Source organism: Rhizobium leguminosarum bv. trifolii WSM2297 (genome assembly GCF_000271845.1).
The window spans coordinates 3,435,508-3,549,759 of record NZ_JH719395.1; the positions used below are offsets into that span (position 1 = coordinate 3,435,508).

100 protein-coding genes, 1 tRNA gene, 1 pseudogene and 1 riboswitch (2 of these 103 cut by a window edge) are annotated in these 114,252 nt (G+C 61.6%); of the genes and pseudogenes, 40 read left to right on the plus strand and 62 right to left on the minus strand.

Annotated elements, in window-relative coordinates:
- Positions 1-82, minus strand: the beginning of a protein-coding gene (gene hglS / locus RLEG4DRAFT_RS31870; protein WP_003582999.1) for a 2-oxoadipate dioxygenase/decarboxylase HglS. The gene continues 1,331 nt to the left of window position 1, outside the view; 82 of the gene's 1,413 nt are visible here — the first part of the coding sequence; it begins with the start codon at positions 80-82; its stop codon lies off the left edge, out of view.
- Between the two features lie 103 nt (positions 83-185).
- Between hglS and RLEG4DRAFT_RS31875 the strand changes: the two genes are divergently transcribed.
- The 3 genes from RLEG4DRAFT_RS31875 (at position 186) to RLEG4DRAFT_RS31885 (ending at position 2,823) form a co-directional block, all read left to right on the plus strand.
- Entirely contained in the window at positions 186-1,094 is a 909-nt protein-coding gene (locus RLEG4DRAFT_RS31875) for a LysR family transcriptional regulator (protein ID WP_037094439.1), read from the plus strand.
- 70 nt (positions 1,095-1,164) lie between these two features.
- The gene (locus tag RLEG4DRAFT_RS31880; protein WP_003583003.1) at positions 1,165-1,401 is read left to right on the plus strand and encodes an Lrp/AsnC ligand binding domain-containing protein; all 237 of its coding nucleotides are present in this window, start codon (positions 1,165-1,167) and stop codon (positions 1,399-1,401) included.
- Positions 1,402-1,644: 243 nt separating this feature from the next.
- Entirely contained in the window at positions 1,645-2,823 is a 1,179-nt protein-coding gene (locus RLEG4DRAFT_RS31885; RefSeq protein WP_003583005.1) for a glycosyltransferase family 4 protein, read from the plus strand.
- Positions 2,824-2,842: 19 nt separating this feature from the next.
- Here RLEG4DRAFT_RS31885 and RLEG4DRAFT_RS31890 read toward each other — a convergent pair whose 3' ends face one another.
- From RLEG4DRAFT_RS31890 to epmA, 9 genes are all read right to left on the minus strand, one after another.
- Complete coding sequence (locus RLEG4DRAFT_RS31890) at positions 2,843-6,154, minus strand: polysaccharide biosynthesis C-terminal domain-containing protein (RefSeq protein WP_003583007.1); 3,312 nt, start codon at positions 6,152-6,154, stop codon at positions 2,843-2,845.
- Positions 6,155-6,344: 190 nt separating this feature from the next.
- Positions 6,345-7,523: a glycosyltransferase family 4 protein gene (locus RLEG4DRAFT_RS31895; protein ID WP_037094954.1), complete on the minus strand. Its 1,179-nt coding sequence runs from the start codon at positions 7,521-7,523 to the stop codon at positions 6,345-6,347.
- A gap of 46 nt (positions 7,524-7,569) precedes the next feature.
- Positions 7,570-10,047, minus strand: a complete 2,478-nt coding sequence (locus RLEG4DRAFT_RS31900) for a glycoside hydrolase family 2 protein (protein WP_003583011.1) — start codon at positions 10,045-10,047, stop codon at positions 7,570-7,572.
- A 16-nt stretch (positions 10,048-10,063) separates the two neighbouring features.
- Entirely contained in the window at positions 10,064-11,044 is a 981-nt protein-coding gene (locus RLEG4DRAFT_RS31905) for a DUF1839 family protein (protein ID WP_171898279.1), read from the minus strand.
- A complete protein-coding gene (locus RLEG4DRAFT_RS31910) occupies positions 11,035-11,943 on the minus strand; it encodes an amino acid--[acyl-carrier-protein] ligase (RefSeq protein WP_003583015.1) in 909 nt (302 codons plus the stop codon). The genes RLEG4DRAFT_RS31905 and RLEG4DRAFT_RS31910 overlap by 10 nt, the downstream gene beginning before the upstream one ends.
- A gap of 5 nt (positions 11,944-11,948) precedes the next feature.
- Positions 11,949-13,130: an acyl-CoA dehydrogenase family protein gene (locus RLEG4DRAFT_RS31915; RefSeq protein ID WP_003583017.1), complete on the minus strand. Its 1,182-nt coding sequence runs from the start codon at positions 13,128-13,130 to the stop codon at positions 11,949-11,951.
- Positions 13,130-13,381, minus strand: a complete 252-nt coding sequence (locus tag RLEG4DRAFT_RS31920) for an acyl carrier protein (RefSeq protein WP_003583018.1) — start codon at positions 13,379-13,381, stop codon at positions 13,130-13,132. Before RLEG4DRAFT_RS31920 ends, RLEG4DRAFT_RS31915 begins: the two co-directional genes overlap by 1 nt.
- Positions 13,382-13,644: 263 nt before the next feature.
- Complete coding sequence (locus RLEG4DRAFT_RS31925) at positions 13,645-14,697, minus strand: lysine-2,3-aminomutase-like protein (protein WP_003583019.1); 1,053 nt, start codon at positions 14,695-14,697, stop codon at positions 13,645-13,647.
- On the minus strand, positions 14,694-15,755 hold the full coding sequence (epmA, locus tag RLEG4DRAFT_RS31930) for an EF-P lysine aminoacylase EpmA (RefSeq protein ID WP_003583020.1): 1,062 nt from the start codon (positions 15,753-15,755) through the stop codon (positions 14,694-14,696). Before epmA ends, RLEG4DRAFT_RS31925 begins: the two co-directional genes overlap by 4 nt.
- A 144-nt stretch (positions 15,756-15,899) precedes the next feature.
- Here epmA and efp point away from each other — a divergent pair, with 144 nt between their 5' ends.
- Positions 15,900-16,469 carry an elongation factor P gene (gene efp / locus RLEG4DRAFT_RS31935; RefSeq protein ID WP_003583021.1) on the plus strand — a complete coding sequence of 190 codons (570 nt, stop codon included), beginning with the start codon at positions 15,900-15,902 and terminating at the stop codon, positions 16,467-16,469.
- Between the two features lie 61 nt (positions 16,470-16,530).
- Here the strand turns inward: efp and RLEG4DRAFT_RS31940 are convergent, their stop codons facing one another.
- The 6 genes from RLEG4DRAFT_RS31940 to metA form a co-directional block, all read right to left on the minus strand.
- Complete coding sequence (locus RLEG4DRAFT_RS31940; RefSeq protein WP_003583022.1) at positions 16,531-17,259, minus strand: SIS domain-containing protein; 729 nt, start codon at positions 17,257-17,259, stop codon at positions 16,531-16,533.
- Positions 17,260-17,276: 17 nt separating this feature from the next.
- Positions 17,277-18,428: an N-acetylglucosamine-6-phosphate deacetylase gene (gene nagA / locus RLEG4DRAFT_RS31945; protein WP_003583023.1), complete on the minus strand. Its 1,152-nt coding sequence runs from the start codon at positions 18,426-18,428 to the stop codon at positions 17,277-17,279.
- Complete coding sequence (locus RLEG4DRAFT_RS31950) at positions 18,428-19,459, minus strand: SIS domain-containing protein (protein WP_003583024.1); 1,032 nt, start codon at positions 19,457-19,459, stop codon at positions 18,428-18,430. Before RLEG4DRAFT_RS31950 ends, nagA begins: the two co-directional genes overlap by 1 nt.
- A complete protein-coding gene (locus RLEG4DRAFT_RS31955) occupies positions 19,456-20,229 on the minus strand; it encodes a GntR family transcriptional regulator (RefSeq protein WP_003583025.1) in 774 nt (257 codons plus the stop codon). Before RLEG4DRAFT_RS31955 ends, RLEG4DRAFT_RS31950 begins: the two co-directional genes overlap by 4 nt.
- A gap of 145 nt (positions 20,230-20,374) precedes the next feature.
- Positions 20,375-21,397, minus strand: coding sequence for an aldose epimerase family protein (locus RLEG4DRAFT_RS31960; protein ID WP_003583026.1), 1,023 nt, complete (start codon positions 21,395-21,397; stop codon positions 20,375-20,377).
- Between the two features lie 93 nt (positions 21,398-21,490).
- Positions 21,491-22,414 carry a homoserine O-acetyltransferase MetA gene (gene metA, locus RLEG4DRAFT_RS31965; RefSeq protein WP_003583027.1) on the minus strand — a complete coding sequence of 308 codons (924 nt, stop codon included), beginning with the start codon at positions 22,412-22,414 and terminating at the stop codon, positions 21,491-21,493.
- Positions 22,415-22,463: 49 nt separating this feature from the next.
- Positions 22,464-22,541: riboswitch (SAM riboswitch) on the minus strand.
- Between the two features lie 155 nt (positions 22,542-22,696).
- On the opposite strand from metA, the gene RLEG4DRAFT_RS31970 reads away from it, so the two are divergent.
- On the plus strand, positions 22,697-24,556 hold the full coding sequence (locus tag RLEG4DRAFT_RS31970; RefSeq protein ID WP_003583028.1) for an ABC transporter ATP-binding protein/permease: 1,860 nt from the start codon (positions 22,697-22,699) through the stop codon (positions 24,554-24,556).
- A 5-nt stretch (positions 24,557-24,561) separates the two neighbouring features.
- On the opposite strand, the gene RLEG4DRAFT_RS31975 is transcribed toward RLEG4DRAFT_RS31970, so the two are convergent.
- The 4 genes from RLEG4DRAFT_RS31975 to RLEG4DRAFT_RS31990 all read right to left on the minus strand — a co-directional run bounded on the left by RLEG4DRAFT_RS31975 (position 24,562) and on the right by RLEG4DRAFT_RS31990 (position 28,466).
- Positions 24,562-25,191, minus strand: coding sequence for a DUF5666 domain-containing protein (locus RLEG4DRAFT_RS31975; protein WP_003583029.1), 630 nt, complete (start codon positions 25,189-25,191; stop codon positions 24,562-24,564).
- 170 nt (positions 25,192-25,361) lie between these two features.
- The gene (locus tag RLEG4DRAFT_RS31980) at positions 25,362-27,182 is read right to left on the minus strand and encodes an ABC-F family ATP-binding cassette domain-containing protein (protein ID WP_003583030.1); all 1,821 of its coding nucleotides are present in this window, start codon (positions 27,180-27,182) and stop codon (positions 25,362-25,364) included.
- A gap of 3 nt (positions 27,183-27,185) precedes the next feature.
- Positions 27,186-27,842 carry a thiamine diphosphokinase gene (locus tag RLEG4DRAFT_RS31985; protein ID WP_171898251.1) on the minus strand — a complete coding sequence of 219 codons (657 nt, stop codon included), beginning with the start codon at positions 27,840-27,842 and terminating at the stop codon, positions 27,186-27,188.
- 96 nt (positions 27,843-27,938) lie between these two features.
- The gene (locus tag RLEG4DRAFT_RS31990; protein ID WP_003583034.1) at positions 27,939-28,466 is read right to left on the minus strand and encodes a MarR family winged helix-turn-helix transcriptional regulator; all 528 of its coding nucleotides are present in this window, start codon (positions 28,464-28,466) and stop codon (positions 27,939-27,941) included.
- A gap of 115 nt (positions 28,467-28,581) precedes the next feature.
- Here RLEG4DRAFT_RS31990 and RLEG4DRAFT_RS31995 point away from each other — a divergent pair, with 115 nt between their 5' ends.
- The gene (locus tag RLEG4DRAFT_RS31995) at positions 28,582-30,120 is read left to right on the plus strand and encodes an MDR family MFS transporter (protein WP_003583036.1); all 1,539 of its coding nucleotides are present in this window, start codon (positions 28,582-28,584) and stop codon (positions 30,118-30,120) included.
- A 380-nt stretch (positions 30,121-30,500) separates the two neighbouring features.
- Positions 30,501-32,045, plus strand: a complete 1,545-nt coding sequence (locus RLEG4DRAFT_RS32000) for a M48 family metalloprotease (protein WP_003583038.1) — start codon at positions 30,501-30,503, stop codon at positions 32,043-32,045.
- Between the two features lie 50 nt (positions 32,046-32,095).
- Here the strand turns inward: RLEG4DRAFT_RS32000 and RLEG4DRAFT_RS32005 are convergent, their stop codons facing one another.
- The 5 genes from RLEG4DRAFT_RS32005 to RLEG4DRAFT_RS32025 all read right to left on the minus strand — a co-directional run bounded on the left by RLEG4DRAFT_RS32005 (position 32,096) and on the right by RLEG4DRAFT_RS32025 (position 38,488).
- Positions 32,096-32,959, minus strand: a complete 864-nt coding sequence (locus tag RLEG4DRAFT_RS32005) for an RNA polymerase factor sigma-32 (protein ID WP_003567549.1) — start codon at positions 32,957-32,959, stop codon at positions 32,096-32,098.
- 377 nt (positions 32,960-33,336) lie between these two features.
- Entirely contained in the window at positions 33,337-33,909 is a 573-nt protein-coding gene (locus RLEG4DRAFT_RS32010) for a CarD family transcriptional regulator (protein ID WP_003543775.1), read from the minus strand.
- A 394-nt stretch (positions 33,910-34,303) separates the two neighbouring features.
- Positions 34,304-34,642, minus strand: a complete 339-nt coding sequence (fdxA, locus tag RLEG4DRAFT_RS32015; protein ID WP_003567552.1) for a ferredoxin FdxA — start codon at positions 34,640-34,642, stop codon at positions 34,304-34,306.
- 193 nt (positions 34,643-34,835) lie between these two features.
- The gene (locus tag RLEG4DRAFT_RS32020) at positions 34,836-35,240 is read right to left on the minus strand and encodes an RNA-binding S4 domain-containing protein (RefSeq protein WP_003583041.1); all 405 of its coding nucleotides are present in this window, start codon (positions 35,238-35,240) and stop codon (positions 34,836-34,838) included.
- A 2-nt stretch (positions 35,241-35,242) separates the two neighbouring features.
- Complete coding sequence (locus tag RLEG4DRAFT_RS32025; RefSeq protein WP_037094956.1) at positions 35,243-38,488, minus strand: helicase-related protein; 3,246 nt, start codon at positions 38,486-38,488, stop codon at positions 35,243-35,245.
- Positions 38,489-39,284: 796 nt separating this feature from the next.
- Here RLEG4DRAFT_RS32025 and RLEG4DRAFT_RS39495 point away from each other — a divergent pair.
- A complete protein-coding gene (locus tag RLEG4DRAFT_RS39495; RefSeq protein WP_003543790.1) occupies positions 39,285-39,440 on the plus strand; it encodes a DUF3309 family protein in 156 nt (51 codons plus the stop codon).
- Between the two features lie 27 nt (positions 39,441-39,467).
- A complete protein-coding gene (locus RLEG4DRAFT_RS32030; protein WP_003543792.1) occupies positions 39,468-39,728 on the plus strand; it encodes a YMGG-like glycine zipper-containing protein in 261 nt (86 codons plus the stop codon).
- A 144-nt stretch (positions 39,729-39,872) separates the two neighbouring features.
- On the opposite strand, the gene RLEG4DRAFT_RS32035 is transcribed toward RLEG4DRAFT_RS32030, so the two are convergent.
- The gene (locus RLEG4DRAFT_RS32035; RefSeq protein WP_003583044.1) at positions 39,873-40,598 is read right to left on the minus strand and encodes a beta-ketoacyl-ACP reductase; all 726 of its coding nucleotides are present in this window, start codon (positions 40,596-40,598) and stop codon (positions 39,873-39,875) included.
- Positions 40,599-40,664: 66 nt separating this feature from the next.
- Positions 40,665-41,846 carry an acetyl-CoA C-acetyltransferase gene (locus tag RLEG4DRAFT_RS32040; protein ID WP_003583045.1) on the minus strand — a complete coding sequence of 394 codons (1,182 nt, stop codon included), beginning with the start codon at positions 41,844-41,846 and terminating at the stop codon, positions 40,665-40,667.
- Positions 41,847-42,086: 240 nt separating this feature from the next.
- On the opposite strand from RLEG4DRAFT_RS32040, the gene phaR reads away from it, so the two are divergent.
- Complete coding sequence (phaR, locus tag RLEG4DRAFT_RS32045; protein WP_003583046.1) at positions 42,087-42,659, plus strand: polyhydroxyalkanoate synthesis repressor PhaR; 573 nt, start codon at positions 42,087-42,089, stop codon at positions 42,657-42,659.
- Here the strand turns inward: phaR and RLEG4DRAFT_RS32050 are convergent.
- The 5 genes from RLEG4DRAFT_RS32050 to mtgA form a co-directional block, all read right to left on the minus strand.
- Complete coding sequence (locus RLEG4DRAFT_RS32050) at positions 42,654-43,061, minus strand: hypothetical protein (protein WP_003567565.1); 408 nt, start codon at positions 43,059-43,061, stop codon at positions 42,654-42,656. The genes phaR and RLEG4DRAFT_RS32050 overlap by 6 nt on opposite strands.
- Positions 43,062-43,205: 144 nt before the next feature.
- The gene (gene rpmF / locus RLEG4DRAFT_RS32055; RefSeq protein WP_003543812.1) at positions 43,206-43,391 is read right to left on the minus strand and encodes a 50S ribosomal protein L32; all 186 of its coding nucleotides are present in this window, start codon (positions 43,389-43,391) and stop codon (positions 43,206-43,208) included.
- A 156-nt stretch (positions 43,392-43,547) separates the two neighbouring features.
- Positions 43,548-44,195 carry a glutathione S-transferase family protein gene (locus RLEG4DRAFT_RS32060; protein ID WP_003583047.1) on the minus strand — a complete coding sequence of 216 codons (648 nt, stop codon included), beginning with the start codon at positions 44,193-44,195 and terminating at the stop codon, positions 43,548-43,550.
- A gap of 13 nt (positions 44,196-44,208) precedes the next feature.
- The gene (locus tag RLEG4DRAFT_RS32065) at positions 44,209-44,931 is read right to left on the minus strand and encodes a DUF1868 domain-containing protein (protein ID WP_003583048.1); all 723 of its coding nucleotides are present in this window, start codon (positions 44,929-44,931) and stop codon (positions 44,209-44,211) included.
- A gap of 95 nt (positions 44,932-45,026) precedes the next feature.
- On the minus strand, positions 45,027-45,764 hold the full coding sequence (mtgA, locus tag RLEG4DRAFT_RS32070; protein ID WP_037094445.1) for a monofunctional biosynthetic peptidoglycan transglycosylase: 738 nt from the start codon (positions 45,762-45,764) through the stop codon (positions 45,027-45,029).
- A gap of 134 nt (positions 45,765-45,898) precedes the next feature.
- Between mtgA and RLEG4DRAFT_RS32075 the strand changes: the two genes are divergently transcribed.
- A complete protein-coding gene (locus RLEG4DRAFT_RS32075; RefSeq protein WP_003583050.1) occupies positions 45,899-46,813 on the plus strand; it encodes a polyprenyl synthetase family protein in 915 nt (304 codons plus the stop codon).
- Between the two features lie 7 nt (positions 46,814-46,820).
- On the opposite strand, the gene hisC is transcribed toward RLEG4DRAFT_RS32075, so the two are convergent.
- The 4 genes from hisC to RLEG4DRAFT_RS32095 form a co-directional block, all read right to left on the minus strand.
- Positions 46,821-47,882 carry a histidinol-phosphate transaminase gene (gene hisC, locus RLEG4DRAFT_RS32080; RefSeq protein WP_003583051.1) on the minus strand — a complete coding sequence of 354 codons (1,062 nt, stop codon included), beginning with the start codon at positions 47,880-47,882 and terminating at the stop codon, positions 46,821-46,823.
- A 10-nt stretch (positions 47,883-47,892) separates the two neighbouring features.
- Positions 47,893-49,143: a flavodoxin-dependent (E)-4-hydroxy-3-methylbut-2-enyl-diphosphate synthase gene (ispG, locus tag RLEG4DRAFT_RS32085; protein WP_003583052.1), complete on the minus strand. Its 1,251-nt coding sequence runs from the start codon at positions 49,141-49,143 to the stop codon at positions 47,893-47,895.
- Between the two features lie 200 nt (positions 49,144-49,343).
- Complete coding sequence (locus RLEG4DRAFT_RS32090; protein ID WP_003583054.1) at positions 49,344-50,537, minus strand: MFS transporter; 1,194 nt, start codon at positions 50,535-50,537, stop codon at positions 49,344-49,346.
- A 64-nt stretch (positions 50,538-50,601) separates the two neighbouring features.
- Positions 50,602-51,378 carry a DeoR/GlpR family DNA-binding transcription regulator gene (locus RLEG4DRAFT_RS32095; protein ID WP_003583056.1) on the minus strand — a complete coding sequence of 259 codons (777 nt, stop codon included), beginning with the start codon at positions 51,376-51,378 and terminating at the stop codon, positions 50,602-50,604.
- Positions 51,379-51,589: 211 nt separating this feature from the next.
- Here RLEG4DRAFT_RS32095 and RLEG4DRAFT_RS32100 point away from each other — a divergent pair, with 211 nt between their 5' ends.
- The 4 genes from RLEG4DRAFT_RS32100 to RLEG4DRAFT_RS32115 all read left to right on the plus strand — a co-directional run bounded on the left by RLEG4DRAFT_RS32100 (position 51,590) and on the right by RLEG4DRAFT_RS32115 (position 55,038).
- Complete coding sequence (locus RLEG4DRAFT_RS32100) at positions 51,590-52,459, plus strand: DMT family transporter (RefSeq protein WP_003583058.1); 870 nt, start codon at positions 51,590-51,592, stop codon at positions 52,457-52,459.
- Positions 52,460-52,613: 154 nt separating this feature from the next.
- Entirely contained in the window at positions 52,614-53,387 is a 774-nt protein-coding gene (locus tag RLEG4DRAFT_RS32105; protein WP_003583060.1) for an amino acid ABC transporter substrate-binding protein, read from the plus strand.
- A 212-nt stretch (positions 53,388-53,599) separates the two neighbouring features.
- Entirely contained in the window at positions 53,600-54,280 is a 681-nt protein-coding gene (locus RLEG4DRAFT_RS32110; protein WP_003583061.1) for an amino acid ABC transporter permease, read from the plus strand.
- Positions 54,277-55,038, plus strand: a complete 762-nt coding sequence (locus RLEG4DRAFT_RS32115; RefSeq protein WP_003583063.1) for an amino acid ABC transporter ATP-binding protein — start codon at positions 54,277-54,279, stop codon at positions 55,036-55,038. Before RLEG4DRAFT_RS32110 ends, RLEG4DRAFT_RS32115 begins: the two co-directional genes overlap by 4 nt.
- A 55-nt stretch (positions 55,039-55,093) precedes the next feature.
- Here the strand turns inward: RLEG4DRAFT_RS32115 and RLEG4DRAFT_RS32120 are convergent, their stop codons facing one another.
- The 3 genes from RLEG4DRAFT_RS32120 to RLEG4DRAFT_RS32130 all read right to left on the minus strand — a co-directional run bounded on the left by RLEG4DRAFT_RS32120 (position 55,094) and on the right by RLEG4DRAFT_RS32130 (position 60,362).
- Positions 55,094-55,666, minus strand: coding sequence for an NADPH-dependent FMN reductase (locus tag RLEG4DRAFT_RS32120; protein ID WP_003583064.1), 573 nt, complete (start codon positions 55,664-55,666; stop codon positions 55,094-55,096).
- 186 nt (positions 55,667-55,852) lie between these two features.
- Complete coding sequence (pyc, locus tag RLEG4DRAFT_RS32125; RefSeq protein WP_003583067.1) at positions 55,853-59,317, minus strand: pyruvate carboxylase; 3,465 nt, start codon at positions 59,315-59,317, stop codon at positions 55,853-55,855.
- Between the two features lie 289 nt (positions 59,318-59,606).
- Positions 59,607-60,362, minus strand: coding sequence for a LuxR family transcriptional regulator (locus tag RLEG4DRAFT_RS32130; protein WP_003583069.1), 756 nt, complete (start codon positions 60,360-60,362; stop codon positions 59,607-59,609).
- A gap of 322 nt (positions 60,363-60,684) precedes the next feature.
- Here RLEG4DRAFT_RS32130 and RLEG4DRAFT_RS32135 point away from each other — a divergent pair, with 322 nt between their 5' ends.
- Positions 60,685-62,448: a glucan ABC transporter ATP-binding protein/ permease gene (locus RLEG4DRAFT_RS32135; protein ID WP_003583072.1), complete on the plus strand. Its 1,764-nt coding sequence runs from the start codon at positions 60,685-60,687 to the stop codon at positions 62,446-62,448.
- A gap of 415 nt (positions 62,449-62,863) precedes the next feature.
- A complete protein-coding gene (locus tag RLEG4DRAFT_RS32140; protein ID WP_003583073.1) occupies positions 62,864-63,217 on the plus strand; it encodes a VOC family protein in 354 nt (117 codons plus the stop codon).
- Between the two features lie 51 nt (positions 63,218-63,268).
- Here the strand turns inward: RLEG4DRAFT_RS32140 and RLEG4DRAFT_RS32145 are convergent, their stop codons facing one another.
- From RLEG4DRAFT_RS32145 to RLEG4DRAFT_RS32200, 13 genes are all read right to left on the minus strand, one after another.
- Positions 63,269-64,507: an OpgC family protein gene (locus RLEG4DRAFT_RS32145; protein WP_003583075.1), complete on the minus strand. Its 1,239-nt coding sequence runs from the start codon at positions 64,505-64,507 to the stop codon at positions 63,269-63,271.
- A 101-nt stretch (positions 64,508-64,608) separates the two neighbouring features.
- On the minus strand, positions 64,609-73,128 hold the full coding sequence (locus tag RLEG4DRAFT_RS32150) for a GH36-type glycosyl hydrolase domain-containing protein (protein WP_003583077.1): 8,520 nt from the start codon (positions 73,126-73,128) through the stop codon (positions 64,609-64,611).
- A 558-nt stretch (positions 73,129-73,686) separates the two neighbouring features.
- On the minus strand, positions 73,687-73,851 hold the full coding sequence (locus RLEG4DRAFT_RS41055) for a hypothetical protein (protein ID WP_003583078.1): 165 nt from the start codon (positions 73,849-73,851) through the stop codon (positions 73,687-73,689).
- Between the two features lie 161 nt (positions 73,852-74,012).
- Complete coding sequence (locus RLEG4DRAFT_RS32155; protein WP_003583080.1) at positions 74,013-74,201, minus strand: hypothetical protein; 189 nt, start codon at positions 74,199-74,201, stop codon at positions 74,013-74,015.
- A 162-nt stretch (positions 74,202-74,363) separates the two neighbouring features.
- On the minus strand, positions 74,364-75,113 hold the full coding sequence (locus RLEG4DRAFT_RS32160; protein ID WP_003583081.1) for an ABC transporter ATP-binding protein: 750 nt from the start codon (positions 75,111-75,113) through the stop codon (positions 74,364-74,366).
- Positions 75,110-75,943 (minus strand): ABC transporter ATP-binding protein, encoded by an 834-nt coding sequence (locus RLEG4DRAFT_RS32165; protein ID WP_003583083.1) that lies wholly within the window; start codon positions 75,941-75,943, stop codon positions 75,110-75,112. Before RLEG4DRAFT_RS32165 ends, RLEG4DRAFT_RS32160 begins: the two co-directional genes overlap by 4 nt.
- Positions 75,940-76,875: an ABC transporter permease gene (locus tag RLEG4DRAFT_RS32170; RefSeq protein ID WP_003583086.1), complete on the minus strand. Its 936-nt coding sequence runs from the start codon at positions 76,873-76,875 to the stop codon at positions 75,940-75,942. The genes RLEG4DRAFT_RS32165 and RLEG4DRAFT_RS32170 overlap by 4 nt, the downstream gene beginning before the upstream one ends.
- On the minus strand, positions 76,872-77,939 hold the full coding sequence (locus tag RLEG4DRAFT_RS32175; protein ID WP_003583087.1) for an ABC transporter permease: 1,068 nt from the start codon (positions 77,937-77,939) through the stop codon (positions 76,872-76,874). The genes RLEG4DRAFT_RS32170 and RLEG4DRAFT_RS32175 overlap by 4 nt, the downstream gene beginning before the upstream one ends.
- A gap of 18 nt (positions 77,940-77,957) precedes the next feature.
- Positions 77,958-79,601 (minus strand): ABC transporter substrate-binding protein, encoded by a 1,644-nt coding sequence (locus tag RLEG4DRAFT_RS32180; protein WP_003583089.1) that lies wholly within the window; start codon positions 79,599-79,601, stop codon positions 77,958-77,960.
- 98 nt (positions 79,602-79,699) lie between these two features.
- Positions 79,700-80,758: a dipeptidase gene (locus tag RLEG4DRAFT_RS32185; RefSeq protein WP_003583091.1), complete on the minus strand. Its 1,059-nt coding sequence runs from the start codon at positions 80,756-80,758 to the stop codon at positions 79,700-79,702.
- Positions 80,759-81,002: 244 nt separating this feature from the next.
- Positions 81,003-82,028 carry an ABC transporter permease gene (locus RLEG4DRAFT_RS32190; protein ID WP_003583093.1) on the minus strand — a complete coding sequence of 342 codons (1,026 nt, stop codon included), beginning with the start codon at positions 82,026-82,028 and terminating at the stop codon, positions 81,003-81,005.
- A 34-nt stretch (positions 82,029-82,062) separates the two neighbouring features.
- Positions 82,063-83,604 carry a sugar ABC transporter ATP-binding protein gene (locus RLEG4DRAFT_RS32195; RefSeq protein ID WP_003583095.1) on the minus strand — a complete coding sequence of 514 codons (1,542 nt, stop codon included), beginning with the start codon at positions 83,602-83,604 and terminating at the stop codon, positions 82,063-82,065.
- Positions 83,605-83,672: 68 nt separating this feature from the next.
- The gene (locus tag RLEG4DRAFT_RS32200; RefSeq protein ID WP_003583098.1) at positions 83,673-84,602 is read right to left on the minus strand and encodes a sugar ABC transporter substrate-binding protein; all 930 of its coding nucleotides are present in this window, start codon (positions 84,600-84,602) and stop codon (positions 83,673-83,675) included.
- Between the two features lie 364 nt (positions 84,603-84,966).
- Here RLEG4DRAFT_RS32200 and RLEG4DRAFT_RS32205 point away from each other — a divergent pair, with 364 nt between their 5' ends.
- Entirely contained in the window at positions 84,967-85,464 is a 498-nt protein-coding gene (locus RLEG4DRAFT_RS32205; RefSeq protein WP_003583100.1) for a DUF1993 domain-containing protein, read from the plus strand.
- A gap of 6 nt (positions 85,465-85,470) precedes the next feature.
- Here RLEG4DRAFT_RS32205 and RLEG4DRAFT_RS32210 read toward each other — a convergent pair whose 3' ends face one another.
- Positions 85,471-87,030 (minus strand): alkaline phosphatase family protein, encoded by a 1,560-nt coding sequence (locus tag RLEG4DRAFT_RS32210; RefSeq protein WP_003583102.1) that lies wholly within the window; start codon positions 87,028-87,030, stop codon positions 85,471-85,473.
- Complete coding sequence (gene galE / locus RLEG4DRAFT_RS32215) at positions 87,008-87,991, minus strand: UDP-glucose 4-epimerase GalE (RefSeq protein ID WP_003583105.1); 984 nt, start codon at positions 87,989-87,991, stop codon at positions 87,008-87,010. The genes RLEG4DRAFT_RS32210 and galE overlap by 23 nt, the downstream gene beginning before the upstream one ends.
- A 242-nt stretch (positions 87,992-88,233) precedes the next feature.
- Between galE and RLEG4DRAFT_RS32220 the strand changes: the two genes are divergently transcribed.
- The gene (locus RLEG4DRAFT_RS32220; protein WP_003583106.1) at positions 88,234-88,878 is read left to right on the plus strand and encodes a ThuA domain-containing protein; all 645 of its coding nucleotides are present in this window, start codon (positions 88,234-88,236) and stop codon (positions 88,876-88,878) included.
- Between the two features lie 62 nt (positions 88,879-88,940).
- Positions 88,941-89,510: a GNAT family N-acetyltransferase gene (locus RLEG4DRAFT_RS32225; protein ID WP_037094959.1), complete on the plus strand. Its 570-nt coding sequence runs from the start codon at positions 88,941-88,943 to the stop codon at positions 89,508-89,510.
- Between the two features lie 25 nt (positions 89,511-89,535).
- Here RLEG4DRAFT_RS32225 and RLEG4DRAFT_RS32230 read toward each other — a convergent pair whose 3' ends face one another.
- Entirely contained in the window at positions 89,536-89,790 is a 255-nt protein-coding gene (locus tag RLEG4DRAFT_RS32230) for a DUF2934 domain-containing protein (protein ID WP_037094962.1), read from the minus strand.
- 165 nt (positions 89,791-89,955) lie between these two features.
- Between RLEG4DRAFT_RS32230 and RLEG4DRAFT_RS32235 the strand changes: the two genes are divergently transcribed.
- The 3 genes and pseudogenes from RLEG4DRAFT_RS32235 to RLEG4DRAFT_RS38180 all read left to right on the plus strand — a co-directional run bounded on the left by RLEG4DRAFT_RS32235 (position 89,956) and on the right by RLEG4DRAFT_RS38180 (position 92,328).
- Positions 89,956-91,392 (plus strand): DUF6880 family protein, encoded by a 1,437-nt coding sequence (locus RLEG4DRAFT_RS32235; RefSeq protein WP_003583115.1) that lies wholly within the window; start codon positions 89,956-89,958, stop codon positions 91,390-91,392.
- 38 nt (positions 91,393-91,430) lie between these two features.
- Positions 91,431-91,991 carry a DsbA family protein gene (locus RLEG4DRAFT_RS32240; RefSeq protein ID WP_003583118.1) on the plus strand — a complete coding sequence of 187 codons (561 nt, stop codon included), beginning with the start codon at positions 91,431-91,433 and terminating at the stop codon, positions 91,989-91,991.
- 92 nt (positions 91,992-92,083) lie between these two features.
- Positions 92,084-92,328 (plus strand): annotated as a pseudogene (locus RLEG4DRAFT_RS38180) (antitoxin).
- A 533-nt stretch (positions 92,329-92,861) separates the two neighbouring features.
- On the opposite strand, the gene RLEG4DRAFT_RS32250 reads toward RLEG4DRAFT_RS38180, so the two are convergent.
- Positions 92,862-93,155 (minus strand): hypothetical protein, encoded by a 294-nt coding sequence (locus RLEG4DRAFT_RS32250; RefSeq protein ID WP_003583124.1) that lies wholly within the window; start codon positions 93,153-93,155, stop codon positions 92,862-92,864.
- Between the two features lie 185 nt (positions 93,156-93,340).
- Positions 93,341-93,430: transfer RNA gene (locus RLEG4DRAFT_RS32255), tRNA-Ser, on the minus strand.
- A gap of 306 nt (positions 93,431-93,736) precedes the next feature.
- Between RLEG4DRAFT_RS32255 and rplU the strand changes: the two genes are divergently transcribed.
- The 4 genes from rplU (at position 93,737) to RLEG4DRAFT_RS32275 (ending at position 95,724) form a co-directional block, all read left to right on the plus strand.
- A complete protein-coding gene (rplU, locus tag RLEG4DRAFT_RS32260) occupies positions 93,737-94,054 on the plus strand; it encodes a 50S ribosomal protein L21 (protein ID WP_003543907.1) in 318 nt (105 codons plus the stop codon).
- 34 nt (positions 94,055-94,088) lie between these two features.
- On the plus strand, positions 94,089-94,358 hold the full coding sequence (gene rpmA / locus RLEG4DRAFT_RS32265; RefSeq protein WP_003543909.1) for a 50S ribosomal protein L27: 270 nt from the start codon (positions 94,089-94,091) through the stop codon (positions 94,356-94,358).
- Positions 94,359-94,483: 125 nt separating this feature from the next.
- Entirely contained in the window at positions 94,484-95,140 is a 657-nt protein-coding gene (locus RLEG4DRAFT_RS32270; protein WP_003583128.1) for a GNAT family N-acetyltransferase, read from the plus strand.
- Positions 95,137-95,724 (plus strand): GNAT family N-acetyltransferase, encoded by a 588-nt coding sequence (locus RLEG4DRAFT_RS32275; RefSeq protein ID WP_037094451.1) that lies wholly within the window; start codon positions 95,137-95,139, stop codon positions 95,722-95,724. The genes RLEG4DRAFT_RS32270 and RLEG4DRAFT_RS32275 overlap by 4 nt, the downstream gene beginning before the upstream one ends.
- Before the next feature lie 37 nt (positions 95,725-95,761).
- On the opposite strand, the gene RLEG4DRAFT_RS32280 is transcribed toward RLEG4DRAFT_RS32275, so the two are convergent.
- Positions 95,762-96,628, minus strand: coding sequence for an endonuclease/exonuclease/phosphatase family protein (locus tag RLEG4DRAFT_RS32280; RefSeq protein ID WP_003583132.1), 867 nt, complete (start codon positions 96,626-96,628; stop codon positions 95,762-95,764).
- Between the two features lie 84 nt (positions 96,629-96,712).
- On the opposite strand from RLEG4DRAFT_RS32280, the gene obgE reads away from it, so the two are divergent.
- The 7 genes from obgE to modC all read left to right on the plus strand — a co-directional run bounded on the left by obgE (position 96,713) and on the right by modC (position 104,196).
- Positions 96,713-97,795, plus strand: a complete 1,083-nt coding sequence (gene obgE / locus RLEG4DRAFT_RS32285) for a GTPase ObgE (RefSeq protein ID WP_003583134.1) — start codon at positions 96,713-96,715, stop codon at positions 97,793-97,795.
- Positions 97,782-98,951 carry a glutamate 5-kinase gene (gene proB, locus RLEG4DRAFT_RS32290; RefSeq protein ID WP_003583135.1) on the plus strand — a complete coding sequence of 390 codons (1,170 nt, stop codon included), beginning with the start codon at positions 97,782-97,784 and terminating at the stop codon, positions 98,949-98,951. The genes obgE and proB overlap by 14 nt, the downstream gene beginning before the upstream one ends.
- Positions 98,944-100,227 carry a glutamate-5-semialdehyde dehydrogenase gene (locus RLEG4DRAFT_RS32295; RefSeq protein WP_003583137.1) on the plus strand — a complete coding sequence of 428 codons (1,284 nt, stop codon included), beginning with the start codon at positions 98,944-98,946 and terminating at the stop codon, positions 100,225-100,227. The genes proB and RLEG4DRAFT_RS32295 overlap by 8 nt, the downstream gene beginning before the upstream one ends.
- Positions 100,228-100,264: 37 nt before the next feature.
- Positions 100,265-100,864 (plus strand): nicotinate-nucleotide adenylyltransferase, encoded by a 600-nt coding sequence (locus RLEG4DRAFT_RS32300; RefSeq protein WP_245278025.1) that lies wholly within the window; start codon positions 100,265-100,267, stop codon positions 100,862-100,864.
- 490 nt (positions 100,865-101,354) lie between these two features.
- Positions 101,355-102,146, plus strand: a complete 792-nt coding sequence (gene modA, locus RLEG4DRAFT_RS32305; protein ID WP_003583141.1) for a molybdate ABC transporter substrate-binding protein — start codon at positions 101,355-101,357, stop codon at positions 102,144-102,146.
- Between the two features lie 284 nt (positions 102,147-102,430).
- A complete protein-coding gene (gene modB / locus RLEG4DRAFT_RS32310; protein WP_003583144.1) occupies positions 102,431-103,132 on the plus strand; it encodes a molybdate ABC transporter permease subunit in 702 nt (233 codons plus the stop codon).
- A complete protein-coding gene (gene modC, locus RLEG4DRAFT_RS32315) occupies positions 103,129-104,196 on the plus strand; it encodes a molybdenum ABC transporter ATP-binding protein (RefSeq protein WP_003583146.1) in 1,068 nt (355 codons plus the stop codon). The genes modB and modC overlap by 4 nt, the downstream gene beginning before the upstream one ends.
- 14 nt (positions 104,197-104,210) lie before the next feature.
- Here modC and RLEG4DRAFT_RS32320 read toward each other — a convergent pair whose 3' ends face one another.
- Positions 104,211-104,570: a winged helix-turn-helix domain-containing protein gene (locus RLEG4DRAFT_RS32320; protein ID WP_003583148.1), complete on the minus strand. Its 360-nt coding sequence runs from the start codon at positions 104,568-104,570 to the stop codon at positions 104,211-104,213.
- Positions 104,571-104,779: 209 nt separating this feature from the next.
- Here RLEG4DRAFT_RS32320 and rsfS point away from each other — a divergent pair, with 209 nt between their 5' ends.
- The 6 genes from rsfS to RLEG4DRAFT_RS32350 all read left to right on the plus strand — a co-directional run bounded on the left by rsfS (position 104,780) and on the right by RLEG4DRAFT_RS32350 (position 110,553).
- Positions 104,780-105,223 (plus strand): ribosome silencing factor, encoded by a 444-nt coding sequence (gene rsfS, locus RLEG4DRAFT_RS32325; RefSeq protein ID WP_037094457.1) that lies wholly within the window; start codon positions 104,780-104,782, stop codon positions 105,221-105,223.
- A gap of 115 nt (positions 105,224-105,338) precedes the next feature.
- Positions 105,339-105,821 carry a 23S rRNA (pseudouridine(1915)-N(3))-methyltransferase RlmH gene (rlmH, locus tag RLEG4DRAFT_RS32330; RefSeq protein WP_003583151.1) on the plus strand — a complete coding sequence of 161 codons (483 nt, stop codon included), beginning with the start codon at positions 105,339-105,341 and terminating at the stop codon, positions 105,819-105,821.
- A 187-nt stretch (positions 105,822-106,008) separates the two neighbouring features.
- Entirely contained in the window at positions 106,009-107,409 is a 1,401-nt protein-coding gene (locus RLEG4DRAFT_RS32335) for a murein hydrolase activator EnvC family protein (protein ID WP_003583153.1), read from the plus strand.
- On the plus strand, positions 107,399-108,721 hold the full coding sequence (locus RLEG4DRAFT_RS32340) for a S41 family peptidase (protein ID WP_003543943.1): 1,323 nt from the start codon (positions 107,399-107,401) through the stop codon (positions 108,719-108,721). The genes RLEG4DRAFT_RS32335 and RLEG4DRAFT_RS32340 overlap by 11 nt, the downstream gene beginning before the upstream one ends.
- Before the next feature lie 77 nt (positions 108,722-108,798).
- Positions 108,799-109,995, plus strand: a complete 1,197-nt coding sequence (locus RLEG4DRAFT_RS32345) for a divergent polysaccharide deacetylase family protein (RefSeq protein WP_003583155.1) — start codon at positions 108,799-108,801, stop codon at positions 109,993-109,995.
- Between the two features lie 24 nt (positions 109,996-110,019).
- Entirely contained in the window at positions 110,020-110,553 is a 534-nt protein-coding gene (locus RLEG4DRAFT_RS32350) for an RNA pyrophosphohydrolase (protein WP_003583158.1), read from the plus strand.
- 87 nt (positions 110,554-110,640) lie between these two features.
- Here RLEG4DRAFT_RS32350 and bfr read toward each other — a convergent pair whose 3' ends face one another.
- The 3 genes from bfr to RLEG4DRAFT_RS32365 all read right to left on the minus strand — a co-directional run.
- Positions 110,641-111,126, minus strand: coding sequence for a bacterioferritin (gene bfr, locus RLEG4DRAFT_RS32355; protein ID WP_003567651.1), 486 nt, complete (start codon positions 111,124-111,126; stop codon positions 110,641-110,643).
- Positions 111,092-111,490 (minus strand): (2Fe-2S)-binding protein, encoded by a 399-nt coding sequence (locus RLEG4DRAFT_RS32360; RefSeq protein WP_003583160.1) that lies wholly within the window; start codon positions 111,488-111,490, stop codon positions 111,092-111,094. The genes bfr and RLEG4DRAFT_RS32360 overlap by 35 nt, the downstream gene beginning before the upstream one ends.
- 124 nt (positions 111,491-111,614) lie before the next feature.
- On the minus strand, positions 111,615-114,252 hold the 3' portion of the coding sequence (locus RLEG4DRAFT_RS32365; protein ID WP_003583162.1) for an error-prone DNA polymerase. 827 nt of this gene lie beyond the right edge of the window; 2,638 of the gene's 3,465 nt are visible here — the last part of the coding sequence; its start codon lies beyond the right edge, outside the window; it ends in the stop codon at positions 111,615-111,617.

The following is a 114,252-nucleotide window of genomic DNA, read 5'->3' on the forward strand; positions in this document are numbered from 1 at the left end:
GCACCTCCGCCCGGTACATCTGCGACATCGCTTCGGTGAAAAGCGAGCGGATACGGTCGGTGGAAACGAAGGCTTGCGGCATCTGAGAAACTCCGGCTCATTCCGTTTTTGCAGGATGAACCTCTTTACTTCAGCCACAAAGCCGGAAATATCGACATTTTGGAAATAGCTCATTCTGAAATGGAATGAACATGTTCGCTTCAAGACGTTTTCTGCCGTCGATTTCGCATCTCGCCGCCTTCGAGGCGGTTGCCCGCACCGGCAGCGTCACGGCGGCAGCGCGTGAACTCGATCTGACGCAGAGCGCCGTCAGCCGCCAGGTAAGCGCGCTGGAAGAGCAGCTTGGCGTCGAGCTCTTCCTGCGCGAACGCCAGACCATGCGGCTGACGCTGGCCGGCGACAGTTATGCCCGCGAAATCCGCGAGGCGCTGCGGCGCATATCGAGCGCCTCCTTGAACCTGCGGGCCAATCCGCATGGCGGCACGCTCAATCTCGCCATCCTGCCGACCTTCGGCACGCGCTGGCTGGCGCCGCGCCTCGGGCGCTTCCTCGCTGCCAATCCCGGCGTCACCATCAATCTGGTGACCCGGCTTTCACCGTTCGATTTCCGCCTCGATTCGATCGACGCCGCCATCCATTTCGGCCATCCGCACTGGCCGGGAGCCGAACTCGCCTTTCTGATGTCGGAGCGCACGGTTCCCGCCTGCAGCCCCGATTTCCTGAAGCGGCACGCGATTTCGAAGCCGGAGGATCTGCTGTCTGTTCCGCTTCTGCATCTGACGACGCGTCCCGATGCCTGGGAGCAATGGTTCGCCGGCAACGGTGTGTCCTTCGAAAACGTGCACGGCATGCTCTTCGACCAGTTCGCCACCGCCGCGCAGGCCGCCATTGCCGGTCTCGGCATCGCCCTGCTACCGACATTCCTGATGCAGGAAGAATTGCGGCGCGGCGATCTCGTCGCCGCGATCGACCGTGAAATGGAAAGCCGCGAGCGCTATTATCTCGCCTTTCCGCCCGAGCGCGCCGACTATGCGCCGCTCGCCGCCTTCCGCGACTGGATCGTCGCGGAAGCGGCCGCCAACCCCGCCGCATGACGAACGGCTTGCATCGGCATGGCGCTTTCGACCATTATACCGGCCAAACAACCCTTTGCAGGAAATTCCCATGAAGCCGATCTTCGTCCAGCTCCAATGCGCCCCCGGCAAGACCTATGAGGTCGCCGATGCCATCTACCAGACCGAACTGGTCTCGGAGCTCTATTCCACAAGCGGCGATTACGACCTGCTGCTGAAGGTCTACATCGAGGACGGCCAGGATATCGGCAAGTTCATCAACGACAACATCGCCAATATTCCCGGCATCGTCCGCTCGTTGACGACGCTGACCTTCAAGGCGTTCTAAAGCAATTCCAGCAAAAGTGTGCAGCGGTTTTGCGCCCGGAATTGCGTGAAACAAAGAGACAGAGCATTTCCGTAATTCGGAGAAAGACGGAAATGCTCTGAACCCGTCAGACGCGGTTAACCCTTTCCACGAAGAATCGCCTTCCGGAATGCCGCTTAAACCGCGGCTTAACGCCCGAGATATCTGGTCGTTGCTATAAGAGTTCCGCGTCAGCTTGAAGCGGCGCGCAGCGATAGGTGGAACATGGCGATCGTCGAGGCAGATAGGGCGCGCGAGACCCCGCAGTCGGAAACGGCTCCGCTGATCGTCCATGTCGTGCGCCAGTTCCTGCCGAACCGCGGCGGCCTGGAAGACGTGGTTGCCAATCTCGGACGCCAGACCGTCCGGCGCGGTTATCGCGTCCGCGTCGTCACGCTCGATTCCCTGTTCACCGCACCTGACGACAAACTGCCGCCGCGCGAAAATATCGACGGCATCGAGGTCGTGCGCATTCCCTGGTCCGGCAGCAGCCGTTATCCGCTGGCGCCTCAGGTTTTCCGTCACCTCCGCGATGCCGATCTCGTGCATGTCCATGCCATCGATTTCTTCTTCGACGCGCTCGCCTGGGGCCGGCTGCTGCATGGCAAGCCGATGATCGTCACCACCCATGGCGGCTTCTTCCACACCAAGAAATTCGCGGCGATCAAGAAGATCTGGTTCCGGACGCTGACCCGCGCTTCGGCAATGGCTTACCGGCGCGTCGTCTGCTGCAGCGCCTCCGATCTCAGGCAGTTTTCCGAGATTGTGCCCGACAGCCTGCTGATCGAAAACGGCGCCGATATCGGCAAGTTCGCCGATACCGCGTCGCGCCGGGCAAAGCGCCACATCGTCACCATCGGCCGGTTCTCGGTGAACAAGCGGCTGGATCACCTGCTGGACGCCATGGCCGCGCTGAAGACACGCCGTCCGGAATGGCATCTCGACATCGTCGGGGCCGAATCCGACCTGAACCGGGCCGATGTCGAAGGTGCGATCGTAGACCGTGGCCTTTCCGGCCGCGTCACCCTGCACGTCTCACCCGATAACGGCGCCATCCGGCGCATCATCACCGACGCCTCGCTCTTCGCCTCCGCCTCGGAATATGAAGGTTTCGGTTTGGTGGCGCTGGAAGCAATGAGCGCCGGCCTGCTGCCGGTGCTGAACGCCAACGATGCCTTTACAACGCTTGCCGATCGGCACCCAGTCATTGCGCTGGCCGACTTCACCAATGCCGAGACCACCGCGACAGTGATCGAAGCGGCCCATGAAACGCTCGCACGCCAACCGGACGCCGTTCGCGCCGAGCTTCTCGATGCTGCGCGCGGTTATTCCTGGGACATCGTCGCCGGGCGTTATATCGATCTCTATCGGTCGCTCAACGTCGCCGCCGCCGACCGGATCTGATCTACCACTCTGAAATACTTCACGCTCTCGCGAGGCGGATGATCTCGTCGAGCACGAATTTGCGCGACTGCGGTGGCGTCAGATTGTGGTCGGCATCCGGCAGCATCAGCAGCCGCACGTTCGGATAGCGGGAAAGCTTGGCGCCGCGCGGCCCGAAATGAAAATACACGTGATCGAGCCCGACATCGCCCTCGCTATAGATCAGCGTCAGCGGCACCTTGCGCTTGCCGAACGACGCGAAGGACTGTCGGACCTCACGGGCGATATGGCGCCGGTCGGGAAGCAGTTCGAGCAGCGGCGCGATCCAGGGTGACAGACGCCGGCCGCCGGCGATGACGATATTCTGCAGCGCCGATACCACATCCACCTGACCGCTGATGAGCCGCTTCAGCGTATCCATTCGTGCCAGGCGCTGACCGTAATCATCGAGGCTGCGAGGAACGGAGACGACATGCTCCTTGCGCACCGGTATCTCCGGGTCCCAGTAGTAGACGAAGGGATTGATCGAGACGACCGCCTTCAACCGCTCGTCGGCGACGCCGGCGCGGAAGGCGACATAACCGCCGCTGCATCGGCCGGCCACCATGATCGGACCCGCAACGACGCTTTCGAGCAGATCGAGCGCGGCAACCGCATCCTCGGTCTGTGTGCTGGAATAAAGCACCTGCTCCGGCGCATCCGGCCGCGGCGGGCTGTCGCCGACATTGGCGGAATCGAAGCGTAGCGACACGACGCCCTGGCGTGCGAGCTCGCGGGCCATATCCACCGTCGTCCGTCCCCAGCCGGCGTGCCGGTCATAGGCGGTCGACAGGAAGAGCACGGCATTGCCCTTGATCTCGCCGCGCGGCCGGCTGACGACGCCGACCAGATGATCGTGGCTGCCGAAACGCACCGGCGTTTCCACAAAACCCTCGCCGGCAAGCGGCGGGTTGTCGATCGCATCAGGCGAGTGGGCCCCAGATGTCTCCGTCGTCGCCGCCTCCAGCCACGCCCTCAGCAACTCGACGACAGCTGTCGGCGTCTTGGCAAACAGCGGATTGGTGGCGAGCTCGTCATAACCTTCGAAAACCCGCTGCTCGACATCGGCGCCAAGCGCCTTCAGCGCATCGGCAAAGCTGGTATCGTCGGCCTTGGCCGGCCGTTCGAGGATCAGATAGCGCGGCGCAGCAAGTCCCTGCGGCGATGCGATATTGAGCTTGCCGAGTTCGGCGGAGATATCGTCGGGCATGACGAGGCCGGCAATCTGCACCTTCGCGGTCTGGACATGCTCCTTGCCGAGGCCGAGATCGGCATCGATGATCTTCGACCACATATTGAGTTCGCGCAGATAGGCCCGGCCGCTCAGCACCGGCGCCAGCATGACGAGGCTGTCGACACCGTCGATCGAAGCGCCGATGCGATGGGCAAGCGTTGCGCCGAGGCCCTGTCCGATGAGGATGACGCGATCGCAGCGGGAGAGCGATTTCAGCTTGGCGGCAGCCGCGCGGATCGAGTTTTCCCAGGTTTCCAGCCTTGCCGGCAGCGCGTCGAAATCGAGCGCATCGCCGGTACCGCGATAATCGAAGCGCAGGCTCGGCACGCCGATATCGGAAAAATGCTCGGCGGCGACGCGAAAGAATTTGCGGCTGCACATTTCCTCGAAACCCCAGGGGCTGACGAAGAGCACCGCGGCCGACCGCTTCTTGACCTCGGGATTTTCAGGCATGAACAGCCCGATCGTGCCGTCGAAGACGACAGGCAGGGCAGCGCTGCGTCCCGCGCCCTCTGCCGGTTCGAGCGAAAATTCGCCGGGCGCCACCTTCGCGCGGTCGGGGTCGCCCGGAAGCCGCGGCGCGATGAAATTGATCGCCTGTCCCACAGGCCGCCGCAGCATTAGCGGCATCTTGTCGAGAATGGAGCGCATGACCTCGACATCCTCGGCCGGCACGGCGCGCAGCACGCGCAGTGCCGCGAAATAGCAGAATGTACCGGCAATGATCGCGGCGACGAGGCCGATCGGACCCTGGACGAATTCCAGCACGGAGATCGCGCCACAAGCACAGAGCACGGAGGCGAGCGTCACCTTCGTCAGGCTTGTGTAGAGGCTTGAAAGCTGGGATCCGAATCCTGTCTGTCTGATCATCATCACCGACATCGCAACGAAAACGAGGATGCGCACGAGTGCGGCACCCTCGGCGGCAAGCCTAGGTATGATCAGTAAACAACCGACTACCATCAGAAGGCCACCTATCACACTGATCTTGAGGCGGGAGCGCGCCCTGTCCATCGACAAGAGATAGAGGCTGAGGATCTGCATGAAAGTATAGGCGGGCGCGACGAGCGCAAGCAGCGCCACCACCGTTCCGCTGCGGCGGAACGCTTCGCCGAACACCACCAGCACCAGTTCACTGGAGATCGCCGCAAGCCCGAGGCTCATCGGCAATACGATATAGGCCATGCTGCGGGTGACGGCGGCGAAGACCTCGACCGGCAAGGTCGAATCGTCGCTGTTATGCCGCCGCTCGGAATAATAGGGCAGCAGGCTGCCGGTCATCTGGATCGGCAGCTGCAGCGCGATGTTGGCGATCGACAGGCCGACGGCGTAGTAGCCGACCATCTCCACCGACCAGAATTGCTGCAGGAAGAGCAGTTCGAGCCGGTTGAGGAAAATGGAATCGATGATGAACTGGATCGACAGGATGACGGAGGAGGAGGCGAGATATTTCAGCGAGACTCCGCACCAGTCGCGCCGCGAAAGCAGGATCGGCAGCGTGGCGAAAAACAGCACGAGTTGGCCGAGCGCATAACCGACCAGAACGCCTTCGACGCCATAGAAAACGGCGCCGGCGGCAACGCCGGCAAGCTGCACGATCGAGACGGCGACCGTCAGCTTAAAGAAGGCGCCGAGCTTCTTTTCGCCGATCAGGTAGAATTTGACGAAGGATCCGATCGCCTGGACAAAGAACAGCGCGCCGGTGACCAGAGCGACGGAAGGCGCGGTCTCCGCCCAGTGCATCTCCTCCGAGGTCAGGAAAAACAGCGCGTAGAGCGCCAGCAGCACAACGGTCGAAAACATCATGAAGCTGACGAGAATGGCGGCAAATCCACGCCGGCGGCGCGCATCGTAACCTTCGACCGAAAGCTGCGGCAGGGTCTTCAGGAGCGTGATGCTGGAGCCGAGTTCGGCGATCGAGGCGCCGGTGACCACCAGCCAGAGCGAGAAGGCGACGATGCCGTTGGCCTCCGGCCCGAGCAGCCGCGCGGTGATGATCGACGAAACGAAGCCCGTCAGCAGCAGCAGCATGCCTGCTGCCGCGTTCATCACCGAGTTTGCGATAATACCCTTCGACATCCGTCCATCCGCCAGCAACGGCCTAAAGCGCGTCGCGATCTTTCAGAGCTCATCGCGCTTTAGGCCTTTTGTTTTTACGCATGTCGTTATCGCAAAACCGCTGCACACTTTTGCGCGACATGCTCTAAAGCCGCATACCCGTCATCTCTAATGCGAAAATGTTAAAATAAAGCGGAGTGACGACCTCACCTTAGCTGGCTTGCGCCGCCGCCAGCGTCTGAAGCGCTTTCTCGTAGCTGTTCTCAGCGAGATAGTGCAGCAGGAACTCCCTTGCTCTCCCGGCTTTCTCCTGCGCGCGCTCCGGCGCGCGGAAGATGTCGCTCAAATGCGCGGCCGCGATCTCGGGAGAGGGATCGGCCCAGACCGCGCCGTCGAGCCCGGCAAATTCCGGATGCGTATCGACGACGGGAATGAGGGGAGAGGTGACCAGCCAGCTATTCTCGGGATCGCAGAAATCCGCCGTGCCCGACCAGGCGGTGGAGACAACCGGCGTGCCCTGCATGATCGCCTCGGCAACGGTCAGCCCGAAACCCTCGGAACGATGCAGTGAAAGATAGGCTTGGGAAGAGCGGATGAGGCCGTTGATATCGGCGTTCGACAACCTGTCGGTGACGATCCTGATCCGGGCGTCGCCTGAGACCGAAGCGACCAGCGCACGCAGGGCTTCGTCCTTGTTCACATCGCCGCTTGCCTTCATCAGTAGGAAGGCGCTCGGGGCTTCGGCGGCAAATATCCTGAAAGCCTCGATGACGGCCTGCGGATTTTTCCGGTTGATCGATGAGCCGGCGCTGAAGATGAAGCTGACGAGAAAGGCGTCCTTCTCGATGCCGAACTTCTCCCGCATGCCTTCGGTCGCCAGCGCCTCGGTCACCGGATGCGGAACGACGATCACCGGTGCCTTGGTAAGCGGCGCAATCGCCCGTCGGGTGAATTCCGACGGCACGAAGACGGCATTCATGTAGTGCATGGCATTGCGCCATTCCGCCGGCACCACTTCGAGCTCCCAGGCGAAATAGCCGATATTGAAGGCGCGCGTGAAATCCGCGACCCCTTTCTTCAGGATGGCGCGCGGCAGCATCGGCGGATTGAGGTGCCAGATACGGCTTCCCGCCGGCTCGGTGGAGAAACGCGACGGCATCGATCCGGCGAAGGACTTCTGGTCGGGATGCGTGCTGACATCGGAGAGCGAAATTGCCCTTCCCGCTTCAAAGAGCGCTCCGGCGCAGAGCCTGGCCGACTCGCCGACGCCGACAGCCATCGACAGATAACCGACCACTTCCACCGGCTTGCGCGGATTGAAGGCAAGACGCGACCGCGGAATCAGCCGCTGCAGGACATGGGCACGCAGAAAGCGGTATGTCGTTCTCAAATCACGGGTCTTTCTCAATGGATCGGCATCATTTTTCGCCGGAGCGTCAGCCCGCGAGCGCGACACGATGCGAACTGCCTAGACTTCTGATCTCGCCTGCAGGCGCAAGATCGCTCTCGTTGCCAGGCAGCGCGACGAGCTTCACGCGCCGCATCGCGCCGGGGGCGAGATGGAACCAGTCGTCGTCGGCCCGATAGCCTTCGACGTCGATATGCAGCGATTGCGCCAGCCGGTCGGTCCTGAGATCGACGAACCAGTCGTGACCCTCCCTGCCGAGCGATGCCTCGATGCCTGCGTCATGCAGCGCCTTGCCCCGTCCACAGGGAAAGTGGAAGCTTTCGGCGAGAATGGCGCCGTCCGCCAGCGAACGCAGGCGCGCCACACTGACGTCATGCGCCGGCGGCCCGAAACGGAAGGCATAGGTCGTATCGAAAAAGGCGCCGAACAGCGAGGTAGCGGCAAGACGCTCCGTGTCCCTTGCCGCCAGCTTGAAGGCCCTGCTGCCGCTGACGACCTGCTGTTTTCCCTCACGCAGGCAGACGACGTCGAGTTCCACGTCGAGGGCGGCATCCGTCTCGTTGACGACATGCACGTCGAGACCGTTGGTTCCCTCGTCGGTGAAAATCACCTGGACCGGCCGGAATGCCCGGCGCATCGCATACCAGACCGGCTTCGGCTCGCCGGTGGAATCGACCACCCCCCAGCCGGGGCCGGGCAGCAGATCCTGCAGCGTCCAGACAAGCGCGCCGTTGCAAGTGGAGCCCTTGCGCCGCCATTCGGCGAAAGTCTCCTCGATCACCTCGCCGGTCGCGGCACGCGAGAGATCGAGATAACGTGCCGGATCTTCGCGGCGCAGCTGCGCCGGATCGAGACCGTAGAGAAGCTGCAGATAGAAGTCGCGAACGTCCTCGAAATCCCACGATGCGCTGCGGTCGCGCGGCACACGGGCTTTCCACAGCGGGCTATGGACGGCCGGCACGTCGAGATGGCGTTGCAGTGTCCTTTGCTGCGGCACATGCGCGAAGGCGAGGCTTTCGGAGGCAAAACGCACATCGGCGCGGCGCGCATCGGAAATCGGCCGCATATAGGCGCCGACGCCGTAATAATGGGCGATACCGGCATTCGGCGAAAAAGGCAGCGCTCCGCCATAGGGCGAGTTAGGGACATAGGGCACGTCGGGGCGCATGCGCGCAGCGATGGCCGGGATAATCTCATCGGTAACAGGCCCGCTCCAGAATTCCATCGGCAAGCCGAGCATCGCCGCCTGCTGATGGATTTCGCTGCCGCCGCAGAGCACTGCAAGGGATGGCGACGCCTGGACGCCGTGCAGGAATTCCTCGACCTCCGCATGCACATGGCCGAGAAAGGTCTTGTCGTTGCGCGGATAGTCGAAATTGGCGAACATGAAATCCTGCCAGACCAGCAGACCGAGCTCGTCGCAGAGCGCGAAGAAATCAGGCGTCTCGTAGGCCATGGTGCCGCCGATGCGGATCATGTTCATCCCGGCTTGCGCGGCAAGCCGCAGGAACGTCTCGTAATCCGCCCGCCCACCCGGCAGCCGTACGATATCGGCCGTCGTCCATACTGCGCCGCGGCAGAAGATGCGTTCGCCGTTGACGAGGAGCGCGAAGTCGTCGCCATCGGCGCCACGTTCGACGTCGATCCGCCGGAAGCCGGTGTTGCCGAGCGGATATAGGCCGTCGGAAATGAGCGTCACATCGTAGAGACGCGGCTCGCCATGCGTATGCGGCCACCAGGGTTCGATGTCGGAAAGCTTGAGGATGGCCGAATAATGGCTGTCGCCGATCTTCTCGAAAGGCTGCTCCATGCCACCGCAGCGCAGCAGCATCGCCGGCTCCTCGGCATTACTGTGCAGGGAAACACTGAGACGGCCGACGCCATTCTCGTCCAACACGGCGCGGATGGCGACATTGTCGATCGAGACGGGATTGCGCCGCACCAGCGAAATCGGCCGCCATGGCCCGATCGCGTGGATATCGGGGCACCAGCCCGGCATATGGCCGAGTAGCGTCGTGCGGAAATTCTTCAGCCCCGCCGGCGTGATCATCTGCGGCCGCCAGCGTGCGCGCGGACCAGGCTCCGACAGGCGGGGGCCGAGCGCCCGGAAACACAGCGCCAGCTCGTCGCCGCCGGTAAGCGTCACGGGAATCTCATGCGCCGTGAACATGCTTTCGGAAAAGAGGATTTCCTGGCCATTCAGAAAGACATGACACAGCGTCGCAAGTCCCGCAAAACGCAGGATCGCCTCTCCGGGCTCGGCATCGAAGAGCCGGCAGAGATACCAGGCGTCTTTGGTGTTCAGCGACTCGGGATTTTCCCGGTCGAACAGTCCGGCCTTTTCGAGCGCTGAAGCAACGGTACCGGGAACGGGCGCCGGAATGAACTGCGCGGAGAGATGAATGTCGTGCGGTACCGCGCAGGCGCCCGGTTCCGTCAGGATCAGGTTCCAGCCTTCGGAAAGCAGACTTTCCTCCGCACCGATGCTTGCCAAACGCCCCCGCATGGTCAGATCTCCGGCCTCAGATTCGCTCCACAAGCGATGCCATCATGGAATCCCATGCATCGGCGGCCGGATCAAGGGCCGCCTGCAGCGGCTCGAACTTCCTTCGGGCGATGGCGCGGGCAAGCTGGAACTGCACGGATTTCGCCGCATCCGAAATGCGCCGCGCCTGCTCCGCGGCAGCCGCGAATTCATCGGGGGAAAGCCAGGTCAGGTGATCGGCCGCCAGCTCGAAATTGGCGCCCACCTGGCGAAGCGTATTGAAGGCATATTTGTGGAAGAAGCCGAACGGCCGCTCCGCCACCGCTTCGACCTGTTGCGGAAAGACGCTGGCAAAGGCGCGGATCGGGTTTTCGCGAGGACGCCTGGTGAAATGAAACTCGGCAAGGCGCCGCGCGATCGCGCGCAGATGCGGTTCATTCGCCGGCTTTTCCGGGAACCGCGCAAATTCCGTATAGGGCAGGAACGGCGCGTCGTTTTCCGTCAGATGCAGCTGGAACAGCCCGTCGAAATCCTCGCCTTCGAGAAGGAAATAGCCGGCATTGTGAAAATACTCGACGCGCTTGGCCGCAACATCAAGCCGGTTGATCGCTACCGTCGTCTTGCCGTGCTCCTGCCGGTAGGCGGTGCCGCGCGTATCCGGCATGTAAAAGGAATCCATCTCGATCAGGCAGAGGCGGCCCCGGGCAATCTGCACCTCGACATGCCGTTCGACACGGTCGTAAATCGCAAGCTCGGTCGCGCGAATACCGTAGAGCGCTTCGAGATCTTCGAGCGGCACCTTGAAGAAGGTGAACTGGTCGCCTTCGAAATCCTGCGCCAGGGTGAAACCCAGCATCGCCTCGGGCGCAACGCTCGATGTCGCCAGCACCTCGATCCAGAGATCGACGTAGCAATTGGTTTCCGGCCAGGCGCGCTCACTGGAATGCAGCGCGTGCTGAGGGTAAGTTTCCGGGTCGATCCCCGAAAATACCGATGTCATCGACCGGCTCAGCCCCACAGCGTTTTCCGCACGCTGGCCGGCCATTCCTTCACGTCGAGCCCGTGATGGTGGAACAGCGCAAGCGCAATACGCTCCAATCCGAAGCCGACGCAGGCGGTGTGCGCAACGCTGCCGTCTTCGAGGTTCAGCCCCCATTTCGCACCAAAGGCATCCTGATGATAATTGAAGCTCATGCAGGCGGTCGGATTGGCGGTCGAGGTGATCGGGATCAGCAGTTCGAATTTCAGGTTCTGGTCGCGCTGATTGTTGGCGAGCATCTTGCCGGCGCGGCCGAAGAACGGATCGTTGGCGATATCGATCGTTACATTGAGGCCGACGGCCTTCATCATCTCGACGCCGCGATCCATCCAGAGTTGGCGGAAATCGGTGACGTGTTGTTCGGTGCCCATGCAGATATATTCGCGCATGCGGAACAGCTGCTGGCGGGCTGGATCTTTCGACGGCTCGTGGCGGAAGCAATAGGATTGCAGGTCGAACAGGCCGCCGGTTTTCGGCAGGTTGCCGCGCTTGGCGATCGTTGGATAGAGCGGATAGCAGGCAGCCGGCGTCAAGACGATGTCGGTCGCCTCCTGCCCCTTGGTCCAGTCTTCGCCGACTTCCATGCATTGCAGCAGGCTGACGTGATCGAGTTCGCTGCCGCAGAAGCTGTGCACCGTGCCGGCCAGCTGCGGGAAACTCTTCATGTAGCCGCTCTTTTCGAAGAAGGCGCGGTTCATGCCGGGCGGAAAACGCATGGCCTCCGCACCATCGCCGCCGCCGACCTTGTCGATCAGGCGCTCGAAGGCGGCGATTACTTCTTCGAACTGGCCGCTGCGGCCGTAGAGCCCGTCGATGCCCGTATCGATCAGCAGGCCGGCTTCGAAAAGCCGGTCGAGAAACGAGGTCTGCATATCCATGACTGTCACCCCAGTAGGCTAGTGTCCTGCTTATGGACAAGAAGCATGCTCGACGTATTGCCGAGGATGCGGTCATTCGAAATCATCAGCTGCGCGGAATGCGCGTCGCGCAGATGGCGTCCAAGGCTGAAGGGCGTGCCGTTCTTGTAGCCCATGATGCCGCAGATCAGCATGGCATGGTTGACGATCTCCAGGATCGTCTCGGAAGAAGCGATCTTGACGTTGTTCATCGTCACGGCAAAGCCCATCGAGGACAGCCTGTCGACATCGACCTTGGCATCCTCATAGGCCTTGAGGCCGGCGACCACGTTGGATTTGACCATCTGCAGCAGGTTCGAAACCTCGGCAAGACGCAATGCGCCCGGCGGCTGGATATCGGGCGCCTTGCGGGCGGCGGCGCGCACGAAGGCCTGGGCACGGGCAACGGCATCGACCGCGATGCCGTACCAGACGCCGCTCCAGAGCAGATGCGAGGAGGCGAGCATGGATTGCGCCGCGATCTCGGCGAAAGGCTTCGGCAGGATCTGGCAAGCCGGCGCTTGCCCCTTGAAGAGGAAGCCGTCGGAGCAGGTGCCGCGCATGCCGAGCGTATTCCAGACATGCGTCTTTTCGAGCGTGTACTGGTCGTGGAGGAAGGCCGTCAGCACCTGGTCGGAGGAAGCCGCCTGCGCGTGGGCACGCGAGGTGATGAGAATGGCGTCGGCATGCGAACCGTAGGAAATGACGGTGGCATCCTTTTCGAGGCGGCAGGTATCGCCGTCTACCTCGACCGCGCAAATGCTGTTGCGCAGATTTCCGCCGATCCCGCCCTCGGTAGTGGCGGAGGCGATCAGCAGCTGATCGGCGGCGATGCGACGCATGAAGTCGCAATGCCATTCGCTGTCGGCGCCGTGTTCAACCACGCTCGACAGCTTGATGTGATGCATGGCGAAGACCATCGCGCTCGCCGCGCAAGCCTGGCCGAGCATCGAGCACAATTCGGCAATTTCGGTGATCGAGGCGGATTCACCGCCGAGATGACGCTGCACCTGGATGCCGAGCAGCCTTTCGGCCTTCATCGCATCGACGGCTTCCCGGGGGAAACGGCTCTCGGCATCGACGGCATCGGCGTGTTTGGCCGCGATTTCGGCGACACGAGCGACCCTTGCGACAAGACCGTCCTGCATGATCTTGACGGGGAAACTCATCAGGCGACCTTCCGGCTGTCCTGGATGATATCGACCGTTTTGGCGATCGCCGAGATGCTCGCGAAGGATTTGCGGTTCAAGAGATTGTCGGGAAACTCGATGTCGAACGCCTCTTCGATGCCAAGCATCAGCTGCACGGAAGCAAAGGACGTCAGACCGGCCGCATAAAGATCGGCATCGTCGGCGATCTGGTCGATCGACGCAGGAAGTTTGCCGAATTTGGCTACGAGGTCGCGGATTGTCTTATTCATCCCATCACTCCAAGATTCTCATGATCCCGAACCGGCGTTTCATCGCCTTGTCATGAGCGTTCTTTTAGTGCGGAAAACAGAACATTCCGCTAATTTATAGCGTTAAATATGATTGAGGCTCACAGTTAGGATTTTAGCGATTGCCGGGGCTGAAGTTATAATACCTATTATAAATCAATCGACTAAACCTGTTTCGACGACGGAATTCGACGCAATTTTCGCCGCGACGAGTACAGAAATGACACGAAAAGCATCGCTTTGCGTCAATCGACGGGCGGATAGGAATGCTCGCCGCCGCGATAGTCCGAGACGGAATAACATCCGTCGCCGCTTTTTTGGATGGCGCCACTGCTTATAACGGCCTTGCCGTGGCCGCCCGGGATATCGAGGATGTAGGTCGGCTGGCAGAGCCCGGAAATCCGCCCGCGCAGCGCCGAGACAATCCTCTGTCCCTCTTCGATCGTCAGCCTGAAATGGCTGGTGCCGGGCGCCAGATCGGGATGATGCAGGTAATAGGGTTTGACGCGGATTTCAACGAAGGCCTTCATCAGCGCCGCAAGCACGTCGGGATCGTCGTTGACGCCTTTGAGCAGCACCGACTGGCTGACCATGGCAATGCCGGCATCGACGAGGCGGGCGCAGGCCGCACGCGCTTCCAGCGTCAGTTCCCTGACATGGTTGGCGTGCAACGCCACATAGACCGTCTTGCCGCTCGCCTTCAGCGCGGCAATCAACGCCGCATCGATCTTCTCAGGCTCGACGACGGGAACACGCGTATGAAACCGCACGATCTTCACATGCGCAATTTCCCCCAGCGCCTCCATAATCTCGCGGAGCCGGCGCGGGGAAAGCACCAGCGGATCGCCGCCGGTGAGGATGACCTCCCAGATCTCCTCATGGTCTCTGATGTAGTCGAAGGCTGCCTGCATCGCAGCGGCATCGAGCGTGCCGAGACCCTGCGGCCCGACCATTTCGCGCCGGAAGCAGAAGCGGCAATAGACCGGGCAGACATGCACAGCCTTCAGCAGCACGCGATCGGGATAACGGTGAATGATGCCTTCGACCGGGCTGTGGGCATGATCGCCGATCGGATCGGCGCGTTCTTCCAGGGCGACCGTGAGTTCGGCGGCATCGGGCACAAACTGCCGTGCGATCGGATCATCGGGATCGGCGCGATCGATCAGCCTGGTCATCGCTGGCGTCAGGGCAATCGCGTAACGCGCGGCAACCTCCTCCAGCGCTATGCGATCGGCCGGCGCGACCAGCCCTGCCATCACCAGATCGTCGACGCTCTTAATCGGTTTGACGGCATTCATCTTCCATACTCCGCAACTGGCGCCCAGAGCACCTGGTCGATGCGCGACGCTCCCGTCGCCAGCATCACCAGCCGGTCGAAGCCGAGCGCGATGCCGCTGGCCTCGGGCATCAGCGACAGTGCGGCAAGAAAATCCTCGTCGATCGGATAGGTCTCGCCGTAGACTCGCGCCTTCTCGGCCATCTCGATCTCGAACCGCCGCCGCTGTTCGGCAGCATTGGTCAGCTCGCCGAAGCCGTTGGCAAGCTCGACGCCGCAGGCATAGAGCTCGAAACGCTCGGCAACCCTGGGGTCGCCTGCCGAAGGCCGTGCAAGCGCTGCCTCCGAGACCGGATATTCGTCGAGGATGGTGATACGGCCGAAGCCGAGATGCGGCTCGATCTTTTCGACCAGAACCCGGCTGAACAGATCGGCCCAGCCATCGTCAGCGGCGACACGCATGCCGACGCGCTTCATCTCGGCCGCCAAGTGATCGCGATCGGTCGAACCGTCGGCGGCAACAGAGGCGAGAAGATCGATGCCGGCATGCCGTTCGAAGGCTTCGGCAACGCCGATCCGCTCGGGACCGGCGAAGGGATCGCTCTCGCCACCGCGATAGGCAAGCTTCTCAGCCTTCACCGTTTCCGCCGCAAGCGCCAGGATCCGCACGCAATCCATCATCAGGCTCTCGTAGCTTTCGCCGGCCCGATACCATTCGAGCATGGTGAATTCGGGATGGTGCAGCGGCCCGCGTTCGCGGTTGCGATAGACATGGGCAAAACAGGAGATGCGTTGCTCGCCGGCCGCCAGCAGCTTCTTGCAGGCGAATTCCGGCGAGGTGTGCAGGTAGAACGGCGCCCTTTGCCCGTCCGTCGTCAGGGCTTCCGTGGCGAAAGCATGCAGATGCGCTTCGTTGCCCGGCGAGACCTGCAGCACGGCCGTATCGACCTCGATGAAATCCTCGCGCGCGAAAAACCCGCGCAGCGCCGCCTGGATCGCATTGCGCCCGATCAGGAACGGACGGCGATCGGCGTGCGCGGACGGGGTCCACCAGGGGGACGCTTTGGCCGAAGAGTTCATTCCAAGCTTTCTTCGCCGGAGAAGCCGGTATAGGGATGGCTATTTCCCGGATTTTAGGTTAGTTGCGCCCCAAAGAAAAATATTTCCGTCTTGGAGGCTCGACAGTCCTCTACGACGGTGAAAGCCGAGTTACAAGGAAGTCTTATGGTCAAGGTCATCGCCTCTTCGGTCCGCAAGGGCAACGTTCTCGACGTGGACGGCAAACTCTACGTCGTTCTCACCGCCCAGAACTTTCATCCGGGCAAGGGCACGCCGGTCACCCAGGTCGACATGCGCCGCATCGTCGACGGCGTGAAGGTTTCCGAGCGCTGGCGCACCACCGAACAGGTCGAGCGCGCCTTTGTCGAAGACGTCTCCTTCCAGTATCTCTATGAAGATGGCGAGGGCTTCCACTTCATGAACCCGGCGACCTACGACCAGGTCGTGGTCGATGTCGAAACCATGGGCGATCAGAAGGCCTTTCTTCAGGAAGGCATGTCCTGCATCCTGTCGATTCATGAAGGCATTGCGCTGGCGCTCCAATTGCCGCGCCACGTGACGCTCGAAATCATGGAGACGGAACCGGTCGTCAAGGGCCAGACGGCATCGTCCTCCTACAAGCCTGCCATGCTGTCGAACGGCGTGCGCACCCTTGTACCGCCGCACATCAATGCCGGCACCCGCGTCGTCATCGCGACGGAAGACAATTCCTACGTCGAACGCGCCAAGGATTGATCGCTGGTTTCAGCCTATCGAAGAGGCCGGCCCACGCCGGCCTTTTTTGTGTCCGCAAATCTCACAAATGCGGATTGCGCGGCCGGTATTTCCGCACGAGCTTCTGATTGACCTCGGCAGCGCCTGGCATGTTGGCGCTGAGATAGATCGGCGGATCGCCGGCCTTCGCAAGTTCCGAGGCGACTTCGGCAAAGATCGCATTGATCACCGTCACCCCGACCGCCGTCGAGACCGGCCCGACCCGAAATCCCGTGCCTTCGAGATCGAGAACGGCATCCCCCGGCGGCAGTCCGTTATCGAGCACCACATCGGCGACGTCGGCGAGCCGCCGGCGCCCATTGGCGATCGCCGAGGAATAGGCAATTGAAGTGATGGCGATCACCTTTGCGCCGATCTCGCGCGCATAGTCGGCGGCCTCGATCGGCGCAGCGTTCACGCCCGAATTGGAGGCAATTATAATGACGTCGCCCGGCTGTATGCCGTAACGCTCCAGCATCGGCCGCACCAGACCCTGTGTGCGCTCATAGACCGAGCTGATGACCGCCCCCTCATGCAGCATGGCCGAGCCGACCAGCACCGGCACGGTGAATGCGAGACCGCCGGCGCGATAGTGCACCTCTTCCGCCAGCATATGCGAATGGCCGGTGCCGAAGACATAAACGCGCTTATCGCCGCGGGCAGCGTCGAGGATGACCGCCGCTGCCTGCGCCATCGGCTCGGCAAGCGCGCTCTTCAGCGTCTCCAGCCGGCCGATCAGATTGGCGAAGTAGGCATCCGTGATATCGGTCATCCCACGTCTCCTTGATGTCAGGCCGCCTCGCCGCCGAGCCATGTGGCGGTAACTGTGAGGGCATCGGTGAGATGCACCAGATCGGCGCGCGCGCCCGGCGAGAGATGGCCGCGGTCGCCAAGCCCGAGGAACCGGGCGGGATAAAGCGTCGCCATGCGCAAGGCTTCGGCGAGCGTCAGCTCCAGATAGGTGACGCCGTATCGGATCGTCGAGATCATATCGACGTCGGAACCGGCGAGCGTCCCGTCGGAAAGCACCAGCTTCGAGCAGAACCCGCCCTTTTCGCGCCGGACGGTGCGCCCGTTCAGCGTGAACGAGTCCTTCCCAGACCCGACGAGCGACATCGCATCGGTGACGAAGAACAGCTTGCCTTCGCCGCGCTTGGCGCGCAGCGCCGTGCGTAGGGCTTTCGGATCGACGTGATGACCGTCGGCAATGATGCCGCACCAGACCGAGGGATGGTCGATCGCCGCGCCGACGAGACCGGGCGCCCGGTGTCCAAGCTGGCTCATGGCGTTGAAGAGATGCGTGACGCCCCGCGCGCCGGCATCGAAACGCTCTTCAGCCGCCTCGCTCGAACAATCGGAATGGCCGATGCTGATGGTGACGCCGGCCTCCGCGAGTTCGCGCACCTGGGCAACCGTCACCTGCTCGGCGGCCATGGTGACAAGCAGCGTGCCGATCGCTTCACGCGCTCGAATGAAGGCCTTGACGTCGCTATCTTCAACCGGCCGCATCAGTTCGGCCAGATGCGCGCCCTTGCGGGCGGGCGCCAGATGCGGCCCTTCGAGATGCAGGCCGGCGACGCCGCGGTTGGCCTTGACGGCCTCTGTCGAGGCCTCGATCGCGGCAATGGACGCTTCAGCCGTATCGGTAATCAGCGTCGGCAGCAGCGATGTCGTGCCATAGGGCCGGTGGCCGTCGGCAATGATCTCCATCGAAGCGGCTGATGGTTCGTCGTTCAGCATCCTGCCGCCGCCGCCGTTGACCTGCGCATCGATGAAGCCGGCCGACAGAACGCCGCCGGCAAACGTCACCGTCTCGCCCTCAGGCAGATCGTTTCTCGCAACGATCGCTTCGACACGGCCATCGGCAACGAGAAGCGCCTTGTCGTCATGGAAGCGCTCGCCGTCGAAGATACGGGCGCCGACGAAGATCTTGCGGGCCATCAGACCGTCTCCGTCACCTTGAGCAGGTTCGCCGGCTTGTCCGGATCGAAGCCCTTACGGCGCGTCACCGACTCGATCAGGCGGTAATAGACGAGCAGCGATACCAGCGGATCGACCAGGCCGTTGCCCGTCGTCGGCACGCGCAGATTGACGCCGGAGAGCGGCTGCGCCGAGAAGCCGACGGTGGTGGCGCCGAGCTTCTGCAGACGCTCGAGCGCCTGGCGGTTGTTGGCGAAGGCGGCATCGTCGGGCGCGAAGGCAACGATCGGAAAGCCTGGCTGCACCAGCCGCATCGGGCCATGCATCAGTTCCGCCAGCGAGAAGGCCTCGGCATGCAGGCCGGAGGTTTCCTTGGCCTTCAGCGCTGCTTCGAGCGCGATTGCAAAAGCCGGACCGCGGCCGCCCGTATAGAGCGAGGTCGCGTTGAAGAGCACCTCTTCGGCTGCCGCCGTATCGATCCCGGCGGTTGCCGACAGTGCCTCTGGCAGCTTGCCGAGTGCCGCCTGCAGGTCGGATGCGCCGCCGATCGCAGCCGTCACCCCGGAAAGGGCGGCGACCGAGGCAATGAAGGATTTCGTCGCCGCGACGCTCTTTTCCGCGCCGGCATTGAGGCCGAGAACGATATCGGCCTGTTTGGCCAGCGGACTGTCGGTGACGTTGACGACGGCGATCGTCGTCGCCCCGCCTTTCTTGGCCGCTTCCTGAAGCGCGACGATATCGGGGCTGGCGCCCGATTGCGAGACGGTGAAATGCACGCCGCCCTTCAGATGCAGCGCGGCACCGTAGACGGAAGCGATCGACGGACCGACGGATGCGACCGGAACGCCGCAGGTGATCTCGAAGAGATATTTGAAGAAGGTGGCGGCGTGGTCGGAAGAGCCGCGCGCCGCCGTCGTTACCACGCTCGGGCGGGTGGACGAAAACAGCCGGGCGATCTCGGCAAAGACCGGTTTTTCCTTTTCGAGAAGGGTGGCCACCACCGCCGGCGACTGGCCGGCTTCCTGCAGCATCAGCGACTGGTTCTCACTCATAGGTCATCTCCGATTCTCAATTCTGCAACGAAATCATAGGCATCGCCGCGGTAATGCGAGCGGGTATATTCGACGACGCGCTGGTCTTCCAGGCGCGAGACACGTTCGATCAGCAGCGCCGGCGCGCCTGGTGTCACGTTCAGGATCGCCGCCGAGGACGGGTCGAGCGTGACCGCCGTCAGCCGCTGCAGCGCGCGCACCGGCCGGTGGCCGCTGGCCGTCAGCGCATCATAGAGCGATCCCTCGCCACCGGCATCGTCGCCCAAGAACTTCATCGGCACCACGGCGCGTTCGATCGCCAGCGGCAGGCCGTCGGCGAGGCGCAACCGGTCGAGCCTGAGAACCGGTTCGTCGCCGCCGAGGCCGAGCAGGAAGGATTCCTCCGGCGACGGTGTATTGACTGCCCGCGACAATATCCGCGCAGCCGGCAGACGCCCGCGCGAACGCATGTCGGCGGAGAAGGAGGAAAGCCGCCAGAGCGACTGTTCCATGCGCTCCACCCTGCTTGATACGAAAGTACCGCTTCCGTGGCGCGATTCCAGTGCACCCGACGTCATCAGATCGCGATAGGCGGTCCGCACGGTGACACGGCCGAGCTTCAAAGCCTCGGCGAGGTCGCGTTCACCCGGAAGCGCCGTGCCGGGCTTCAGCAGGCCTTCCTGGATGAGGCCGGTCAGCGCCTGCGCCAGCCGCTTGTAGAGCGGACCGGTCAACGCCTCATCACGCAGGCCGCGGCTGTTCAGTTCCGCTATCAGACTGGTTCTATCCATAGGCACACAATAGAACCTATCTAGAACCAATCGGCAAGATGGAATCGCGTGCAGGCAAGAAAAAACCTCCCCGGGGACCGGAGAGGTTCATAACGACAAATTTTGACAGCGGTGCGTCGACAGCACCGCGCGCCTGAAAAGGCCGTCAGCTCTTGGAGAAGATATAGTCCGTTTCCTGGCGCAGCACCTCGCCGGGGCGCAGCACCGCGTTCGGGAAACCTTGGTGATTGATGGCATCCGGCCAGACCTGCGTCTCCAGGCAGAAGCCGGCAAACGGACCGTATGTACGCCCGCCGAGACCGGGCGCCCCGGTATTGAGCTTGAAACCGGCATAGAACTGCACGCCCGGCTCGGTGCTGCGCACCTCAAGCGACACACCGGAATAGAGGCTGCGGGCAAGCGCGACGCTGCGCTTGGCGGTGCGCTCGGCCGACAGGCAGAAATTATGGTCGTACAACGCCTGTTCGCTGCCGACGATACGCTTCATCGGCGCCATCTCGCGGAAATCGAACTCCGTCCCCTCGACGGACCGGATCTCACCGGTCGGCACCTGCCTCTCGTCGGTCGGAAGATAGTGATCGGCAGCGATCATGATGTCGTGGCCAAGCGCATCTTCGCGGCCATCGAGATTGAAATAGGCGTGCTGGCAGACATTGGCGAGCGTCGGCTGGTCGCTGGTCGATTCATAGGTCACCGACAATTCGCCGTTGCCGTGCACCCAAAACGTTGCCTGGATGGTGCAATTGCCGGGATAGCCGGCGCGACCATTCGGATCGACGATCTTCAGCACCACGCGGTCGACGTCATGCTCGACGACTGTCCAGTTGCGTTTGGCGATATTGTCGCTGCCGCCATGCAGATGCGTGACGCCATTTTCGTTCGGCTCCAGCTGATAATCCTTGCCGTCGAGCGTGAACCTGCCGCCACCGACACGGTTGGCGCAGCGGCCGGGCGTCGCGCCGAAATAGGCCGAATAGAGCGGATAGCTGTCGAATTCCTCAAAGCCCAGCTGCAGCGGCGCCTCGTGCCCTTCCAGGCGCAGATCCTGGATGACCGCGCCCCAGGTGATGATCTTGGCCGTCAGCCCGCCGCCCTTGATGACGACACGATAGACGGTCTCTCCCGCCTTCGTCTGCCCGAAAACTTCCCGCTGCAACTTATCCGACATGATCGACCGTCCGTTTGATATCTAGCATTCCGACCGGAACCTGCCCGCATTTGTTCCAAACCGCAACCTGCCAGGATCAGAAAGGAACAACGCTCACAGATCCGTGCCGATCTCCTCCACATCAAAGGGCGTCGTCTGGTAAATTTCGTTGATCCAGTTGCCGAACAAAAGATGCGCATGGCTGCGCCAGCGGTTCTGCGGCGCAAGCGCCGGATCATTATGCGGGAAATAATTGTGCGGCATCTTGATCGGCACGCCGGTATTGACGTCGCGGAAATATTCGTCGGACAGCGACGTAGAATCATATTCGACGTGGTTGAACATATAGAGCCGCCGGCCCCGCTTCTCGTGCACGAGGCAAACGCCCATCTCGCTGGATTCCATCAGGATCTCCAGGCTTTCGGATTTCTCGATATCGGCGCGGCGCACCTCCGTCCAGCGCGACACCGGCACCTCGAAATTGTCGGAAAAGCCGTTGAGATAGATGGAGGAAGGTTTCAGGTTGCGGTGGCGGTAGACGCCGAAGGCCTTCTCCTTCAGCTCGTATTTCGGAACGCCGTGGAAATGATAGATCGCCGCCATCGCGCCCCAGCAGACGTTCATCGTCGAATGCACATTGGTTTCCGTCCAGTCGAGAATCTCCTGCATCTCCGGCCAATAGGTAACGTCCTCATAGGGCAAAAGCTCGATCGGCGCCCCGGTGATGATGAAACCGTCGAACTTGCGGTGCTTCACCTCCTCCCAGGTCTGGTAGAAGGCAAGCAGGTGATCTTCGGAGGTGTTCTTCGCCTTGTGGCCGCCGATGCGGATCAGCGACAGCTCGACCTGCAGCGGCGAGGCGCCGACGAGTCGGGCCATCTGCAATTCGGTCTTGATCTTGTTCGGCATCAAGTTGAGCAGGCCGATCTGCAGCGGACGGATATCCTGACGGATCGCCAGCGTCTCGGTCATAACCCGCACACCCTCTTGAACGAGAGTTTCAAAGGCGGGCAGCGTATCGGGGATCTTGATGGGCATTGCGGTCACTCGATCAAAAAAGCAAAAAACCGGCGGCGAAAAAATCGCTACCGGTCCGCACGCGGCCCTTTAGCGACTTTTTTAACGTGGCTGCAAGCCGGCCGGCCAAATCACCACGGATGCTTTAATTAGTCTTAGTCTAGCCACGAATCAACCGGCGAATGCACGCAGTGGCGAATCAGGCAAGCATCATCACAGTTTAATGACTGATAGAATCTGTTGATAGACCGGTAACGCCACCATGTTAATAATGGTAAGCATGGGCGATGTTGGAAAAGCGTGATGGCAGATAAGACCGAGGGGAGGCCGGGCATCCGAAGGCAGGATGGAGTAGGGTATGATCTCAGCCTGACTTACCGCCTCGGAGTGATGTTCTCAGCATTCTGGAATTCGGACGTGCGTGGCAAGGTGCTGTTTCTGGCGACCGTGCTGATCGTCGTCATCCTGGCGACGGCCTATGGCCAAGTCATCCTCAACGAGTGGAATGCTCCCTTCTACGACTCACTGGAACGCCGCGACCTCGGCGAATTCTTCCATCAGCTTGAAATCTTCGCGATGATCGCCGGTACGCTGCTGCTGCTGAATGTGCTGCAGGCATGGCTGAACCAGATGACGGCGCTCTATATGCGCGAAGGCCTGTCGCGCGATCTCGTCGATCAGTGGCTGAAGCGCAAACGGGCGCTGCGGCTGGCCTCCAGCGGCCTGATCGGCGTCAATCCGGACCAGCGCTTGCACGAGGATTCCCGCAACCTTGCCGAAAGCACCACGGGGCTCGTTCTCGGCCTGCTGCAGGCGACCATTCTTCTCGTCAGCTTCATCGGCGTGCTCTGGGAGCTTTCCAGCGGCTTCATCTTCCACATCAGCGGCCACAGCTTCTCCATTCCGGGCTATATGGTCTGGGCGGCGATGTTCTACGCCGCCTCCGCCTCGGTGCTGAGCCAGGTCGTCGGCCGCAAGCTGGTGAAGCTCAATGCCGACCGCTTCTCGAAGGAGGCCGAGCTTCGCTTCACCCTGATGCATGCCAACGAGAACATGCCGGCAATCACCGTTGCCCGCGGTGAGGAGAACGAGCGCCGGCGCATCAACACCGACATCAGCTCGGTGCTGAGGGTCGTCAAGCGGCTCGCCATGGCCAATACCAACCTCACCTGGGTTTCGGCCGGCTACGGCTGGCTGGTGATCGTCATCCCGATCATCGTCGCTGCGCCGGCCTATTTCTCCGGCGGCCTCACTCTTGGCCAGCTGATGATGTCGGTCGGCGCCTTCAACCAGGTCAACACGGCGCTGCGTTGGTACGTTGCCAATTTCGGCCCGATCGCCGAATGGCGCGCCACGCTGATGCGCGTCACCGATTTCCGCCAGGCGCTGGTCGACATGGAGGAGGATTACGACCTCAAGGACAGCATTGCCTATGAAGCCACCGCGCCCGACACGCTGACGCTGAAAGATATCGTCATCGTCGCCAAGATCGGCGAAGAGATCGACGAATGCGGCGGATTCCGCCTGCGCGAAACCGATGTGGTGATCAAGGCCGGCGAAAAGATCATGATCAACGGCGATCACAGCGTCAACCGCAAGCTGCTGTTCCAGGCGATGGCCGGCCTCTGGCCGTGCGGCAGCGGCACGATGGGCCTGCCGCCGATCGACGACATGCTGTTCGTTCCACAGGTAGCCTATGTCCCTGGCGGCTCGCTGCGCGAGGCGCTGGCCTTTCCCGAAAGCCCCGATGCCTATGAAAAAGCAGCCGTCGAGGCAGCCCTGGAGAAGGCCGGCCTGCATTCGCTGATCGCACGGCTCGAAACCCGCGCCCGCTGGGACAAGCTGCTCGACAGCGACGAACAGAAGGCGATCGGCTTTGCCCGCCTGCTTCTCGTGCGTCCGCGCTGGATCGTCTTCGACGAAGTGCTGGAAGGCATGGAGCCGGAATGGCAGGAAACGATGGCCAAACTTCTGACCACCATGCCCGAAACCGGCATGATCTATATCGGCCGCTCCGAGGCCTATCTCGAGGCGCTGCAGCCGCGCGTCCTGCATCTGCAGGCGCTGCCGTCGAAATCCGAGGAACCGCAGCAGCAGCAAATCGCCCAGACCGGCGCCAGTGCCGGTACGAGCGCTGCCGCCGTGCCCACGCCGGCGCTCTAAGCCAATTACATCGGCGGCATAATGCCGTTGAGGCCGACGGCGACCTGGCTGGCCGTGATGCTGCCATCCGCCGCCTTCTCGCCGGTGACGATGACGCCGGCGCCAGCCTTCAGATCGTCCTTGGTCGCCGGCGCCAAGGTCACGATCGGGGTCGCAGCGGCGATGGTGATGGTTTTTTCCTTGCCCTGATAGGTCAGCGTGATCGTGTGGCCGTCGACGGATTTGACGGCGTTGCTGACGGTCGCGTTGGTCATCTGGCTGTTCGGCTGCGCATCCCAGGGACGGTTGCCCTCGCCGGTCCCCTTCATCGACGCCGGAAAGATCAGCACCTCGATCGCCCCATCCGGGGCGGTGCCTTTCGGCAGCGAGGCGACGCCGACGAAATCGCCGGGCTTGATATCCTCGACCGAAGCTTTTTTGATGCCGCCGACCTTCCAGCCGGCTTTTAGCGTGATCGTCGCATCGCTGCCTTCGCGCGTCTTGACGATAAGCTTGTCGCCGCTGAGGTTTTCGATGGCGCCGCGAACGCGAATGCGGTTGCTATCCTGCGCCTCTGCGGCTTGCGATAGGGCAAGCGCAACAAGGCCGCCGGCAGCTAAGGCCATGAAAGTTCTGGAAGGAGGCTTGCGAGACATATGACTTTTCCTTGTCGCCATTGCGGTCGGCAATATCCTTACAGCGCCGCGCGTCTTTCAGACGCGCAAAGGACGCTGGAACACTTGGATTTGCTGCCGGACGGCACCCTATGCGGGGCGGCGATACACTGGCCAATCAAGGAAAGGTGAGCCGAGGAGTTTGAGAAGCCTCAGCCTTCCAGCTCTTCCCGCAGCATTTCGAGCTCCAGCCACTCCTCTTCCATCTTGGTGAGGCCGGCGCGCAGCTTCTCCATCTCGCTGGCGAGCCGGTTGAAGGCTGTGGGATCACGCGTGAAAAGATTGGGGTCGGCCATCATCTGCTCGCGCTTGGCGATCTCGGCTTCGGCTTTCGCCATTTCCTTCGGCAGATTATCCAACGCGAATTTCTGCTTGAAGGAGAGCTTGCCCTTCGAGTTCCCCCCGGAAGGCGCTGCCTCCTGGGTTTTCGGTTTCTCAGCCGCCTTCTCGGCCCGCTTGCGCTCATCGAGCGCGCCCTTGCGCTGCGCAAGCATGTCGGAATAGCCGCCGGCATATTCGATCCAGCGTCCGTCCGGCGCATCCGGCGCGGCAGGTGCGATCGTCGAGGTCACGGTGCGGTCGAGGAAATCGCGATCGTGGCTGACGAGAATGACGGTGCCGGGAAAACCGGCGACGATTTCCTGCAGCAGGTCGAGCGTCTCGATATCGAGATCGTTGGTCGGTTCGTCGAGGATCAACAGGTTCGTCGGACGGGAGAGAATACGCGCCAGCATCAGCCGGGCGCGCTCGCCGCCGGAGAGGCTTCTGATCGGCGTGCGCGCCTGTTCCGGCTGGAACAGGAACTCCTTCATATAGCCGGTGACATGACGCTGCTCGCCGTTGACGAGCAGGTTTTCGCCGCGCCCATCGGTCAGATAGTTGGCGAGCGTGTCCTCGGGATCGAGATCCTCGCGTTTCTGGTCGAGTGTCGCGATCTCAAGATTGGTGCCGAGCTTTATCGTGCCGCTATCGGGAGAAAGCTGCCCGGTCAACATCTTCAGGAGTGTCGTCTTGCCGGCGCCGTTCGGCCCGACCAGACCGATGCAATCGCCGCGATGCACGCGGATCGAAAACGGTGTGACGATTGCCCGCTCGCCGAAGCTCTTGGTGATCTTGTCGGCTTCGATCACCAGCTTGCCGGATTCCTGCGCGTCCGAAGCCGTCGCCTGCACCGTGCCCTGCGGTCCCTTGTGGCCGCGATATTGCGATCGCATGGTCTGCAGCTCGCCGAGACGGCGCATGTTGCGTTTGCGCCGCGCCGTGACGCCGTAGCGCAGCCAGTGCTCCTCACGCTCGATCGCCTTGCCGAGCTTGTGCTGCTCCAGCTCCTCGGCCTCCAGCACCTGGTCGCGCCAGGCCTCGAAATGCGAAAAGCCCCTGTCGAGCCGGCGCGAGGTGCCGCGATCGAGCCAGACGGTTGCCGTCGACACCTTTTCGAGAAAGCGCCGGTCGTGCGAGATCAGCACCAGGGCGCTGCGCGTCTTCTGCAACTCGCCTTCCAGCCATTCGATTGTGGGAAGGTCGAGATGGTTGGTCGGCTCGTCGAGCAGGAGAATATCGGGCTCCGGCGCCAGCACGCGGGCAAGGGCAGCGCGGCGCGATTCGCCGCCGGACAGCATCTTCGGATCTTCCTCGCCTGTCAGCCCGAGATGGGAGAGCAGATAGGTGACGCGATAGGGGTCGTCGCCCGGCCCGAGACCGGCTTCGGCATAGGCCTGAACGGTGTTGAAGCCGGCAAAATCCGGCGCCTGTTCGAGATAACGCACCGTCGAGGACGGATGACGGAAGACCTCGCCGGACTGCGCCTCGACCAAGCCGGCGGCGATCTTCAAGAGCGTCGATTTTCCCGAGCCGTTGCGCCCGACGAGACAGATTTTGTCACCGGGCTCGATCTGCAGACTAGCGCCCGCCAGAAGCGGTGCGCCGCCGAAGCTCAGAAAGATGTCGTCGAGTTTCAGAATGGGAGGGGCCAAAAATCAGACTCCGGAAAGATCATAGGGCCGGGCGAGCACGATCGCTCGACCGCTGGCCAGCGAAAGGCGAACCTTGCCTTCCGCGACATTGGAAATGGTGCGCGACGAGCCGAAAGGCAGATGGAAATCGGCCAGCGGATAACGCGCATTGTCGATGCAAAGCCCGATCAGCTCGCTGAACCCGAGCACCGAAAACAGACTGTCTTTGGGAAGGTCCAGCTCGATTGCCCCGGCAAGCAGCGGCACGGCCTCTTCCTTCCCCGAGGTCAGCAGCAGGTCGAACCCATCTTCCGCCAGGCTGACAGCCGACAGCAGATGCTGAAGCGCGTGGTCCGAGCGTTCGCCGCCAAGCGCACCAGCGAGGATAAGCCGCCGCGCACCGCGCGCGATCGCTTCCGACACGGCGATTTCGCCGTCCGTCGCCGCCTTTGCCGCGGGATAGGGCTGTTTCGGCACATCGGGAAAGGTGCCTTCGAGATCGGCCGGGGTCGAATCGAAATCGCCGACCCAGAGTTCCGGCGTAATACCGAGTGCGAGCGCATGCCGCATACCGCCATCGGCCGCGATGAAACGGCTGCCGCCGACGGCTTGGCGCAGGCGCTGCGTCAGGCTGAGTTCGCCGCCAAGGAGAATGGTGAAGGTGGATGGGCTCATGGGCATTGCCCTTAGCGCAAACGGGGGGTCGAGGGGAAGGGGCGCGGGCGGATCGGCGCCTTTTGCTTTACAGTGCCGTGCCTCTTCTTTCAGGGTTACCCGCTAGCCCGGCGTGTCCTTGTCACGCGACTGGAAGACTGCCTCGTAACCGGCGATGAAACGCTCGAAGAGCATTGCGAAGCGATCGATATCCTCCTGCGGCCAGTCGGCGACGATCTCGGAGATGATCGCGAGTTTCTGCGCGTGAATCTCTGCAAGCAGATTCTGGCCGACCTCGGTCATGACGACGACAATCCGCCGCGCATCCGCCTGCGAAGCCTCGCGGCGCAGCACGTTGCGCCCGACCATCTCGGCCACCACCCGGCTTGCCCGTGACGGATCGATGCGCAGCATCTCGGCGATCATGCCGACCGTGACTTCGCCGGCACTCTGCGCCCTGCGCACGGCGTCGAGCACATCGAGATGCGAAAGTTCAAGGCCCGGCGCGGCACTCTGGATCGCCAGCCGGCCGATCAACCGCCGCCCGGTCATCAGTCGCATGCGCCCCATGCTCCGGCCGATGCGAGGCACGCTTTCGTCGTCCGGCTCGGCCGGGTTCTTCGAGAGGATCCTGTTCAAGGCTTCGTTCATGGCAGCACCATAACAGAGCGGAATCGGAAATTGAATATGCCGATGTCAATCATGTGCCATTGACAATTATATGCTGACAGCACATAAAAGACCATCCAACCGGAATGACGCCCCCATGGACATGCAACTCGCGCCTGCGCCGCTCGTGACGGATCCTCGTCGCCGGCTTATCCTCTTTTTCTTCCTGATGACGGCCATGTTCATGGCGACGCTGGACAATCAGATCGTTTCGACGGCGCTGCCGACGATCGTCGGCGAGTTCGGTCATCTCGAGCGTTTCGGCTGGATCGGCTCGGCCTATCTCCTGTCGTTGAGTGCCGTCATGCCGCTCTATGGCAAGCTCGGCGATCTCTTCGGCCGCAAATACGTGATGATGACGGCGATCATGATCTTCACCGTCGGCTCGGCGGTCTGCGGCCTTGCGGTCTCGATGAACACGCTGATCGCCGCCCGCCTGCTGCAGGGTCTTGGCGGCGGCGGCATCATGGTGTCGATCTTCGCCGTCAACGCCGATCTGTTCGAGCCGCGTGAACGGGCGCGCTACCAGAGCTATTCCAGCCTGGTGCTGATGGCGTCGGGCGCGATCGGTCCGGTGCTCGGCGGCACGATGAGCGACTTTTTCGGCTGGCGCTCGATCTTCCTCGTCAACGTGCCGATCGGCTTCATCGTGCTCACCGGTCTTGCCTTCATGCTGCCCTATCGCAAGCCGCATCGCCGCCCGAGGATCGATTATGCCGGTGCGCTGCTGCTCGCGCTGACGACGACCAGTATCGTGCTTGCCACCGACAGCAGCGAACTGTTCGGCGCATTGGTCTCGCCGCAGAGTATCGGCATCGTCGCCTTCGGCGTCGTCTGCGCCGTCACCTGGGTATTCGTCGAGCGCCGCGCCCTGGAGCCGATCGTGCCGCTGGAACTCTTTCGCAATTCGACCTTCAGCCTGCTGCTGGTGATCTCGATCATGGGCGGCGCCATCGCCATCGGCATGGTCAACTATCTCGCGCTCTTTCTGCAGACCACCACCGGCCTTTCGCCCTCTGCCGCCGGCCTTCTCTTCATCCTTCTGACGGGCGGCCTCGTCTGCGGATCGCTTTCCGCAGGCCGCATCATCTCCAAGACGGGCCGCTACAAGCCCTTCGCCATTGCAAGCCTGACCTGCAGCGCCATCGCCTTCGCACTGATGTCGCAGATCCATGCGGGAACGCCGATCGCTTTCATCGGCGCGATCATGATGCTGCATGGCATCGGCATCGGCCTTGCCCAGCAGGTTCCCGTCATCGGCGTGCAGAATGCAGCGCCCGCCCGCGACGTCGGCGCCGCCACCGGTTCGGTGACGCTGTCGCGCATGGGCGGCGCGTCGATCGCCATTTCCATCTATGGCGCGATCATCGCCTCTCAGCTTAACAAGGTCGGCGTCTCCATTCCCGGTGTCGCCGATATCGAGCAACTGACGCCGAAGATGATGGCTTCCCTTCCCGAAGCAAGCCGCCAGGCTGTCGCTGATATCTACGCCGCCGCCTTCTCGCCGCTGTTCATGACCGCCTGCGCCATCGCGGTGATCGGTCTTGTAGCCGCTGTCCTGCTGAAGCCTGTGCAACTGCCCCATGCCGGTGAGGCGAAGATGCGGCAACCGACGACGGCGAAAGCCGCGGAATAACGAATCGGGGTGGATACCTCATCAGAAGGCGTTTCCTCCGTGAGACAACTATCAAGGATTGCAATTTTCTCTCCCAACTGCCGCTGTCGGCTCGATTACTTCAATCGGCCCGTTCTTTTTCTGCGCCGTCGATGAATCTCCGCTTTCTGACGGAACTTTCGCCATAATTTCATCCGAGCGAAGGGAGGCCTCAATGAGCGAGGCTTGCCAAAATGCAACGGCGCCACATTTAAACAGAGTTTCGCTATGCAACCGATGCGTAAATCAGCTACAGCAAGGTGTATCGGCCGATTGTGCAGCGCGACATCAGGGGTGCGCACCTGTTGAAATCTCCTTGCCACGGTCGGTGCCAATCTGCGGCGAACCGGCAAAACAGCGACATGATGCGGAGAACCAGACTGGACAGCTTGACGACGTGGAAATCGCCCGCGCTTTCCAGTGATGCCTTCTCCGCGCCGCGGCGCTTCGCGCGTCGCCTGATGCTGCTTTCGGCCGTCGCAATGACGCTGAATGGCTGTCAAACGCTGATGGAGCAATCCTATCAGCCGAGCGTGTCGCCTTCTTCCAATCCGCAAATCGTCGACGAGGTGCAGAAGAACGACCCGCGCGCGGCGATGGGCGCCCGCGAACATCCGCGCATCGTCGCAAGCTACGGCGGCGAATACAAGGACGCCAGGACCGAGCGCCTCGTCGCCCGCATTGCCGGCGCGCTGACGGCGGTGTCGGAAAATCCGAGCCAGTCCTACCGCATCACCATCCTGAATTCACCGGCAATCAACGCCTTTGCGCTGCCGGGCGGTTATCTCTACGTCACCCGCGGCCTGCTGGCGCTCGCCAACGATGCCTCGGAGGTCGCAGCCGTGCTGTCGCACGAGATGGGCCACGTGACGGCCAATCATGGCATCGAGCGGCAGAAGCGTGAAGAGGCGGAGGTCATCGCCAGCCGCGTCGTCGCCGAGGTGCTCTCCAGCGATATCGCCGGCAAGCAGGCGCTGGCCCGCGGCAAACTGCGGCTCGCCGCCTTCTCCCGCCAGCAGGAACTGCAGGCCGACGTCATCGGCGTGCGCATGCTCGGCGAAGCCGGTTACGACCCCTACGCGGCTGCCCGTTTCCTCGATTCCATGGCGGCTTACAGCCGCTTCATGTCGGTCGATCCCGAAGCCGACCAGAGCCTCGACTTTCTGTCGAGCCACCCGAACTCCGCCCAGCGCATCGAGCTTGCCCGCACTCATGCGCGAGCCTTCGGCCAGGAAGGTTCGGTCGGCGACAAGGGCCGCGACTATTATCTCGACGGCATAGATGGCCTACTCTACGGCGACAGCCCGGAAGAAGGTTATGTGCGCGGCCAGACCTTCCTGCATGGCGGCCTCGGCATCCGCTTCGACGTGCCGCCGGATTTCCACATCGACAACAAGGTCGAAGCGGTGATGGCGACCGGCCCGAACGACATCGCCGTCCGCTTCGACGGCGTCGCCGACAATCAGAACCAGAGCCTCACCAACTATATTTCCAGCGGCTGGGTGACCGGCCTCGATCCGTCGACCATCCAGCCGATCACCATCAACGGCATGGAGGCGGCCACCGCGCGCGCCAGCGCCGACCGCTGGGATTTCGATGTCACGGTAATCCGCAACAACTCGCAGATCTTCCGTTTCCTGACCGCCGTGCCGAAAGGCAGCGACGCGCTCGAGCCGACGGCCAATGTCCTGCGCGCGAGTTTCCGACGGATGACGCCGGCCGAAGCTGCCTCGCTGAAGCCGCTGCGCATCCGCGTCGTCACCGTCCGGCCGGGTGAAAACATCTCGACGCTCGCCGCCCGCATGATGGGCACCGACCGCAAGCTCGATCTCTTCAAGCTCATCAATGCCCTGCCCACGGGTGCAGCCGTTTCACCCGGCGATCGCGTCAAGATCATCGCTGAATAAAAAAAGCCCGGCTCGCGCCGGGCAGCTGTGCTGCTGGAGGGAAATAATTTTCAGGCGTAGGCCGCCATATGCGGATCGGCGCTGACCAGCGCGCTGCGGAGCTTCTCCATCGCCCGGCTCTCGATCTGTCGCACACGTTCCTTGGAAATGCCGAGATCGGCGCCGAGTTCTTCGAGCGTGGCACCGTCTTCGGCCAGGCGCCGGGCGCTGATGATCTTCATCTCGCGTTCGTTCAGGTGTTTCAGCGCCGAGGCGAGCCAAATGCGGCGGCGCTCGCCATCGATCATGTTCGAAACCTGCTCGTCCGGCAGCGGATCATCGCTGACGAGGAAGTCCATCTTCTCTGCACTCTCGGCATCGCCGGAGACCGAAGGCGCCTGCAGCGAGGCGTCGTTGCCGGAAAGCCTGGCATCCATCGTCTGCACATCGGCGAGGCTGACGCCGAGCGCCGCGGCGATTTCCTGGTGAATGGACTGCAGCGTCAGCTGCGTGTCACCCTTGGCAAGCTTGGCGCGCAGACGACGCAGATTGAAGAACAGCGCCTTCTGCGCCGAACTCGTGCCGCCGCGCACGATCGACCAGTTGCGCAGGATATAATCCTGGATCGAAGCCCTGATCCACCAGCTTGCATAGGTGGAAAAACGCACGTCGCGTTCCGGCTCGAAGCGAGCGGCGGCCTCCAGGAGGCCGACATAGCCCTCCTGCACCAGATCGCTCATTGGCAGGCCGAAATTGCGGAACTTGCCGGCCATGGAGATGACGAGCCGCATATGAGCCATGGCGATCTGGTTGCGCGCACCACGATCATCGTGATCCTTCCAGCGGATGGCGAGATCGTGCTCTTCCTGACGGGCGAGATAGGGGGCGGCCATCGCGATCTTGATCATGCGCCGGTCTGCAGACATGTTCTTCATTTCGATCTCCTGAAACAGGCCTCTCGCCCTAAATTAACAATAAAACGCACCTTCCGGAACATCGCTGTCCGGACTGAATGGGGGTTCTGAATGCATAAAAGCCTCGCCCCTGGACTTTTCAGGGGGAGGCCCTAATTCTCATCATGTGCCGTTAAGACGGCCGGGCTGGACCTGTTTCTTCACGTTGCCGGATAGGCAATATTGAAAAGGCATGATCCGCTCCTCATCGAACATTGACGGAATAGCAGTTCGCCCGGCGAGGCACGTTGCCCGACGAGCAGTCCGCAATTACGTGTGTTAAACGCGGCACTCGGGAAAAAGTTCCAATAAAAAACCCGGCTTGCGCCGGGTTTTTTGATAGGGAAAACAGGGTCGCCTTAGGCGGCTTCGTCCTGCGAGTCGTCTTCTTCAATCGCCTTGCCGCGCTTCGGACCCTTGTTCAGATTGGTCTCGACGAGGCGGACGGCTTCGGTTTCCGACATCTTGTTGACGGCGGCGATTTCGCGCGCCATGCGGTCGAGTGCAGCCTCATAAAGCTGGCGCTCGGAATAGGACTGTTCAGGCTGATTCTCGGCACGATAGAGATCGCGCACGACTTCAGCGATGGAAATCAGGTCGCCGGAATTGATCTTGGCATCATATTCCTGGGCGCGGCGGGACCACATGGTGCGCTTGACGCGAGCCTTGCCCTGCACGACCTTCAATGCACGCTCGACGAAATCCGTTTCCGAAAGCTTGCGCATGCCGATGCTCATCGCCTTGGCGACCGGAACCTTCAGCCGCATCTTGTCCTTTTCGAAATCGATAACGAAAAGTTCGAGCTTCATGCCGGCAACTTCTTGCTCTTCGATAGCGGTGATGGTACCGACGCCGTGAGCGGGGTAGACGATCGATTCACCGGTCTTGAAGCCATGGCGTGCTGTGGAAGGCTTTTTCTGCTGAGTCGTCATTCTATTCAAAAACTCCCTGTTACGCTTCCGGCGGCGGCCGGAGCCGGGTCAGTCAGGCCCGGGTGAGACGGTAGTATCCGTCGGGTGACTTCACTCTGGTCCCATCGGGCAAAAGCAAAGAACTTCTTGCGCGCGAACTTGGGACCCGGCGCTCAAAGCGTTGATATGACACGGAAACCGCGTACGGATTGGTTTTGCTTTCGTGATGGTTTTGGGCATGCGTCATGCCACAAATGGAACAGTAGGCGAAACCTATCATAAAAATATGAGGAAATCAATAATTTGCTTCGCTTGAGTCATGCGGGCAACACATGTCACCCATATTCCTCACGCAGCTTTTAAAACGTTTCACCCCGCGGCCGCCCGAATCCGGCGACCGAATATGGCCGCCGCCTCAATCGCCGGAACCGGGTTTCTCGGAGAAATATTTCTCGAACTTTCCGGTCTCGCCATCCATTTCCTTGGCCTCAGGCAACGGATCCTTCTTGACCGTGATGTTCGGCCAGATGGTGGCATATTCGGTATTGATCTTCAGCCATTTGTCGAGGCCCGGCTCGGTATCGGGCTTGATGGCCTCGGCGGGACATTCAGGCTCGCAGACGCCGCAATCGATGCACTCGTCGGGATGGATGACGAGGAAATTCTCGCCTTCGTAGAAGCAGTCGACGGGGCAGACTTCCACGCAATCGGTGTATTTGCACTTGATGCAATTGTCGGTCACGACATAGGTCATGAAGAACTCCAGGATTCCATGCGGATGGGGCCGGGCAACCTGGAACGTCGCGCCTATCCCCGTGCCGGAGGAAAAGCGTGGGCAGGCTTGGGAGGCAAGCACGCTTCCGGCAGGTTGTCAGTGACGTATCGGCTTTAACGCCGGATTTCAAGGATAAACGATCTGCAAAAGCCGTCGGCGCAGGCAGAGTTTTCTAATCCTCGTCCGACATCAGCCTGTCGATCGCGCGTCGTTCCTTTTTCGTCGGACGGCCGGTGCCGGTCGCCCGGATCGCCTGCTCGTAGGGGGTGAGGCGTTTTGCCTCATCGGGCGACGGCGACAGGTCCTCGTAGAGCAGGCGGGCCTCCTCATAAGGCCCTCGCCGCTCGCCGGCGAGGCGCATGACGAGAACGACATCGCGCCGCTCCAGCGTCAGCTCGATACGGTCGCCCGGCTTGACCATCTGGCTCGGATGATTGCAGCGCTCGCCGTTGATGCGCACATGGCCCGATTGGACATGGGTTTGTGCCAGCGAGCGCGACTTCACCATGCGCGCGAAGAACAGCCACTTGTCGATGCGCTGGCGCGTACCGCTTGTCGGCTGTGTCTCCCCGCCCATGATTACTTCTTCATCTGCTCCTTGAGAGCTGCGAGCTTGGCGAAAGGTGAATCCGGATCGATCGGCTTCTCCTTGCGCGGCGGCTTGGCCTCGAAGCGCAGCGGCTGCGAAGCGCCGCGGTTGTTGTTGCGATCGTTGCGGTCATTTCGCTCGCCGCGATCCTTGCGGTCCTGCCGGTCGCCGCGTGGCTGGTCGCCCCGCGGCTGGTTGTTGCGGTCGCCTCTTGCCTGCTGCGGCCGGCCGCCATCGCGATTGCCGCCATCCTTGCCGCGGTTGTGACGATTATTGTCGCGGCCTTCGCCGCCGCGATTGCCTTCGCCGCCTTCACCGCCGCCCGGCCGGCGATTGCGGTCGCCGCGTTCCTGGTTCTGACCGCGCTCCTGGCCCTGGCCGCTACGGCGTTCGCCATGGCCGCCGCGCGCCTGGCGCTGATTGTCGTTGCGGCCGCCGAGACGCCACAGCAGAACCGGCTTCGGCTCCACCGGCTCGCCGGCTTCCCCGGAAGCGGAGGCCGCTTCCTCAGGCGCGGATGCCGCTTCCGTGGGAGCGGAGGCTTCATCGGCAGCAGGTGTCTCGATCGCTTCGGCCGCAGCGGCGGTTTCCACCGCTTCCGCCACGGGCGTTTCGACATCAGCCGAAGCCGACTCGGTCGCGGATGGCTCGGCGGCAGTTTCCTCAGCCGCGCCGTCGGCATCGTCGTGATCGGCCTTTTCGGCTGTCTCGTCGGCAGGCGTTTCTGCGGTGGCTGCCGGCGTGGAAATCGCATCCTGGGTCGCAAGATGTGCCGATGCCTCTTCCGCCTTTACGGCATCGGCGCGATAGCCGAGACCTTTGAGGATTTCTTCCATGTCCTCGAGCGTCGCACCGAGGATCGACAGCATTGCCGTCGTCGTCGTGAAGCGGCGGCCGTCATAGGCGCCCTCCGGGCGGTTGTTCTGACCGGGCTTCCACTGCAGCAGCGGCCTGATGATATCGGCAAGTCGTTCGAGGATGTCGATGCGCACGGCCCGCTTGCCGAGGAAACGGAACCCGGCGAGCTTGTAGAACATCCGCTCATAGCTCGGATCGGTGACGACGGAGGTGCGGCCGGCGGCAAGCACCGGAATGAGATCGCCGTAGCCCGGCTTGTCCAAACCGTCGTTCTTCAGCGCCCAGAGCAGCGTGATGAGTTCGGCCGGCGCCGGCTTCAGAAGGGCCGGAACGAAAATATGATAGGCGCCGAAACGCACGCCATAGCGGCGCATCGAGGCGCGGGCCTCCTGGTCGAGCGACTTGACTTCCTCGGTCACGTCACGGCGGAACAGCACGCCGAGATTCTCGACGAGCTGGAAAGCCAGCCCCTTGGCCAGACCCTGCAGGTCCTCGGCGCGCGATAGATCATCGAGCGGCTTCAGCACGGTGCTGATATGATGATTGACGAAGCGCTCGACACGGGCGGCGACATGATCGCGAGCATTGCCCGTCAGCTGCTCGTCGGCCAGCAGTATCACCCGCGGACGCATGATGTGATCGCTGCCCGAAAGCCGCGCCACCGGGTCGCCGATCCAACGGATCAACCCATCCGAACCGATCGCCAGGTCGCTGTTGCCGGCGGCATGGATCCGCGCCGCACGGGCCTCGAATTCGAGCGCGAGCGCTTTCTGCGACGCAGCCTGAACCGCCTTGGCATCCGGTCCGTCCGTTCCCGCCACCTGCGTGAAACGGAATCCGCTCAATTGCCCTACATGATGTCCTTCAACGAAGACATCGCCATTCACACTGATTTCAGCTTCCAGCATCGCATTCTCTCTCAGGCGCTTCATGAGCACAGATGTCCTGCGATCAACAAAGCGTTTCGTCAACCTTTCATGTAACGCGTCGGACAATCGATCTTCGATTTCCCGCGTCTTTTCCTGCCAGTGTGTCGGATCGGCAAGCCAACCAGGCCGATTCGAAACGTAGGTCCAGGTTCTTATCTGCGCGATTCGCGCCGAAAGCGTGTCAATTTCCCCATCTGTCCGATCGGAGCGATGAACCTGTTCCGCGAGAAACTGCTCGTTCACCGTGCCATAGCGGACGAGATCGGAAAAGAGGGTCGAGATAAGATCGGCATGTTGTGCTGGGGTGATACGCCGATAGTCGGGAAGCGCGCAAGCCTCCCAGAGTTTTTCGACGCGGGCCGGCCTGTCGGCAAGGCCGATAACCTCGGGATAACGCGAAAGCTGTTCCAGCGCCTGCTGGTCTACCGCAGGCAGCGCCCGTGTCAGCCCCGGCACGCGCGGCCCCGCCTCGAGGCTGGCGCGCAGCGATGCGATCGAGGAGAAGTCCATTTCGGTCGTGCGCCACTGCAAAACCTTGACGTTGTCGAACTCGTGTCCCTCGATGCGCTGCACCAGCTCCTCGTCGAAGGGCGAAACCTGTCCGGTGACGCCGAAGGTACCGTCGCGCACGTGCCGCCCGGCGCGCCCGGCGATCTGGCCGAGTTCACCGGGATTGAGATTGCGGAACTGGTAGCCGTCGAATTTCCGGTCCTGGGCGAAGGCGACGTGGTCGACATCGAGGTTGAGGCCCATGCCGATCGCATCGGTCGCCACCAGATATTCGACATCGCCAGCCTGATAAAGCGCCACCTGCGCGTTGCGGGTGCGGGGGCTGAGCGCGCCGAGCACGACTGCGGCGCCGCCGCGCTGCCGGCGGATGAGCTCGGCGATGGCATAGACCTCATCGGCCGAGAAGGCGACGATGGCCGAGCGCTGCGGCAGCCGGGTGATCTTCTTCTGACCGGCATAGAAAAGATGCGAAAGCCGCGGCCGCTCGACGACAGTGATGCCGGGCAGGAGCTGCTGCAGGATCGGCTGCATCGTCGCAGCACCCAGCAGCAACGTTTCCTCGCGGCCGCGAAGATGCAGGATGCGGTCGGTGAAGATATGGCCGCGCTCGAGATCGCCGGCGAGCTGCACCTCGTCGATTGCGACGAAGGCGGCCTTGGTCTCACGCGGCATCGCCTCGACGGTGCAGACCGAAAAACGCGCATTGGGCGGCGAAATCTTTTCCTCGCCGGTGACCAGCGCCACATTCTGCGCGCCGACCTTCTCCACCACCCGCGTATAGACCTCGCGCGCCAGCAGCCTGAGCGGCAGGCCGATCACGCCGGTCCCGTGCGCGACCATGCGCTCGATGGCATAATGGGTCTTACCGGTATTGGTTGGCCCAAGCACCGCGGTCACGCCGCGCCCGCTCAGTATCATCGGCTGCGAAGTCAGAGTCATGGTCCATGCAAATGAGGCGGGCAGCCCCAAGGAAAAGAATGCTTCGCTAATGGAAGCCAGAGAACACATGGACAGCCGCCGCCGCAAACGCAAGGGAAGATTTCAAAATGCTTCCGGGATTACGACCTTTGCGAGTCATCCGGAACGCTCCTATCTCCGATTCGGAACAGCGTGAGAACGAATCAGCGACGAATCGCTGACTCCCGATGATTCAGCTTTTGTTCACGGCTAAGTATTGATTTTGAATCACTTTTTCCCACTAGATGCTGAATCGCCGGACTCCCTCCGCTTGGCACTTTCGTCGCTTCCCGTCAGACATTTCCTCCGGCCGCGAACAATCAAAAATTGCGCCCGAAATTAACCTCTCGACCAAAGCCGGAACGAATCGGCGACGAATCGCTGACCGTATCGTTTTCGCCTTTCGTTCACGGCCACATCTGGTGGCGAAATTTAGTCGATGCGCTAGATGCGGATCGCCGATCCGGCTCCCCGTTCTGACCTGTCGCATCGGCGTTAATCTTTCGGAAGCCGGATTCAGAAGCCGTTAAGCCGGGATAGTCGCTGGCGGCGCGCCGATCAAAAACGGAACGAATCGCTGACGAATCGGCGACATCGGGACCTTCTTGCTTTGTTCACCGCAACATGTTGTATTTAAACGTCTTTTTAACCATACGCACAGGTTTCCGGTCGGGTCGGGGTGGGGGTGCGTCACATTTCCTGGCTTAACCGGGAACAAAAATCGCCAATGCGTGTTTCTCGTCCATTCAAATTGCCGATGAAATGAAGGAAACACACCATGCTTGGCACAATACTTCTTGTTATCCTCATTCTGCTCTTGATCGGAGCCTTGCCGAATTGGGGTTATAGCCGTGGCTGGGGCTATGGACCTTCTGGCGGTTTGGGGCTAGTTCTCGTGATTATCATTATCCTTGTACTCATGGGCCGCATCTAAAGGCCAACAAACCTGGGGAGTTACGACATGATGAAGAAGATTGTTCTTATTGGTGCGCTCGTCGGCGCCCTGGCATCCTGCACAGCGACCGAGCAGGGCACGGCGATCGGCGCCGGCACCGGTGCGGTCATCGGCGGTGCCGTCACCAACAGCTGGGGTGGTGCCGCCGTCGGCGCCGTTGCCGGCGGTCTGACCGGCGCTCTCATCGGCCAGTCGGTCGAACGCCGCGGCTACTGCGTCTACCGCGACCGCTACGGCCGCCGCTACGAGGCTCGTTGCCGCTACTGATCGGCAAAAGCATATCGGACTTCCCAACGGGCGCTTCGGCGCCCGTTTTTCTTGCTGCCGCTCCGTCATAGTCCGAGGCATGAATAAGCAAGGGCGCGTCCAATCGGGCGCGCCCTTGCTTATTATCGATTCCGATTTTTAGGACTAGACGAAGAACTGCCCGCCATTGGCCGTCAGCGTCGAACCGGTGATGAAGCCGGCATCGTCGGAGGCGAGGAAGGTGACGCAGCGCGCGATCTCTTCAGGCTCGCCGAGACGACCGACGGGAATCTGCGGAATGATCCGTTCGTTCAGCACCTTCTCCGGCACGGCGAGCACCATCTCGGTGCCGATATAACCGGGGCAGATGGCGTTGACGGTGATGTTCTTGGCCGCCCCTTCCTGGGCCAGCGCCTTGGTGAAGCCGAGATCGCCGGCTTTGGCCGCCGAATAGTTCGCCTGACCCATCTGGCCCTTCTGGCCATTGATCGACGAGATATTGACGATGCGGCCGAAGCTGCGGTCGCGCATCCCGGTCCAGACCTGATGCGTCATGTTGAACAGGCCGGTGAGGTTGGTATTGATCACCTCGTGCCATTGCTGCGGCGTCATCTTGTGGAACATCGCGTCGCGGGTGATGCCGGCATTGTTGACCAGCACTTCGACCGGCCCGATCTCGCTTTCGATCCTGGAGACCCCCTCGCCGCAGGCAGCGTAATCCGAAACATCCCATTTGAACACCGCGATGCCGGTGACGTCGTGGAAGGCATTGGCTTTCTCATCGTTGCCGGCATAATTGGCGGCAACCTTGTACCCGGCGTTTTTCAACGCCACAGATATTGCCGCACCGATGCCGCGTGTACCCCCAGTGACCAAAGCCACTCTGCTCATGTTCCGCTCCCTTTTTGTGTCCGCCCGCCGTGGCAGGATTTCAATCAATGACGGATCGTATGCTGTTTAAAGTGCTTCGAAGCACATCGCGACACCCATGCCGCCGCCGATGCAAAGCGTGGCAAGACCCTTCTTGGCACCGCGGCGCTTCATTTCGAACAGCAGCGTGTTGAGGATGCGCGCGCCGGAAGCGCCGATCGGATGGCCGATCGCGATCGCCCCGCCATTGACGTTGACGATCGACGGATCCCAGCCGAGATCCTTGGTGACGGCACAGGCCTGCGCCGCAAACGCCTCGTTGGCTTCGACGAGATCGAGATCGCCGACCGACCAGCCGGCCTTTTCAAGCGCCTTGCGCGACGCCGGGATCGGGCCGGTGCCCATGATCGAGGGATCGACGCCCGCCGTTGCCCAGGACACGATGCGGGCGAGCGGCTGGATGCCGCGCCGGACCGCTTCTGCTTCGCTCATCAGCACGGCTGCGGCCGCGCCGTCATTGAGGCCGGAGGCATTCGCGGCCGTAACCGTGCCTTCCTTGTCGAAGGCCGGGCGCAGTTTGCCCATCGCCTCCAGCGTGGCGCCGTGGCGGATATATTCGTCGGCATCGACGGTAACGTCGCCCTTACGCGTCTCAATGACGTAGGGGATGATCTCGTCGGCAAAACGGCCGGCCTTCTGCGCCGCCTCCGCCTTGTTCTGCGAGGCGACGGCGAACTGATCCTGGTCGTCGCGCGAAAGCTGCCACTGACGCGCGACATTCTCGGCGGTGACGCCCATGTGATAGCCGAGGAAGGCATCGGTCAGGCCGTCCTTGATCATCGTGTCGATCATCTTCATGTCGCCCATCTTGGTGCCACCGCGCAGATGCGCGGCATGCGGCGCCATCGACATGGATTCCTGGCCGCCGGCAACGATGATCTTGGCATCGCCGGTAGCGATCTGCTGCATGCCGAGCGCGACGGCGCGCAGGCCGGAGCCGCAGAGCTGGTTGACGCCCCAGGCCGTCGCCTCCTTCGGAATGCCGCCTTTTATCGCCGCCTGGCGAGCCGGGTTCTGGCCCTCGCCGGCAGCGAGCACCTGGCCGAGGATCACCTCGTCCACTTCGCCGGCATCGACGCCAGCGCGCGCGAGCGCCCCCTTGATGACGGCCGCGCCGAGCTCATGCGCGGGGACCGTTGCGAATGCGCCGTTGAACGAGCCGACAGCCGTTCGACCTGCGCTGGCGATGACGATGGATGAATTGCTCATGGGGGACGCTCCTCGTTTTCGTCTCACTTACATAAGAGGAAACTGTCAAAGCTTGGAGCGCAAGTCAAACGCGAAGACCGGCCGCCGTCATTTTTCGGCCCGAGCCGGCGAAAGCCCGATTCATCTGCTCTGTGAAAGGTTTGCCGCATCGCACAAAGAGATTGTCACCGGCCTTCTTTTGCGTTTACAGTCTGAAGTGGAGGAATATCCATAATTCAGACGGGGGTCCAGGAGACTGATATGGCGAAGCATGAGGGTCAGATTGTCATCAAGAAATACGCCAATCGCCGGCTATACAATACAGGCACCAGCACCTACGTCACGCTGGAAGACCTGGCGGAGATGGTGAAGAAGGGCGAAGAATTTACCGTCCAGGATGCAAAAAGCGGAGATGACATCACTCATTCGGTGCTGACCCAGATCATCTTCGAGCAGGAATCGAAGACCGGCAACACCTTGCTCCCGATCTCCTTCCTGCGTCAGCTTATCACCTATTACGGCGACCAGATGCAGATGGTCGTGCCGAGCTTTCTCGAACATTCGATGCGCGCCTTCAGCGAACAGCAGTCCCAGATGCGCGAGCAGGTGAACCGCGCCTTCGGCGAAACACCGCTCGGCAAGAACCTGCAGTTGCCGATGCAGATGGTCGAGGACCAGGTTCGCCGCAATACCGAGCTGTTTCAGCAGGCGATGCAGATGTTCTCGCCCTTCATGACCCCGCCTGCCAAGGAAAGCCGCAAGGCCGAGGCCAAGGATATCGACGAACTGAAGGAACAGCTCCGCGCCCTTCAGAACAAGCTCGACAACCTATAATCCGATCGAGACATCCCGCCCGGCGCTCCGGATCGACACGGCAAACCCGCCGATGACATCGATCAGAGCGATCGTCATCAAAATGAAGAAGACCTGCGTCGCAGCATCCCGGACGAGCAGAAACTCGACCAGGAAAGCGATGAAAACCAGCATTGACAATATGTGGTTGATGAGGTTGCCGGGACCCGTTCTGGTCGCTTTCAGGATTTCGAAGAACAGCACGACAAGCGCTATGACGATGAAAAGATCGCCGAGCGCCATGCTCCAGATCGCGCCCGAGATCATCGACAATACGATGACATCATGCTGCAGCGCCGGAATACCGCCATCGCCCATCAGGCCCAGCATCGCCAGATTGTAGAGAACGAACGGGATAATCATCAGCGGCATTGCGGCTATCATCGGCAATCTCCTTGGCGGCTGGAAGAATACTGCCGCAAAGCATTGCCCCACTGCAAGTCATTGCAAATATTATATCGCCTAATATGAAAAGGCCGGCTTGACGCCGGCCTTGAAACTTTCGATCGGACAAGCCGAAATCGGAAATTATGCGCTTTCCTTCGGCGTCAGAACCTGACGGCCGCGATACATGCCGGTCTTCAGGTCGATATGATGCGGGCGGCGCAGTTCGCCGGAGTTCTTGTCTTCGACATAGGTCGGAGCCTTCAGCGCGTCAGCCGAACGGCGCATACCGCGCTTGGACGGGCTTGTTTTTCTCTTCGGTACAGCCATTTCTCTTACTCCACTTGCGGGCAAAACATTCCGACGGCCAGACTGGCGGCCGAAACGGACATGTCGCGATTTCGGAAATTTTGCGCGCTTATACATGCACGGGGCGGCCTTGACCAGTCCCTATGCATATTTTTTGACACGCCGATGATTCCGACCTCAGACTTCGTCTTCCGGCACGATCCAACGTTCGGCGCGCGCCGCCTCTTCCCATTTCCGCCAGGCCGGATGCGCCTTCATGGTCTGCATATAGGCAAGCGTATCGCTTCGGTTGACCAGGTCATAGATCTCGAACCGATTGACGACGGGCGCAAACATCGCATCCGCCCCGCTGAACGCCCCGAAGAGAAACGGCCCGCCGGATTGCTGCAGGAGATCGCGCCAGATCGTCTCGATGCGGCCGACATCCGCCTCGACGCCATCAGGCAATGAGATCCTGGCCTTCGGCCGGCGCATATTCATCGGGCAGGCGCTGCGCAGAGCCCGGAAGCTCGAGAGCATTTCCATCGAAACCGAACGGGCAAGCGCCCGCTGGGCGCGATCTGCAGGCAGAAGCCCGACGTCGGGATAAATCTCGGCGGCATATTCGATGATCGCCAGCGATTCCCAGATCTTCAATGCGCCATGCTGCAGAAGCGGCACTCGCCCGGTCGGAGAGACGGCCTTGATGTTGGGATTGCCGGCCGCGTCGTCGAAGGGGATCAGGACCTCCTCGAAATCGATGCCGAGGCCCGTCAGCGCCATCCAGGGCCGGAACGACCAGGAGGAGTAGTTCTTGTTGGCGATATAGAGCGTCGGTCTGTCCATGGGCTTCTCCCGTTCAGGCGTCGAAATCGAAAATCAGCAATTCGTGGAAATGGTTCATGTCCTCGAAGACGCAAAATGCCGGCGGCGTCAGCTCGAAAATAGGGGCCTTGCGGCGGATATCCTCGGCAACGTCGTCGAGCATCGCCTGCCAACGTGGCAGGGCTTCGTCCTCCAGCCGCTCGATCGGATAGGAGAAGGTCATGTGAAACTTGTAATCCTCATGGTTCGGCTGGCGATAACCGAGGAGATCGGCAAAGGCGTCGCGCCAGGCGCGCATGATCCTGCGGTCGTTCTCCGTCGCCCCGTCGACGAGCAGCCCCGAAGGGCGAGCTTCGACGATGGCGACCTTGAAGGGGGCGGCCATCGAAAAACCTTCGAGCCGCGCCGCCATCAGCTCGGTCATGTCGTCGATCGGCGTCTCGAGCGGAAGATCGCCCGGCCAGCAATCCTGCCGGCGCCGGGTGTCGATGAGCCCTTCGAAGAGCGTCATGTGAAGGCTGGTTATCGGCGTGAACAGGAACTGCGCAGCTTCGGGCATTGCCAGATATGTCTCCCGCGCCTCGATCAGCACCGCCTGCGTCCGCGATCCCTTCTCGACATGGCAGACGATGGTATTGCCGGCTTCCGGCAGGAAGCCGCCGACCTTGCGATAGCGGCTGCCGAGATGGGCGGGCGGGGTCGGATTGTGCGTCTTCGAATAGAAGAGAAGCTCGGGAGAAAACATCGTGACGGTCATGGGCGACTCAGGGGTTCTGATTGGACTGCACGGCCCATATGGCAGAACCAAGAATGTCAGATGACGCTTGAGGCTACCAACGACAAGTTCTGATCTCAGTCATAGATGCATTTGATGTAATCGCCCGAACCCTGTGCCCGCCGCTCGATCACGCCGGCAAGCCGGCGAAGGCCGCGTCCCGGCTTGCCGGCATTGCGATCGATCGGGTTCGGCAGCGAGACCGCAAGCAGCGACGCCTGGCGCCGCGTCAGCTTCGAGGCCGGCACCTTGAAATGATGCTGGGCCGCCGCCTCGATGCCGTAAATGCCCGGGCCCCATTCGGCGATGTTGAGATAGATTTCCATCAGCCGCCGCTTCGACAGCACGAAATCCGTGGAAACAGCAAGCGGAAGCTCCATCGCCTTGCGCACGAAGGAACGGCCGTTCCAGAGAAAGAGGTTCTTTGCCGTCTGCATCGGGATAGTGCTGCCGCCTCGGGTCGCCTGGCCTTTCAGCGTATCCTCGACCAGCATGCGCATCTCGGCCCAGTCGACGCCGCCGTGGAAGCAATATTGCCCATCCTCGGACATCATCACCGACTGCACCAGAACCGGGGCGACGTCATCGAGCGACACCCACCTGCGGTCATAGCCGCGCAACAGCACGAGATCGCGCAGCATCAGCGTCGAGACCGGGTGTATGAAGGGCACCAGGTAGAAGAAGATCATCGCATAGGGAAGGATTACCAAGGCCAGCACGGCAAGGACAATGCGTTTCAGCACACGCCGGTCTCCAAACCATCGCCGCTCGGCCGGCGCGTCGACGCTGTCCCCTATCTCTGGCGCTATATCCAATGTCCCCAGCCCGATTTCGCTCCTGTCGTTCTCATAACGCCTGTGGGCCGCTTATGCCAGAGTGCGTGGCGAATCTTGCTGCGCCATCGACAATTCCGTTGCAAGCTCGTGGGCGCTCATGCCAAACAGCGCCCATGGATGCGAACCTGGACACTTTCGAGACGAGGCTGAAGAACAACGCCCGCGAGATCGAGGCGCTGCTCGACGCATTGCTTTTACCGACCCCCCTCTCCGACGAGATCGTCAGGCCCGAGACCTTGCGCAGCGCCATGCACTATGCCGTGCTGAACGGCGGCAAGCGGCTGCGCCCGTTCCTGGTCGTCGAAAGCGCTGCCCTCCTCGGCGGTGACGCCGAGGCGGCCCTTCGCGTCGGCGCCGCGCTTGAATGCGTCCACTGCTATTCGCTCGTGCATGACGATCTGCCGGCCATGGACGATGATGATCTGCGCCGCGGCAAACCGACGGTTCACATCAAATTCGATGAAGCGACGGCGATCCTCGCAGGCGACAGCCTGCTGACCTACGCCTTCGACATCATCGCCGCGCCGGAAACCGCCCTTCCCGACACCAGCAAGGCGTCGCTTGTGCTGGCTCTTGCCCGCGCAGCCGGTCTCGGCGGCATGGCCGGCGGCCAGGCGCTCGATCTCGCGGCGGAAAGACAGGCCCCGGACGAAGCCGGCATCATCCGCCTGCAGGCGATGAAGACCGGGGCGCTGATCCGCTTTGCCTGCGAAGCCGGCGCCGTCATCTCGGCAAGCCCGCCGGAAGATCGCCGCCGCCTGCGCGCCTTCGGCGAAAAGATCGGCCTTGCCTTCCAGCTCGCCGACGACATTCTCGACCTGACCTCGGATGCGGTGACCATGGGCAAGGCAACCGGCAAGGATGCGGCCCGCGGCAAGGGAACGCTTGTTGCCCTGCACGGCAGGGAATGGGCCGAGAGTGAGCTCCGCCGGCATGTCCGCGACGCCGAGGCACTGCTTGCCCCCTACGGCGCCCGCGCCTCGATCCTCACCGCAGCGGCGCAGTTCATCGCCGACCGGAAGAGTTGACCGCAGGTCAGGCTACCAGGATCTCCTTGAGAGCAGAAACCAGACGGGCGCATTCCTCATCCGTGCCGATGCTGATGCGCAGGAAATCCGAAATGCGTGGCTTGGCGAACTGGCGGACGAGAACACCACGTTCCCTGAGAGCTGTTAGAAGCTTTGCGCCCGAACGGCTGTCATGCCTTGCGAAAACGAAATTCGCCTGAGAGGGCAGCACCTCGAAATCCAGCGCTTCGAGTTCCTGGACGAGCGCGTCCCGGCTGGCGATCAGCTTCTTACGGCATGTCTCGAACCATGCTTCGTCCTTGATCGCCGCCGTCGCGGCGACCTGCGCCAGGCGATCGAGCGGATAGGAGTTGAAGCTGTCCTTGACGCGCACCAACGCCTCGATCAGTTCCCGCTGCCCTAGCGCAAAACCGACGCGCAGGCCCGCAAGGGAGCGGGATTTCGACAGGGTCTGAATGACAAGCAGATTGGGATATTTGGAAATGAGCGGGATGGCGCTGTCACCGCCGAAATCGACATAGGCCTCGTCGATCACCACGACCGCATCTGGATGGGCCGCCACCAGCGCCTCTATGTCGGCAAGCGGCAGGCCGATACCGGTCGGTGCGTTCGGATTGGGAATGATGATGGCGCCGCACGGCCTGTCGTAATCCGCCAGCCGAATCCGGAAACGATCATCGACAGGAACCTCGATCGCTTCGATGTCGTATAGCAGGCTATAGGTCGGATAGAAACTATAGGTGACATCGGGATAGAGAAGCGGCCGCTGATGTTTCAGCAGCGCCTGAAACGCATGCGCAAGAACCTCGTCGGAGCCGTTGCCGACAAAGACTTCGTCCACCGCCAGACCGTGGCGGGCCGCGATCGTCTCACGCAATTCCGTCGCCGCCGGGTCGGGATAGAGCCGCAGACGATCGTCCGCCGCCTGCCTGATCGCCTCCAGCGCCTTCGGGGAGGGCCCATAGGGGTTCTCGTTGGTGTTGAGCTTGACCAGGCCGGGAATACGGGGTTGCTCCCCGGCGACATAGGGCCGAAGCTCGCTGACGATATCAGACCAGTACCGGCTCATTCGAGGGCCTTCATTCCGCCGCCGTCCGCTGGCCGAAGCGCTTCTCGATATAATCGACGACGAGCGCCTCGAAGTCGGCGGCGATATTGGCGCCGCGCAAGGTCAGCGCCTTCTTGCCGTCGATGAAAACGGGGGCGGCCGGTGTCTCGCCGGTGCCGGGAAGCGAAATGCCGATATCGGCATGTTTGCTTTCGCCCGGCCCGTTGACGATGCAGCCCATGACGGCGACGTTCAGCGCCTCGACACCGGGATATTTCTCGCGCCAGACCGGCATGTTCTTGCGGATGTCGTTCTGGATGTTCTGGGCCAATTCCTGGAAGACCGTCGACGTCGTGCGCCCACAGCCGGGACAGGCGGCAACGACGGGTATGAACTGGCGAAAACCCATGACCTGCAGGATTTCCTGCGCCACCTGGACTTCGCGCGTCCGGTCGCCGTTCGGCTCCGGCGTCAGCGACACGCGGATCGTATCGCCGATGCCATGCTGCAGCACGAAGCCCGTCGCCGCCGACGAGGCGACGATGCCCTTGGTGCCCATGCCGGCTTCGGTCAGGCCGAGATGCAAGGCATGATTGGAGCGCTCGGCGAGCATGGAATTGACGGCGATCAGGTCCTGGACCTGGCTGACCTTGGCCGACAGGATGATGCGGTTGCGCGGCAGGCCGATCTCTTCGGCAAGGGCTGCCGAAAGCAGCGCCGACTGCACGATCGCCTCGCGCGTCACCTGCCGGGCCGAAAGCGGCGAACCGGCTGCGGCATTCTCATCCATCAGCGCAGTCAGCAGATCCTGATCGAGCGAGCCCCAGTTGACGCCGATGCGCACCGGCTTGTCATAGCGGATCGCCATCTCGATGATCTCGGCGAACTGCTTGTCCTTCTTGTCCTTGAAGCCGACATTGCCGGGATTGATGCGATATTTCGCCAGCGCTGCGGCACAATCTGGATGATCGGCAAGCAGCTTGTGGCCGATATAATGGAAATCGCCGATCAGCGGCACGTCCATACCGAGCCGCAGCAGCCGCTCGCGGATCTTCGGCACGGCGGCGGCACTCTCGTCGCGGTCGACGGTGATGCGCACCAGCTCCGAGCCCGCCCGATGGAGGGCTGCGACCTGAGCGACGGTCGAATCGATATCGGCCGTATCGGTGTTGGTCATCGATTGCACGACGACCGGCGCCCCGCCGCCGACGATGACGCCGCCGACATCGACGGCAACGGACGCGCGGCGCGGTTTCGGATCAAAATCGGCAGCTGAAGACATGAAGAGTTCTTGCACCCCTAAAGCATGTCGCGCAAAAGTGTGTGAGCGGTTTTGCGATAACGACATCCGTAAAACAAAGACCTAAAGCGCGAGGAGCCAATCTGAAAGATTGCGACGCGCATTAGAAACAGTGCCTTTCAGGTGGATCATGACCGCTTTCTTGTCAACCGCCCCTAATATCACTTTTGTTGGCAGGCGGCTCAATGGCCGCCCCCGGAGACTCCGTCGGCATAGTGCGCCAGTTTGGAGAACAGGAGAACGACGAGCAGCAGCACCGGCAGCGCCATGAAGACCGCCGCAAAGCCGACATGCTCGGCGACGAAGCCGATCAGGGACGGCGCAACCAGCATGCCGGAATAGCCCATGGTCGTGACGACGGAGATGCCGATGCCGGGCTTGAGGCCGGGAATATTGCCCGCCGCCGAGAAGGCGATCGGCACCATGTTGGAAATGCCGATGCCGCAAAAGGCAAAACCGAGGATGGCGATCTCGGCATTGGGCGCCAGGCCGGCAAGCAGCATGCCGACGATGGCAAACAAGGTGCAGATCCTGAGCGTTTTGACGCCACCGAGACGATCGCGCACCAGGTCGCCGGCAAAACGCATGATTGCCATCGTCGCCGAAAAGGCAGCAAAACCAAGACCGGACAGCGCCACGGAGGCATCCATTTCCTGGCGCAGATAGAGCGCGCCCCAGTCGAGAACCGCGCCTTCCGGCACCATGGAAAACAAGGCCATCAATCCGAGCAGCCACGGCAGCGGCACCATCGGCAACCTTGTCTTTTCCTTCTTGGTGTCGGGATGCGGCGGATCGGCCAGGATCATCGGCCAGGCGACGGCGAGGAAGATCGCCGCCAGCACCGTCGCCAGTTCGGCATGGCCGAGAATGCCGAGCTTGGAGATCACGATGCCGCCGAGACCCGAGCCGATCAGGCCGCCGAGGCTCCAGAAAGCGTGGCAGGACGACATGATGGAGCGGCGCATGGATTTTTCGACCGACACCGCATTGGCATTCATCGCCACATCCATGGCGCCGATGAAACCGCCGAACAGGAAGAGCGCGATTGCCCCGGTGATGACATTCGGCGCGAGCGTCAATGCCAGGAGCAGCGGCAACACGCAGACAGCCAGCACCTGAACGACGATGCGCGAGCCGTGTTTGGCAATCTGGGCGCCGGCGATCGGCATCATCACCAGCGAGCCGACGCCGAAGACCAGGATCATCAGCCCAAGCTCGAACTTGGAGAGCGCCAGACGCTCGGCAAAATCCGGGATCTTCGGCGCCCAGCAGCCGACGACGAAACCGTTCATGAGAAAGAGCAGGGAAACCGCCGCCCTGCTTCTGGTAATGAAGCCGCTTCGAGCTGCCGGCGGCGCATTCACATGACTATCCATTTCTCGGTCTTTCCTCATTGCCGGACCTGCACGCCCGGTTTCCCTAAACTCGATGACGAGGGTCTCAGTTCGTTTTCTCGGCGACAACAGTCCTGCATCCGCGCTCGCGGTAATCGGCGAGAACCGCCGGATCCGCATCGTGCTCGACGACCAGGCATTCGCAATGGGCGACCGGCAGAATGCTATGGGGGGCGGCAGTGCCGAATTTCTCCGAGGTTGCCGCCACCAAGACTTTTCTGCTTCTCGACGCCGCATACCGCTTGAACTCGGCATCTTCGAAACCGAACACGGTGATGCCGGCCTCGAGATCGACGCCGCAGGCGCCGAGAACGCAGAGATCGGGCGAAATCTGCTCCATATCCCGGAGAGCCTTGGCGCCGAGCGCACCGCCCGTCTGCCGGTCCACCATGCCGCCGATCAGGATGACGTTGACGGCGGGCTTGTCGATCAGCGCTGCGGCAATCGCCGGCGCATTCGTCGCGGCCGTCAATTCGAGTTCGGCCGGCAAGGCGTCGGCGATCGCCAGATTGGTGCTGCCGGCATCGAAGAACACACACGAACCGGCGGAAATCTGTTTTGCCGCGGCGCGCGCCAGCGCCTGTTTCCGGTCAGCGGCAAAACCGATGCGCTGGGTCAGGCTTCCATGCGCCGGCGAGACCGGCAAAGCGCCGCCATAGACCCGCTCGCAGAGCCCTGCCGCCGCCATTTCGCGCAAGTCGCGCCGCACCGTATCCTCGGAGACGCCGAATTCGAGCGCGAGTTCCGCCGCCAGCACGCGGCCGTTCACCCGCAGCCTTTCCGAAATCACGCCCTGGCGTTCCCGCAACAAGAAATCCTGCATGTTCCTACCGGCTCAACATCTCAAACATAAGAAACGTGCATAAACGCTGATGATCGTGCAGACAATATGCATGTTCACACGTTTTCTGACGTTGTGAAACAAAGCACCACCACCAGAGTGAAATATAAGCCTGTTGACCGGTTCGAAGGCCGGGATTATCGATCGGACATTCTCGATTCCCGCCGGCAATCCGCCATCTGGTGCATCTCCCGTGAAAAACTCCGTCAGCCTGGGCATTCTGCTCACGAGCGCCGCCTACATGGCGTTCACCTTCCATGACGCGATCATCAAGATCCTGACCTCAACTATTCCGGTCTGGCAGATCCTGTTTTTCCGCAGTCTGACGATCCTGCTCGGTTGTCTCGCTTTTGGCCGCGGCAAGCTCGTCCAGCAAACGATAAGATCGCCGATCATCAAGCCGATGATCGCCCGCAGCATCCTTCTGCTCTCGGCCTGGCTTTCCTATTATTCCGCCGCAAGCCGCCTGCAGCTGGCCGAGGTGACGACGCTCTATTACGCCGCACCCGTCGTCGGCACCCTGCTTGCATGGCTCATCTTGAAGGAGGAGGTCACGCCGGCGCGCTGGCTTGCCGTCGGCGTCGGTTTCATCGGCGTGCTCATCGCCTGCAACCCGATCGGTCTTGCCATTTCCTGGCCGGTCTATCTGGCGCTGCAGGCGGCCGTTCTCTGGGCCTCCGCCATGGTGCTGCTGCGCAAGACCTCGCTGCATGAGAAGACCATCGTCCAACTTACCGTTTCCAACATCTTCTTTCTTGTCATGACCGGCGTTGCCGTTCTCTACACTTGGAAGACCCCCGATATGGCGCAGCTGGCGCTTCTCATTGCCACCGGCGTCGTCGCCGGCTCGGCGCAGTTCGCCCTCTTCGAAGGCATGCGCCGGGCGCCCGTCTCCGTGCTTGCGCCATTCGAATATACGTCTCTCGTCTGGGCCTTCCTCCTCGGCTATCTGATCTGGGCCGATATCCCCACGCATAATGTCATCGCCGGCGCATGCATGATTCTCGGCGCCGGCTTGATCATCATCGTCAGCGAAAGGCTGCGCCGCCGTATCGCTGTGTGATGGGTCTTTTCCAGGGGATCCACGGTTCAACCGACCGCTTGAGAAAAATATTTGCGCTTGCTGCTTTTATTCGCAGTTTTCTTCGCTTCCGCCGCCCTAGTTTTCTGCGAACTATGCCGCATCCGATGATAACCTCCCAAGGATGGATAGAACAATGAACTGGTTGAAAACCGTCGCCGCTGCCGCCCTCATTCAGGCCGCAGCCCTGCTGCCTGCCCATGCCGGCGAAAACCTCGCCGCCATCAAATCGGCCGGCGTCTTCAAGATCGGCACTGAAGGCACCTACGCCCCCTTCACCTATCATGACGAAAGCGGCAAGCTCGTCGGCTTCGACGTTGAGATCGGCGAAGCCATCGCCGCCAAGCTCGGCGTCAAGGCCGAGTTCGTCGAGGGCAAGTGGGATGGCCTGATCGCCGGTCTCGACGCCAAGCGATACGACACCGTCATCAACCAGGTCGGCATCACCGAAGCGCGCAAGCAGAAATATGATTTCTCCGAACCCTATATCGCCTCTAAAGCCGTGCTGATCGTCCGCGACGGCGACGACAGCATCAAGACTTTCGCCGACCTCAAAGGCAAGAAATCAGCCCAGTCGCTGACCAGCAACTTCGGCAAAATCGCAACCGAAGCCGGCGCCGAACTCGTCGGCACCGACGGTTTCGACCAGTCGATCCAACTGGTGCTGACCAAGCGCGCTGATGCCACGATCAACGACAGTCTCTCCTTCCTCGATTTCAAGAAGCACAAGCCGGACGCGCCGGTGAAGATCGCCGCCGAGCAGGAAAATGCCGATTACTCCGGCGTCATCATCCGCAAGAACGAACCTGAACTGCTGGAAGCGATCAACAAGGCGCTCGCCGACATCAAGGCCGACGGCACTTACAAGAAGATCGCCGACAAGTATTTCGGCCAGGACGTTTCGAAGTAAGCTCCTTTCGAAAAAGTCCCCTCCTCAACCCCTCCCCACAAGGGGGAGGGGCTTTAGCGGTGCAACGCCGCGTCTGAAAATAAATGTCTCGACTTGCAGCTTGGTCGCTATTTCGTGACGGGCGAGAGCCAGATTAAGTCCCTCCCCCTTGTGGGGAGGGGTTGGGGAGGGGTATTCCGAGGTACGACGATCCAACCGAGAGGGAACATTCCTTGCCGCACTGGCTCCAATTGATGGCGGAATCGCTCCCCTCGCTCCTCTGGGCGGGACTGATCTTCACCATCCCCCTCACGCTGCTTTCCTTCGCCTTCGGCTTGATCCTCGGGCTGATCACCGCGATCGCCCGGCTTTTTGGTCCCGCGCCTGTCGCGGCGATCGCCCGCTTCTATGTCTGGGTCATCCGCGGCACGCCGCTGCTTGTCCAGCTCTTCGTGATCTTCTATGGCCTGCCGAGCATCGGCATCCTGCTTGACGCCTTTCCCGCCGCCCTCATCGGTTTTACCCTGAATATCGGCGCCTACAGCTCCGAGATCATCCGTGCCGTCATCTCCTCGGTGCCCAAGGGCCAATGGGAGGCCGCCTATTCGATCGGCATGAGCTGGCGCCAGGCGATGAGCCGCACCATCCTGCCGCAAGCCGCCCGCGTCGCCGTGCCGCCGCTGTCGAACACCTTCATCTCGCTGGTCAAGGATACGTCGCTCGCCGCCGCCATCACCGTGCCGGAACTCTTCCAGGCAGCACAGCGCATCGTCGCCACCACCTATGAGCCGCTGATCCTCTATATCGAGGCGGCGCTGCTCTATCTCGTGCTGAGCTCCGTTCTCTCGCAGCTGCAGGTGCGGCTGGAGCGCCGCTTCGCGCGGTATGGCGGCATGCTGGAGGCCAATGCATGATCGAGCTTTCCAACATCGAAAAGCGCTTCGGCGACGCCGTCATCCTCAAGGACATCAGCATCCGTATTCCCGAAGGCAGCGTCACCGCGCTGGTCGGACCGTCCGGCGGCGGCAAGAGCACGCTGCTGCGCTGTATCAACCTGCTCGAAATCCCGACGGCCGGGGCAATCCGCCTCGGAGAGGAAACGCTGTCCTTTGCACCGGGCAAACGTACGAGCTGGCAGGCGATCCAGAAGATCCGCCGGCAGACCGGCATGGTCTTCCAGAATTTCCAGCTTTTCCCGCATCAGACCGCGATCGAGAATGTCATGGAAGGCCTGGTGACCGTGCTGAGATGGCCGCGGGAAAAGGCCCGTGAACGCGCCATGGAGCTCTTGACCAAGGTCGGCATGACCGAGAAGGCAAACGCTTGGCCGTCGACGCTCTCAGGCGGTCAGCAGCAGCGGGTGGCGATTGCTCGCGCCTTGGCGCCGTCGCCGCGCGTGCTTCTCTGCGACGAGCCGACCTCGGCGCTCGATCCGGAACTTTCGGCCGAAGTGGTTGATGTGCTCGGCCGTCTCGCCAAAGAAGGCACGACGATGGTGATGGCGACCCACGATCTCAGGCTCGCTTCGAAGATCGCCAATGACGTCGTCTTCCTGGAAGCCGGCAGTGTGGTCGAAACCGGCAGCGCCAGGACGATCTTCACTGCGCCGAAGCGCGAACGAACCAAGCGCTTCATCTCGACGATCAACGCCGCCCATACCTACGACATCTGAATGTCTCACGTGAATCGTGATTCACGTGAGACGCTTTAGGTCTAAGCGGGCCTTCTCAGGCCGAGGTGACGACGGCGCGCGCAGCCTTCAGCGCATTGCCCCACCATGTGATCTGATCGAGCAGGTTCTTCGCGGCCTCGTTGAGATGGGCGTAATCGCCAAGGCTCTTGCCCTCCTTGAGAACGGCAAGATATTCGCTGAAGGCGATGTGGACGCCGGTCTTGACGGAAGCAGCACTCATTTCCACGAAGATCAGGCGCAGCTGCTCGACTGCACGGGCGCCGCCGACGCCGCCGTAACCGACGAAACCGACCGGCTTCTGGATGAATTCGCCGAGATCGATGGCGTTCTTCAGAACAGCCGTCGGCGCATGGTTGTACTCGGCGACGGTGAATATGAAGCCGTCGAACTCGCGCAGCTTCTTTTTCCAGCGCTCAGCGGAGTCGCTTTCCGCCGTCGTGGCGCGCGCTTCGCCGAAGAAATGCATGGGATAGTCGAGAAGATCGAGAAGCTCGACTTCCAGATCGGGGCGCTGGCCGACCAGTTCGGCGATCCACTTGGCCGGATGTTCGGCAAAACGGCCAATACGCGTGCTGCCGACAATGACGGCAATCTTCAGCTTAGTCATGGAGATGATTTCCTGATTGGTCTTGGGGGGCGGATGGTGGGAGCGCAAGTCTATGAGAAAGCCTCCTCACCGGGCAAGGCGAGGAGGCGGCTAACGCTTCGAAAAAATCAGCTTTTTAGCAGCCCGATCAATACACAATCGGGTGATTGGCTGTAGATCGGCGGCTCCAGAACAGCCGCCGATTGCTCAACCGCCATAGACGACGAGCAGGTCCTTGGCGTCGATCTGGTCGCCCGCCTTGACCAACACTTCGGCGATGGTGCCGTCCTTTTCCGCGTGCAGCGCCGTTTCCATCTTCATCGCCTCGATCGAGACGAGCACGTCGCCGGCACTGACGGCCTGGCCCGAAGAGACGAAGACGCGTGAGATGACGCCCGGCATCGGCGCACCGACATGGACGGCATTGCCGGGTTCGGCCTTGCGGCGCACGGCTGCCCCCGTCGCCCCATGGGCCCGGTCCGGCACCTTGATGCGGCGCGGCTGGCCGTTGAGCTCGAAGAAGATGGTCACCATGCCCTGGCTGTCGGTCGCGCTCATCGCCTGGTTGACGATGACGAGCGTCTTGCCGCGTTCAATATCGGCAAACAGCTCTTCGCCATCCCCAAGCCCGTAGAAATAGGCAGGCGTCGGCAGCACCGAAACCGGGCCGTAGGTATCGGAGGCGAGCGCGAAGTCGGTGAAGACCTTCGGGTACATCAGGTAGGAGGCGAATTCGAAGTCGCTGATCTCACGTTCCAGCTTCGTCTCGATGACTTTGCGCTCCGCATCGAGGTCGGCATCGGCGAGCAGCGAGCCGGGACGCACCGTATAGGGCTTGTCGCCCTTCAGCGCCTTCTTCTGCAGCGCTTGCGGCCATCCCGACGGCGGCTGGCCGAGATCGCCCTTCAGCATCGATACCACCGATTCCGGGAAGGAGACTTCCCGCTCGGGGCTGACGACATCGGCGACCGTCAGGTCCTGGCTCACTATCATCAGCGCCATGTCGCCGACGACCTTGGAGGACGGCGTTACCTTGACGATATCGCCGAACATCTGGTTGGCGTCGGCATAGGCCTGCGCCACCCGGTGCCAGCGGGTCTCCAGACCCAGCGAACGGGCCTGTTCCTTGAGATTGGTGAACTGACCGCCCGGCATTTCATGCAGATAGACTTCCGATGCCGGACCCTTCAGATCGCTTTCGAAGGCAGCATACTGGTTGCGCACCGCTTCCCAATAGAAGGAGACGCGGCGGATCCATTCCGGATCGAGGCCCGGATCGCGCTCCGTACCGCGCAGCGCCTCGACGATCGAGCCGAGACAGGGCTGCGAGGTGTTGCCCGATAGAGCATCCATCGCCGCATCGACGGCATCGACGCCGGCGTCGACCGCGGCAAGGACGGTCGCCGCCGCAATGCCCGACGTGTCATGCGTGTGGAAATGGATCGGCAGACTGGTCGCTTCGCGCAGCGCCTTGAACAGAACCTTTGCCGCCGCTGGCTTCAGCAGGCCGGCCATGTCCTTGAGCGCGATGATGTGGGCACCGGCCTTTTCCAGCTCGACCGCAAGATCGGTATAATATTTCAGGTCGTATTTCGGACGGGCCGAGTTCAGAATATCGCCGGTATAGCAGATCGCCGCCTCGCAGAGCTTGTTCTCCTCGGCGATCGCATCCATCGACACCCGCATGTTCTCGACCCAGTTCAGGCAGTCGAAGACGCGGAAGAGATCGATGCCGCCGCGGGCCGCCTGGCGGACGAAGTACTTGACGACATTGTCGGGATAGTTGGTGTAGCCGACACCGTTGGCGCCGCGCAGCAACATCTGCAGCAGCAGGTTCGGCGCGCCCTCGCGGATCAGCGCCAGGCGCTCCCACGGATCTTCCGTCAGGAAGCGCATCGAGACGTCGAAGGTGGCGCCACCCCAGCATTCGAGCGATAGGAGGTTCGGCAGCGCATGCGCATAGGTGCCGGCGATGCGGGCGATGTCATAGGTGCGCATGCGGGTGGCGAGCAGCGACTGATGGCCGTCACGCATCGTCGTGTCGGTCAGCAGCACGCGCTTCTCGTTGCGCATCCATTCGCCGAACTTCTTCGGGCCGAGCGTGTCGAGCAGCTGCTTGGTGCCGTCCTTGACGCCATTGCCATTGGCATAGGGCACCACCGGCTGGGCGGCGTTTTCCAATGGCCGCGGCCGGTCCTTGGCCTCGGGATGGCCGTTGACGGTGACGTCGGCGAGATAGGTCAAGAGCTTCGTCGCGCGGTCCTGGCGCTTGACCTGCTGGAAGAGCTCCGGCGTCGTGTCGATGAAGCGTGTGGTGTAGCTGTTGTCGCGGAATTTCGGATGGCCGATGATCGCTTCGAGGAAGGTCAGGTTGGTGGCAACGCCGCGGATGCGGAATTCGCGTAGCGCCCGGTCCATGCGGCTGATCGCTTCCGACGGATTCGGCGCCCAGGCCGTGACCTTGACGAGCAGCGGATCGTAATAGCGGGTGATGATGGCGCCCGAATAGGAAGTGCCGCCGTCGAGGCGGATGCCGAAACCGGAGGCCGAGCGATAGGCGGTGATGCGGCCGTAATCCGGAATGAAGTTGTGCTCCGGATCTTCGGTGGTGATGCGGCATTGCAGCGCGTGGCCGTTGAGGCGGATGTCGGCCTGAGCCGGAACGCCTGATTCCGGCGTCCCGATCGCGGCGCCGTCAAGAATGTGGATCTGCGCCTTGACGATGTCGATGCCGGTGACGACTTCGGTCACCGTATGCTCGACCTGGATGCGCGGATTGACTTCGATGAAGTAGAATTTGCCGGTATCGGCATCCATCAGATATTCGACGGTGCCGGCGCCGATATAGTTGGTCGCCGCGGCGATCTTCAGCGAATAGGCGGCAAGCTCCTGGCGTTGCGCTTCCGAGAGATAGGGGGCCGGCGCGCGCTCGACGACCTTCTGGTTGCGGCGCTGGATCGAGCAGTCACGCTCGAACAGATGCACGACATTGCCGTGTGTATCGCCGAGAACCTGGCTTTCGACGTGGCGGGCGCGCTCGACGAGCTTTTCCAGATAGACCTCGTCCTTGCCGAAGGCCGCCATCGCCTCGCGCTTGGCCTCGGTCACCTCACGGGCGAGATCCTTCGGATCGCGGATGGCGCGCATGCCGCGCCCGCCGCCACCCCAGGAGGCCTTCAGCATGACGGGATAACCGATCTCTTTCGCCATCTTCGCCACGACGGCCATATCGTCTGGCAGCGGCTCGGTCGCCGGCACGACGGGCACGCCGACCGAGATCGCCAGATTGCGGGCCGCAACCTTGTTGCCGAGCTGGCGCATCGTGTCGCCCTTCGGGCCGATGAAGATGATGCCGGCCTCGTTGCAGGCATCGACGAATTCGGGGCTTTCCGACAGCAGGCCGTAACCCGGATGAATGGCGTCGGCGCCCGAAAGCTTGGCGACGCGGATCACCTCGTCGATCGACAGATAGCTTTCGATCGGTCCGAGATCACGCGCAAGATGCGGGCCGCGGCCGACCTGATAGCTTTCGTCCGCCTTGAAGCGGTGTAGCGCCAGTTTGTCCTCTTCTGCCCAGATCGCCACGGTTTTTATTCCAAGCTCGTTGGCCGCGCGGAACACGCGAATGGCAATTTCGGAGCGATTGGCAACGAGAATCTTGGAAATGGGCAAAACGGTCTCCTCAGACGTTCAGACGCGGGCATGCTGCACCCGCGAAGGAAATTCTTAACTTCTTGTCACAAGAAGTTCAATTTCTCTTGCGACTGCGAAATGCAATTTCTCGCCATTCCTATGCATCTCGCCCGGACGTGTGCGGCGGTTCGGGAGAAAGACATGCAAAAACAAAGCTAAAGCGCGCGCATCATTGAAATTCGATGCGAGTGCCGGAGCGGCTTAAATCTGATTCATTAACGAAATCAGAGAAATAGCATGAAATTCGCTGATATGTCGGTGTCATGCTTTAGCTTATCAGGCGGTGACGGAAGGCAAGCGCTACCGCCTGCTGCCGGTTTTTCGCTTTCAGCTTGTTCTGCAAGCCGTTCATATACCAGTCGACTGTGTGGTTTGAGATCTTCAGCATCTTGCTGATTTCCATCGAGGTCATGCCTTCGGCGAGATAATGCAGGATCTCCATTTCGCGTCGCGTCAGCGGGGTGTCGGCCGGCAGGACGGTTTCCAGCGCCTGAGCCTCGTCTTTCAGTTCGAGCAATCGCCAGAAGCTCTTGCGCGCCACTGCCTCAAACAGAGCGATCTCCACCGGCGAAAGCTCGACAGGTTTGCCGGCGAGACTGAGGCTGCCGAGAATGCCGTTCCGTCCGTGGATGGGAAAGATATAGCCGTCTTCCAGTCCGTGACCGAAGGCATCGACCATCATCTGCTCCATGCGGCGCTGCTGCGCATCCTTGCCGAAGGCTGCCAAACTTTCCCGCCAGCGGAAAGGCCGCTGCGCATGGGCGAGATAACGCACCATCGGATCGATCAGGGCATATTTCTTCGCCGTATAGATTTGCGGCCATTGTTCCGGCCAGCGGCCGGCAAGCGTCGCAGCCCGTGGTTCCGGATGCCGCTGCGCCGGATTTTGCGGCAAATGGCGATGCAGGCCGTAATATTCGAAGCCGCAATCCTCGATTACCTGCTCCAGCTCGGTGACCACGGCCCGAGGGTGCGAAGTTTCTTCCAGAATTATAAGCAACTGAATCAGCAAATTAATATTCACAAAAATGCCCCTTGCCCGGACGTGATGCCCGCATCGAGGCCGTCGGCGGCTTGTCAGATGGGTCGCGAAACGGTCTTCTCAAAAAATGCAGTCTCTAATTTTAATGCTGCGCTAAACTTTTATTAAAATGCAAGCGCAAATTGTCGCGGGATATAACCGAGCCGCAGTTGGGTTGCCATAGTCAATCTCGTCGCATCCTGCGATAGTACATTTGGGTTAATCGTCGATTGGATCGCCCCCCGAATGCGCCGTTAATCGCCGGTTCAGGTAGCCTTTTGTAGCATCGCATCATCCCGTTTCGCAGATGCACAAGAGGTTCGACGTGACACTATTCAAGGTCTATGCAAGAGCTCTGCGCTATCTTGGCGCCTACAAGCTGCGCGTATCCCTGGTCGTGGTGGCAAACATCGTTCTGGCGACGATTACCATCGCGGAGCCGATCCTGTTCGGTCGCATTATCGATGCGATTTCCGGCAAGGGTGAGGTCAAGCCTATCCTTTTCATGTGGGCGACTTTCGCCGTTTTCAACACGATTGCCTTCGTCCTGGTCGCCCGCGAGGCAGACCGGCTGGCCCATGGCCGGCGGGCAACGCTGCTGACGGAAGCCTTTGGCCGGATCATTTCCATGCCGCTTGGCTGGCACCATCAGCGCGGTACCTCCAACGCGCTGCATACATTGCTGCGCGCCTGCGAAACGCTGTTCGGCCTCTGGCTGGAATTCATGCGTAACCACCTGTCGACGGTCATCGCGCTTGCTCTTCTGATCCCGACCGCAATGTCGATGGACCTGCGCCTTTCCGCCGTGCTCATGGTGCTCGCCGTCGCCTACTGGCTGATCGGCCGCGTCGTCATGAGCCGCACCAAAGACGGCCAGGCTTCGGTCGAAAACCATTATCATACCGTCTTTTCGCATGTCAGCGACTCGATCAGCAACGTTTCGGTCCTGCACAGCTACAATCGCATCGAGGCTGAAACCCGGGCGCTGAAATCCTTCGCCGACCGCCTGCTCGAAGCCCAATATCCGGTGCTCGACTGGTGGGCGATTGCCAGCGCACTGAACCGTATGGCATCGACCATTGCCATGATGGTGGTCCTGATCATCGGCACCATGCTCGTTCAGGCCGGCCAGCTGCGCGTCGGCGACGTCATCGCCTTCATCGGCTTTGCCAACCTGTTGATCGGCCGCCTCGATCTGATGCGCCAGTTCGCCACGCAGATTTTCGAGGCCCGTTCCAAGCTCGAGGAATTCTATGCGCTGGAAGACTCGGTGCGTGAGCGCGAAGAACCGGCCGGCAACGGCGAGATCAAGGACGTCAAGGGTGCAATCGAGTTCCGTGACGTCTCCTTCGGCTTCGGCAACAGCTCGCAGGGCCTGCACAATGTCTCCTTCTCGGTGAAGGCAGGCCAGACGGTTGCGATCGTCGGCCCGACCGGCGCCGGCAAGACGACGCTCGTCAACCTGCTGCAGCGCGTTTACGACCCCCAGGATGGCCAGATCCTCGTCGACGGCAACGATATCACCAAGGTGACCCGCAAGTCGCTGCGCCGCCACATCGCCACGGTCTTCCAAGATGCGGGCCTGCTGAACCGTTCGATCAGCGAAAATATCCGCCTTGGTCGCGAAGGTGCCAGCGAAGAGGAAATGCGCCGTGCGGCCGAAGCCGCCGCCGCCGCCGATTTCATCGAGACCCGTCAGGATCGCTACGATACGCATGTCGGCGAGCGCGGCAACAAGCTCTCCGGCGGCGAGCGCCAGCGTATCGCCATTGCCCGCGCCATCCTCAAGGACGCGCCGATCCTGGTGCTCGACGAGGCGACCTCGGCGCTCGACGTCGAGACCGAAAACCGCGTCAAGGCCGCGATCGACAATCTGCGTGAGAACCGCACCACCTTCATCATCGCCCACCGCCTGTCGACAGTCCGCGAAGCCGATATGGTGCTCTTCCTGGATGACGGCCGCGTCGTCGAACAGGGCAGCTTCGACGAGCTCAGCCACAGCAACGGCCGCTTCGCCGCCCTGCTGCGCGCCAGCGGCATCTTGACGGACGAAGAGGTTCGCAGGGCTCATACCACCGAAGCCGCCTGATCGCTTCGCGTTTCAAGACAAGGGCCGGAAGGGTAGCACCCTTCCGGCCTTTTTGTTTGGATAGGGGTTGGGTTGCGCATCGAACTCGACGCCACGTTTAAGGACTCCCAAAACGCTACGACGACACGCACTAGCCACATGCCGTGTGGCACCCCCCTCTGCCCTGCCGGGCATCTCCCCCACAGGTGGGGAGATTGGATGGGCGTGATGGTTTCCCCCAGCCAACCACCGCATAGGTATTTCGATACGGCAGAGAGGGACCGAAGTTCCCACCTCTTGCCGATCTCCCTCCTTGTGGGGGAGATGCCCGGCAGGGCAGAGGGGGGTGCCACACGGCATGTGTAAGCCATATCGCTTGATGCCCCACCGATCCTCCCCTAACTTCCGCCTGTCCCCAAGCACAGGAGAAACACCCATGAAGGTCCTGCGCATCGTCGCCAACATCGAAGCCCCTGATATCACCCCGGCCCGGCGCTTCTATCAGGAGATCCTCGGTCTTGACGTCATCATGGATCACGGCTGGATCACCACATTCGGTGCTGCGAGGCCGATGAACATCCAGCTCAGCATCGCCAGCGAGGGCGGTTCCGGAACACCGGTGCCGGATCTCTCGATCGAGGTTGACGATCTCGATGCCGTGTTCGAGGCAATGTCGGCTGCCGGCTTTCCGATCGAATACGGCCCGGTCGACGAGCCCTGGGGCGTCAGGCGCTTTTATGTGCGCGATCCCCTGGGCAAGCTGGTGAACATCCTCACCCATAAAAATTGAGCCGGCGGCCATCGGCCACCGGCTCCTTCATCTCACAGGTACGTCCGAGATTTATTTCCGATCGTTGCGGCGATAGGCGTTTGCCGTTCCGCCGATGCGGACGGGCACCGGGATGGTGGCGGGCTCGGTGACGAGTTTCCCCTTGACCTTGCTCTCTCGGCGCTTGCGTTCGAGGTAATAGGCATAGGCGAATTGCGTCGCGATGCCGGCGATCACGAAGAGCGGACCGACCAGCGGGTCTTTGTTGGTGATATAGAGCACCACCTGACCGATCATGGCGAGGATCGTGCCGGCGACGAAGATGTTCAGCGAATGGCGGCCGAGAATGGTCAGCGGATGGTCTGCAGGACGGCGCAGAATGCGCGAGAACGCCGGAATGCTGATGACGAGATAGGTCAGCGCCAGCACATGCAACAGCCGCGGTAGCGACAGGAAGGTCTTGTCGAAACCGGTGATGACGGTCGGCAGGCCAAGGGCTGCCAGTGAATTGCCGAGGGCCCAGAGATGGCCGGTCACCCAGATGAAGGACAGCGCGACGTAAGCGGCCGCAATCGCAAGCAGCAGCGGATGCCGCGGGATCGTGCCGCCCCGCTTGATATGCAGCATCGAAACAATGCCGATCGCAAACAGGAACTGCCAGGAAAGCGGATTGAGGAACCAGTAGCTCTCGATCAGCATGTTGTGCGGCGCCACCTGGTAGATGCCCGCAAGCAGCCAGACCGTGCCGGAGACGGCGAGCGCCAGCAGCGGGCTGCGTGCATTCAGGAGCAGGATGATCGGCACCATCAGCATCAACGCGCCGTACATCGGCAGGATATTGTTATAGCCGATCTGGTGGCCGAGCAGCAGCAGCGCCGGAATACCTTCCTTCAGGTTCATCAGCAGCGCGAGAATATTGATTTCGACCAGCAAGCCCGGCCGGTGAAACAGCCAGGCGCCGCAGATGAACAGTGCCAGCGTCATGAAGGTGGTGATCATATGAGCGAGATAGAGCGTGAAGGCGCGCTTGACCGCCTTGAGCGCCATCTTGAGCCGGTTACCCGGCCGGAACCCGGAACCATAGGCAAGGCCGACGGCAATGCCGGAGATCAGCACGAAGGCCTCGGCGGCATCGGAGAAGCCGAAATTCTTTGTCGTCACATATTCGAAGATCTGTCCGGGAACATGATTGATGAAGATCATGATCAGGGCGAGGCCACGCAAGACGTCTAGCCGGGTATCGCGCTGCGGTGCAGCGGCGGAGAAGGAACTGCGCTCGGTGCCGATGGCTTCGGTCCGCGTGCTTGCCATAGGGGTGTCTCCTGTTGTCCGATTTGCAAACGCGACGACGGCCAAAAGGGTTCCCTTTTGGCCGTCGCGAATCGCCGTGTTTTTCAGCGTGGAGAACGCTGTTATCCGAGCGGATATCCCTCTTCGGGATCGGTGACTTCGCAGCCGTTGACTGACAGAGTGTAGCCGCTGTCATTGGACGCTTTTGAGACCGAAATGCGGTATTTGCCGCCGGCCTGTTCAACCTCTGCCGCAAAACCGTCCCATTCCGACGGGAGCGACGGCCGCACATAAAGCTTCCCGCCCTTCAGCCGGATGCCGAGGATGCCCTCGACGGCGGCGCGGTAAAGCCAGCCAGCAGAGCCGGTATACCAGGTCCAGCCGCCGCGCGACGAATAGGGTTCATGCCCGTAGACGTCGGCCGCCACGACATAGGGTTCGACGCGGTATTCTTCCGCCGAAGCCTTGTCGAGCGCATGGGTGATCGGGTTGAGGATCTGGAAGCAGCGCAACGCGTCATCGCCCCGCTTCAGCTCCGCCAGCGCCATCACCACCCAGGTCGCGGCATGGGTATATTGCCCGCCATTTTCGCGCACACCCGGCGGATAGGCCTTGATATAGCCGGGATCCCTGGCGGAATTGATAAAGGGCGGCGTGAACAGCCGGATGATGCGGGCATCCTCGTCGACCAGCTGGTCGAGCACGGCTTCCATCGCCGTGACCGCGCGGGCTGGATCACCCTCGCCCGACAGCACGCTCCATGACTGCGCAATCGAATCGATCCGGCATTCGGGGCTTTCCTTGGAGCCGAGCAGCGCACCGTCGTCGAACGTGCCGCGGCGATAGTAGCCGCCGTCCCAGGCCGCGGTTTCGAGCGCCTTCTTCAGCTCGGTGAGATGCGCCGACCAGCGCTCCACACGCGCCGTGTCACCGCGCTCTTCGGCATAGGGAATGAAGGAGCGCAAGGCGCCGGCGAGGAACCAGCCGAGCCAGACGCTGGTGCCGCGCCCGCCGATGCCGACGCGGTTCATGCCGTCGTTCCAGTCGCCGCCAAGGAACAGCGGCAGGCCGTTTGTCCCCTTGCGGGCTATGGCGAGATCGAGCGCCAGCGCCGCGTGCTCGTAGACGCTCGCCTTGTCCTCGGAAATCTCCGGCTTGTAGAAGGAGTCGTGCTGGCCTTCGAGCAGCGCCGGCCCTTCCAGGAAGGCGATCTGCTCGTCGAGCACGCTCTTATCGCCGGTGACGCTGCAATAATGATGGATCGCATGGCTGAGCCAGACGACGTCATCCGAGATCAATGTGCGCACGCCCGCACCTGTTCCCGGCAGCCACCAATGCTGCACGTCGCCTTCGCGGAATTGGCGCGAGGCGGCATTCAGGATCTGCCCGCGGGCAAGCTTGGGTTCGTGCAGCACGAAGGCCAGCGTGTCCTGCAGCTGATCGCGGAAGCCGAAGGCGCCGCTTGCCTGGTAGAAGGCGGTGCGGGCCATGATGCGGCAGCCGAGGCTCTGATAGGGCAGCCAGGTGTTGACGAGATTGTTCATCCCGCGATCCGGCGTCGATATCTGCAGCCTGCCGGTAAAATCCCGCCAGAAGGCCCGGTTCGCCTCGACGGCATCATCGAACGAAGCCTTGCGGATATCGGCAATGACGCTGCGCGCTTCTTCCTCCGTCGGCGTATCGCCGAGGAAGAAGAAGAAGTCGCGCTCCTCGCCGGCGTCAAGCTCGACGTCGATCGCAAGGGCCGCGGCCGGATCACCGTCGAGGTCGGCCGTGCCGGAAAGCGAGGCGGCGGAGATGACCGCCTGCGGCGCCTGGATCGTTCCCGCCTTGCCGACGAATTCGCGCCGGCTTGCCGAGAAGCTCGAAAGCGCCTCGCTCGCCGCGAAGAAGGCGGTGCGGTTGGAATAATCGATGCTGTAGGGATTGGTGGCAAACAGCGCCCCTGTTTCCTCGTCATATCGAGACAGGATGAAGGGCGCGGTGCGTGCCGCATTGGCGCCGAGAATCCACTCGACATAACCGTAGAGACGCAGCCTGCGGCTGGTCGAACCGGTGTTGCGCAGGCGCAGGCGTTGCAGCTTCACCGGCCTTTCGCGGTCGATCGTCTGCGTCATCTCCAGCGCGATATCGTGCTGAACGCTGGAGAAAACCGAATAGCCGAGCCCGTGGCGGGCTTCGAAACGGATGTCCGGGCGGCGCGAAAGCGCTGCGAACGGCGTCATGACCGCACCGCTGTCGAGATCGGCGAGATAGAAGGCCTCACCCGAACGGTTGATCACCGCATCATTCGACCAGGAGGTCAGCTGATAGTCGCGCGAATTGGCGCTCCAGGTAAAGCCGGCGCCCTCGGCCGAGACGTGGAAGCCGAACCTGTCATTGGAGATCACATTGATCCAGGGCTGCGGCGTCGCGTGGCCGCCGGGCAGGCGAACGACATATTCACGTCCGTCGCGGGCAAAGCCGCCGATGCCGTTCCAGAAGTCGAGATCGCCCTCTTCCTCGATGACGACGGCGGGCACGACGGGTGGCGGCACCGGCGCGACGCGCTTGACCGGGACCTTGTTGCGCTCGGCCCGTTCCATCTCCTGCAGTTCCTCCTTGGAGGGTGCAAACAGCGCCACGGCGCGGTTGATCTGGTCGACGACCTTGCCGTTCTTCGTATGCAGCGTGACGCGGGAAGCCGCGATCAGCGCATGATAGGTGCTCTCCTCCATCAGGTCCTTGCGAACCGCAAAGATATGCTGGCGCAAGCCGTCGGCCTGGCCCATGCGGCGCACATTCTCGCACATGGCGTCGAGCGCGTGCTGCATGTCCTGCGCATAGGAAGAGGCGCGTTCGTTCATGATGACGAGGTCGGCGGTGACGCCGCGCGAGCGCAAATATTCCTGCGCCAGCAGTGCCTCACGGGCGATTTCGAGATCCATGTCATCGTTGATGCGCAGCGTGAAGATCGGGAAATCACCGGAGATCGCCAGCGGCCAGAGCGCCGATTGCGACTGCAGGCCGGCCTCGACGGTCGCTTCGTCCTTGCGCAGCTGCATGTCGGGATAGACGAGGTAGCGGCCGAGATGCTGGAAGGCCGCCGCTTGCTGCGAGGTGACCCCGACATGGCGCATTTGCACCTGTGTGCGCGTCCAGGCCTGGACCAGTTCGTGGGTGAAGGCGTCGGGATGGCGGTAACGATTGACCGCCTTGTCGACTTCGTCGCGGCTCGGCGCTGCGATGGTCCAGAAGATCACGCTGACTTTCTTGCCGGCCGGCACGCGGACGGTGCGACGCAGCGACATCACCGGATCGAGCATGAAGCCGTCGCTGCCGGAAAGCGCCGCCCCCGGCTCAAAGGCTGCCGCATCGGCAAGGCTGCGGCCGCGGCCGATGAACTTGCGCCGGTCGGTCTCGAACTCCGTGTGGCGGGTATCGCCGGCATTGTCGACGATCAGATGAGCGATGCTGATGTTCGGCTCGTTCGGATCGCGCTTGTTGCGTTCGGCGCGGATGACGTCGCCGCGCTTGCCGATCTCGGTCTTGACGAACATCCGGGCGAATGCCGGATGCGCATTGTCGGTATCGTCGGAGGTGATCACCGGTTCGAGATAGGAGGTGACTTCGATGAAACGGTCTTCCGTGCCCATGTTGAGCAAGGTGACGCGGCGGGCCTCGGCATCATGCTCGGTCGCAATGATGCACTCCACCTCGCTTGTGAGGTCGCCGACCGTCTTGGTGAACTGCGCCTTCTCGTCGGCGAATTCGACCTTGATCTTTTCGCCCTCGACACCCTTCGGCTCCGATGTCGTCGACCACCATTCATTCGTGGCGGTATCGCGCAGGAAGATGAAGCTGCCCCAGCGGTCTTCGGTCGGATCGGCTTTCCAGCGGGAAACAGAAAGGCCGTTCCACCGGGAATAACCAGCACCCGTCGCCGTCAGCATCAGCGAATAATGGCCGTTCGACAGGAACACCAGTTCGCGGTCACGCGAAGCCGGGTCGCTGATCTTCCTGATCTCCGGCCGCAGCAGATCGTCCTGGATGCTGGCTGGCGTGTCGGATTCATGCTTGCCGCTCATGACCGGAATGTCGCGCGGCGCCTTTTCTTGCAACAGCAGCTCCGCTGCCTCGATGACCGGATCGGCGTGGAAGAGTTCACGCAGATGGCCGTTGAATGCGACGTTGGCGACGGCTGCGATCGACATGCCGTGATGGTGGGCATAATAATTGTAGACCACCGCGCATTTCTTGCCTTCCGGCACGCGCGTCGGCGTGAAGTCGACGGCATCGTGGAAGCCGAACTTGCCGAGCGCACCGACCTTGCGCAGCCGCTGCAGGTTTTCGAGCGCGCCCGGCGGGTCGTACTGGCTGGCAAGCAGCGAGGCGTAAGGCGCGATGACGGCATTGTGGCCGAGGCCGCGCTTCAGGCCGAGCGTCGGCACGCCGAAATTCGTGTACTGATAGTTGAGGTTATGGTCGCGGGCATTGAAGGCCGCTTCCGAAATGCCCCACGGAATGCCGAGCTTGCGGGCGTAATTCATCTGCTCGACGACGACCAGATTGTTGGTCTGGTTGAGAATGCCTCCGCCGCGTTCCTGCATGACGAGCGGCGGCATCAGATATTCGAACATCGAGCCGGACCAGGAGACCAGCGCGCCGCGCGATCCCACAGGCACGACCTGGCGGCCGAGGCGGTACCAGTGCTCTGTCGGAAGATCGCCCTTGGCAATGCCGAACAGGCTGGTCAGGCGGCATTCCGAAGCGAGAAGGTCGTAGCAGGCCTGGTCGAGTTCACCGCTTTCGACGCGGTAGCCGATCGACAGCAGGCGCCGCTCCGGCCGGAACAGGAAGCCGAAATCCATCGAGAAGGCGAGATCGCGGGCCTTGTCACGCAGTGCCACCAGGCGCGGCCTGAGCGCATCGACCTTGGAGAGGTCGAAAGTGCTGTCTGAAATATGCGCCTCGCAAACCTTTACCAGCGAGGCCGCCCATTGGGTGACCTCTTCACTCTGCTTCGACTTGACCTCATGGTCGAGATTGGCGGCGAGCTTCTCGATGTCGCGCGCGAGAACGGCGAGGTTGATGATGCGGATCGAGGCGAATTCATGCTCGCGCTTGACGGCGGCAAGCGCGTTCTGGAAGCCGACGATGCGTTCCTCCAGCCGCCGGCGCAGCGGCCGCACGGTCTTGCGGTCATCGGGCAGGTCCGCCAGCACTTCACCCAGAATGCCGGCTGTATCGCCGACGCCGTCGAGATTGCCCTGCATATGGGCGGACGGCGCCTCGGCCCAGTTGCGGCAGGCGGACGATATGGCGATCAGATGGCCGGCGAGATTGCCGCTGTCGACGGCCGAGACATAACGCGGCCCGAGCGTCTGTAGCGTATCGGTGTGATACCAGTTGAACAGATGGCCGCGGAATTTCTCCATTCTGTCGATCGTCGAAATCGTCTGTTCCAGCCGCTCGAGCGTCTCCTCGAAGGAGAACCAGCCGAATTGCCGGCCGGAAACGACGGAGAGCAGATAGACGCCGATATTGGTCGGCGAGGTACGCGCCGCGACAATGACATGCGGCGTTTCCTGGATATTGTCCGGCGGCAGATAGTTCTGCTCGGCGGTGGTGAAGGTCTCGAAATAACGCCAGGTGCGCCGGGCGATCTTGCGCAGTTCGCTCGATACCGAATCGGCGACCTCGAGCCGATCCTCGGTCTCTGCCGACTGGCTGACATACCAGGCAACGACAGGCGACAGGATCCACAACAGCGCGAAGGGAATGCCGACGACGAAGGCGCTGCCGCCGGGCAGGGCGGCAAAACCAAGCGCCAGCAGCGCCAGCACCGGTGCATGCCACATCGCCTTGTAATAGGCGATCAGCGTGCCCTGGCCGCCGGCCTGAACGCTGGCGGCGGTCCGCCACTGCAGCATCAACTTGCGGCTGACGAACAGGCGGTAAAGCGAACGGCCGATCGCATCGGCCATCATGGCAGCCGAATCGGCGATGAAGACGATCCGCAGTGCGACCTGCGCATTGGCGGCGGTGATATCGGACCAGACCGTATAGAGATGGGCGCGGGCAATGATATCGCTGGTGCGCGGAATGATGCCGTTGATCAGCGACAGCGTCGGCGCGACGAACAGGCAGAAGATCAACAGAATCTGCCAGATGAGGGCGCCGAGCGGACCCATGAAATACCAGCCGAGCACGGAAGCGAAGAACCAGGCGATCGGCGTCAGCGAGCGGCGCAGATTGTCGAACATCTTCCAGCGGCCCAGCGCCGTGACGCCGTATTTCGGATTGAACATATAGGGCAGCAGCTGCCAGTCGCCGCGCGCCCAGCGATGCTGTCGCGAGGTCTCGACTTCGTAGCGGATCGGGAAATCCTCGACCAGTTCGAGATCGGTGACGAGCGCGCAGCGCGCCATCGAGCCTTCGAGAAGATCGTGGCTGAGCACCGAGTTTTCGTCGATCCGGCCCTTCAGCGACGCTTCGAAGGCATCGACATGATAAAGGCCCTTGCCGGTGAAGGTGCCTTCGCCGGCGAGATCCTGATAGACGTCGGAAACGGTGAAGACGTAAGGGTCGAGGCCGCGGTTGATCGAAAAGACGCGCTGGAAGACCGAGGCGTCCTTGCCCGTCGTCAGCGACGGGGTGACGCGCGGCTGCAGCACGCCGTAGCCGCTTTCGACACGGCCGGTTTTCGGATTGATGACCGGGCGGTTGATCGGATGATAGAGCTTGCCGACGAGCTTGGTGACGGCATCGCGCATCAGGCGCGTATCGGCATCGAGCGTCATGACATATTGCACATTGGCGGGCACGGTGTTGGCGCCCGGCAGATAGGTCGTGTCGCGGTCGCCGCGCAGCAGCATGTTCAGCTCGTGCAGCTTGCCGCGCTTGCGCTCCCAGCCCATCCACACACCTTCGGAGGGATTGTAGAGGCGGCGGCGATGCAGCAGATAGAAACGCGTCTTTCCGTCATAGGCATAGCGGGCGGAAAGATTGGCAATCTCGCGCCTGGCATAATCGAGAACCTCGAGATCGGCAGGCGTTTCCTCGGCCTCGCTGTCCGGCCAATCGCTGAGCAGCGCGAAATAGAGCTCGCCGCGCGGATTGGCGAGATAATGAACCTCGAGATTGCGCACGTGATCGTCGACGCTGTCGCGGTTCGAGATCAGGCAGGGCACGACGAGCAGCGTGCGCGCATCCTCCGGAATGCCTTCCTTGAACTCGTAGCCGACGAGGCGCGCCGGTGTGACGAAGAAGGAAAGCACTGTGTTGAAGAGACCCGTCGCTCCCTCCGACGCCGGCAGTGAGAACATCAGCAGCAGCAGGGCGATTTCGATCGGCCCCATGCCGGCATTGGCCATGAACCGGCCGACGATTGCCATGGCGATGACCGTCAAAAGCATGACGGGCACGGCGATTGCCAGCCAGTTGAACTGGCGCACCGCGCGCACGAAATGCTGGATCATCGTCGGGCGATAATTCGCCCGCGCCTCGAGCTTCGGCCGCTGCGCGCCGGACAGGAAACCGCCGACATTCGGTTCATGCGGCTGCGGCTCGTCGGAGGCCTTGGCGGCATCGGTCATGTCGAGCGCCAGCTGGGCGATTTGCATTTCCGTCAGCGGCGAGCGTTTGGCCAGCTTTTCGATCTGCTTGCGGTATTTGTTGCGCGAGCCGGAATCGAGGATGCCGTAATCCGAATGTTCCCAGAGCAGCTTGTCGACATGGCTGACCTGCTCGACCCAGACCGACCATTCGGCATCATCGATCTCGCGAAGGCTGCGGATGATGTTGCCCATCGTCACGTTGCCGGAAGAGAGACGGCTGTGTTCTGCCGTCGTCGCCTCTTCTGTATTGCGGCCAAGCTCTTCCAGCCGCTCGTCGAGCCAGGTAATTGCCAGACTCGATGTCTGCGAGCCGTCACGCATGCGATAGAGGAACTGCGTCGAGAAGGTATTGTCCTCGGCAAGCGGTTCCAGCGTTTTCAGATAGCTGGCCGCCGCCGCCGGATCGGACAGTCGCACCAGTTCGTCGGCCGCCTCGTTGGCGCGGCGGCGCAGACGGCGGCTGGCTTCGACACGACTGGAAATGCGGCGAAGGTTCTCCACCAGCACGTAACGCACAAGCGAAGGCAGCGCCCAGAGTTCGCCGATCCTGAGCGTCTCGCTGGCCTGAAAGCCGTCGACCAGCGCCGTCAGGCTTTCCTGCGAGATCGTGCTGTGGGTATGGGCGACGTAGAGCCAGGCAAGTACCAGCGTGCGCGGCACCTCGACACCGCCGACGGTCATGGTCGGCAATTCGCGATAGAAGCGGCGGGGGAAGTCGCGCCGCACCTCCTGGATCGCCTCTTCGACGATATAATGATTGTCCAGCAGCCATTCTGCCGCCGGCGTGATCGTCTCGCCGGCTTCGACGTCGGTCGCCGTAGTCCGGTAGACGCGCAGAATTTCCTTCTCGTTTTCCTTATGGCGCGCGAAGAAATCGAAGGGGGCGAAAGCCGGCAGCCGGTCGACGCTGCCGCGGGCGACCGCGTCGCCAATCCCCTTGATGTCCTCGATGGCAAGATAGGTCGAGCGGATCGAATCGTTGTGATCGATCTGCTTCGTCTCGGGTTCGCGCGGAAGGCTCGGAGAAAGATTAGAAATAGACATGGGTTCGGTTCTGGATCCAAACAAAGTTATGGCTGTTTTGCTCAGCCTTTTGCACTGCTTATCATGACTGCTACATGAACGGAGCCCGTTTCTTCGAAGATCGATGAAGCCGGGATAAATGACGCTTGGGCCAAGCGATGCGAACGGGTTAAGCCCCGGTTCAGGGCGCGGCCCGACGGGTGATCATGACCATCGATACCCTCTCCGCGAAAGCCATGTCGAAAATTGGACACCATCGGGATAATTCAAGTCAAGAGGCATGAACGGGGCGCCCAGTGAGCTTGGAAACTGCGCGAACGGCACAATGCGGCCCCTGGTTCCGGCAATGCAAGAGTTCCGCGATTTTAGGAAAAGACGCGTGATCCCGGTCGCATCACCGGTTCGAAAACGCCGAGATGCCAGACACAAGACGGAAATGCGGCGCACGAAGAAGTTCGATGCGGCCGCGCGTGATGAATGAAGAAATACGGAAGAACGAAGGGGGATCGGATGCCGATCAACCCGGAAAGGCGAAAACCGCCGAACGCCGGCCTTTTGCCGGCGTCTATCATCAGCCGATCAGCCGACGACCCCGCAAACCATGGCCACGACGAACAGGAATGCCGCCGTGAAGATTGCTCCATGGAGCACCGTTTGAAGCCTGTGGCGCGTGGTCATCGGCTTCTTGGTCTCTACGGAACCGTACTGGGTCACGTGAGCATGCGAAATACCCAGATCTGCCATATGTCGCCTCCGTTGTTTTTCATGCGGCCGGTTGTGCGGCTCGCGTTGATATTCGTATATTCTCTATCAAGTAGGTAGAGATAAATTTCCGTCCAGAGCGAACGAAAGAGAAAATTCAACCAGCCCTTTCAGCAGCACCGCCTTTTTGGCAGCCTGCTTTTTTAGCAGAGCGTGCGCCATGCCCAGATCAACGAGCGCTCGACGGCGTCTTCGGTCTGAGACGGGTTGGCGGGGACCTCGATCAGTCGACGGTCCTTTTCCGCAGGCATGGAGACCGAAACCTGTTCCCGACGATCGGCTTTAACCGGCGGATCGAGGTAGCCCATGGTCATCCCACCGAGAAAGAACATGCCTCAACCTCCATCGATCACGAAAGCTAACAATCGTTAACAGGATCATGACAGAAGCGGGGCGCCTGTCAATAGTCTAGCTGAATGGTCGTCTTTTAGGGAAGCATTATCCTTAACGCCGCCGCCGCTCTCTTCTTTTCAAAGAATTGAAAAGATTACCTTTCAGGCTTTGACGAAGCCTTTGCTGGCGATCATCAAATTTCTCGTGTAGTCCTCATGAACCGCACCCTCCGCCAATGCCCGAGAGCTCAGCCGCTCGACGACGGCGCCGTTGCGCATCACCGCCAGCCTTTCGCACATATGGGTGACGACGCCGAGGTCATGGCTGACCATCACGAAGGTGAGCTTGCGGTCGCGCCGGATTTGCTCCAGCAGGTTCAGCACTTCGGCCTGCACCGAGGCATCGAGCGCCGATGTCGGCTCGTCGAGCAGCAGGATCGACGGCTCGACGATCAGTGCCCGGGCGATCGCCACGCGCTGCCGCTGGCCGCCGGAGAGCTGGTGCGGGTAGCGGAAACGGAAACCGTTGCCGAGGCCGACCTCGTCGAGCGCGCGTTCGATGCGCGTCTCGCTGTCGGCAATGCCATGGATCGCCAGCGGCTCGAGCAGCAGCCGGTCGATGGTTTGGCGCGGATGCAGCGAACCATAGGGGTCCTGGAAGACCATCTGCACGCGCCGATAGAAAGATTTGCTGCGCTTCGAGCCCCTCAGTGCTTCGCCATCGATGTGGATCGCGCCGCCACTGATCGGCGCAAGCCCGGCCACGGCCCGCAGCAAGGTCGACTTTCCCGAGCCGGATTCGCCGACGAGACCGAAGGATTCGCCGCCCTCGATGGTGACGCTGACATCCTTCAGCGCGTGAAAATGATCGTAGACCACACTGAGATTGTCGGTCTCGACAGCTGCGCTCATGCCGCCCACTCCGGCCTGCGGTCGAGCACCGGCAGCGGATGACGGTTCTGACCGATCTCGGGCATGCAGTTCAGCAGCCCTTGCGTATAGGGATGCTGCGCATGTTTGAGATCGGCAGCCGCCAACTCCTCGACGATCTTTCCGGCATACATGACGATCACCCGGTCGCAGAAGGACGAGACCAGCCTGAGATCATGGGAAACGAAGATCAGCCCCATGCCGCGGTCGGCCACCAGCCTGTCCATGATTCTGAGCACATCGAGTTGCACCGTCACGTCGAGCGCCGAGGTCGGCTCGTCGGCGATCAACAGTTCGGGGCCGGCGATCAGCATCATGGCGATCATCGCGCGCTGCCCCATGCCGCCCGAAACCTCATGCGGATGCAGGTCGAAGACACGTTTCGGGTCGCGGATCTGCACCGCTTCCAGCATGGCGAGCGCCCGTTCGCGCGCCTCCGTCTTGCCGACCTTTTCATGTGTGCGCAGCGTTTCGCAGATCTGCCGCCCGATCGTCATGACCGGATCGAGCGAATATTTCGGATCCTGCAGGATCATGGCGATGCGCTTGCCGCGCAGCCTGCGCCTTTGACCGGCCGAGGCCTTGATAAGATCGATACCGTTGAAATCGAGCTTGTCGGCCGTGACGACGGCGTGTTTCGGTGTCAACCCCATGATCGCCCGGCCGGTCTGCGACTTGCCGGAACCGGATTCGCCGACGATGCCGAGCCTTTCCTTACCGAGCGTGAAGGAGACGCCGCGCACCGCCTCGATCACGCCGGTGCGCGTGGGGTAGCTGACCTTGAGCTTGTCGACCGTCAGAAGTGTCGTCACTGGCCGCTCTCCTTCGGATCGAGCGCGTCCCGCAGGCCGTCGCCAAGCAGATTGAAGCCGAGGCTGACGATGAGGATGGCGATGCCGGGCATCCCCGCCACCCACCATTGATCGAGGATGAAACGCCGGCCCGAGGCGATCATCGCACCCCATTCCGGCAGCGGCGGCTGCGCCCCCAGGCCGAGGAAGCCGAGACCGGCCGCCGTCAGGATGATGCCCGCCATATCCAGCGTCACCCGCACGATCAGCGAGGAAATGCAAAGCGGCATGACATGGCGCACGACGATGCGCAGCGGCGAGGCGCCCATCAACTTCACCGCCGAAATATAATCGGACCGCCGGACCGTCAGCGTCTCGGCGCGCGCGATGCGGGCATAGGGCGGCCAGGATGTGATGGCGATGGCAATGATCGCGTTCTGGATGCCGGGACCGAGAGCAGCGACGAAGGCCAGCGCCAGCACCAGCTTCGGAAAGGCGAGGAAAATATCGGTGATGCGCATCAGCGTCGCGTCGACCCAGCCTCCGGCATAACCCGATACCGTGCCGACGATCAGACCGACCGGCGCCGAGATGACGGCGACGAGCACGACGACGAGCAGCGTCAGACGCGATCCGTAGATCAGCCGCGAATAGATATCGCGGCCCTGGTCATCCGAACCGAGCAGGAATCCACCCGTCCCGGGCGGCAGCAGCCGGGCATTGCGCAGATCGCCGACAACAGGATTGTGCGTCGCCAGCACGTCGGCGAAAGCGGCGATGAAAAGCAGCGCCACGATGATCAGCAGACCGACGACGGCAAGCCGGTTGGCGGTGAACTGCCGCCAGGTGACGTAGGCGCGGCCGAGACGGGCCTGCATGCGCGATTGCGGCCGGTCGGACAGCAGCCATTCGCGGCGGCTCATCGCTGGAGATGGGCTGGCAGGGGCCGTCATCGGTTTTTCGTCCTCGGGTCGAGCGTCCGGTAGAGAAGATCGGACAGAAGATTGATGCCGATGAAAACCGTGCCGATGACGATGGTGCCGCCAAGCACGGCATTCATATCGGCATTCTGCAGCGAATTGGTAATGTAGAGCCCGATGCCCGGCCAGGAAAAGACGGTCTCGGTCAGCACCGATCCTTCGAGCAGACCGGCATAGGAGAGCGCAATGACGGTGACCAGCGGCACGGCGGCGTTGCGCAGTGCATGGCCCCAGATCACCCGCGTTTCCGAAAGCCCCTTGGCGCGCGCGGCAACGATATATTCCTGCGAAAGCTCGTTCAGCATGAAGCTGCGGGTCATGCGGCTGATATAGGCAAGCGAGAAATAGCCGAGCAGCGACGCCGGCAGGATGATGTGGCGGAAGACATCGTAAAAGACATCCCATTGTCCCTGCCAGGCACTGTCCAGAAGGTAGAATCCGGTGATCGGCGTGAAGGTATATTCGAAGACGATGTCGATGCGGCCGGGAAAGGCGACCCAGCGCAGTTTCGCATAGAAGATGACGAGCGAGATCAGCGCCAGCCAGAAGATCGGCACCGAATAGCCGATCAGGCCGATGACACGCACCAGCTGGTCGGCGATACTGCCGCGCCGCACGGCGGCGAGCACGCCAAGCGGCACGCCAACGAAAGCGCCGATCAGTGTTCCCAATGTCGCGAGCTCGACCGTCGCCGGGAATGCCCGGCGAATATCGACCATGACAGGATTGGTCGTCAGCACCGAATTGCCGAAATCGCCGGACAGGACGCCTTTCACATAAATATAGAACTGCTGATAGAGCGGCAGGTCGAAGCCCATCTCCCGCCGCACGCGCTCGACGACATGGTGGGGCGCGCGGTCGCCGAGGATGGCGAGCACGGGATCAATCGGCACGACGCGGCCGATGAAGAAGGTGACGGCCAGAAGGCCGAAATAGGTGGTGACGGCGGCAAACAAAAACCGCCCCAGCGCCTTTGCGAACGCTTCAGCACGGCCCTTTCGGGGCCGCGCCTCCTGTGTTGTTCCGACGATGCTCAAGCGACCAATCCTGCCGGACTATTCCTTGGCGATCGGACCGACGAAATTGGTGTCGAAGCTCGGACCCAGTTTGAAGTCCTTCACGCTTTTGCGATAACCGGCCACCTCGGTCTGCTGGAAGATGAAGACGAAGGGGCTGTTTTCAAGGTATTTCTTCTGGATATCCTGATAGATGGCGGCGCGCTTGGCGGCGTCGCGTTCCAGCAGTGCTGCCTTGGCTTGCTTGTCGAGCTCCGGCGCTTCCCAGGCATTGCGCCACGCGAGCGTCTTTACCGTGCCGGCATCGGAATTGTCGGGATTGCCAGTAAACGTGTCGGCATTGGAATTCGGGTCGAAATAGTCCGAGCCCCACTGGCCGATATACATGTCGTGGGTGCGGGCGCGGTACTTGGTCAGCGTCTGTTTGCCGTCGCCCGGGATGATTTCCATCTTCACGCCGGCCTGCGCCAGCGTCTGCTGCATGGATTCGGCGATGCCAGTCACCGGCTGCGTGTTGCGCACGTCCATGGTGATCGAGAAGCCGTCGGGGACGCCGGCCTTGGCGAGCAGTTCCTTGGCCTTGGCGACATCGAGCTTGTAGGGGTTTTCGTCGAGTGCGCCGAGCTGGCCCTTCGGCAGGAAGGTCTGATGGATTTCGCCGATACCCTTGATCAAGGTCGCGCCGATCGCATCGTAGTCGACCAGATATTTGAAGGCTTCCTGAACTTCCGGCTTCTTCAGGTTCTCGTTCTTGTTGTTGAGGCTGACATAATAGATCGTGCCCTTCGGCGCGCTCGTCGTCGCCAGATCGGCATTCTTCGAAACGGCGTCGATATCACCAGGCTCGAGGTTCCGGGCGATATCGATATCGCCGGCTTCGAGCGCCAGCCGCTGGGCCGAGCTTTCCTTCATAAAGCGATAGATGACGCGATTGAGCTTCGCCTTGTCGCCGTAATAATTGTCGTTGCGCTCCAGCACGACCACTTCATTGGCGCGCCATTCGCGCAGCTTGAAGGCGCCGGAACCGGCATAACCGGTCTTCAACCATTCATTGCCGAAATCATTGTCGTATTTGTGCTCGGCATCGGGCGTCACCGCCTTCACATGCTCCATCACCAGCTTCTTGTCGACGACGGAAGCGACCGTTGCCGTCAGGCAGTTGAGCACGAAGCTCGGCGCATAGGCCTTGTCGACGGTGAAGACGAAGGTATTGGCATCCGCCGCCTTGGCCTTTTCCACGACGTTGTCGCCGGTCAGGCCGAACTGGGTAAGGATGAAGGCCGGGCTCTTGTCGAGCTTGACGGCGCGCTCGAACGACCAGGCGACGTCTTCGGCGGTGATCGGGTTGCCGGAGGCGAATTTCAAGCCCGATTTCAGCTTGAACGTATAGGTGAGACCATCATCGGAAACGCTCCAGCTGTCGGCCAGATCGCCCTTGACCTTGGAGGTGTCGTCCATGTCGAGACGGACGAGCAGGCTGTAGCTGTTGCTGGTGATTTCGGCGGTCGAAAGCTCGAACGCCTCACCCGGATCCATCGTGATGATATCATCGATGGCAAAACCTTCGACCAGCGTATCCTTGGGCGTCTCGGCAAAGGCCGAGGGTGCGGCCATCATTAGCAGCGAAAGAGCGGCTCCTGCGGAAAGCAGGCGGAAATTGCGGCTGAGCTTGGTGATCATCATGGTCTGTTCCCCTGTTCTTGATTGATTACGAAGCGTTTTATCGGTCATGCCCATTAAACTATTGTCCATTCCTGGCGCGTCCAGAGGCGCGCGGCGCTTTAGGCGCGGTCCTCCCGCCAAGCTTGTGCCAGAATGCGAAGCCAATTTTCACGGGCAAGTTTCGTGAGATCCGCTTCACCATATCCAACCTCCCGGAGAGCGGCAATCAGCTTCTGATTGCCGGCGGCGTCGCCGATTTCCTCAGGAATTGTGGCGCCGTCGAAGTCCGATCCGAGCCCCACGCAATCGATGCCGATGCGGTTCACCAGATAGTCGATGTGGCGGATCATATCGGCAAGCGGCGTATCGCTGTCCGAGCGGCCATCGGGACGCAGCATGGCGGTGGCATAGTTGATGCCGACGAGCCCGCGGCTTTCGCGGATCGCATCGAGCTGCCTGTCCGTCAGATTGCGGGCGACCGGCGTCAGCGCATGGGCGTTGGAATGGCTGGAGACCAGCGGCTGGTCCGTCGTCTTCGCCACGTCCCAGAAACCTTTTTCGGTGATATGGGCAAGGTCGATCACGATACCGAGGCGATTGCATTCCCGCACCAGCTCGAAGCCGGCATCGGTGAGGCCGGGCGCTGTGTCCGGCGACATCGGAAAGGCGAAGGGCACGCCGTAACCGAAGACATTGTGCCGGCTCCATACCGGCCCGAGCGACCGCAGCCCGGCTGCATAGAATACCTCGAGCGCCGCAAGATCGGCGCCGATCGCCTCGCAGCCTTCCATATGCATGACGGCGGCAAATATATCGTCCGCCATGGCGCTGCGGATATCCTTCACCGTCCGGCAGAGCCGCCAGGCGCCGGCCTGGTCGAGCCGCAGCGCGATCGCCGCCATCTCAGTGGCTATGGCAAGGGAAGGCAGCGGATCGAGAGGCGCCGCCATTGGCGTGATATAACGGCCGTCGGCATCCGGATCGGCAAAGACCAGGTCGCCGGAGGGAATGTAGATCGCGCAAAGACCGCCCGAAAGGCCGCCCTCTCTGGCCCTCCGCACATCGATATGGCCGAGCGTCGTGCCGTCTGCGAATTCCGCGATGGGGTCGCTGCCGTCTTTTGAATGTGTCCAGAGTCGAAGGAGAACGTCGTTGTGACCGTCAAATACGAATTGCATCTGTCTTCCTGCGCCGCCCTACTTCGTCATTCCTAAATCGGAATCGATTCAAGGATAAATTATGCAGCATTCAAAATGCTACAGCGTCCTTTGCGCGTCTTTTCAGACGCGCGCCGCTGTAGAGCGCGAATGAAACGTCAGAATAGAAAAGCTGACGGAATTCGCCACTTCTTTTTTTCGTCAGCGCAAAAACGGAACGAGGGCCGAAGCCCCCGTTAAAATCATCGGATCATGCCATCTGAGGTCAGTGCTTGCGGCGCTTCTTCTGCCTGTAGACGTCGATGACGACAGCGGCGACGATGATGAGACCTTTGACGATCTCTTGGTAATAGGCGTCGATCCTGAGGAAAGTGAAACCCGAGGTCATGACGCCGAGGATGATGGTGCCGATCACGGTGCCGGTGATGCGCCCGACGCCGCCGGTGAGCGAAGTGCCGCCGATGACGGTCGCGGCGATCGCATCGAGTTCATATCCGACGCCCATGCTGGCCTGTGCGGTTTCGGCGCGTGCCGCCGTGACGATGCCGGCAAGGCCGGCAAGCAGTCCGGCAATCACATAGACCTTGACGAGGTGCGCCTCGATGTTGATGCCGGAAACGCGCGCCGCCTGCGGGTTCGCGCCGATGGCATAGGTGAACTTTCCATAACGGGTGTAGCGCAGGGCAATGTGAAAGATCAGCGCAACGACCAGGAAGACGACGACCGGCCAGGCTTTGGTTCCGATGAAGTGGAACTGCTCGGTGATGCCGGAAACCGGCTGCCCCTTCGTATACCACTTCGCCACACCGCGAGCCGAAACGAACATGCCGAGCGTTGCAATGAACGGCGGGATTTTCGTGTAGGCAATGAGCGCGCCGTTCGCCAGACCCGCAGCAGCCCCGATCAGCAAGCCGACCATGATCGGCACGACAGCCGGCAGATCGGTCAGCGAGGGAAAGACCGCCCGGCCCCAGGTCGACGACTGGGCGAAACTTGTCGCGATCATCGCCGTCATGCCGACGACCGAGCCCGAGGAAAGATCGATGCCGCCGGTGATGATGACCTGCGTGACGCCGACGGCGATGATGCCGATGACGGAGACCTGCAGGATCATGATCGTCAGGCGCTGCGAATTCATCAGGAAGCTCTGGCCGATGAACATCCAGCCGAGCACTTCGTAGATGAGCGCTATGCCGACGAGCACGAGGAAAATGCTGAGCTCAGTCGGTAAGCGCCGCCGTCTTTGCCGGGTTGCGAGCGGAGCCGCGCCCTCTGCTGCCTTGGTACTCATATCAAACCTCCCTTGGGCAATCGCCGACGGCGCATCACTGCGCAGCCAGCTCCATCACCTTGATCTGCGTTGCTTCATCGCGATTGAGGAAACCGGTCACGCGCCCCTCATGCATGACCATGATGCGGTCGCTCATCCCGAGCACCTCGGGCATCTCGGACGAGATCATGATGACCGCCACGCCGTTTCGCGCCATTTCCGTCACCAGCCGGTGGATTTCCGCCTTGGCGCCGACATCGATGCCGCGCGTCGGCTCGTCGAGGATCAGGATCCGCGGATTGGTGAGCAGCCAGCGGCCGATCAGCACTTTCTGCTGATTGCCGCCCGAAAGATTTTCCACCCGCTCGTAAAGATTTGGCGTTTTCACCCGCAGCTTTTTTGCCATGTCTTCGCAGGTTGCCTCGATGGCCCCCTGCTGCACGAAACCGCCCTTGACGTATCTGTCCTGGAGAACGGCGATCTGCATGTTCTCGAGAATATCGAGGATCAGCAGGCAGCCGGTATCCTTGCGGTCCTCGGTCAGGAACGCCATCTGGTGGCGGATGGCCTCGGTCGGCGAAGAGATCGTCACCGGCTTGCCGTAGAGCTCGATCGAGCCGGAGCTTGCCGGCGTCACGCCAAACAGCGTTTCGGCGACATTCGACCGCCCGGACCCGACAAGGCCGGCCACCCCTAGGATCTCGCCCGCCCTCACCTCGAAAGAGACGTCCTTGAAGACACCATTGAGGCAAAGATCCTTGACGGAGAGCATGACCTCGCCGATCGGCACCTCCTCCTTGGGGAACATCTGGGTGATCTCGCGCCCGACCATCATGCGGATGATGTCGTCGCGGGTGACGTCGGTCGAAGCGTGGGTACCGATATAGCGGCCGTCGCGGAAGACCGAAAACTCGTCGGCGATCTCGAAAAGCTCGTTCATCTTGTGGGTGATGTAGACGATGCCGATGCCCTGAGATCTGAGATCGCGGATGATGCGGAAAAGATGCTCGACCTCGCGCTCGGTCAGCGCCGAAGTCGGCTCGTCCATGATCAGCACGTCGGAATTATAGGACACCGCCTTGGCGATCTCGACCATCTGGCGGTTGGCGACCGACAGGAATCGGACCTCGATATCGGGATCGATTGCTATATTGAGCCGGGCAAACAGCTCTTCGGTCATGCGATGCATCACGCCGTGGTCGACGAAACCGAAGCGGTTCTTCGGTTCGCGGCGGATCCAGATATTTTCCGCGACCGTCATGAACGGCATCAGGTTCAATTCCTGATGGATCATCGCAATGCCGTTCTCCAGCGCGTCGAGCGGAGATTTCAACTGGATCTCGATGCCTTTCAGGCGAATATCGCCCTTATCGGGCGTGTAGATGCCGGCGAGGATCTTCATCAATGTCGACTTGCCGGCGCCGTTTTCGCCCATCAGCGCATGCACGGAGGCGCGCTTCAGCCGGAACTGCACGTCGTCGAGGGCGACGACACCGGGAAATTCCTTGCGAACGCCTTCGGCGCTCAGCAGATATTCCGCATTCGGAACTGCGCCGCTCGCACGCACGGCGGCCATGGTTGTCGGGCTGACGGCCATATCATCTCCTCCGGATACGGACAGGCGGAAAGGATGCGGGCAGAGCCCGCATCCCGTTGGCACTCGTCTCAGTTCTTGGTGACGAAGTCCTTGACGTTTTCAGGCGTGACGAGCTGGAAGGGAATATAGACCTTCTTGTCGATCTTTTCGCCCTTGGCGAGCTTCAGCGCCGCATCGAGCGAGCCCTTGCCCTGGCCGGCGGCGTCCTGGAAGACGGTGACGTCGAGATCGCCGGCCTGCATGGCGGCAAGCGCGTCCTGCGTGGCGTCGACACCGCCGACGACGACCTTGGTCATGTCCTTGCCGGCAGCCTTCAGCGCCTGGATGGCGCCGATCGCCATTTCGTCATTGTTGGAGATCACGGCGTCGAATTCGATACCGCTGGAGAGCCAGTTGGTCATCAGGTCGGCGCCCTGGGTGCGGTCCCAGTTGGCGGTCTGCTCTTCGACGATTTCCAGGCCCTTGCATTCATCGGTCTTGACGACGTCATGAACGTCCTGGGTACGCATGCGCGCAGCCTGGTTGGAAAGCTCGCCCATGATAACGACGGCCTTGCCCTTACCGCCGAGAATGCGGCAGATTTCCTTGGTTTCCAGCGTGCCGGATTCCTGCTCGTTGGATGCGACGAAGGCCTGCTTGTCCGGCAGCGTGTCGACGTTGACCGGCTGGCGGTTGACGTAAACCAAGGGAATGCCGGCATCGGCGGCGAGCTTCGACATTGCCGTCGTCGCGTCGGTATCGACCGGGTTGACGATGATTGCATCGACCTTGGAGGCGATGAAATTCTGGATCTGGCTCTGCTGCTTGGAAACGTCGTTCTGCGCGTCTTCGACCTGCAGGGTCACGCCGCTCAGCGTCTTGGCATAATCGGTCATGCCGTTACGCAGAACGGTCAGAAAGTTGTCGTCGAACTTCGCCATCGAGACGCCGACGGTTTCTGCGTGAGCGGCCGTCGACATGACGAGCGCCATTGCAGTGCCCAGGATAAACTTTTTCATTTTCACTTCCTCCACAAGCGGTGCCCGGCTGCACCCTCCTCACGCCGGAGCTCCAGGCATTTGCCTTGGAGCGCAATTCTCCGCGCCACCTCTCCCGCGGCGCAAAACGGAACAAACAAACCGTAAAATTTGTTCTTCGGAATATTCATTCCATTTTCTGGGAACGACGTCAAGCCTCTTTAGAAGCGACGATGTAAGGATAAAGGCGCAATGTCGCGGGCTTAACGATCGGCGCCTGATTTCCCTCTGTTGTGAAAGAGGAAGGGCGCATCCATCTATGGGAGGTCAAAGACAGCGCCAGGGCCGCAGGCGTCTTCGACATTCCGACGCGGCCGGTCATTTAAAGATTTTGGAGACAGGACAAATGTCCATTTCGATGTATCGCCTCACCGTTCCGATGTTCCAGCGCGGCCTCACCAGCCTGAAAACCTACCTCGACAAGGCCGAGGCCTATGCCAAGGAGAAGAATATCGATCCTGCCATATTGGTCGCCGCGCGCCTTGCGCCCGACATGCTGCCGCTCTCCGGCCAATATCAGCGCGCCAGCGATAGCGCCAAATTCACGCTCGCCCGTCTGACCGCCACCGACGCTCCGAAGTTCGAGGATAATGAAAAGACCTTCGACGATCTGCGCGAGCGCCTGGCAAAGACCGAAGCCTATCTCGCCGGCTTCTCCCAGGACGCGCTGCAGGGCACGGAAAGCCGTGAGATCACCCTGCCGGGCAAGAGCGGCATCGTGCTGCCCGGTGACGAATATGTCACCGTCTTCGCACTGCCGAACTTCTATTTCCACGTCGCGACGGCCCACGCCATCCTGCGCAACCAAGGTGCGCCGATCGGCAAGCGCGATTATCTCGGGTAAAAGACGCTAGGGCCGGCGCGTCACCGGCCCCTTTTCCGTCAGCTCGGTATAGGCGAGCGTCTGATCGAGATGCCGTGCTCGGAGCGACAGCAGCCTTTCGGCATATTCAAGCCGGATCGCCGCATAGGCCGGATCCGATGCAACATTGTCGAGCTCCATCGGATCGTCGCGGAGATTGAAGAGCAGCGGCGGCAAGGCGGTAAAATGCACATATTTGAACCGTGCATCGCGGATCACCGCGAGATTGCATTCATTCGACTTCAGCCCGAAATGCCGCTCGGCCTGGCCCTCGGCGATATCGCGGAAATCGAACTCCCAGAATGCCGCGTCCCGCCAGCCCGATGCGCTCCCGCCCCTGCTCCCGCCACTGACGAACGGCATCAGAGACCGGCCGTCGAGCCCGTTCTTCGCCTCGATGCCGAGCCTTTGGCAAAGGGTCGGAAAAACATCCGCAGCGCTGGTGAAATCGTCGACGATCCCGCCGGCCGCACCGCTTGAGGGGTCGCGAATGACAAGCGGAATATGATAGCTGCCGTCGAAGAAGCCGCCCTTCCCCAGCGTCCAGTGATCGCCCGCCATCTCGGCGTGATCCGAGGTGAAGACGATTAGCGTATCGTCCCAGGCGTCGGCATCCTTCAGGGCCTGCCAGATCCGGCCGAGCTGAGCATCGACCTCCGATATCATGCCGTAATAGATCGCCCGGATCGCGCCGAAATCCTCGCCGTTCCATTCGCTGAGCGATCCCGTTGCGCCATGAATGAAGTTGCCATTGCCGGTGCGCGGCATGGCATAGGCGAGATAGGGATGACTTGCCTGTTCCGCATCGCGATCTACAGCGCGCGCAAAAGCCGGTCCCTCACCGGGCTTGAACATCCGGTTGAACGGCTCCGGCACGGAGAATGGCGGATGCGGACGCAGGAAAGAGACATGCGCAAACCACGGCCTGTCCTGTTCGCCCAGCCAGCGCATGAACTCGCCGGCCAGGAACGCCGTCTGGGTCTCGTCGCTGGAATAGGCCGGTGCCGCATCGGAAATCTCGCCAGCGCGCGCACCGACTGGAATATGGATGTCGCGGCTGACGGCATTGGCATGGCCGCGGGACCGGAGCCAGGAAAGCCATTGTCTCTCATGCTCGGGCAGAAGCTGGCGTGCGGTAAAACCCGGCAGCACGCCTTCATATGTCGTCAGATGCGGATCCTTGGCGTGCATCCCGCGCGGATCGGGCGCCGTGTCGGTGTAGCCGAACAGGGTCGGGTCATACCCCGCCCGCCGGGCCGCGAGCGCCAGATTGTCGAAGCGGGCATCGAGCGGCGAACCGTTGCGGCAGACGCGATGGTTCATCTGATAGAGGCCGGTATAGAGCGTCGCCCGGGCCGGCGAGCAGGGTGCGGCCCCGGCGTAATGCCGCCGGAAGAGCGTGCCCTCCCGCGCCAGCGCATCGACATTTGGTGTCTTTACTGAGGGATGACCGACAGCCGACAGGCAATCGCCGCGCCACTGGTCCGCCGTGATCAGCAGAATGTTCGGCCGGCGATCCCGTGTTTCAATGCTGGTTGGTTTTGGCATGCCAGTTCCAGGCGGAGCGAATGATCTCGGACAGATCATATTGCGGCACCCAGCCGAGCACGTCGCGCGCCTTGTCGTTATTGGCGACCAGCGTATGCGAATCGCCTTCGCGCCGGCCGATATATTCGACCGGGAAAGGCCTGTTCGAAACGTCCTCGATGGCGCCGAGCAACTCCCTGACCGTCGTGCCGGTGCCGGTGCCGAGGTTGAGCGCGACGGAATCCCCGCCCTTCAGCAGATATTCGACGGCGCGCACATGCGCATCGGCAAGGTCCAGCACATGGATATAGTCGCGCACGCAGGTGCCGTCGCGCGTCTCGTAATCGCTGCCGAACACCTTGAAGCCTTGGCGGCGGCCGAGTGCCGCATCGATCGCCAGGGGTATCGCATGCGTCTCCGGCTGGTGCCATTCGCCGATCCGGCCTTCGAAATCGGCGCCGGCGGCATTGAAATAACGCAACACCACCGAGCGCAGGCTTTTGTACTGGTCGTAATCGGCAAGCGCCTGTTCGACGATATATTTCGTCCGCCCATAGGGGTTGATCGGCACCTGCCGGTGCTTCTCGTCGAGCGGCACGCTCTGCGGCAGGCCATAGGTGGCGCAGGTGGAAGAGAAGACGAAGGCGTTGACGCCGGCCGCCTGCGCCGCCGAAAGCAGCGTCAAAGTGCCGATGACATTGTTCTCATAAAAGGCAACCGGATCCTTGACCGATTCACCGACCTCGATCAGCGCGGCGAAATGCAGGATCGCCGCCGGCTTGTGTTTGCCGAGCACCTCGTCCAGCCGGGCGCGATCGCGAATATCGCCCTCCTCGGCCGGCCCCCATTTGACGAACTCGCGATGGCCGTTCGAAAAATTATCGAAGACGACAGGCTTGTAGCCCTTGTTCGCCAGGTCGAGACACGTATGCGAGCCGATATAGCCGGCGCCGCCGACCACGAGAACCGTTTCACCTGCCATGCACCACCCTTATTATTAGCGAGAGATGAAAGAAACCTAGACGAGATACACGTCAATAAAAAGAAGGAATTGCGATAGGCGTGAACGCACAATACGTCAAATGCCGGAGACCGCCCTCCGTGCAATTCGTTTGGATCAGCCGCCTTCCAGAATTATTCGCGTGATTTGCATGACCGCCCGTTTTAAGGGGCTTTCACCATCATGCTGCAACGGTCCGCAGCAATCAGCCAGGGAGCGCGCAGATGAGGAAGGCAGTCATCGTTTGGGGCGGCTGGCAGGGTCATGAGCCGGAGCAATGCGCTGATATCGTCGCCGATCTCCTGCGCGAGGACGATTTTACGGTCGAGGTCACCGATGATCTCGGCATATTCGGATCTCCGACGCTTGCGAAGACCGATCTTCTGGTGCCGATCATCACCGGCGAAACGCTCGAAAAACCTCACGCTAGCGCCCTGGTCGAAGCGGTGCGCGGCGGGCTGGGGCTTGCCGGCCATCACGGCGCGCTCGCCACCTCCTTCAAGGAAAGCGCCCCCTTCCGCTATGTCTCCGGCGTCACCTGGGTCGCCCATCCCGGCAACATCATCGACTTTCGCGTCGCCGTCACCCGCCAGGACGATCCGGTCATGGAAGGCATTCCCGATTTCGACTACCGTTCGGAACAATATTATCTGCACTATGATCCGACAGTCGAAATCCTGGCGACCACCACCTTCACCGGCGCCTACGATCCGGCGGCCCGAAATGTCGTGATGCCTGTTGTTTTCAAGCGCCATTTCGGCTCCGGCCGCATCTTCTATTCCGCTCTCGGCCATGTCGCGGCCGAATTCGACCATCCCTATATGCCCCTCATCCTCCGGCGCGGCCTGAGCTGGGCCGCCCGTCGGTAACATGAGACAGGCGAGACAGGCGGTCCTTGCCGACCGCCTGCCCGCGCCATAACTTGCCCCGCATGCAGGATCGCTTCTCCTTCTTCCCCGCCACTGCCGACCGCCTGGCCGACATCGAAGCGGTCTTCGACGATTGCGCCGACGGCGGCAATTGCCGCTGCGCTTACTGGTATCTTCCGAATGCCGATTACAAGGCCGGATGGGGCGAAGGAAATCGCAGCTGGTTTCGAAGCCTGCTCGGCGGTCCGCGCCCGCCCGGCATTCTCGGCTATCACCAGAATGAGTCGGCCGGCTGGTGCGGCGTGGCGCCGCGCATCGTTTTCGACCGGCTGCGCCGCTCAAAACCCTTTGCTCCGGTCGATGACAGACCGGTCTGGTCGATCAACTGCTTCATCGTCCGCAAGCCGTTCCGGCGGCAGGGCCTGTCGCGGCTGCTACTGAACCAGGCCGTCGAATTCGCAAGGACAAACGGAGCCGAATGTCTCGAGGCATATCCTGTCGATCAGGCGGCCCGCACGTCGAACGGAGCCGAGCTCTATCCAGGAACGCTTGCGATGTTCCTTGATGAAGGTTTCGTCGAAGTGGCAAGACGCCTGCCGTCAAGGCCGATCGGCCGCCTGCAATGCCGCTAAGTAATTGAGGAGTTGGCGGTAGGGTCTAACGAGCCGCTTTCAACTGTCGGTCGTCGTCGACGGCGGGAGCTGCCTCGTCATAGACCCGCATCAGCCGCCCGGCCGCCTTCAGCCTCTCGATAAGATCGTTTCCATCGGCCGAGGCCCTCGTCAGCTCCAGCTGCTCGAACTCCCGCAGCGCCTGCGCCCAATGGCTTTCCCCGCGCCCTTCCGGCCTGCCTTCCGATTCCCACAGTGAATAAGCGCGCTGGCTGACCCAGGCGTCCCTATTATGACTCATCATCAACCCCAGCGAGAAATTTGGAAACAATATTCGACAGGCAACAAGGTGCCAAAACCGGCTTTAGGAGTCGTTACGAGGCAGCGTTAGTTTTTAGCTAATACAACACCTTGGCCTCCTACCGTCTCCGGGTTAGGGTCCCCGCAGAAACGACAGCGGTGACCGATGGCAGCAAAGACAACTCTCAACGCGAAAAACCTGGAAGCCCTCGGCGCCCAACGTCTCGCCGAACTGCTGATCGAGATCAGCATGGGCAGTGCCGCCCACAAACGACGGCTTCGAATGGAGCTTGCCGGCAATCAAGGCAGTGCCGAAGTGGCACGCGAAGTGCGCAAGCGTCTCGCCAGCATTGCGCGAGCCAGCAGCTTCATCGAATGGCATAAGGTGAAGGCTGTTAACGCCGACTTGGAAACGCAGCGATCTACAATCGTCACCGTCGTCGCCGCCGACGATCCGAAGGAAGCGTTCGATCTCATCTGGCAATTCCTTGCCGTCGCCCACACGATATTCGAGCGATCTAACAGCGGCGACAGCGTTTTCATCGAGACCTTCCATCAGGCATGCGCCGATGCCGGCGTCATCGCCAGCGCCGCGGGCATCGGTATCGATGCCCTTGCCGACAGGGTCTTTAATGCGCTGCAGGATAACAACCACGGCCAATATGATCCGCTGATCGCCGAAATGGTTCCGGCGCTGGGCAAGGACGGCTTGGAACATTTGAAGAGCCTGCTGGTGCAATGGTCGAAGGAAGCGGAGGAGAAGCCTGACGACGCCGACCGCGAGGTTTTCGGCTGGGGCGGCAATGGGCCGATCTACAGGGATGAGATCGAAGCCAACCACCGGCAAATGACGGCGCGCATCGCTCTGCAGGAAATTGCCGATGCCCAGAATGATGTCGATGCCTTCATCGCCCAGCAGCCGGAAGAGACGTTAAGGGCGCCGACGATCGCAACCGAGATTGCCGACCGTTTGCTCCTGGCTGGACGCGCCGAGGAAGCATTGAAGATCTTGGACGGCGCCGATCACAGGGGGCGTTTCGAACTGCCCTTTGAGTGGCAGCGCGCCCGCGTCGAAGCACTCTCCGCGCTCGGACGAGGAGAGGAAGCACAGGCCTATCAATGGCAATGTTTCGAACAGTCGCTGGACGGCGAGCACCTTCGCGCTTTGCTGCGAAGGCTCCCCGACTTCGACGATATCGAGGCCGAGGAGAAGGCATTCGCCTTCGTCCATGGCTTTCCGGATGTTCATCGAGCCCTTGCCTTTTTCCTGACCTGGCCCGCACTGGCCGAGGCGGCGAAACTCATCTCCAACCGCCAGGCGGATCTGGACGGGAACCTGTACGAGCTGATGACACCGGCCGCCGAGATACTGCAGGAGAAACATCCGCTCGCAGCCACCATGCTTCTGCGGGCGATGATCGGTTTTGCCCTCGATTACGGCCGATCCAGCCGTTACAAGCATGCCGCGCGCCATCTGGCGGAATGCGCGTCGCTCGCGCCGCATATCGACGATTTCGGCAGCGTTCGGCCTCACGACGCCTATGTTGTCGAGCTGAAGCGCAAACACGCAAACAAGCATGGCTTCTGGAGCTTGCCGCGTTAGGCCGAATAGCCGATTTCACCAACGATAAGGACATCACCATGACCCGAACCTCGTGGCACGCCGACCCGCTGAGCTGGGGCAATGGCCCGCGCATCTTCGAGGCCTTTCTCGAACCCACCTGCCCCTACTCGGTAAGGGCGTTCAACAAGCTCGACGCTCTTCTCGATCAGGCCGGCAGAGACAAGATCACCATCAACATCCGCCTGCAGTCGCAACCCTGGCACATGTATTCCGGCGTGCTCGTCCGCTGCATCATCGCCGCCTCGACGCTGCAAGGCGGCAAGGAGACGGCAAAGAAGGTCATGGCCGCCATCGCTAGGCATCCCGAGGAATTCGAGTTCGATCATCACGCCGGCGGCGCGAATATGGACGTGACGCCGAACCAGATCATCGAGCGCCTGGAAAACTACAGCGGCGTCAAGCTGAAGGACGCCTTCGCAATTCCGAATCTCGACCGGGAAATCAAATGGCACTGCAAATACGCCCGGCAGAACGGCATCCACGTCTCGCCGACCTTCATGATCGACGGGCTGGTGCAGGCGGATATGAGCAGCGGCGACGAGGTTGGAGCTTGGGTCCAAAAGCTGCTCGGAAGCTGACGGCAGCCAATCGTGCGTTACCTGAATGAATTGATCACAGCTCCCAACAGATGATAAATATTGATAAGTATCTACCAGGAGAGTCTCTCGCTATGAGCGCGACCGCCAAGCTATTCATGCATGGGCGCAGCCAAGCCGTGCGTCTGCCAAAGGAGTTCCGCTTCGAAGGCAAGGAGGTCCGGGTCAGCCGGATCGGCAATCGCGTGATCCTCGAACCGCTCGACGCTGACAACGCCATGCCTTGGGAGGCGATCGACAAGTAGGCGACACGCCTTTCATGCCGGAAGGTCGTGAGCAACCGTCTATGCCAGCCGACCGCGCCGTGTTCGGCTGGTGATCCACCTTGATACCAATGTCGCAATCGCGCTCTTGAACGGACGGCCACCTCAAGTTCGCGAGCGCTTCGATGAGGCGCGAAATGCAAGAACCCCGCTCGGCCTGTGAATCATCGTCTACCATGAGCTGATGTATGGTGCTCCAGCCAGCGAGCGCCGACACGCGAACGAGGAGAAGATCGCCCTGTTCATTTCGTCGGGCGGGGTTTCTCTGATCGATTTCAACGAGGGCGACGCAGAAGAAGCAGCGGATATTCGCGCCCATCTCCGGAGACAGGGCACACCGATCGGGGTATGGAATGGGCGCCGCCAGCGCCGTCACAATAAAAGCGTCTGCCGGGAACAATGGGCGACTTAGCCGGCTTGTCGGATTGCCCGCGTGTCGACCGACCTTTCACCGCCTCATGAAGTAAGATTAGCCGCCGTAATGAGGCCTGGGGAGCAGGAACCGGCTTAAACTAGCGTTCCGCCGCCGAGCTTCGGACGAGTTGGATAAGCTGGTGACCGGCGGGCCCTTTCGCCGCCGTTATGGCCCTCAATTGTAACCAGGCTTGAGGATCCCCAGCAGAAGTAGAGTGATTGGGATCAAATTGGCAGTGCTAACCACGACGAAAACAGGCCAAGCTATCAAGAACTTCTCTTTCGGCTTTGCCGTGAAGCGATCATCGTCGTCGAATTCCGAAATTTTGGGGCCGAAATCTTCGCTAAAATCGAAGCCGTTTTTGCAATAGAAAATGATCGACCTGATATACCAATACCAGCTCCAAGCACACATGCCTCCTACCAGGCAGAAGGGCACCCACAGCCAGTAGCGGTCTTCACCAGCCATATAATATTCCCTCACAGACTAACTGAACCCGGGAGGGGTTAAGCCGTCCCACAACGTCGCCATCTTTGACCACCTTATGCACCGGCAGATAGGTGTTCTTCTCCATCCACTCCCGGACGAGAGCGAGGTATCGTGCGTTAGGGTAGAGAATTTTGCTTGCCGACAAAAGCTTATGGCTGAGGAAATGGCGGAGAGGGTGGGATTTGAACCCACGATACCCTTGCAGGTATGCCGCATTTCGAGTGCGGTGCATTCGACCACTCTGCCACCTCTCCGCGGTCTGGTCGGCGCTTGTTCGGCGCGGGCGTTCTCATAACGAGCATACGACGGGTTGGCAAGCCGAAAAGTCGAAGCATTCCATCCTTTTGCCTTGACACCTTTTTGTCACTCGCGTATCTCGGCTGCGCGATAGGTTTGGAGTAATCCGTACCTTGTCTGTCCCGCGCTCGCGTGGGGCATTTCACCGGCAGAAAGAGTTCGAGGCCAGCCCTCTGAAATCCCTGCTTAACATCGACTGATAAAAAGACGGCCGCCTTGCTCAAGCAGCGAGGAGAGCTGGAACGAACATGAAAGGATAAAAAATGTTCGCAGTCATCAAGACCGGCGGTAAACAGTACCGTGTGGCAGCCAACGACGTGCTGACCATCGAAAAGCTGGAAGCCACCGCTGGCGACTCCATTGAATTCACCGAAGTGCTCGTGATCGGCGAAGGCGCCGACGCTGCGATCGGTGCGCCCTTCGTAACCGGCGCCTCTGTCAAGGCAGAAGTCGTCGAACAGAACCGCGGCAAGAAGGTCATCGCCTTCAAGAAGCGCCGCCGTCAAAATTCGAAGCGTTCGCGCGGCCATCGTCAGCATCACACGGTCGTCCGTATCACGGACATCGTGGCTGCCAAGTAAGATCAACGGGACAAGGTTTTAAAGGAGAACTCCAATGGCACACAAAAAAGCTGGCGGTTCATCGCGCAACGGTCGCGATTCTCAGTCCAAGCGCCTTGGCGTGAAGAAGTTCGGCGGCGAAGCCGTCATCGCAGGCAACATCATCGTGCGTCAGCGCGGTACTGAGTGGCATCCGGGTTCCAACGTCGGCCTCGGCAAGGATCACACGATTTTTGCACTCACCGCCGGCAATGTGAACTACCGAACGAAGGCCAACGGTCGCGTCTACGTGTCTGTCATGCCGAAAGCGGAAGCAGCGGAATAAGCCGGTAGCGCTCAAAAACAGCCGGCGTCTCATCGACCCGGCTGGCCGTATCAGGTTCAGTCTAGAAAACAGGGGAGATGGGGCGCCATCTCCCCTTTTTCTTTGTCCAAACAGGAGGACTGAACATGCAAGGCGAATTGTTAAGGGTAGACCAATCACGGTCGCCCAGGGAAGACCGGGTGTCTTCCGAAGAACGGCTGAGGCCGGAGCGGTTAAGGACCGATTGCCCTGTCTTGTTATCGGAAAGGCTCGTGATGCGCGCGCCCCACGAAGAAGACATCGACGCCCTTGCCCATCTCGCCAACAACGCCAAAGTCGCCACCATGGTATCGCGTATGCCGCACCCTTATACCGCCGATGATGCTGCTGACTTCGTGCGTCGCACGAAAAATGGCGAGATTGGCAAGTGCGTCTATGCAATCACCAAGGCCGAAAACGGCGCCTTTATCGGCTGCTGCGGTGTCGAGCCGCATACAGACGGCAGGACCGTCGAGATCGGTTATTGGCTGGGCGAGCCCTATTGGAACAAGGGCTATACGACCGAGGCCTGCCATGCCCTGGTCGATATGGTGTTCAGGACCCGCCAGGACGTCGACCAGATCGACGCCCGCTGCCGGGTGATGAACGTCGCCTCGCGCCGCGTCATCCAGAAGTGCGGCTTCCAGTTCCAGGGATCGGGGCTTGCCGCGTCGCTGGCGCTTGGCAGCAACGTACCGGTGGAATGGTACAGGCTCGACCGCAAGACCTGGATGTCGCTGCGAAGCTGGGGGAACATCGCATGAGCACGACGGCACTGCAAAGGCCTGAGGTCAAGCCGATGATGCCCGGCCCCACGCCGGTTATCTCGACTGCCCGGCTGACGCTTCGCCCGCACAGGCTGAGCGATGCGCCTGCGATCGCGGAATCGCTGTCCGATTTCGCAGTCACGCGCATGCTGTCCCGCGTGCCTTCGCCGTTCGACCGGCAGGATGCGCTGGACTGGCTGATCCCGGTCACCTCGGGCACCCTGCCGGACTGGCCGCTGGCGATCACCGGTCAGGACGATGTCCATATCGGCAACGTCTCGATCGAGCTGCGCCACGGCCGCTGGCACCTCGGCTACTGGCTGAACCGCTATTACTGGCGGCGCGGCTATATGAGCGAGGCGGTGGCGGCGATCATCGAGCGCTTCTCGCGCCGCATGCCGGAGACGCCTGTTCATTCCGGCGTCTTTGCCGACAATCCGGCGTCGCTGCGGCTGCAGGAGAAGCTCGGTTTCCGCATGACGGGTTGCGGCGAAATCTATTGTTTCGCCCGCAACACCATGGTCTCGCACATCGAAACCGTGTTGCAGCCGGGCATGCTGCAGCCGCGGAAAGTCGCATAGCCAAAAAGGAGACGCCGCCACAGCGGCGGCGTCTCCGTCAATCGCCGATCTCGACCCGCACGGGGAAATGATCGGAGCCGACGGATTGCGTGTCGATCCGGGCGGATTTCAACCGGCTCACGAGGCCGCAACTGACGAAGCAATAATCGAGATGCATGCGTTTGCCGTGATCTTCCGGATCCATCCAGCTGTAGCTCTCCGGCCAATAGGCTTCGAGCGCCGCAAAGGCGTCGATCGGCGTGCCGATCCGGTCGATCCGGCCGTAATATCCGCCGCCGGCACCGGCAAGCGCGCAATATTCCGGCGATTCCGGCTCCATGTTGAAATCGCCCATGATGATATAATCCTCCGGCAGCGGCGGCTCCGGCAGATCGAATTCACCAGCCCCCGTCAGCGAGCCGCCCTCCTGAACGAAGGCATTGATATGCGCGTTCAAAACCTGCAGCTGGCGGATGCGCTCGTCGGCCGAGACATGGTCGAGATGGACGGAGTAGACGCGGATCGCTCCCCCGGGTATGGCGATGACCGCCTCGGTCGCACCACGCTGCAGGTTGATCTTGCCGATCGTCCGGCTGCGCGGCAAAAGCAGCGTCCGGGTCGAGGCGATCGGCCAGCGCGACAGCACCATATTGCCGAACTGGAAGCGGGTGCCCGGCGCCGGCGCAAGCCCGCCTTCACCAGCCTCGACATGCATGTCGCAGGCCGGCCCATAGACCCAGAAATAGTCGGGAAACAGGGCGGCAATATCGGCCGCCATATCGGCAAAACCGTTGCGCGAGAAGCCGCGGGTCACCTCCTGCAGCGCGATGACATCGGCGCCTTCGAGGCTGCGGGCAATGCGCTTGAGATCGTATCTGCCGTCGAGACCGAAGCCGTACTGTATGTTATAGCTCGCAAAATTCACGATAATCTTTGACCTCCGTCGGAACCGCCTATATCGAATGGGCCAAGACGGGCCGTCCAACCGCCACCGGATACTGGAAGTAAAATGAAATTTCTCGACGAAGCAAAGGTCTATATCCGATCCGGAGACGGCGGCGGGGGCAGCGTTTCCTTCCGGCGCGAGAAATTCATAGAATTCGGCGGCCCCGACGGCGGTGATGGCGGACGCGGCGGCGACGTCTGGGTCGAAACCGTCAACGGTCTCAACACGCTGATCGATTTCCGTTATCAGCAGCACTTCAAGGCGACGACCGGCACCCACGGCATGGGCAGGAACCGCACCGGCGCCAATGGCGGCGACGTGACGCTCAAGGTGCCTGTCGGAACCCAGATCTTCGAGGAAGACCGGGAAACGCTGATCTGCGATCTCACCGTCGAAGGCCAGCGTTACTGCCTCGCCCATGGCGGCAATGGCGGTTTCGGCAACGCTCATTTCAAGACCTCGACCAACCAGGCGCCGGATTGGGCCAATCCCGGCCTGCCCGGCGAGGAAAAGACCCTCTGGCTGCGCCTGAAGCTGATTGCCGATGCCGGCCTCGTCGGCCTGCCGAATGCCGGCAAGTCGACCTTCCTGGCGTCCGTCACCCGCGCCCGGCCGAAGATCGCCAACTACCCCTTCACCACGCTGCATCCCAATCTCGGTGTCGCCACCATCGACGAACGCGAATTCATCCTTGCCGACATTCCGGGCCTGATCGAAGGCGCCCATGAAGGTGTCGGCATCGGCGACCGTTTCCTCGGACATGTCGAGCGCACCCGCGTGCTGCTGCACCTCGTCTCTGCCCAGGAAGAAAAGGTCGGCAAGGCCTACAAGACGGTGAAACACGAACTCGAAGCCTATGGCAACGATCTGACCGACAAGCCGGAGATCGTGGCGCTGTCGCAGATCGACGTGCTCGACGAAGCCGAGTTGAAGAAGAAGACCAAGGAATTGGCCAAGGCCTGCGGCAAGACGCCATTCCAGATTTCCGCCGTTACCGGCAGGGGCATGACCGAGGTGCTGCGCGCGCTGCGAGACGTCATCGTCGAGGAAAATGCCGAGGAGAAGCCGGCCAGGGTGCCGAAGCTGCGGCACCGCGACATGGTCGCCACCGATGAGGGTGAGGACGAGGCCGATGACCAGCCGTAAGCCGCTTGGCCGCTATCGCCGCATCGTCATCAAAATCGGCTCGGCCCTGCTGGTCGACCGCAAGGCCGGGCTGAAAAAGGCCTGGCTCGACGCCATGTGCGCCGATATTGCAGCCCTAAAGGCCAAGGGCATCGACGTACTCGTCGTTTCCTCCGGCGCAATCGCGCTCGGCCGCTCGGTGCTCGACCTGCCCGCCGGTGCGCTGAAGCTGGAGGAAAGCCAGGCAGCGGCCGCCGTCGGCCAGATCGCCCTGGCGCGCGCCTGGTCGGAAAGCCTGTCGCGCGACGAGATCGTCGCCGGCCAGATCCTGCTGACGCTTGGCGATACCGAGGAGCGCCGCCGTTATCTCAATGCGCGCGCCACCATCAATCAGCTTTTGAAGATCGGCGCCGTGCCGATCATCAACGAGAACGACACGGTCGCCACCAGCGAAATCCGCTATGGCGACAACGACCGCCTGGCCGCCCGCGTCGCGACGATGACCGGCGCCGACCTGCTCATCCTTCTTTCCGACATCGACGGCCTCTACACCGCGCCGCCGCATCTTGACCCGAACGCCGCCTTCCTGGAGACGATTTCCGCAATCACCCCGGAGATCGAGGCGATGGCCGGGGGTGCGGCTTCCGAGCTTTCGCGCGGCGGCATGCGCACCAAGATCGATGCCGGCAAGATCGCCACGACATCCGGCTGCGCCATGATCATCGCCTCCGGCAAAACCGACAGCCCGCTCTCGGCGATCGAAAACGGCGCCCGTTCCTCCTGGTTTGCGCCGTCGGGCACACCGGTGACCGCCCGCAAGACCTGGATTGCCGGCCAGCTGCAGCCGGCCGGAGAACTGCATGTCGATGACGGCGCCGTCACGGCCCTCGGCGCCGGCAAGAGCCTGCTTCCCGCCGGCGTGCGCAGCGTTTCCGGCCTCTTCAGCCGCGGCGATACGGTGGCGATCGTCGGCCCGGCCGGCCGAGAGATCGCCCGCGGGCTTGTCAGTTACGACGCCGAGGATGCCCGCCGCATTGCCGGCCGCAAGTCGGCCGAGATCGAGGCGATCCTCGGTTATGCCGGCCGTGCCGCGATGGTCCATCGCGACGACATGGTGATGACCGCGCAGATCGGTTCGAAATCGGAAAGGCAGAAGAAGGACGCGAGTTATGCTTGATACCGTTGCGCCGAGCCCTGACATTGACGTGCTGATGAACGACATCGGCCGCAAGGCAAAGGCATCCGCACGACCGCTGAGCTTCGCGTCCACCGAGGCGAAGAACAAGGCGCTGAATGCCATGGCCGATGCGATCCTGGCCAACAAGGCTGAGATCCTTGCCGAGAATGCCAAGGATTTGCAGGACATCGAAGGCACCGAGATGCTCGCCTCCTTCGTCGACCGGCTGACGCTGAACGACAAACGTATCGCCGAAATGGCTGAGGGAATCCGCGCCATTGCCGCCCTGGCCGATCCGGTCGGCGAAGTCATCGCCGCCTGGGACCGGCCGAACGGGCTGAAGATCGAGCGCGTTCGCACGCCGCTCGGCGTCATCGGCGTCGTCTTCGAAAGCCGCCCGAATGTCACGGCCGATGCCGGCGCCCTCTGCCTCAAGGCCGGCAACGCGGTCATCCTGCGCTGCGGCTCGGATTCGCGCCGTTCATCGCAGGCTATCCATGCCTGCCTTGTCGAGGGCCTGAAGGCGGCGGGACTTCCGGAGCATGCTATCCAGCTCGTCCCGGTTACCGACCGCGCCGCCGTCGGCGCCATGCTGCGCGGCCTGGACGGGGCGATCGACGTCATCGTGCCGCGCGGCGGCAAGAGCCTGGTCGCCCGCGTGCAGAGCGAGGCCCGTGTGCCGGTTTTTGCCCATCTCGAAGGCCTCTGCCATATCTATGTCGACGGCTCGGCCGATATCGAGATGGCGAAGCAGATCGTCGTCAATGCCAAGATGCGCCGTACCGGCATCTGCGGTGCGGCCGAAACCCTGCTCGTCGACGGTGCCGCGATCGGCACGCATCTGACGCCGCTGCTCGAAGTTCTCACGGAAGCCGGCTGCGAGGTCCGCGCCTCGCCAACGGTGCTGAAGGTCGCCCCCGGCATGAAGCCGGCGACCGAGGAGGACTGGTCGACCGAATATCTCGATGCGATCATTTCGGTTGCCGTCGTCGACGGCATATCGGGCGCGATCGCCCATATCCAGACCTATTCCTCGAACCATACCGAGGCTGTGATCGCCGAGGATCCCGCTGTCGTCGCGCGCTTCTTCACCGAAGTCGATTCGGCGATCCTGCTGCACAATGCCTCGACGCAGTTTGCCGACGGCGGCGAGTTCGGCATGGGTGCGGAAATCGGCATTGCCACCGGCAAGATGCATGCCCGCGGCCCGGTCGGTGTGGAACAGCTGACCTCGTTCAAATATCGGGTGCACGGCGCCGGACAGACGCGGCCCTGACGTGACGGCGGAGAGTTTGGACCGGCATTACCTCCGCATGCCGCACAGCGAGCGCGGCATGGTCGTCGGTCTGTTCGGCGGCTCGTTCAATCCGCCGCACCAGGGCCATGCGCTCGTCGCCGAGATCGCCATCAAGCGGCTCGGCCTCGACCAGCTCTGGTGGATGGTCACCCCCGGCAACCCGCTGAAGAGCCGCAACCAGCTGGCGCCGCTAGCCGAGCGCATTGCCGAAAGCGAGCGTGTCGCCGCCGATCCGCGCGTCAAGGTCACCGCCTTCGAACAGTCGCTCGGCGTCAGCTACACCGCCAATACGCTCGCCCGGGTCAAGGCCCGCAATCCGCATGTGCATTTCATCTGGATCATGGGCGCCGACAGCCTGCAGACTTTTCACAAATGGCAGAAATGGCAGGAAATCGCCCGTACCTTCCCGATCGCCGTGATCGACCGGCCGGGCGCGACGCTCTCCTACCTCTCCTCGAAACTGACGCGGACCTTCGATTTCGCCCGTGTCGATGAGGACGACGCCCGCATTCTCTGGAAGAAACCGGCCCCGGCCTGGACCTTCATCCACGGGCCGCGCTCCGGCTTGAGCTCGACGGCAATCCGCAACGGCTCGTCGCACGGCGAAGATCAATAGATTTCAAGGAAGTTCAAAAACGAGAAAGCCCGACGGGGGAGGAGATCCGTCGGGCTTATAAACTCGATCGACAACTGGGAGGAGGAGTGTTGCCGATCCTGTCGAGCGGCTATGGGAGGAGGAGATCGCCGCTTCGATGCTTATGTTCTATCATATTCCGCACGAAGGTGAATATCGATTGTTGCATTGCAGCAATGCATGGGATGCAGTTCTACATCGGAGCCACGCTTCGGCCGTGCCGTTTTTATCGGCATGAATCAATCGGCTATGGTCTGCCGGCGGACATTCTATGATTTGCGGGCCTTTCGCTGAGTGTTTCCTCCTATTTAATCTCACATTGCCTCCAAGCCATGCGCTGCAAGAACGCATGAGCCATTGAGTTGTCGCGAAGCAGATGATCCCCGCGGTTATATTTTCCTGGATATATCCCCTAGCCAAGCCGCATCGCCCGTTATATTCGTCGCAATATTTCGAACCCTGGGGAGTAGTCATGCAGAACCGCCGCCAATGGATAAAACTGGCAACCGCCGCGATATCGGCTCTCTGGCTTGGCGCAGCAGCGCTTCCAGCGCCTGCCGCCGCGGCCGAAAAGCTTACCGTCTTTGCGGCGGCGAGCCTCAAGGATGCGCTCGATGCCGCCAATGCCGCCTGGGCCAAGGAGAGCGGCAAGGAAGCCGTCGCCTCCTATGCGGCGAGCGGGGCGCTGGCCAAGCAGATCGAAAATGCCGCACCTGCAGATCTCTTCATCTCGGCCGACCGCGACTGGATGGATTACGTCGCCAAGAAGAACCTGATCAAGGCCGACACGCGTTCGGACCTGCTTGGAAACCGGATCGTGCTCGTTGCCGAAAAGAACAAGGCCAAGCCGGTCGAGATCAAGCAGGATTTCGATCTCGCCGGGCTTTTGGGTGACGGCAAGCTTGCCATGGGTGAACCGAAATCGGTTCCGGCCGGCAAATACGGCATGGCTGCGCTGGAAAAACTCGGCGTCTGGAAATCGGTGGAAACCAAGGTCGCCGGCGCCGAAAGCGTCCGCGCCGCCCTTGCCCTCGTCTCCCGCGGCGAAGCGCCCTATGGCATCGTCTACCAGACGGATGCCGCAGCCGATAAGGGTGTCGCCGTCGTCGGCACCTTCCCGGCCGATTCCCATCCGCCGATTATCTACCCGGTCGCAATTCTGGCCGAAAGCAAGAACCCGGATGCCGCAGCCTATCTCGACTTCCTGAAATCCGACAAGGCAGCCGCCTTTTTCACGGCGCAGGGTTTTACCATCCTCAAGTGATCGAGGGCGAGATGATTGCGGAATCAACGACGACCGCTTAGCGTGAAGGCTCGCTGGGGGGAGCTACAGAGAGTACTCTGGTTCGTGCCGATGGCTGCCCCTCACCCTAACCCTCTCCCCGTAAACGGGGCGAGGGGACGTGCCCTGCGAGAGGTGGGCGAGGGACGGAGGCGTCGCGACACATCCCCTTCGCCCCGTTTACGGGGAGAAGGTGCCGGCAGGCGGATGAGGGGCTGGTCTCGGCTCGCCTCAGCGTGCCTTAGATTTCACGGAGACCACCGCATTTGACGATATTGGGCCTGAGCGATGAGGAATGGACGGCGATCCTGCTCAGCCTGCGCGTCTCGATCGTCGCCATGCTGGCGAGCCTGCCTTTCGGCATTCTCGTCGCTCTGCTGCTGGCCCGCGGCCGCTTCTGGGGCAAGTCGGTGCTGAACGGCATCGTTCATCTGCCGCTGATCCTGCCCCCCGTCGTCACCGGTTTTCTTCTCCTCATCCTGTTCGGCCGCCGCGGCCCGATCGGCAGCCTGCTCGATCAGTATTTCGGCATCGTCTTCTCCTTCCGCTGGACGGGTGCAGCACTCGCCTGTGCGGTCATGGCCTTTCCGCTGATGGTGCGCAGCATTCGCCTGTCGATCGAGGCGGTCGATCGCAAGCTGGAGGAGGCGGCCGGAACGCTCGGCGCCGGCCCCGCCTGGGTCTTTTTGACGATCACCCTGCCGCTGACCTTGCCCGGCATCATCACCGGCATGATCCTCTCCTTCGCCAAGGCGATGGGTGAATTCGGCGCGACGATCACCTTCGTCTCCAACATCCCGGGCGAAACCCAGACGCTTTCGGCCGCGATCTACACTTTCACCCAGGTGCCGGGCGGCGATGCCGGCGCGTTGCGCCTGACGCTCGTCGCCGTCGTCATTTCCATGGCGGCATTGCTTGCCTCCGAATTCCTCGCCCGTCTCGCCGGCCAGAGGATCGATCCGGAATGACGCTGATCGTCGAGGCAAAACAGCGGCTCGGCGCCTTTTCGCTCGACGCCGCCTTCACCTCCGAGCGCGGCGTCACCGCGCTGTTCGGCCGCTCCGGCTCCGGCAAGACCTCGCTGATCCGCATCATCGCCGGCCTCGCCCGCCCGGACGAGGGTCGTGTTGTGCTTGACGGCGAAGCCTTGACCGAAACCAAAACCGGTCTCTTCGTCCCGAAACATCGCCGCCGCTTCGGTTATATCTTCCAGGAGGCCCGGCTGTTCCCGCATTTCAGCGTCCGCGCTAATCTTTCCTACGGCCGCTGGTTCGCACCGAAGGCCGCACGCGGCGAGAGCTTCGATCGCATCGTCGACCTGCTCGGCATCGAGCCGCTGCTGGAGCGCAGCCCCGCAAAACTTTCCGGCGGCGAGAAGCAGCGTGTTGCGATCGGCCGCGCGCTTCTTTCCGCTCCCCGCCTGCTGTTGATGGACGAGCCGCTCGCCGCCCTCGACGAGGCGCGCAAGGCCGAGATCCTCCCCTTTCTCGAGCGATTGCGGGACGAGACGGAAATCCCGATCGTCTATGTCAGCCATTCGATCTCCGAGGTGGCGCGGCTGGCAAACCAGGTGGTCGTCATGCGCGACGGCAAGGTGGAAGCAACAGGCCTCGCCGTCGACATATTGAGCCGTCCCTCCGCCGCTGCCGACCGGCGCGAGGCGGGCGCGCTGCTGGAAGGCACGGTCGAAAGCTTCGATGCGCGTCACCACCTGTCGACCATCGCGCTGAAATCCGGTCAGCTGCATATTCCGACTGCGGCTCTTGCGCCTGGCCGCCCGGTCCGCATCCGAATCCCGTCGCGCGACGTCATGCTGGCGACAGCAAGGCCCGAGGGCTTGAGCGCGCTGAACATTCTCGAAGGAAGGATCGAAGCGATATCGTCGGACGAGGACGGAACGGTCGAAATCCGCATCGATTGCGGCGGCGATGCCATTCTCTCGCGCATTACCGCGCTCTCCTGCGAACGGCTCGATCTTCGGCCCGGGAAAACCGTCTTCGCCATCATCAAGACGGTTGCTCTGGAGGCCTGATACGCACCTTCGCACTAAAGGTTGCGCTTGCCCTCGAGCCAGGCGAGATCTTCGGCAAGGCTGGTGCGCATGGTCTTTTCCATCCGGCGGAAAAGCTCGAGCAATTCCTCGCCGAACGGCGTCAGCGCCGCGCCGCCGCCCTTCTGCCCGCCGCGCTGCGATTCCACCACCTGGTCTGAGAACATCCGGTTCATCTCGCTAACCAGCAGCCACGCGCGGCGATAGGACATGTCCATCGCCCGCCCCGCCGCCGAGATCGATCCGGTGGCGCGAATATGCTCCAGCAGCTCCATCTTGCCACGACCGAGACGATCCTCGTCCGGGAAACTGATTCGCAGGACGGGCACGAGAGTTTTTGCGGCTGGATCGGTCATCGAATCGAGAAATCGTGGAATTTGCCGCACTTTACGCCGCGGCACGGAAACTGTACACCGCCCGCTTGAGCAGCCCGCGCGGCAATATTCTTCAATTCGGACGCCAGATCGGATTTTTGGCCAATCTGTATCTTAGCACGTCTTGAAACATTAATGGTTTGATGCCTATCTTAACCATGATCCGGTCTCGATTGGATCTCGTGTTGTGCATGGTTTGTCATTCCAGGAAAGGGAATAAACTGACAACAGTACACGCCAAGGGAAAAACGCTTGCCGTTATCCCGAAGAGTGCGGAACGTGGCGCCGATGCCGCCGCCCGCGCCCTAGAAACCGTCCTCGCCAGCCTCGAGGACTCCAAAGCTGAAGATATCGTCACCATCGACATTGCCGGAAAATCGGCGCTGGGAGACTACATGATCGTCGTCTCCGGCCGCTCGAACAGGCATGTCATGGCAATCTCGGATCATCTGCTCACCGACCTTAAGGACGACGGCCTCGGCACGGCCCGCGTCGAAGGTCAGGAAGGCGGCGATTGGGTGCTGATCGACACCGGTGACATTATCGTGCACGTGTTCCGTCCCGAAATCCGCGAGTTCTACAACATCGAAAAGATGTGGGCCGCTCCGGATATGGATGAAGAAACACGGCACTGACAGGCGGCCGGCATCTGTCCGGCGTCTGAACTGTGGTATTGGCTGGCCGGAAACGTTGGAAACCGGCCGGTGGCGCCTCGTGCGCCCGATGTGCCGCATCAGCAGGAGCGGATGAATGCGAGTTGGTCTTTTTGCGGTGGGACGGCTGAAGTCCGGCCCCGAAAAGGATCTTGCGGCCCGTTATTTCGATCGTTTCGCCAAGGCCGGCCCTGCCGTCGGCCTCGAATTTACCCGTGTTGCCGAAGTTGCCGAAAGCCGCGCCTCCAATGCGGAAACCCGCAAGCGCGAGGAAGCGGCACTGCTGTTGAAATCGCTTGCCGATGGCAGCATCCTCATTCTTCTTGATGAACGCGGCAAGGCGCTCGACAGCGAAGCTTTCGCTGGTCTGCTTGGCTCCTATCGTGACCAGGGCAAACGCGAGCTGACCATTGCCATCGGCGGCGCCGACGGGCTCGATCCTTCCCTCTATGACCGTGCCGACGCCACGCTTTGCCTGGGAAAGATGACCTGGCCGCATCAGCTCGTCCGCACACTGATCGCCGAACAGCTTTATCGCGCCGTCACCATCCTGTCCGGCCACCCCTATCACCGCGTCTGATGCCGCGTCGGGGCCATCAGTCGGTCTCATGAGTCGAATGCGTCGCATTGTCACGCAGCCGTGTTGACCCGCCGGTCCATTCTCCTGCGAACTTTCTGGCAAAGCGTGCCAAATCAGCTTAGGCTCCGCGCGATTTGAAAGAGTGCCCAGACCCCGCATGACGAGAGAAGCAACCAGGCGACACCGCATGATCCTGCCGGCTATCGCGGCCGGTGTCGGTGTGGCGGTGATTGCCGTATCGGCAAATCCCTTCATCGTCCGGGCACAGGATGGCGAACCTCAGGCAGCACAATCCGCACCGCAGCCGGCAGCCGAGCCGGCGCCGCCCGATCCGGCCGCAGAACTCGCTGCCAAACGCGACCAGACCCGCGCCGAACTCGAAACTCTGTCGAAATCCATCAACCTCTCCACCGACAAGGTGAGCGCGCTTCAACAGAGCATCGCCGACCTGGAAAAGAGCACGCAAAGCATCCGTCAGGCCCTGATCGAGTCGGCCGCCCGCCGCAAGACGCTCGACAAGCAGATCCTCGAAAGCGAGAAGAAGCTTGCCGATCTCGGCGTCAAGCAGGATGGCATCCGCCGTTCCCTGCACGAGCGCCGCGGTCTTCTGGCCGAGGTGCTGGCAGCCCTCCAGCGCATGGGCCGCAATCCGCCGCCCGCTTTATTGGTCACTCCTGATGACGCGCTCGCCTCGGTGCGCAGCGCCATCCTGCTCGGCGCCGTCGTGCCCGGCATCCGCAAGGAGACCGACAAGCTTGCCGCAGACCTTGCCAGCCTCGCCGCCCTGCAGACCGCAAGTGCTGCCGAGAAGGCCGGCCTGACGGCGACGATGACGAATGGTATCGAGGAAGAGCGGCGCATGGATCTGCTGCTCGCCGAAAACGACAAGCTCAGCCGCAGCAATGCCGCTGATCTCACGGCCGAGAAAAAGCGCTCGGAGGAACTGGCCGGCAAGGCAACCAGCCTTGAAGGCCTCGTCGCCTCGATGGAATCCGAGATCGCCTCGGTGCGGGACGCGGCCGCGGCCGCCCGCCAGGCGGAGGAGAACCGCAAGCTGATGACGGACGAGCAGCGCGCCCAGGCCAAGGCGCTGGCCGACAGCGGCGTGCCCGATAAAAACCGCATTGCGCCCGCATATCCCTTCGGAGAATTGAAGGCGAAATTGGAGGTGCCCGTTGCGGGCGATATCCTGCGCCAGTTCGGCGATGCCGACGGCACCGGGCACGAGGCGATGGGCATGACGATCGCCACCAATCCGGAGACGGTGGTGACGGCGCCTGCCGACGGCCTGGTGGTTTTCGCCGGCGCTTTCCGCAGTTACGGCCAGATGATCATCCTCGATACCGGCGATGGCTACCACCTGGTTCTCTCGGGAATGGATACGATCAATACCCGTCAGGGAAAATTCGTTTTCTCCGGCGAACCGCTCGCCGTGATGGGCGCGAAAAGAGTGGCAAGCGCAACTGCATTGGCGCTGGAAACGGACCGGCCAACGCTTTACATTGAATTTCGAAAGGACGGTAAACCGGTCGATTCCCGACCGTGGTGGACCGCCAAAGACACTGGAAAGGCACGCAATGATTCGTAGGGCTTCTCTTGTTCTGGTCGGCGCATTGATGGGTGCGACCGCCATGAGCGTCATTTACTCGGCGGGTGTGCCGGCAGAAGCGGCCGGATCCTCGACCTACAAGGAACTCTCGGTGTTCGGCGATGTCTTCGAGCGTGTGCGCGCCCAGTACGTGACGCCGCCGGCCGAAGACAAGCTGATCGAGAACGCCATCAACGGCATGCTGTCCTCGCTCGACCCTCATTCGAGCTACATGAATGCGAAGGACGCCGAGGATATGCGCACCCAGACCAAGGGTGAGTTCGGCGGCCTCGGCATCGAAGTCACGATGGAAGACGAACTCGTCAAGGTCATCACCCCGATCGACGATACGCCCGCCGCCAAGGCCGGCGTTCTCGCCGGCGACTATATCTCCGAGATCGACGGCCAGTCCGTGCGCGGCCTGAAGCTGGAAGACGCGGTCGAGAAGATGCGCGGCGCCGTCAACACGCCGATCAAGCTGACGCTGATCCGCAAGGGCGCCGACAAGCCGATCGAGCTGACGATCGTCCGTGACGTCGTCGCGGTCCAGGCCGTCAAGTCGCGTGTCGAGGACGATGTCGGTTATCTCCGCATCATCTCTTTCACCGAGAAGACCTATCCCGACATGGAAAAGGCGATCAAGAAGATCAAGGACACCGTTCCGGCCGACAAGCTGAAGGGTTATGTTCTCGACCTGCGCCTCAATCCGGGTGGTCTGCTCGACCAGGCGATCAACGTCTCCGATGCCCTGTTGCAGCGCGGCGAGGTCGTTTCGACCCGCGGCCGCAATCCCGATGAAACCCGCCGCTTCAATGCGGGTCCTGGCGACTTGACGGATGGCAAGCCGGTGATCGTGCTGATCAACGGCGGTTCGGCTTCCGCATCGGAAATCGTCGCCGGCGCTCTTCAGGATCTGCGTCGTGCCACCGTTCTCGGCACGCGCTCCTTCGGCAAGGGCTCGGTCCAGACGATCATCCCGCTCGGCGAAAACGGCGCGCTGCGCCTGACCACGGCGCTCTACTACACGCCGTCGGGCCGCTCGATCCAGGGCACCGGCATTACCCCCGACATCAAGGTCGAGGAGCCGCTGCCGGAGGAACTGCAGGGCAAGATGGTGACCGAAGGCGAATCCAGCCTGCGCGGCCATATCAAGGGCCAAAGCGAGACCGACGAAGGTTCAGGCTCCGTTGCCTATGTCCCGCCGGATCCGAAGGACGACGTTCAGCTGAACTACGCGCTCGATCTGCTGCGCGGCAAGAAGACCGATCCGGCCTTCCCGCCAAACCCTGACAAGGCCGTCGTCGCCAAGTAATGCATCACCTCAAGGCCGGGCACCACGCCCGGCCTTGACCCTTTCTGCTGTTTCCCGGTTTTGGAGCGGGCGAAAAATTGGGAACGGACCTGCATGCGCCTTTGGGCCGCAACCGCAAAACCGGCATTCGGCGGCCGGGTGTTCTGCGCCTTGGGCGCATCGCCGCCAGTCTTTGCCTTTTTGCAATAGGCGGCTTTTCCCTCTATACGGCGTTTCGCGGCGATGGGCTCGAACGGAGCAAGCCGCCGGCTGCCGAACAAGGTGCCACGCCGCCCTCGAACACCCCTTCGCCGCCGACGACCGCCGCCAACCAGCCGGCCGACGGCATGCCCCGCGCCGAACCGCGCTCGGGCGCCAATGTCGAACAGATGGTCACCGGCGACGGCTCGGTCGTCACCAAATTCAGTCCCCGCCCGCGCGATGGCGGCGGGCCGGTGCTGGTCGATGCCATGCAGGTCGGCCAGGATCCTCGGATGGCGGCCCAGCCGAACGAAGCATTGCTCGAAGACACCGCTTTCGGCAGACTTCCGATCGTCGGCCCCGATGGCCGCCGCCCGATGGATCAATATGCCCGCCCCTCGTCCGGCGCACGCGGTGTGCGCATCGCCATCGTCGTCAGCGGCCTCGGGCTCAGCCAGACCGGAACGCAGCGCGCCATCGCTGAATTGCCGGAGGAAATCACCCTCGCCTTTGCCGCAAGCGGCAACAGCCTGCAGCGCTGGATGCAGGAGGCCCGCCGCGGCGGCCACGAGATTCTGTTGCAGGTCCCGCTCGAGCCATTTGATTACCCGGCGAATGATCCCGGCCCGGAAACGCTGTTGACCACGAAACCGGTCGCCCGTAACATCGAAAACCTGCACAAGGCCATGGGCGAGATCACCAACTATACCGGCGTGATGAATTATCTCGGCGGCCGTTTCCTGTCCGATTCCACCGCCATGGAACCTGTCATGCGCGATATCGGCAAGCGCGGCCTGCTGTTCCTGGACGACGGCACTTCGGCGCAGTCAAAGACGGCTGATGTCGCCAAGGGAACCGAACTTCCCTATGCCTTTGCCGACCTCCAGCTCGACGGCCAGGTCGATATCAACGCCGTCATGAAGAAGCTTGACGAACTTGAGCGCATCGCCCGCAAGAACGGCCAGGCGATCGGCGTCGCCTCGGCTTTTGATGAGAGCGTCGACGCCATCGCCAAGTGGAGCGAGGAGGCTGCGATGCGCGGCATCGAGATCGTCGGCGTCGCCGCCCTTTCCAACGATCCCAACAATCCTTGAGAATATCCCTGAACGGAGAAGACGATGAGCCAGGCGACCGTAAAAGCCGAGGATCTGCCCTACCGCCCCTGCGTCGGCGTGATGATCCTCAACCGCGATGGCCTGGTCTGGGCCGGGCGGCGCATTCCCGACGGCAATTCGGAATATGATGGCTCGCCGCAGCTCTGGCAGATGCCGCAGGGGGGCATCGACAAGGGCGAGGATCCGTTGGACGCCGCCTATCGCGAGCTTTACGAGGAGACCGGCATCCGAACGGTGACGCTGCTTGCCGAAGCGAGAGACTGGATCAATTACGATCTGCCGCCGGCGCTGATCGGCATCGGACTGAAGGGAAAATTCCGCGGCCAGACGCAACGCTGGTTCGCCTTCCGCTTCGAGGGTGACGACAGCGAGATCGCCATCAACCCGCCGCCCGGCGGCCATGAGCCGGAATTCGACGCCTGGGAATGGAAGCCGATGCGGGAACTGCCGGGCCTGATCGTCCCGTTCAAACGCGGCGTCTACGACCAGGTGGTCGCCGAATTCGAGCACCTGGCGGCACTGCAATCGGAAGACTGATCGAAACGGGATGATCCGGCTGGTTTGCACCTGATAATGTCAGATGCGGAATACCGGCCGCCACGGCGGCCGGTTTCTCGGTCGATCTTATTCCGCTTCGTTGGCGGAATCGGCGTTGAGCTGGCCGTATTTGCTCTCGCCGATTTTCCCGAGCAGCTCGAGCTGCGTTTCGAGGAAGTCGATATGACCTTCCTCATCCATCAGCAGCTCTTCGAAAAGCTTCATGGAAACGTAATCGCCGGCTTCGTGACAGATATCGCGTGACTTCTTGTAGGCCGCGCGGGCGTCGTATTCGCCGGCGAGATCGGCTTCCAGCACTTCCTTGACATTCTGGCCGATGCGCAGAGGTGCAAGGGTCTGCAGGTTGGGATGGCCTTCGAGGAAAATGATACGTGCGACCAGCCGGTCGGCATGGTGCATTTCTTCAATGGACTCGGCACGCTCCTTCTTGGCGAGCTTGGTGTAGCCCCAGTCCTCCAGAAGACGATAATGAACCCAATATTGATTGACCGCCCCGAGCTCGAGGAACAACGCCTCGTTAAGCCGCTCGATGACTTTTTTGTCGCCTTTCAATGTCCGCTCTCCTGTTTTCCTCATGGAATTGTTTCAAGCGTGACATGAAATCAAATATCTCGGTATCCGTCGAGTGGCGACGGGCGTGATATTCCTCGGTCGTCTGGATAATGATGTCGACGACGTTGGGGAAACAGCCGCAGCAACGGCCGCGTTTTTCCATGGCGTGATAGACCTTCGCCGGCACGATAAGCTGCCAACAGTCTTCATCGAGAAGGTTGGTGATAACCTCCCGGATTTCCTTGTCGGTTATATAATTGCAGCTGCAGACAAGCACGTCTTCATTCCAAACATGACACTGACTATCGTGTTTTCTGCTAAAGAAGATGGTGACTGTCAAGAAAAAATTCGAGACCCACATCATTGGACACGATGTCCGAATGACAATCCAATGCATGCCTTCCGAGATTATCCAGTGCTTCCAGGGTGATGGCACCATAAAGCCAATGAAGGCGCGCCGCCGGATCCCAATCGCTGCGGCGCATTTTTTAATGGAAGTTGCGTCCGCGCGGCATCACCTCAGCGGTTTCCGCGGCGCCGGAATTGCCGCCTGTGGCAATCATCCGGTTTGGCAGCTCCGCCCTCTCCTGCGCCTGCGCAAGTTTTCTCTGCCTCGGATCGCCACCGGGTCTCAGCACTTCGTCTGCCCGCTCGCAGACCCCGAAACGCCGGGCCTCGCGTTGCAGAATACCGAGCGCCGGCGTCATGTCCTCGATATGCTCGACGACGGTATGGATCACACCGCTCTGGCTTTGCAGCCTGCCGCGGATTTTCACCAGCCGGGCGCCCATCACAACCGAGCGATATGTGTCGAATATCTTGTTCCAGACGATCGCATTGGCCACGCCGGTCTCGTCCTCCAGCGTCATGAAGATCACACCTTTGGCCGAGCCCGGCCGCTGGCGCACCAGCACGAGGCCGGCAATCGTCACCCTCTTTCCGTTGGCGACCTTCAACAGATCGACATTGCGCGTGATGCCCATCCCTTGAAGCTCCTCGCGCAGGAATGAGACGGGATGCGCCTTCAGCGACAGCGAGAGATACCGATAGTCCTCGATGACCTGCTCTCCCGGCAACATTTCCGGCAGCTTGGTTGCAGGCTCGGCCTGGAGATCGACATGACGGGCCTGCTCGAAAAGCGGCAGCTCCTCGGCAGCACTCTTCACATCCAGCGCCCGCACCGCCCAGAGCGCGTCGCGCCGTGATAGTTTGAGCGATTGGAACGCATCCGCATCCGCCAGTCGCTCGATGACGGATTTCTGCAGACCGGACCGCAGCCAGAGATCGCGCACCGAGCTGTAGCCTTCGCCTCGGTTGCTGACGAGCCGTTCCATCTCGTCTGTCGAGAGGCCCTTGATCTGCCGAAAGCCGAGCCGCACCGCGTGCCGGGCCTTGATGATTTCGCGCATCTCACGATGGCGAAAATCGACGGCCTTCGGATCGAAAGCGGCCTCTTCCAGACTGCAATCCCAGTCGGATTGGTTGATGTCGACCGGCAGAATTTTGACCCCATGTTCGCGTGCATCCCGCACCAGCTGCGCCGGCGCATAAAACCCCATCGGCTGGGAATTGAGCATCGCCGCGCAGAAGACGTCGGGATAATAGGCCTTGAGCCATGAGGAGGCATAGACGAGCAGCGCAAAGGAGGCGGCATGGCTTTCAGGGAAACCATATTCACCGAAACCCTTGATCTGGTTGAAACACTGCTGCGCGAATTCCGGCGCATAGTCCTTTGCGACCATTCCCTCGATGAACCGCGTCTCGAAATTGCCGATCGTGCCGGTTCGCTTGAATGTCGCCATCGCTCTGCGCAGCTTATCGGCTTCCGCCGGTTTGAAGCCGGCAGCGGTGATGGCGATCTGCATCGCCTGCTCCTGAAACAGCGGCACGCCGAGGGTTCTTTCCAGAACCGCTTCCAGCTCCTTGCTCGGATAGTCGATCGGGATATTCTTGGCCCGCTGCTCCCGGCGTTTGAGATAGGGATGCACCATATCGCCCTGGATCGGTCCCGGCCGGACGATCGCCACCTCGATGACGAGGTCGTAGAACAGCTTCGGCTTGAGGCGCGGCAGCATGCTCATCTGGGCCCGGCTCTCGATCTGGAAGACGCCGAGCGTATCGGCCCGGCCCATCATCTCATAAACCGGCCTGCCTTCGTCCCCATGTTCCCTGTTGCCGAGATCGGCGAGCGTCTTCTTCACCTCGTAATGCAGTTCAAGCAGTGAAAAACCCTTCCGCAGGCAGGTCAGCATGCCGAGCGCCAGCACATCCACCTTGAGGATCTTGACGTTGTCGAGATCGTCCTTGTCCCATTCGATCATGTAGCGATCCGGCATCGCCGTCTTCATGATCGGCACCACCTCATCGAGCCGGTCCCGCGTGATGACGAAGCCGCCGACATGCTGGGTGAGATGGCGAGGAAAGCCGAGAAGCTCGGAGGCATATTTCAGCACATTCCTGGTGACCGGATCCTTGATGTCGAGACCGGCCGCCTTCGCATCCCTTTCGGAAAGATTGTCCTCCGACCAGCCCCAGACGAGGCTGCTGATTGCCGACTGGACATCCTCCGACAGTCCGAAGGCCTTGGCGACTTCGCGGCCGGCCGAGCGGGTCCGGTAGGTGGTCACACCCGCCGTCAGCCCGGCATGTTCTCTTTTGTAGGTCTTGTAGATGAACTGGATGACTTCTTCGCGCCGATCATGCTCGAAATCGACATCAATGTCAGGCGGTTCGTCACGATCCATCGAAATGAAGCGGTCGAAGAGCAGTGTGCTCTTTTGCGGATCGACTTCCGTAATTTCGAGGCAATAGCAGATGACCGAATTTGCCGCCGATCCGCGCCCCTGGCACAAGACCTTGAGATCATAACGAGCATGCTGGATGATCCTGTGCACCGTCAGGAAGTAGGAGGCGTAGTTCTTATCGCCGATGAGTTTCAGCTCATAATCGATCTGTTGCGCCACCTTGAGCGGAACACCCTCGGGATAACGCCTTGCCGCTCCCGTTCTCGTCAGCCTTTCCAGGGTCTGCTGCGGCGTTTCGCCGGGATCGTTTTCAGGCGGATAATTATGTTCCAATTCACTAAGCGAAAAGGCGAGCTTGCCGAAGAAGGCCTGGCTATTTTCG

Coding starts and splice junctions, on each gene's coding strand:
- RLEG4DRAFT_RS31875 (WP_037094439.1), top strand. CDS start 186: ATGAACATGTTCGCTTCAAGACGTTTTCTGCCGTCGATTTCGCATCTC.
- RLEG4DRAFT_RS31880 (WP_003583003.1), top strand. CDS start 1,165: ATGAAGCCGATCTTCGTCCAGCTCCAATGCGCCCCCGGCAAGACCTAT.
- RLEG4DRAFT_RS31885 (WP_003583005.1), top strand. CDS start 1,645: ATGGCGATCGTCGAGGCAGATAGGGCGCGCGAGACCCCGCAGTCGGAA.
- RLEG4DRAFT_RS31890 (WP_003583007.1), bottom strand. CDS start 6,154: ATGTCGAAGGGTATTATCGCAAACTCGGTGATGAACGCGGCAGCAGGC.
- RLEG4DRAFT_RS31900 (WP_003583011.1), bottom strand. CDS start 10,047: ATGCGGGGGCGTTTGGCAAGCATCGGTGCGGAGGAAAGTCTGCTTTCC.
- RLEG4DRAFT_RS31910 (WP_003583015.1), bottom strand. CDS start 11,943: ATGGATATGCAGACCTCGTTTCTCGACCGGCTTTTCGAAGCCGGCCTG.
- RLEG4DRAFT_RS31915 (WP_003583017.1), bottom strand. CDS start 13,130: ATGAGTTTCCCCGTCAAGATCATGCAGGACGGTCTTGTCGCAAGGGTC.
- RLEG4DRAFT_RS31920 (WP_003583018.1), bottom strand. CDS start 13,381: ATGAATAAGACAATCCGCGACCTCGTAGCCAAATTCGGCAAACTTCCT.
- RLEG4DRAFT_RS31925 (WP_003583019.1), bottom strand. CDS start 14,697: ATGAATGCCGTCAAACCGATTAAGAGCGTCGACGATCTGGTGATGGCA.
- epmA (WP_003583020.1), bottom strand. CDS start 15,755: ATGAACTCTTCGGCCAAAGCGTCCCCCTGGTGGACCCCGTCCGCGCAC.
- efp (WP_003583021.1), top strand. CDS start 15,900: ATGGTCAAGGTCATCGCCTCTTCGGTCCGCAAGGGCAACGTTCTCGAC.
- RLEG4DRAFT_RS31940 (WP_003583022.1), bottom strand. CDS start 17,259: ATGACCGATATCACGGATGCCTACTTCGCCAATCTGATCGGCCGGCTG.
- nagA (WP_003583023.1), bottom strand. CDS start 18,428: ATGGCCCGCAAGATCTTCGTCGGCGCCCGTATCTTCGACGGCGAGCGC.
- RLEG4DRAFT_RS31950 (WP_003583024.1), bottom strand. CDS start 19,459: ATGAGTGAGAACCAGTCGCTGATGCTGCAGGAAGCCGGCCAGTCGCCG.
- RLEG4DRAFT_RS31955 (WP_003583025.1), bottom strand. CDS start 20,229: ATGGATAGAACCAGTCTGATAGCGGAACTGAACAGCCGCGGCCTGCGT.
- RLEG4DRAFT_RS31960 (WP_003583026.1), bottom strand. CDS start 21,397: ATGTCGGATAAGTTGCAGCGGGAAGTTTTCGGGCAGACGAAGGCGGGA.
- metA (WP_003583027.1), bottom strand. CDS start 22,414: ATGCCCATCAAGATCCCCGATACGCTGCCCGCCTTTGAAACTCTCGTT.
- RLEG4DRAFT_RS31970 (WP_003583028.1), top strand. CDS start 22,697: ATGGCAGATAAGACCGAGGGGAGGCCGGGCATCCGAAGGCAGGATGGA.
- RLEG4DRAFT_RS31975 (WP_003583029.1), bottom strand. CDS start 25,191: ATGTCTCGCAAGCCTCCTTCCAGAACTTTCATGGCCTTAGCTGCCGGC.
- RLEG4DRAFT_RS31985 (WP_171898251.1), bottom strand. CDS start 27,842: ATGCCCATGAGCCCATCCACCTTCACCATTCTCCTTGGCGGCGAACTC.
- RLEG4DRAFT_RS31990 (WP_003583034.1), bottom strand. CDS start 28,466: ATGAACGAAGCCTTGAACAGGATCCTCTCGAAGAACCCGGCCGAGCCG.
- RLEG4DRAFT_RS31995 (WP_003583036.1), top strand. CDS start 28,582: ATGGACATGCAACTCGCGCCTGCGCCGCTCGTGACGGATCCTCGTCGC.
- RLEG4DRAFT_RS32000 (WP_003583038.1), top strand. CDS start 30,501: ATGATGCGGAGAACCAGACTGGACAGCTTGACGACGTGGAAATCGCCC.
- RLEG4DRAFT_RS32005 (WP_003567549.1), bottom strand. CDS start 32,959: ATGAAGAACATGTCTGCAGACCGGCGCATGATCAAGATCGCGATGGCC.
- RLEG4DRAFT_RS32010 (WP_003543775.1), bottom strand. CDS start 33,909: ATGACGACTCAGCAGAAAAAGCCTTCCACAGCACGCCATGGCTTCAAG.
- fdxA (WP_003567552.1), bottom strand. CDS start 34,642: ATGACCTATGTCGTGACCGACAATTGCATCAAGTGCAAATACACCGAT.
- RLEG4DRAFT_RS32020 (WP_003583041.1), bottom strand. CDS start 35,240: ATGGGCGGGGAGACACAGCCGACAAGCGGTACGCGCCAGCGCATCGAC.
- RLEG4DRAFT_RS32025 (WP_037094956.1), bottom strand. CDS start 38,488: ATGACTCTGACTTCGCAGCCGATGATACTGAGCGGGCGCGGCGTGACC.
- RLEG4DRAFT_RS39495 (WP_003543790.1), top strand. CDS start 39,285: ATGCTTGGCACAATACTTCTTGTTATCCTCATTCTGCTCTTGATCGGA.
- RLEG4DRAFT_RS32030 (WP_003543792.1), top strand. CDS start 39,468: ATGATGAAGAAGATTGTTCTTATTGGTGCGCTCGTCGGCGCCCTGGCA.
- RLEG4DRAFT_RS32035 (WP_003583044.1), bottom strand. CDS start 40,598: ATGAGCAGAGTGGCTTTGGTCACTGGGGGTACACGCGGCATCGGTGCG.
- RLEG4DRAFT_RS32040 (WP_003583045.1), bottom strand. CDS start 41,846: ATGAGCAATTCATCCATCGTCATCGCCAGCGCAGGTCGAACGGCTGTC.
- phaR (WP_003583046.1), top strand. CDS start 42,087: ATGGCGAAGCATGAGGGTCAGATTGTCATCAAGAAATACGCCAATCGC.
- RLEG4DRAFT_RS32050 (WP_003567565.1), bottom strand. CDS start 43,061: ATGATAGCCGCAATGCCGCTGATGATTATCCCGTTCGTTCTCTACAAT.
- rpmF (WP_003543812.1), bottom strand. CDS start 43,391: ATGGCTGTACCGAAGAGAAAAACAAGCCCGTCCAAGCGCGGTATGCGC.
- RLEG4DRAFT_RS32060 (WP_003583047.1), bottom strand. CDS start 44,195: ATGGACAGACCGACGCTCTATATCGCCAACAAGAACTACTCCTCCTGG.
- RLEG4DRAFT_RS32065 (WP_003583048.1), bottom strand. CDS start 44,931: ATGACCGTCACGATGTTTTCTCCCGAGCTTCTCTTCTATTCGAAGACG.
- RLEG4DRAFT_RS32075 (WP_003583050.1), top strand. CDS start 45,899: ATGGATGCGAACCTGGACACTTTCGAGACGAGGCTGAAGAACAACGCC.
- hisC (WP_003583051.1), bottom strand. CDS start 47,882: ATGAGCCGGTACTGGTCTGATATCGTCAGCGAGCTTCGGCCCTATGTC.
- ispG (WP_003583052.1), bottom strand. CDS start 49,143: ATGTCTTCAGCTGCCGATTTTGATCCGAAACCGCGCCGCGCGTCCGTT.
- RLEG4DRAFT_RS32090 (WP_003583054.1), bottom strand. CDS start 50,537: ATGGATAGTCATGTGAATGCGCCGCCGGCAGCTCGAAGCGGCTTCATT.
- RLEG4DRAFT_RS32095 (WP_003583056.1), bottom strand. CDS start 51,378: ATGCAGGATTTCTTGTTGCGGGAACGCCAGGGCGTGATTTCGGAAAGG.
- RLEG4DRAFT_RS32105 (WP_003583060.1), top strand. CDS start 52,614: ATGAACTGGTTGAAAACCGTCGCCGCTGCCGCCCTCATTCAGGCCGCA.
- RLEG4DRAFT_RS32115 (WP_003583063.1), top strand. CDS start 54,277: ATGATCGAGCTTTCCAACATCGAAAAGCGCTTCGGCGACGCCGTCATC.
- RLEG4DRAFT_RS32120 (WP_003583064.1), bottom strand. CDS start 55,666: ATGACTAAGCTGAAGATTGCCGTCATTGTCGGCAGCACGCGTATTGGC.
- RLEG4DRAFT_RS32140 (WP_003583073.1), top strand. CDS start 62,864: ATGAAGGTCCTGCGCATCGTCGCCAACATCGAAGCCCCTGATATCACC.
- RLEG4DRAFT_RS32145 (WP_003583075.1), bottom strand. CDS start 64,507: ATGGCAAGCACGCGGACCGAAGCCATCGGCACCGAGCGCAGTTCCTTC.
- RLEG4DRAFT_RS32150 (WP_003583077.1), bottom strand. CDS start 73,128: ATGTCTATTTCTAATCTTTCTCCGAGCCTTCCGCGCGAACCCGAGACG.
- RLEG4DRAFT_RS41055 (WP_003583078.1), bottom strand. CDS start 73,851: ATGGCAGATCTGGGTATTTCGCATGCTCACGTGACCCAGTACGGTTCC.
- RLEG4DRAFT_RS32155 (WP_003583080.1), bottom strand. CDS start 74,201: ATGTTCTTTCTCGGTGGGATGACCATGGGCTACCTCGATCCGCCGGTT.
- RLEG4DRAFT_RS32160 (WP_003583081.1), bottom strand. CDS start 75,113: ATGAGCGCAGCTGTCGAGACCGACAATCTCAGTGTGGTCTACGATCAT.
- RLEG4DRAFT_RS32170 (WP_003583086.1), bottom strand. CDS start 76,875: ATGACGGCCCCTGCCAGCCCATCTCCAGCGATGAGCCGCCGCGAATGG.
- RLEG4DRAFT_RS32180 (WP_003583089.1), bottom strand. CDS start 79,601: ATGATGATCACCAAGCTCAGCCGCAATTTCCGCCTGCTTTCCGCAGGA.
- RLEG4DRAFT_RS32185 (WP_003583091.1), bottom strand. CDS start 80,758: ATGCAATTCGTATTTGACGGTCACAACGACGTTCTCCTTCGACTCTGG.
- RLEG4DRAFT_RS32190 (WP_003583093.1), bottom strand. CDS start 82,028: ATGAGTACCAAGGCAGCAGAGGGCGCGGCTCCGCTCGCAACCCGGCAA.
- RLEG4DRAFT_RS32195 (WP_003583095.1), bottom strand. CDS start 83,604: ATGGCCGTCAGCCCGACAACCATGGCCGCCGTGCGTGCGAGCGGCGCA.
- RLEG4DRAFT_RS32200 (WP_003583098.1), bottom strand. CDS start 84,602: ATGAAAAAGTTTATCCTGGGCACTGCAATGGCGCTCGTCATGTCGACG.
- RLEG4DRAFT_RS32205 (WP_003583100.1), top strand. CDS start 84,967: ATGTCCATTTCGATGTATCGCCTCACCGTTCCGATGTTCCAGCGCGGC.
- RLEG4DRAFT_RS32210 (WP_003583102.1), bottom strand. CDS start 87,030: ATGCCAAAACCAACCAGCATTGAAACACGGGATCGCCGGCCGAACATT.
- galE (WP_003583105.1), bottom strand. CDS start 87,991: ATGGCAGGTGAAACGGTTCTCGTGGTCGGCGGCGCCGGCTATATCGGC.
- RLEG4DRAFT_RS32220 (WP_003583106.1), top strand. CDS start 88,234: ATGAGGAAGGCAGTCATCGTTTGGGGCGGCTGGCAGGGTCATGAGCCG.
- RLEG4DRAFT_RS32225 (WP_037094959.1), top strand. CDS start 88,941: ATGCAGGATCGCTTCTCCTTCTTCCCCGCCACTGCCGACCGCCTGGCC.
- RLEG4DRAFT_RS32230 (WP_037094962.1), bottom strand. CDS start 89,790: ATGAGTCATAATAGGGACGCCTGGGTCAGCCAGCGCGCTTATTCACTG.
- RLEG4DRAFT_RS32235 (WP_003583115.1), top strand. CDS start 89,956: ATGGCAGCAAAGACAACTCTCAACGCGAAAAACCTGGAAGCCCTCGGC.
- RLEG4DRAFT_RS32240 (WP_003583118.1), top strand. CDS start 91,431: ATGACCCGAACCTCGTGGCACGCCGACCCGCTGAGCTGGGGCAATGGC.
- RLEG4DRAFT_RS32250 (WP_003583124.1), bottom strand. CDS start 93,155: ATGGCTGGTGAAGACCGCTACTGGCTGTGGGTGCCCTTCTGCCTGGTA.
- rplU (WP_003543907.1), top strand. CDS start 93,737: ATGTTCGCAGTCATCAAGACCGGCGGTAAACAGTACCGTGTGGCAGCC.
- rpmA (WP_003543909.1), top strand. CDS start 94,089: ATGGCACACAAAAAAGCTGGCGGTTCATCGCGCAACGGTCGCGATTCT.
- RLEG4DRAFT_RS32270 (WP_003583128.1), top strand. CDS start 94,484: ATGCAAGGCGAATTGTTAAGGGTAGACCAATCACGGTCGCCCAGGGAA.
- RLEG4DRAFT_RS32275 (WP_037094451.1), top strand. CDS start 95,137: ATGAGCACGACGGCACTGCAAAGGCCTGAGGTCAAGCCGATGATGCCC.
- obgE (WP_003583134.1), top strand. CDS start 96,713: ATGAAATTTCTCGACGAAGCAAAGGTCTATATCCGATCCGGAGACGGC.
- proB (WP_003583135.1), top strand. CDS start 97,782: ATGACCAGCCGTAAGCCGCTTGGCCGCTATCGCCGCATCGTCATCAAA.
- RLEG4DRAFT_RS32295 (WP_003583137.1), top strand. CDS start 98,944: ATGCTTGATACCGTTGCGCCGAGCCCTGACATTGACGTGCTGATGAAC.
- RLEG4DRAFT_RS32300 (WP_245278025.1), top strand. CDS start 100,265: ATGCCGCACAGCGAGCGCGGCATGGTCGTCGGTCTGTTCGGCGGCTCG.
- modA (WP_003583141.1), top strand. CDS start 101,355: ATGCAGAACCGCCGCCAATGGATAAAACTGGCAACCGCCGCGATATCG.
- modC (WP_003583146.1), top strand. CDS start 103,129: ATGACGCTGATCGTCGAGGCAAAACAGCGGCTCGGCGCCTTTTCGCTC.
- RLEG4DRAFT_RS32320 (WP_003583148.1), bottom strand. CDS start 104,570: ATGACCGATCCAGCCGCAAAAACTCTCGTGCCCGTCCTGCGAATCAGT.
- rsfS (WP_037094457.1), top strand. CDS start 104,780: ATGGTTTGTCATTCCAGGAAAGGGAATAAACTGACAACAGTACACGCC.
- rlmH (WP_003583151.1), top strand. CDS start 105,339: ATGCGAGTTGGTCTTTTTGCGGTGGGACGGCTGAAGTCCGGCCCCGAA.
- RLEG4DRAFT_RS32335 (WP_003583153.1), top strand. CDS start 106,009: ATGATCCTGCCGGCTATCGCGGCCGGTGTCGGTGTGGCGGTGATTGCC.
- RLEG4DRAFT_RS32340 (WP_003543943.1), top strand. CDS start 107,399: ATGATTCGTAGGGCTTCTCTTGTTCTGGTCGGCGCATTGATGGGTGCG.
- RLEG4DRAFT_RS32350 (WP_003583158.1), top strand. CDS start 110,020: ATGAGCCAGGCGACCGTAAAAGCCGAGGATCTGCCCTACCGCCCCTGC.
- RLEG4DRAFT_RS32360 (WP_003583160.1), bottom strand. CDS start 111,490: ATGATGTGGGTCTCGAATTTTTTCTTGACAGTCACCATCTTCTTTAGC.